The organism is Pantoea sp. E2023-21 (assembly GCF_051302795.1).
Taxonomy (GTDB): Bacteria; Pseudomonadota; Gammaproteobacteria; order Enterobacterales; family Enterobacteriaceae; genus Pantoea; species Pantoea ludwigii_A.
The window spans coordinates 1,200,077-1,315,419 of the sequence record NZ_CP195344.1; the positions used below are offsets into that span (position 1 = coordinate 1,200,077).

Genomic DNA, 115,343 nt, shown 5'->3' on the forward strand with positions numbered 1-115,343 from the left:
TAGCCAAAACCGTGCTGTTGCAGATGCGCGCGCACATGTTGAGCGAGGTTTTCCCAATCGGTACCGACCACAAAGCGCAGCTGACACACGGCGGTGGCGCTGCCCGGAATGGCATTCATCGGACGCGCCGGATTGCCGGTGAGGAATGACAACACTTCCAGCGTGTTCCAGCCATACAGGCGTTCAGTTGGCGTCAATCCCGGCTCGCCCCAGTTGACGTCAATATCGGGATCGCCTGGCATGCCGCCCACCTCGATATCGCCAAGAATGTCGCGCACCTGCGGCGTTAAAGAGTTGGGTTTCAGTGCATCAACCTGCAACACGCCCTGTGCATTGACCAGCGACGCGAGCGCGTTAGCCAACTGCGTCCCCGGATTGCTCAACAACCCGCCCCAATTGCCAGAGTGATAGGCGTTATCACGCGCATTGACGGTCAACCGGAAATTAACCGCACCGCGTGAACCCAGGAATAGCGTGGGGCGGATCGCGTTGAGACGTGGGCCGTCAGAGGCAATAAACAGATCGGCTTGCAACAGATCGCCATGCTGCTGGCACAGCTGCGCCAGTCCCGGTGAGCTAATCTCTTCGCCCATCTCGAACAGTATTTTGCAGTTAAAGCCCAGACTGCCGCCGCGCACATTAAACACCTGCTCCAATGCCGCCAGATTGACAGAGTGTTGGCCCTTATTATCGGCGCTGCCGCGCGCATACCAGCGATCGTCCTCTTCAACCATCTGCCACGGCGATAAGCCGTCGCGCCAGTTCTCATCATCGCCAAATACAACGTCGCCATGGCCATAGCTGAGCAAGGTGGGCAGCGCCGGATCTTCAATGCGTATCGCCACGAGGAACGGTCGATGAGCGGCTTCCGGGTTGGCGATGAAATGCAACGTGAAGCCAAGCGCAATCAGCTGCGGACCGATTTCATCCTGCAAATAGCGCTGTAATTCGCTGTCACGATCCTCGCGCTGGCTTTCGGTGCGTTGTGCCACGCGACGCGCCAAAATACGCTGAAACTCCCCGCTGTCAAAATAAGCGGTGGCCTGTTGAACCGCCTGTTGTGCTGTCATGTTTGCCCTGTCTTTTATTGTTATGTCGTTAACGCATCTTTGCGGAAACAATGCTTTGCCACAATTATCAATTTATCGAGTAAGATTTGCTTTTAAAGCAAAGCTAGCCTGCCCGATTTCGAGGCATGCACCACCATGAGGCATTTGCATGTTAAGCAGTGAAATTCGCTATTTTCTCGCCGTAGCCAATACCGGCTCGCTCAGCGCCGCCAGTGAGCAGCTGTTTGTGGCGGTATCGGCTATCAGTCGGCAAATTCAGCGGCTGGAGAACCACGTTGGCGTACCGTTGTTTGCGCGGCACGCGCGCGGCATGGTGTTGAATGAAGCTGGCGAGATCTTCGCGCATCACGTGCGCAAGAATCTGCTGGATATGGAGTACGCGCTGGCAGAGATTAAGGGACTGAAAGCGGTGCGCCGCACGCTGATCCGCGTGGCCTGTACCGATGGGCTGGCGTTTACCCTCATGCCTCGCTTGATCGCTGATTTTCGCCATGACAATCCGGGTGTGCTGTTTGATGTGAAGGTAGCGAGTACGCAAGGCGTGGCGGAAGCACTGCGCAACGGTGAGTGTGACGTGGCGCTGCAGTTTAGTCTGCACGCTGAACGTGGCGTGGACGTCATGGGTTCGTGGCCAGCACCGGTATTAATCGTCATGCATCAAACGCATCCGTTAGCAACCGCGCCACAGGTCACGCTCGCCGATTTGAGTCACTATCCGCTGGCCTTACCGCAGCAAAACACCACCGTGCGACAACTGTTTGAGCTGGCCAGTCATATGAATGGCAGCCTGGTTGAACCGGTGATGACCTGCGATACCTTCTCGATGCTGTTTCAATTTCTACTGCGCACGCCGCAGGCAGTGACAATCTGTAGCGCGTTTACCGTGCTGCAAGAGGCTGAAACGCACGGTTTGATCTTGCGCTCGGTGGGCATTGATCAGCTGAGCCAGCGTACGTTGCAGCTACAGACGCAATCAGGGCGGCCTCGCAGTGCCGCCCTGAATGTGTTTCTTACCTTTTTGCTGCAGCAGCTGGATGCGCTCGAGGAACCTCTGCGCCAGCGCTGGAAGCCGTAGCTCAGTTCTTGATATCCACCGGATAGAAAATGTGTTTACCGAACGGATCAACCTGATAACCACTTACCGATTTGCGCACCGGCTCAAAGATAGTTGAGTGAGCAATCATGACCGCGGGCATTTGGTCATGCATGATCTGCTGGGCTTGCTGATAAAGCGCGACGCGTTTGTCATGATTCTGCTCAGCGCGTGCTTCGGTAATGATCTTCTCAAACGGCTGGTAACACCATTTCGACGAGTTGGAACCGCCATTCGCCGAGGTGCAGCTGTAGAGCGGGCCGAAGAAGTTATCCGGATCGCCGGTCGCCGTGGTCCAGCCCATCAGCGCCGCTTGATGTTCGCCGCCTTTCACGCGCTTCAGGTATTCGCCCCACTCATAGCTGACGATATTGGCTTTGATGCCCACTTTGGCCCAGTCCGCCTGAATCATCTCCGCCATCCGTCGCGCATTCGGATTATACGGTCGCTGTACCGGCATCGCCCACAGCGCGATTTCGGTGCCGGGCTTAATCCCCGCTTCCTGCAGCAGCGCTTTGGCTTTCTCCGGATCGTAGTCGTAATCTTTCAACGCTTTATCCGCACTCCACACGTCCGGTGGCAGGATGTTTTTTGCCACCGTGCCGGTGCCTTTAAAAATGGCATCGATGATCGCCTGCTTGTTAATGGCCAGCGCCAGCGCCTGACGCACTTTAACGTTATCCAGCGGCGCCTTGGTGGTGTTGAACGACAGGAAGCCGGTATTCAGTCCCGATTTCTGTTCCAGCGTTAAATCTGGATTGGTGCGCATCTTCTCCAGATCGGCCGGATTAGGGAACGGCATAATCTGGCATTCGTTCTTCTCCAGCTTGGCGTAACGCACCGACGCGTCCGGCGTGATGGAGAAGACAATACGATCAAGTTTCGCCTTGCCCTGCCAGTATTCCGGGAAGGCTTTGTAGAGGATGCGCGAATCTTTTTGGTACTGCACCAGCTCAAACGGTCCGGTACCGATCGGCTCCATATCGACCTTCTCCGGCGTGCCCGCCTTCAGCATCTGGTCGGCGTATTCTGCCGAATGAATCGACGCAAAATACCAGGCTAAGTCGGCGAGGAAAGGCGCTTCGGCGTGGGCTAAGGTGATGCGTACCGTATGGTCATCGACCTTCTCAATGTGGGTGATCAGCTTCGCCAGTTCGAGGCTTTCGAAGTTGGCGTAGTTACCGCCGGAGACATTGTGGTACGGATTTTTCGCATCCATCTGGCGCATAAACGAGAAAATCACGTCATCGGCATTAAAATCGCGCGACGGCTTAAACAGCTTGTTGCTCTGGAATTTCACGCCTTTACGCAAATGGAAGGTATAGACCTTGCCATCCGGGCTGATATCCCAGCTTTCTGCCAGGCTGGGCACCAGTTCGGTGGTGCCGGGGGTGAAATCAACCAAACGATTGAAAATCGGCACCGCGCTGGCATCCACGCTGGTCCCTGACGTGTACAACTGGGGATTAAAGTTCTCCGGCGATCCTTCAGAACAGTAGACCAGCGTTTTTGCTGACACCCCGCCCGCGACCGCCAATCCGATTGCAGTGAGAGTGAGATTTGCCATCATTTTTTTCATCATGATCCTCGCTTTTTATTGACTTCCATGAGCCAGCTTCGTTATTTAGTGTTCATCTGACTAATAAATAACATGATTTAACCATCACGCGTACTACAGACGCCGCAATGCTAATAAGGAATTGTGATGACAGACCAACTTGCCAGCCAATTGACCCAGCGTTTCTATCGTTATCTGGCGGTTTCCAGCCAGAGCGATGCCAAATCAACCACGCTGCCGAGTACGCCGTCCCAACATGCGATGGCGGAGTTACTGGCTAAGGAACTGGGCGAACTGGGATTGCAGGATATTGTGATTGACCAGCACGCCACGGTCACCGCGGTGAAACCCGGTAATCGCCCTGATGCGCCGCGTATCGGCTTTATTACCCACATTGATACCGTTGATGTCGGCCTGTCGCCGGATATCCGCCCACAAACCCTGACGTTCCGCGGTGAAGATCTCTGCCTCAACAGCACGCAAGATATCTGGCTGCGCGTGGCGGAACACCCAGAAATTAAACCCTATCTCGGTCAGGAGATTATCTTTAGCGACGGCACCAGCGTGCTCGGCGCGGACAACAAAGCCGCGGTCACGGTGGTGATGACGCTGCTGGAGAACCTGCGAGGTGATCACGGTGATATCGTGGTGGCGTTTGTGCCTGATGAGGAAATTGGCCTGCGCGGCGCCAAAGCGCTTGATTTGGAGCAGCGCTTTAACGTCGATTTCGCCTGGACAATTGACTGCTGCGAGCTGGGTGAAGTGGTGTATGAAAACTTTAACGCTGCCGCCGCTGAGTTGGTGTTTACCGGTGTGCCCGCGCACCCCATGTCGGGCAAAGGGGTGTTGGTCAATCCGCTGCTGATGGCGCATGACTTCATCTCCCGCTTTGATCGTTTAAAAACCCCTGAGCATACTGAAGGTCGCGAAGGCTATATCTGGTTTAACGATATGCAGGCCAACGCTAGCCGCGCGGTATTAAAAGCCTCGATTCGTGATTTCGATTTGCAGGGTTTTGATGCCAAAAAACAACAATTGGTGGAAGTGGCTGATGAGATTGCCGCGCGTTATCCCACCGGCCACGTAGCGCTCACCATCAACGATACGTACAGCAATATCAGTAATGCGATTGGTGAAGATCGTCGCGCCATTGATTTGATTTTTGCCGCGCTGGAGCAGGTTGGCGTGGAACCCAAAGTGATCCCGATGCGGGGTGGCACCGATGGTGCAGCGCTATCAGCGAAGGGATTACTGACGCCAAATTTCTTCACTGGCGCGCACAATTTCCATTCACGCTTTGAGTTCTTGCCGATTCCATCATTTGTGAAGTCATATCAGGTGGCCGAAGCGTTGTGTTATTTAGCAGCGAAATAAACCAAAAAGGTCGTCATAACTGACGACCTTTTTTACAGGTTATTTGCTGGCTGCAACATCAATTCCTGGGAAGAACTTCGCCGCCAGTTTAGTGACGGTGCCATCGGTTTGCACCTTGGTGATGGCCGCATCCAGCTCTTGTTTCAGTTTGGCATCGCCTTTACGCAGGCCAAAACCGATCCCGGTGCCGAGAATGGTGTCATCTTCAACCGGCTTGCCCGCAAAGGCGAAACCTTTACCCTGCGGCTTTTCGAGGAAGCCCGATTGACCCGCAGCAGACATCACCAGCGTGCCGTCAAGACGACCGGCGACCATGTCGTTGTAAACCTGGTTTTGATCCTGGTAAGAGGTCACGGTTACGCCCTGCGCTTCCCAGTGCTTCTTAGCATAGGTTTCCTGAATAGAACCCTGCAGCACACCGATGTTTTTGCCTTTCAATGATTCAGCGGTTGGCAACAGCTTCTCGCCCTCTTTCACGATCAGCATGGTCGGAATGCGGTAAATCGGCTTGGTGAAGTCGATGCTTTTCGCACGCGCTTCGGTAATGTTCATTGCGGAGTTGATGGCATCGAATTTTTTCGCCTGCAGCGCCGGAATCAGCGCATCAAAGCTGCTCTCCACCCATTTGCAGTCGAAGTTGCCCACCTGACAAATTGCTTTACCGAGTTCGATATCGAAACCTTCCAGTTCGCCCTGCGCGTTGCGGCTCTCAAATGGCGGATACTGCGATTCCAGACCATAACGTAAGGTTTCCTGCGCCAGCGCGTGCGCCGAGGTCAGCATGCCGAGAGCGACAAACAGTGCGTTCAATTTTTTCATTATATTTACCCCTAAGTTACCCTTTGACCAGGCAGAGCGCTTCTGCACCGGCCTGAAGTGTTGCGTCGTCTTTTGCGAATGACAGGCGAATTAATTTATTGTCAGTACCGTCCATATAAAACGCCGACAACGGAATGGTGGCCACACCGTGATCGACGATGAGACGTTTTACCATTTCGCTATCACTTTCGTCACTGAAATGTCCGTAGCTGGCCAACATAAAGAAGGAACCGGCGCTCGGCAGCAGCTTAAATGGCGAATCCTGCATCAACGTCAGCAGGCGATCGCGTTTCTCCTGATAAAACGGCGACAGCTGCAGATAGTTCTGCGGGTTTTGCAGATAGTGAGCAAACCCCACCTGCATCGGCGTATCGGCCGCGTACATCATGAACTGATGCACTTTAACGATTTCTGCCATTAGCGCCGCCGGCGCCAGCGCATAACCGACGCGCCAGCCGGTAACGTGGAAGGTTTTTCCGAAGGAAGAAACCACCACGCTGCGCTGCGCCAGTTCCGGATGTGTTGCCATACCGCAGTGCTGGCGGCCATCAAACAGAATGTGTTCATAGACTTCATCAGACAGCACCACAATGTCGGTGTTGCGCGTTAACGCGGCTAACTGTTCCAGATCGGCGGCTGACAGCACTTGCGCGCTCGGGTTGTGCGGCGTGTTGATGATGATCATACGGGTGCGCGGCGTAATCGTGGCACGCAGTTCGTCCCAATTAATGGCGAAATCAGGCACCTGCAGTTTCAGGCCAATTGGCGTGGCGCCTTGCAGACGCACCACTGGCGCGTAGCTGTCAAAAGCCGGTTCAAAAAAGATTACTTCATCGCCCGCATGGACCAGCGCGGAAATCGCCATATAAATGCCCTGGCTGGCGCTGCCAGTGATCAACACTTCGCTGCCGGCATCATATTGCTGGCCATAAAGCGTGTGGACTTTCTGCGCCAGCGCTTCACGCAGCGCCGGTAAGCCAGTCATCGAGGCGTATTGGTTATGACCGTCACGCATCGCCTGGCTAACCAGCTCAACCAGTTGCGGGTCGCAGGGGAAGTTCGGTGCGCCTTGCGACAGATTGATGGCTTTATGTTGCGCCGACAGCTGGCCGATGACGCTAAAAATCGTCGTGCCGACATCGGGCTGTTTGGAAGAGATGTTTACACTGCTATTCAGGGTCATCGGTGCCTCTTGCGGTTGCATAACCACGTAGCGAAAGTAGATTTCTATTCAACGGTGCGACGCTTGAGTCGACAAGCGAATTGTTGTCATAATAGCCATGATTAAAAATCATAGCTTGAGGTTGTTATGTCCCGCTCTGCTCTGCCGCTCAATGCCATCCACGCGTTTCTGGTGACCGCTCGCCATCTCAACCTGACGCGTGCCGCCAGTGAACTGTGCATCACTCAAGGCGCGGTGAGTCGTAAAATCGCTACGCTGGAGAGCTGGCTGGGCTTCGCGCTGTTTACCCGGCACGCGCGTGGGTTGCATCTTACCGAGCAAGGTGCGGCGCTGCTGCCCGAGCTGCAGCAGGGCTTTACGCTGCTGGTTAATGCCACGGAAAAAGCCAGTCGCAGTAATGCCTCGATTCGCCTGAAGGCGCCAACCTGCGCGATGCGCTGGCTGGTACCGCGATTAGTGACGCTGGAGCAGCAGCGACCTGACATCCATGTGGCGTTAACCACCACGCTTGATCATGGCTCGCAGCTCGACAATTTTGATGCGGCGATTGTATTTGGCCCTTCGCCAGCGGGTTCAATTTGCCTGTTTGAAGAGCGTTTAACGCCGGTGATGGCCAGCAGCGTCACGCCACCCAGCCAGATTAGCGAATTAGCAAAGTTTACTTTTCTACATCCCACGCAGGATTCCCGCGACTGGCAGTTGTGGCTGGCTGAGCGTGCTGCGGTGCTGCCAATGGCACGTAACCAGCATTTCGCTACCATGGATTTAGCCATTAGCGCAGCGATTCAGGGATTTGGTGTCACGGTGGCGGATGTCACATTGGTCCAGAATGATCTGGCGCATGGGCGACTGATCGCGCCGTTTGCCGCCAGTGTGGCCACCGGCGCAACGTATAGCCTGTTACAGCGAGCGGAAAAAGATGCGCCACCGTTCCTGCCGGAACTGGTGGCGTGGTTATCTGAGGTTTAGAAAGAGACCCATTCGTCAGTTGCGGCTTTTGGCTGCGTGTTACCCGCGCCTGCCAACACCGGACGACGCAGCGCCGTGGCTGCTGGAGAGACAACATTTTTGCTGACGGGCGCGCTGTCTGACAGCCGGAATTTCGCCACCGATGCCTGCAGATCCTGGGTTTGGCGCTCCAGCGCGCTGGCCGCGGCGGAAACTTCCTCAACCAGCGAGGCGTTCTGCTGGGTGACGCTGTCCATCTCGGTAACTGCAGTGCCAACCTGTGAAATGCCTTTGCTCTGCTCTTCCGATGCTGCGGCGATGTGCTTCATAATTTCATTCACATCCTGCACCGATTTAAGAATATCGTGCATGGTGCTGCCCGCGCTGCTCACCAGTTCAGAGCCTTTTTCTACACGCTGTACGGAATCCTCGATCAAGGTGGCGATCTCTTTCGCTGCGCCTGCACTGCGCTGCGCCAGATTGCGCACTTCGCTGGCGACGACGGCAAAACCACGGCCCTGTTCACCGGCGCGCGCGGCTTCAACTGCGGCGTTCAGCGCCAGGATGTTGGTCTGGAATGCGATGCTGTTAATCACACTGGTGATTTCGGCTATCTTCTTCGAACTGCCAGAGATGCCTTGCATAGTGGTGACCACTTCACCCACCAGACGACCACCTTGCTGTGCGGTGCCGGTGGCGGTTTCTGCCAGCGTACTGGCCTGACGCGCATTGTCGGCGTTAAATTTCACCGTGGCGGTTAACTGTTCCATGCTGGCCGCCGTTTGCTCCAGCGCGGCCGCCTGCTCTTCGGTGCGCGAAGAGAGATCGTTGTTGCCGGAGGAGATCTCCGCGGCACCGCGATAGATGTTTTCGGTTCCGCTGCGAATCGCACTAACCGCCTCACGCAGGCTGTCCTGCATGGCACGCAGCAGCGGCACCAGTTTACCCACGCAGTTACGTCCAAAATCTTCCACCGGCTGGCTGAGATCGCCTTGCGCAATAATGGCGAAATGGTTGCGAATGCGCTCGAGCGGTTTCACCAGCATCGCCACCAGATAGCGATCGGTAAACAGCAGGATAAACAAACCGATGACTACCGCCACCAAAATGATCACTTTAGTGATGCTGGTGAGCTTATCGACGGTCACGCGCGTCTCATCCAGCTTGCTGCCTGCGGCTTTATTGAAAGCTTCTGCGCTAGCACCAAACGCACGGCTAAGCGGTGGTGTGACGTTATTAGCCTGCGCGCGATAGGCCTCCACGGTGCCCTGCTGCGCCAGTGAAACCTGCGGGGCGATACCTTCATCCAGCAGTTTTTGCCAGTTACCAATCACGTTATCAGCGGTCTCCGCGTCCATCGGGCCTGGCGCCATGGTTTTAAACTGCGCCAGTAGACTTTTCATATTGTCTAGCGCTTGCTGCACCGGTGCAAAAGCATCAGCCGTAACTGTTGCACCTGACGCACGACCTTCCATTACGCGTGAAAGACGCGTAACCACACGAAAATATTGGTCATTTCCTTTACTCAAAACCGTCATTTGATTAACCAGCTGGCGGTCAATCTCGTTGCCCTCGCCGAGGGCGTTTAAGGAGTGGACGCTAAACAGCCCAACGGCGCACCACAGCAGGCAAAACAGCCCTAGAATGGTGAGCAATACGGTGCGGATGGTGAAATTTTTTAAGATACCCATACATAATCCCTTGGTGTGAAACGCGAAGGAGGCCCGATAAAATCGGGCATATTGCGTTTATCGGCATTGGATGGGGAAAATGTAACGGTTTTGTAAGCTAAATAATTGCTTACTGGCGCAGGTGAGCAAAAAGCACTTTGATGATTAATCAGTAAGATAGTCGCGAATTTGGCTTAAAAATTCATTTGCCTAATTGAACCATTAGCAGGCTTATGAAAGCTTCACGTGGCTGCGCATCATTAAACGGAATAACCGCAGCCGTCCACGCATAAATCGCGCCTTCACGATCGCTTGCGCTTTGCCCTGATCGCCTAACGCCAATGTCAGATCTTCCGCCGGTCGCCAGACTGGCCAATTAACCTTTGCGGGTAGGTGCGAGCTGAATTCGCTCGCTTCTCGCGCGAAGGTGACCCAATAGGCACTGACTTCGCTAGCAAATGCTTTATCCTGCGCGCTGTAACTGCGTTCCGCCGCCGGCGTTAGCGTATCGAGCGTGTTAAAGACATAGGGAATTTCATTGCCGTGCCAGGTGCCGTGCGGATAGAGATCGCGCGCGTTTTCAGAGACGTAATCGAACCAATAACGCCATGCGGGCATGCCAATGTTGTGTTGCGCCTGAGCCACGATCAATGGCAATACCGTGAATGCCATATCGCGCGCCACCGCACGTCCTAGCAGCGCATCATCATGAATGTCGTACAGCCACTTCATCAGACGATAACTGACGCGATTCTTGCTGCGCATCTGCCGCAACACCGCTGTGGCATCCACGCCAAAATAGTCCAGCACGCTGGCTTCATCGCTGTTGCTGCCAATCATCAACGGGATGCGATGCTGCTTGCCGGACATGAAGGTATTCAACATCGGTTTCGGCAGTACCGCATCGCCGCTAATTGGCACCGGCCCCAGCGCCAGCGGGCGTTCTAATGGCCAGAATTGATCGGCGGGCAGTTCGCGCAGCTGTTCAGGGCTGGCGTTTTCCGCCAAATCAAAGTGCGCAGCGACTTGCAAACCGATCTGCTGTGCCTGTTTTTGCGGGATATCGGGCAGACTGTACGCGCTCTGCACGATGCCTTTGTGAAACAGCCCTTCTGAGAGCGGGGAGCAACACAGTGACAGCACGCTGCGTGCGCCGGAGGATTCACCAAAAAGTGTGACGTTGTGACGATCGCCACCAAACGCAGGAATGTTGCGCTGAATCCACTGTAAAGCAGCAATTTGATCGAGTAAGGCGAAGTTGTTGATTACCCGACCTGCAGGATATTGCGCATCCAGCGCCGGATGAGAGAAGAAACCGAAGTGACCGAGCCGATAGTTGAGCGTCACCACCACCACGCCTTGTGCCGCCAGTGCTTTACCGCGATAGGGATCGAGATTGCCCGCACCAATGGAAAAACCTCCGCCATGCAACCACACCATAACCGGTAAGGGCCGCGATGGCTCAACATCCGGCGTCCAGATATTCAGGTAGAGGCAATCTTCACTCATATGTCCCGGATCGCCGCCGCCAGCCGCGATGCAGTAGTGCCGGTTCTGCCAGCTTGCTGCGCCCCATTGAGTGGCATCACGCACATCCTGCCACGGCTGAACCGGCTGCGGCGGTCGCCAGCGTAAAGCGCCAGTGGGTGCTGCTGCGTAGGGTATTCCTTTGAAGACAAAAAGATCTTCGTCCATCATACCTCTGAGTTCACCTTCTGCGGTCATGATCCTCAGACGTCGTTCATTTTTCATCTCGGCTTCCCTGATAATGCATCGTTCCATTATTTGCAGGCCTCGGACGAATGTCCATGTTCTGAAAGCATTTGCAGATTAAGCCGAAACGCGGCGCGATTCTTTGAATAACTCCATCAAATATTTTGGCTAACTGCATTGAGACCATTTGTTTTAAGGTTACACGTTAACCTGGCGCGACGGAGAAACACGATGTTTGGTGGAATTAACCAGATGTTCAACCGGATGTGTGACCACCCGGACTTCGGCAAACTGTTGTTACGCCTGACGTTTGGCGGACTCCTGCTGTTTCATGGGGCGTTCAAGGTGGTGCATGGCGTGGGCTGGATTGCGCATATGCTCGCCGTCAAAGGAATGCCAGGTTTCATCGCTTACGGTGCTTACATCGGGGAAATAGCGGCACCCATAATGGTGATTATCGGCTTGATGACGCGCCCTGCGGCGTTCATCATTGCCGTGAATATGCTTGTCGCGACACTGCTGGTAAAAATGGGCGCCGTCTGGCATCGCACAGATGTCGGTGCCTGGGCGCTGGAAACAGAAGCGCTTTACCTGCTTGGCGCGCTGGCCATTATGTTTTTAGGTGCTGGGAAGTACACGCTGGTGCGTGATTCGCGCTTGCAATAACGACAAGAAAAACAGCCGGTCTGCTGAAGTGTTACTGCCACTTCACAGGCCGGCTCACACCTTCCCTTTACGCTACGCCACACCGTGCCAGACTGCGCTGCTGCATCTGTTGATACAAAGCCATTTCATCCTGCACGGCTGCGCCTAACGCACTTTCAAAATCCGCCCGACTGGCATTGCCTGCGCTGCGCGTTTGCGTGATATCGCCCAAATTCGACTGGAAAATCCCCGCGGCGCTGACTGGCAAAAAATCCTCGTAAACGATCGGTTCGGCGGTTAATCGCCCTTCTGCCAGTAACTGCGTGACGCTTTCGCCCGCGCGAGGCGGCAAATGTTCACCTTTCTCAGTCAGGCGATAGCGGAACCACGCCAGCTCCTGTTCACGCAACGTCTCTTCGTCGTCAGGGAACTCACCGAATACCGCACTGAGATGTTGCTGGTGATGCTGATTATCACTGCCGGTTCCGGCTTCGGCCAACAGTCGATCGTAGCGTTCACGCCCTTTCGGCGTCAGCGCTGCGCCGCGTTGCTCAATCTCACCAAAGCGCGCGGTGTGCGTGCCCGGCGTGCCATCGTTAAAATGCACCGCTTCTTCTAATGCTTTGAAACTGGTCTGACGCAGCAGAATGGGCACCTTACGCTGCGGCGGGCCTTCAATCAGGGTTTTGGGATCGATGCCGCGTGAAGGCATCAGCGATTGCACCCGGTCAATATCCAGCGTGCGCGGCGTCAAATGGTTAATGTGGCAACCGCGAAAACACACCACATCGGCTATCAGACGATGCTGCTGGCTCAGTGCGCGATAGGTGGCGCTGTCTACGGTGGTGTGCGCATGCCAGCGGAACGTTTCTAGCGCCTCCTGCACGAAAGTGGCGGCATCTACAGCGTTTAAGCCGCCTTGCTCTTGATATTTAGCGATTAATGCGCGGCAACCCGGTGTAAAGATATCGCGCGCAGCGAGAATCGCAGCGGCCTTCTCGCGCAGCGCCGTATCATCGATCAGTTCAAGGCGCAGTAGAGAGGTGAATACGCGGAACGGATTGATGCGCAAAGCGCGGTCGTTGATGGGACGAAACGCCGTGGAGTGCACCGGTACTCCCGCTTGCGACAGATCGTAATAGCCCACCGCTTCCATGCCCATAACAGCAAACATCTGGCGTAACGTGCTGAGTTCATCGGCCTTGCCGACGCGAATGGCGCCGTGCCGCTCGACGCTCAGGCGACTTAGCTCATCTGCCGCTGAGAGACGATTTTTTAACTCGGGATTGGCTTCCAGCGTACGTTCATTAACGGCGGTAACCAGCTGCGTCAGCGTGCCATATTGCGGCACTTCCTGCTGATACATCGCCGACATCGCCTGAGAGAACAGCGTACGAATCGCATCACTGCTGAGAAAATTTGGCATTATCATCACCTTGGGCTAACGGGTTGTTGCTACTGTAGATCAACCCTTTTGCCGCGGGTAACAATTTCGCGGAACTGTGATCGCCTTGTCACTCAGCGAGGTTTGACGGGTCACCAAAGCGGCATTTCAGCACCAGCATGAGGGTGGTTAATACGGCAGGAATGGCCAGCAGCAGGAAGATTTGACTGAATGACCAGCCGAGCGTTAATAGTTCTGCCCCCACAAATGCACTGAGGATGGCACCGATGCGCCCTACGCCATGCATCCAGCTGGAACCCGTTGCTCGCGCATGTGTAGGATAATAACTCGCAGAGAGCGCATTCATACCGGTATTGGCACCGTTGAAGCAGAAGCCGCTGAAGAAAGCGATGGCGCTCATTAGGCCGACCTGCGCAGGTGAAAAACCGAGTGCCACAATGGCAATGCCGCCGCAGAAGTAAATCAGCGCCAGCGCCAGATTGGCGTTGATGCGATCCATCAACCAACCGGCAAACAGCGAGCCAATTGTGCCGCCGGCTTGGTACATCGCCGTGACAATCGCCGCTTCTGTCACCGACATGCCCAGCGTGCTGATCAGCGAAGGCATCCAGCTGCCAATTAAATAGACCAGGAACAGCCCCATAAAGTAGCCGCCCCACAGCATCAAACTGCCGAACAGATAGCGGCGCGACACCACCGTCGCAACAGAACCTTTGCGAGCGGTGGGCAGCTCAGTACTTTGATAATGGCTACCCGGCTGCACGCTGCCCGGCAACATCTGCTCGAGGATGGCATGAATACGTGCGGCGGGCGCGTGGCGGCTAATCAGAAAACGTACCGATTCAGGTAAGCCGCGCACGAGAAATGGCAGCACCAGCAGCGGCAATACGCCGCCCATCAGCATTACAGAGTGCCAATCATAGCGCGGTAGCAGCCAGGAGGCGGCAAAACCGCCTGTGGCGGCGCCGAACGTAAAGCCACAGAATACGACAGTAATAATGAAAGAGCGGCGGCGTTCCGGCGCATATTCGGCCACCAACGTGCCAACGTTGGGCATGGCTGCACCGAGCCCTAAACCGGTAAGAAAACGGAAAAGCATCATCTGTTCAATGTTCTGCGCCATCGCTGTTGCCAGCGTCCAGAGGCCAAAAAACAGCACGCTGATGAGGATCATCACGCGGCGACCGTAACGATCGGCCAGCGGTCCGGCAACTATCGCTCCCAGCGCCAGCCCAATCAGTGCGGCGCTGATCACTATGCCGAGTTGATGATTAGTGACGCCCCAACTGGCTTTCAGCGTGGGCGCAATAAAACCCATCAGTGCAATGTCCATGCCGTCCAGCGCAACAACCACGAAGCACAGCGCGATTAAGCGCTTCTGCCAGCTGCTAAGCGCACTCTTATTGATAAGCTGGCGAACGTCTACTGCTTCAACGCTGGTCACGTAACGACTCCTGCACTTTTAACCGTTTAGGGCATCAGTTTTAGTAAAAAAAACGGCGCTTATCATAGCTCATCGTTAACAATAACTGGCAGGTTTTTTGATTGTAATTGAGAACTATTCAACTTTTAGCATCTTAAGCAGTTGATTCTTATAACTGTGAAGACACGACAAACAATGTTGTTTTCAGCATTACCAATCAATACAGCGTGTTAGCCACAAACGTAGCATTGCCGCGATTTTGTTAATATAATTTTGCAGGCAAGTTAACATAATTCATGTTTTCCCATTGCCGCCACTCGGCGCAACTCATTATGTTGAGCGTATGGACAAAAATATCCTTTTCAATCAGCGCATTCGCTTGCGTCATTTACATACCTTTGTGGCGGTGGCGCAGCAAGGCACGTTAGGCCGTGCCGCAGAAACACTCAATCTGAGCCAGCCTGCCCTGTCGAAGACGCTTAATGAACTGGAGGAGCTGGCGGGCGCACGGCTGTTTGAGCGCGGACGGCTTGGCGCACAACTCACTACGCTGGGCGAACAGTTCCTGATTCATGCGGTGAAAGTGCTGGATGCCCTCAATCATGCTGGTCAGAGCTTTAACGCAGTGCAGCCGGGACGACCGGTGGTCATTCGACTCGGTGCGCTGACTACGGCTGCGATGGGCATGCTGCCGCAAATTCTCGATCGCTTCCATGAGCAACAACCCAATACCACGGTGCAGGTCGCCACGCTGCACAACAACGTGCTGTTGGCCGGTTTACGTGCGGGGGAATTTGATGTCGGGATTGGGCGCATGGCGGACAGCGACATGATGGCCGGATTGACCTATGAATTGTTGTTTCTCGAATCACTTAAACTGGTGGTGCGTCCCGACCACCCACTATTAAGTGACAACGTCATGTTGTCGCGCGCGATGCAGTGGCCGGTGGTGATTTCGCCGGAAGGCACCGCACCGCGCCGCATTGCGCAGCACATGCTGGATGAACAAGGTTGTTCGTTACCGGCAAATTGCATCGAAACCTCGTCAACATCGTTGGCACGTCAGCTGGCACTGCGCTACGACTATGTGTGGTTCGTGCCTTCTGGCGCCATTAAGGAAGATTTGAATCACGATGCGTTGTGCGCGCTGCCGATTGCCTCGCCGGGCCCCGGCGAGCCGGTTGGCATTATTACCCGCAGCGGTAGCCCGTTAAGTCTGAGCGCCGAAGTTTTGATGGCGACTATTCGCAAATTCCACAGTTAGCGACTGTGCTTAGCATGACGTTCACGGTTTTCGAGGCGCGCCTGTTCGGTTTTACGCAGGCCAACATAGAGCGCGCCAGAGCCGCCGTCTTTCGGTTGCGCGGTACAAAAAGTCTGAACCTGTTCAAACTCCTGCAGCCAGCGCGCCACGTAGCTGCGCACAATATTGGCATGCGACTCATCGTCGCGTCCTTTGCCGTGAATAATCAGTAAATTGCGCAATCCATGTTTGGTAGCCTGCTGCATAAAGCTAAATAGCGCCTGACGACAAGTCTCTACGGGTTGACGCAGCAAATTGAGGCTGGCTTCGGGCGGATATTTACCCAAACGAAGTTTATCCAGCACGCCCTGCTGAACGCCATCGACCTTATGTTCCAGCGCCGTGCTCAGCGGAATGATGTCGAGAAAACCACGCGTAAGATAATTTTCCTGCTCATCACTTTCCTGCGGCAAGCGCAACGCTTTGGGCGAAGGCGCAGGCAGCCACTGGGTGTTAGCGCAATTTTTTAAGGGGGTTACGTCACCCATGGCATCACGGAAAAGGTTTTCATCATCAAGGTTCATGGTGTTTCCTCTCGCCTGGTGTTTGCCTAAGCGTCCTTTTCGACGCTGAAGCAAAATAGTAGCAAAGGATTATTGGCAAAACATCTGTCACTTTTTGCGCTGAAATAAGTCGTAAGGAGCTGTAAACCTGGCAACAAAACGTTCCAGATCAATAAATGCCCCTTCGTTAATTCGTCGCAGACCGCGTAATACCTGACATTTGTGGGGTTTTAAGGACATTTACTGCTCGGATGAGTTCACTTCGTCGGGAAAAATGTTAAAATTGACCGCAGTCAATAATCATCGAGCGTAACTATATGATCCAGGAAAAACGCAGCATACGACGTATTCAGTCTGGCGGTTGTGCCATCCATTGCCAGGATTGCAGCATCAGTCAATTGTGTATTCCCTTCACGCTGAACGAGCACGAACTGGATCAGCTGGATAACATCATTGAGCGCAAAAAGCCGATCCAGAAAGGCCAGACGCTGTTCAAAGCCGGTGATGAACTGAAATCCCTTTACGCTATCCGCTCCGGCACCATCAAAAGCTATACCATCACTGAGCAAGGCGACGAGCAAATTACCGGCTTCCACCTGGCAGGTGATTTGGTCGGTTTTGACGCGATTGTGGGGGCAAAACATCCTAGCTTTGCCCAGGCGCTGGAAACCGCAATGGTGTGCGAGATTCCGTTTGAAACCCTGGACGATCTCTCCGGTAAAATGCCTGCGCTGCGCCAGCAGATGATGCGTTTAATGAGCGGCGAAATTAAAGGCGATCAGGATATGATTTTGCTGCTGTCGAAGAAAAATGCTGAAGAGCGTTTGGCGGCGTTTGTCTGGAATCTGTCGCGTCGTTTCGGCCAGCGCGGTTTCTCGCAGCGTGAATTCCGTCTGACCATGACGCGTGGCGACATTGGTAACTATTTGGGACTAACCGTAGAAACGATTAGCCGTTTGCTGGGCCGCTTCCAGAAAAGTGGCATGTTGGCGGTTAAAGGCAAATATATCACCATCGAGAACCACGCTCTGCTGGCAGAATTAGCTGGGCAGACCGAACAAGCCGCGTAATTCTGTGCCGGGTTGATAAAAGTTATTTTATTGATCCGGCAACAACTTTTCCCCTTCTGCCCTGTCCAAACTTAGGCTATCTTTATTCCAACTTGCTTTGGTTTTAGGAGATCGGCTTATGTCCCGGTACCAAAATATTCTGGTGGCTATTGATGCCCAGCAGGACGATCAGCCTGCGCTGCGGCGTGCGGTTTATCTCAATCAACGTATCGGCGGAAAAATCAAAGCTTTCCTGCCTATCTACGACTTCTCATATGAAATGACCACGCTGTTGTCGCCCGATGAGCGCTCCAACATGCGTAAAGGCGTAATCAGCCAACGTACCGAATGGATCCGCCAGCAAGCACAGGCGTATATTGAAGCCGGCGTTGAGATTGAAATCAAAGTGGTTTGGCATAATCGGCCATATGAAGCCATCATCCAGGAAATTCTGGCGCATCAGCATGATTTAGTGTTGAAAATGGCGCACCAGCACGATCGTCTGGAAGCGGTGATATTCACCCCGACGGATTGGCATCTGCTGCGTAAATGCCCTTGTCCGGTCTGGATGGTGAAAGATCAGGCCTGGCCTGAAGGCGGCAAAGCGGTGGTTGCGGTCAATTTAGCCAGCGAGGAGCCGCACCATGATGAACTTAATCAGAAGCTGATTCGTGAAACCACGCTGCTGGCTGAAATGGTAAATCACACCGAAGTCCATTTAGTCGGCGCTTATCCTATTACGCCCATCAACATCGCTATTGAACTTCCCGACTTTGATCCTAGCGTTTACAACGACGCGATTCGCGGCCAACATTTAGTGGCGATGAAAGCGCTGCGTCAGAAATTCTCCATCAGCGAAGAGTTCACCCATGTGGCGAAAGGTTTGCCAGAGGAAGTGATTCCAGATATCGCCTCGCATCTGGATGCCGGGATTGTGGTGCTTGGCACCATCGGTCGTACCGGTCTGTCAGCGGCGTTCCTCGGTAACACCGCGGAACAGGTGATTGACCATTTACGTTGTGATTTGCTGGCGATCAAGCCGGATGATTTCAAATCGCCGATTGAATATGATGACGAAGAAGATGAAGACGATTGATTAAAAAAGGGCGGCTCGCAATGGCCGCCCTTTTTGTTGCTACTCAGGGCGATGAATCACATCGCCCTCCTGCTTTATCATAGCGCGCGCAGAATACCTTCAACGCTCGCCTTCGCATCGCCAAATAGCATTTGCGTGTTGTCTTTAAAGAACAGCGGATTCTGTACCCCTGCGTATCCGGTATTCATCGAACGTTTAAACACAATCACGTTCTGCGCTTTCCACACTTCCAATACTGGCATACCAGCGATGGGGCTGCGTGGATCTTCCAGCGCGGCTGGGTTAACGGTGTCATTCGCGCCGATGACCAGAACGGTATCGGTATCGCTGAAGTCATCGTTAATCTCGTCCATTTCCAGCACCACATCGTAAGGTACTTTCGCTTCCGCCAGCAGTACGTTCATATGGCCAGGCAGACGACCCGCAACCGGATGAATACCAAAACGAACCTTGATACCACGCGCACGCAGTTTTTCGGTAATTTCGGCAACCGGATACTGCGCCTGAGCTACCGCCATGCCATAGCCCGGCGTGATCACCACAGAAGAAGAGGCTTTGAGCAGTTCAGCAGTCTCTTCAGCGGTTATTTCACGATGTTCACCCACTTCATCGCTCTCGCTACCCACGCTCACGTCGGTACCAAAACCACCGGCGATTACGCTGATGAAGGAGCGGTTCATCGCTTTACACATGATGTAGGAGAGGATGGCACCGGAAGAACCGACCAGCGCGCCAGTGACGATCAGCAAGTCATTGCTCAGCATGAAGCCCGCCGCCGCCGCCGCCCAACCGGAGTAAGAGTTCAGCATCGAGACCACCACCGGCATATCCGCACCGCCGATAGACGCCACCAGATGCCAGCCGAACACCAATGCAATGATGGTCATCAGCAGCAGCGCAAACACCTGCGCGCCAGTACTCTCGGTTTGCACGAACCACAGCATCAGCAGGAAGGAGACCACCAGCGCAGCGAGGTTCATTTTATGACGATGGGGCAGCATCAGCGCAGAAGAAGCGATCTTGCCGCGCAATTTACCAAACGCCACCAGGGACCCGGTGAAGGTTACTGCACCAATGAAGATGCCGAGGAACACTTCGGTGAGATGGATATTTTCCATGACCGGCGTAAGGCCTGGAGCGTGATCGATGAAGCTGTTAAAGCCCACTAATACCGCCGCCAACCCCACGAAGCTGTGCAGAATGGCCACCAGCTCCGGCATTTCGGTCATTTCAACTTTCTTCGCCAGACGCAAGCCAATTGCACCGCCGATCACCATCGCCACAAGAATCCAGGCAACGTTTCCGGTATTTGGGCCAAAAATAGTTGCGAGCAGCGCAATCGCCATGCCACTCATGCCAAAAATATTACCCTGCTTAGAGGTCTCGTGTTTCGAGAGACCGGCAAGGCTGCAAATAAACAGAATCGCGGCAACAATATATGCTGCAGTAACTAATCCGCCAGACATGTTGCTACCCCTTAATTCTTACGAAACATTTTCAGCATGCGCTGGGTGACGGTGAAACCACCGAAGATATTGATGCTGGCAATCAGTACAGCGATAAACGACAGCATCGTTACCCAACCGCCGTGGCCCATCTGCAGCACCGCGCCCACCACAATAATGCCGGAAATGGCGTTAGTGACAGCCATCAACGGCGTGTGTAAGGCGTGACTCACGTTCCACACCACGTAATAGCCGACGACACAAGAGAGTGCGAAGACGGTGAAGTGCGACAGGAAGTCAGGCGGCGCCACATTGGCCAGGCAGGCAAACAGCACGACCGCCAACGCCAGCAGCAGAGACTTACGCCACGGCGAAACCGGTTTCGCTTCGGCCTTCGGCAGCGGCTGTGCCGCAGGTTGCGCTTTCGGTGCGGCGGAAACCTGAATCGGCGGTGCCGGCCATGTCACTTCGCCATCACGAATCACCGTCACGCCTCGCACCACGACGTCTTCAAAATCTACGGTGATTTCACCGTTTTTCTCTTTGCACAGCAGCTTCAGCAGGTTGACGAGGTTGGTGCCGTATAACTGTGAGGACTGCGTTGGCAGGCGGCTTGGCAAATCGGTGTAACCGATAATCTTCACGCCGTTGCTGGTTAGGGTCACCTGATCGGCAACCGTTAATTCGCAGTTACCGCCGGTTTGTGCGGCCAGGTCGACAATCACGCTGCCCGGCTTCATGCTAGCCACCATCTCAGCGGTGATTAGCTTCGGTGCGGGACGGCCAGGAATCAGCGCGGTAGTCACAATAATGTCGACGTCTTTCGCCTGAGCGGCAAACAGTTCCATCTCTGCCTTAATAAAGGCTTCAGACATTACTTTGGCATAGCCATCGCCACTGCCCGCTTCTTCTTCGAAATCCAGTTCCAGAAACTCGGCGCCCATACTTTGCACCTGCTCTTTCACTTCTGGACGCGTATCGAAAGCACGCACGATGGCACCCAAACTGCCTGCCGCACCGATTGCCGCCAATCCTGCGACGCCTGCACCGATAACCATCACTTTTGCCGGCGGCACTTTACCGGCAGCGGTAATTTGGCCAGTGAAGAAGCGACCGAATTCGTGAGCGGCTTCAACGATGGCACGATAACCGGCGATGTTCGCCATTGAGCTCAACGCATCAAGCGCCTGCGCACGTGAAATACGCGGTACCGAATCCATCGCCATCACGGTGACGTTGCGCGCAGCCAACTTCTCCAACAATGCAGGATTCTGCGCAGGCCAGATAAAGCTCACCAGCGTGCTACCGGCACGCGTTAATTCGATTTCCTGGTCGTCAGGCGCATTCACTTTTAAAACGATGTCTGATTGCCACACATCATGGGTATGGGTAATGGTGGCGCCCACGGCGATAAAGCTTTCATCATCAAAGCTGGCGCGAAGTCCTGCGCTCTGTTCAACGGTTACGCTGAATCCCAGCTTGATCAGTTGCTCAACGGTCTTAGGCGTGGCAGCCACGCGCGACTCATTGGCTAACCGTTCTTTGGGTATCCCAATTAACATACTGTTTCCTTTCAACAATTAAAGGACGAGGTTGTGTAAGAGGCATAAAACTTAAAAGCTGAAACAGTGTTTCAGCTTTTTATGAGCAAAATGCACAATGTAACAAAGTCTTTATAACCTACTGAAAATATGAACAGCGATCCACAGCGATAACGCCTACTTATGACATTCACGCAAATATTCAGGCGCTACGTTTGAAAGCCGCGGTTTGCAACTGCATTTGGAACGAATTAAAAAATATTCTGCTGCGCAAAATCGTGTCATGTCGAATTAAGTATTTTTAAAAACCTTTAATTAACAACGCGTTAACTATTATGGCACTATGTGTTACCAGATTAACCGGTTAACTGTGCAAAAAAGAGCCGTAACAGAAGTAAATGACAGGCTGATGAATAAACTGCAGAGATTGTCAATCTTATGCGCTTAAATTGGCTGAGACAGGCTGATTATTACATGCAATAATCAGCGGCTAATCTGTTATACATCAAGAGTCCAGCACGTTTTCGTACTCATTTTGCGTAAGGCGAAGGATCATTTTTATGAAGCTGAAGAACACCATTCTGGCGTCAACCTTGTTATCACTGCTGGCAGCAAATGCGTTCGCTGCTAAAGAGTTAACGCCAGAGCAAGCGGCCGCGTTGAAACCATTCGAACGTATTAATATCAGCGGCCGTTTCAATGCCATTGGCGATGCAACAGATGCCATCTCTAAACAAGCCGATGCTAAAGGCGCTGACTCTTTCTATGTTCAGGGTATTAATGACAGCAACGGCAACGGCGGCAACTGGCGCGTAACGGCTGATTTGTACAAAGCCAATGCACCAAAAGCCGATGATGCCACTAAATACCGTACCTTCTCCGGTGTGAAAGAGCTGCCGAAAGCAGAAGCTTATCGCCTTGAGCCTTATGATACCGTGTCGGTAAACGGTTTCTTCTCAAGCCAGCCAGACGTTAATGAAGCGATTGCGAAGGCTGCCAAAAATAAAGGTGCTGCATCGTTCTTTATTGTTCGTCAGGTTGATGCGAACAACGGCGGCAACCAATATGTTACCGCTTACGTTTATAAAGCTGATGCACCAGAGCGTAAGGTGCAGAACACCTCTGATTCGATCCCAGCAGATTCCGAAGCCGGCAAAGCAGCGCTCGCCGCAGGCGGTACAGCTGCAACGAAAGTGGCCATTCCTGGCGTAGCCTCTTCGGATACACCAAGCCGCAACGTGGGTCGTTTCTTCGAAACCCAAAGTTCAACCGGTGAGCGTTATACCGTGAAAACCGCTGATGGCCGCAGCGTACAGGAAGTGAATGCGATTACCGCGGCGCAGATGCAGCCGTTCGATACCATTACCTTCTCCGACCACTTCGGTACGCCAACTGAAATCTCTGAAGCAGTCGGCAAACGCGCAGTGGCAAAAGGGGCTAAGTACTATCACATCACGCGTCAATGGCAGAACCAGAGCGGCGGCAATCTGACCGTCACCGCCGATCTGTTTAAGTAATCCTCATTAAGGGCGGCGTCCGTCGCCCTCTTCTGTTGTTTGCATAATCTCTGCACAATTTTGCATAGTCTTGCATTGCCTTCCCGTATCGCACTCCGTAAAATCTGCCGCCTGTTTTAGGGGATTCCGTTTCAAAGTTGGCTCATTGCCACGCGACACGCTAGCGGAATCGTCACCACCCAGCATACTCTGCTGCTCAGGATGGGCGTTTTGGATAAAAAATTAGGTCTTAGTGCGCTCACCGCGTTAGTACTCAGCTCGATGCTCGGCGCTGGCGTCTTCAGTCTGCCGCAAAATATGGCGGCGGTTGCCGGCCCGGCAGCGCTGCTGATCGGCTGGCTGATCACGGGCGTGGGCATCATCTTCCTTTCTCTTGCCATGCTGTTACTGACGCGGCTGAAACCGGAGTTGGATGGCGGCATCTTCACTTACGCGCGCGCCGGATTTGGTGAACTGATGGGCTTCTGCTCAGCATGGGGATACTGGCTCTGCGCAGTCATTGCCAACGTCTCTTATCTGGTGATTGTTTTCTCCGCGCTGAGTTTCTTTACCGACACGCCGGATCGCGTGGTATTTGGCGATGGCAATACCTGGCAAGCGATGCTTGGCGCATCCGTGCTGCTGTGGATGGTGCATTGTCTGGTGCTGCGCGGGGTACAAACCGCGGCCAGCATTAATTTGCTGGCAACCTTGGGCAAGTTGGTGCCGCTGCTGCTGTTTGTGGTGCTGGCGCTGCTGGCGTTCAATTACGATCGCTTCCGCTTTGATTTCAGCGGCGTCGAGCTCGGTCAGTCGCTGTGGCAGCAGGTGAAGCAGACCATGCTGATCACCTTATGGGTGTTTATTGGTGTAGAGGGCGCGGTGGTGGTTTCTGCACGTGCGCGCAATAAGAGAGATGTCGGGCGCGCCACGCTGATGGCCGTGCTTGCCGCGCTACTGGTCTATTTACTGGTGACGCTGCTCTCATTAGGCGTGATACCGCGTGCTGAGCTGGCGCAGATGCGCAATCCTTCCATGGCGGGTTTAATGAAACACCTGATGGGCGATTGGGGCGATGCGGTGATTGCGGTCGGCTTGATTATCTCGGTGTGCGGCGCTTATCTGAGTTGGACAATTATGGCCGCTGAAGTACCGTTCCTTGCAGCACAGCAAGGTGCGTTTCCGCGCAGCATCGCGCGCCAGAATCGGCACAATTCACCTTCAGCCTCGTTGTGGCTGACGAATGGAAGCGTCCAGGTTTGCCTGATTTTAATCGCCGTCACCGGTGCGGATTACAATACGCTGCTGACCATCGCCTCAGAAATGATTTTGGTGCCTTATCTGCTGGTCGGTCTGTATCTGATTAAGGTGGTGCGCGGACAAAACAAACCCTGGGCGATGTTTACCGGCATCGGCGCCAGCGCATATGGCATCTGGCTGTTGTATGCGTCCGGCCCGCTGCATCTGCTGCTTTCGGTGGTGCTGTACGCGCCGGGTTTGCTGTTGTTTTTATACGCACGACGCGGCGGCCGTGGCGACAAATTGTTGTCACAACTGGAACGCGTTGCGATTGTGTTTTTGATTGCAGCGTCACTGCCTGCGTTGTGGCAGCTGGCTAATTAATGCGGTTGGACAGGAATAGAAACGCACAGCAGGTCATCCTGCTGTGTCAGATTTAGCGGCTTACGGTATTCCTGATGAATAGCGTCAAGCTGCTCCGCTGACAACGGATACGGCAGCTGAATATCAAAGCGACTGATGTGTTGTTGCTCGGCTAAGGTGATGAGACGCGCAATATTAATCTCGTCGCTCACCTGCGTTGAAATGATTTGTAATGCTAAATCTTTAAGATGATCGTCGCTGGCCTGGAGGTTGTGCGCTGATTTACGCGTCACCATGCCAAAAATAGGCATTACGCCGTAGATGGCGTCGACAAAACTCCAGCGTTTTTTACAGGAAGCGGAAAGAAAATCACTGTAATTGAAGCAGATGCGATCACTGTATCCGGCTGAAGCCAGCTCTTTATCAGTCACCCTCGCACTCCTCCTGTTTTTCGTTACGGTTCCGAACCTTGCGCTACAACGCGCCGCTAATAATGGCACATTTCACGGTATACATACCAGTAACGCAGGGATATTTCGTGCGGTAGCGTAGAGCTCAGGACCAGGAAAAGCTATGCTGCTGAGATTCTCACCCGTCACAGTGAATTATGAACAAAATCGTCTATGTGGAAGATGAGCCAGAAGTGGGTGAACTGATCGCCGCTTACCTTGGCCGCCACGATATTGAAGTTATTGTTGAAACGCGCGGTGACCGCGCCGAAGCCACCATCGCCCTTCACGACCCCGATTTAGTGATGCTGGATATCATGTTACCCGGCAAAGATGGCATGACATTGTGCCGCGATCTGCGTGCCAGCTGGCAAGGTCCGATAGTGCTGCTCACCTCGCTCGACAGCGACATGAACCACATTCTGTCGCTGGAAATGGGCGCTAACGATTACATCCTCAAAACCACGCCACCCGCTGTATTGCTGGCGCGCCTGCGTTTGCATCTGCGCCAGGCGCATGTCGGCCAACCAGACGTCGCGCCCGCCATGCAAAGCTCCCAGCGCGTGCTGCGTTTTGGCTCATTGACCATTGACTCGCTCAATCGTCAGGTGACGCTGTTTGAGGAGAATATTGTGCTGTCGACTGCTGATTTTGATCTGCTGTGGGAACTGGCCAATCATGCCGGACAAATCCTCAACCGTGATGCACTGCTTAAAACCCTGCGCGGCGTAACGTACGATGGCATGGATCGCAGTATCGACGTGGCGATTTCACGTCTGCGCAAAAAGCTTTACGACAGCGCCACCGAGCCCTTCCGCATTAAAACCATTCGTAACAAAGGTTATCTGTTCGCGCCGCAAGCCTGGGATACCCGCTCCGCATGAGAAAGCTCTTTATTCAGTTCTATTTGCTGCTGTTCGTCTGTTTTTTGGTGATGACGCTGCTGGTTGGGCTGGTGTACAAATTCACCGCCGAACGCGCCGGACGCCAGTCGATGAACGATTTGATGGCCAGCTCGCTGTTCCTGATGCGTAGCGAACTGCGCGAGATCCCACCGCGCGATTGGAGCAAAACCATTCGCAGCCTCGATCTCGATTTGTCGTTCGATCTGAATATTGAACCGATGAGCAAATATCAGCTGGGTGACGCGGACATGAAGCGCCTGCGCGCCGGTGAAATTGTCGCGATTGACGATCAATACACCTTCTTGCAGCACATCCCGCGCAGCCATTATGTGCTTTCCGTTGGCCCGATCCCCTACCTTTTTTACCTGCACCAGATGCGCATTCTGGATATCGCGCTGCTGGCGTTTATCGGCATGTCGCTGGCGCTGCCGGTGTTTATCTGGCTGCGTCCGCACTGGCAAGAGATGCAGCGATTAGAAAAAGCCGCGCAGCGCTTTGGCCGTGGCGAACTGGACGTGCGCACCCATTTTGAAAGCACCTCCAGTCTGCACAGTCTCGGTGTGGCCTTTAATCAGATGGCCGATAACATCAATACGCTGGTTGCCAGCAAGAAACAGCTGATTGACGGCATCGCCCACGAGTTGCGCACGCCGCTGGTGCGCCTGCGTTACCGGCTGGAGATGAGTGATAACCTCACCGAAGCCGAATCCGCTGCACTGAACCGCGATGTCGGCCAGCTGGAAAGTTTGATTGAAGAACTGCTGACCTATGCGCGACTCGACCGGCCACGCGTTGATCTCCATCTGCAATCCTTCGATCTGGCGCAATGGTTGCGTGTGCATATTGAAGATGTGCAAACCATGAACCCGCAGACACAGATTACACTCGATATTCCGCAGTTGGAGAACGTTGGCAGCGCTGATACACGTTTGATGGAACGCGTGCTGGATAATCTGGTGAATAACGCGCTGCGTTATGCGCAACAGCGGTTGCGCGTCAGCTTATGGTTTGATGGCGCGCTGGGCTGTTTGCAGGTGGAAGACGACGGCCCGGGCATTCCGCAGGAAGAGCGCGCCCGCGTGTTTGAACCTTTTGTTCGCCTCGATCCCAGCCGCGATCGTGCCACCGGCGGGTGTGGTTTAGGTCTGGCGATCGTGCACTCTATTGCGCTGGCCATGCAGGGAAGTGTCTCCATTGAGAGCAGCCCGTTAGGCGGCGCCAGCGTTCGCTTTTGCTGGCCGGTTGATCTACCCTTGCGGGACATTGCGCCACGCTAACCGTCATAAGGAGCTTTTTACGTGACTTCAGCTTATCAAGAACTTAGCCGCACTTTTCAGCGTCTCTCCCGCTTTGGCCATTTAGGCGCCATTGCCGGTGTCGATATGCAAACTACCATGCCGCCGGGCGGCAGCCAGGCACGCGGTGAAGCAATGGCCGAACTGAGCGTATTCATGCACGAAGTGCTGACCGATAAACGCCTTGGCGGATTATTTGATGCGGCACAGCAGGAATCGCTGAATGATGTCGAGCAGGTTAACCTAAGCGAAATGCAGCGCGCATGGCAGCAAGCGACGCTGCTGCCTGCTTCATTGGTGGAAGCAAAATCGCTGGCGGGTTCGCGCTGTGAACACGCGTGGCGTCAGCAGCGTCCGGCTAACGACTGGCAAGGTTTTTCCGCCAATCTGAAAGACGTGGTAAAGCTGAGTCGTGAAGAGGCGCAGCTGCGTGCCGATGCGCTGGGCGTTTCCCGCTACGATGCACTGCTGGATGTGTTTGAGCCTGGCATGACCAGCGCGCAGCTGGATCAAACCTTTGGCGAGTTGAAAACCTGGTTGCCCGATCTATTGCAACAAGCCGTGGCGAAGCAGCAGCAAACGCCTATCGCTCAGCCAGTGGGTCCGTTCGCCATCGAATCACAAAAACAATTGGGTCTGAGCGTGATGAAAACGCTGGGCTTCGATTTCAATCACGGTCGTTTAGATGTCAGTGCGCATCCGTTCTGCGGCGGCGTGCCGGAAGATGTGCGCATTACCACGCGTTACAACGAGAACGACTTCCTCAGCGCCATGATGGGCGTGATCCATGAAACCGGTCATGCGCGCTACGAACAAAATCTGCCGCAACAGTGGCGCGGACAGCCGGTCGCGCAAGCGCGTTCTACCGCGATTCATGAGTCGCAAAGCCTGTTTATGGAGATGCAATTGGGACGCAGTAATGCTTTCCTGCAGCATATTCATCCGCAGGTGGTGGCGCTGATGGGCGATCAGCCTGCGCTGGCGTTAAACAACTTTATCCGTCAGACGCAGCGCGTGAAGCCGGGCTTTATTCGCGTCGATGCAGATGAGTTGAGCTATCCGGCGCACGTGATTTTACGTTACGAGATCGAGCGCGCGCTGATTGAGGGCGAGATTGAAGTGGATGATATCCCGGCGCTGTGGGACGAGAAGATGCAGCAATCTTTGGGCATTGATACACGCGGTAACTATCGCGACGGATGCATGCAGGATATTCACTGGACCGACGGTGCGTTTGGCTATTTCCCGACTTATACCCTGGGCGCGATGTACGCAGCGCAGCTGTTCCAGGCGGTGAAACGTGCGATTCCGCAGGTCGAGACGCTGATCCAGCAAGGTGAGCTCCAGCCGGTGTTTGATTGGTTACAGCAGAACATCTGGCAGCACGGCAGCCGTTTCCCAACGCAGCAGCTGCTGATCAATGCCACTGGCGAAGCGCTGAATCCGCACTATTTCCGTCAGCACCTTGAACAACGTTATCTGTCTGAGTAAACTGCGCGGCGGCCCATGCGGCCGCCCTTTTCACTTCCTTTCCGCCGCTTTGTACAATCCGTTACACGCCGATACCAATGCCTCACGGAAAGCCTCGATTGTTTTTCATATAGTGTTTTCACCGGCCCCGCAGTGGGCTACACATGAAAAAATAGTTCGAGGATTTTGCAATGAAAAAATTATTTGCACTGGTGATCGCCGCTGCTATGGGTATGTCTTCTGTTGCTTTCGCTGCTGAAACTACAGCTGCTCCTGCCACTGCAGCAACTACTGCTGCTCCAGCGAAACACAAAGCAGTACATCATAAGAAACCTGCTGCTCAAAAAGCGCAGGCGGCTAAAAAGCACAAGAAAGTAGAGAAGAAAGCGCCAGCTGCACAGAAAGCCCAGGCCGCTAAAAAGCACCACAAAAAAGCAACCAAGCCAGCTGCACAGAAAGCCCAGGCTGCTAAAAAACACCACAAAGCAACCAAGCCAGCTGCACAGAAAGCCCAGGCTGCTAAAAAGCACCACAAAGCAACCAAGCCAGCTGCGCAGAAAGCCCAGGCTGCTAAAAAGCATCACAAAGTAACCAAGCCAGCTGCACAGAAAGCGCAGGCTGCTAAAAAGCATCACAAAGTGAAAAAAGCGGCTAAATAAGACACTCCTTTAGCGCCAACACCGTATTGATGATTGAAAACACCCGGTTATGCCGGGTGTTTATTTACTGGAGTAGCGAAAAATGGTGCGTCGCTATCGCTTCGAAATTATTCTGATTGTGATGATCCTCTGTGGCATAGTTGCTGCCAGCTTTTTTATCTAGTCGTTGTAGCGCGCTGATTACTCCAATATTTCTCCCTTTTTCACCGCTCACCGACTATAGTTATCGCTCAAGCGTGATGACAATAACCTCTACTTATTCTCGCCATTGAGAGAACTATGCGCCTGGCTATCCTGTTACTTGTTGGTCTTTTCAGTTTTAACCACACAGCACATGCCGATGATGAAGACGGGCCAAGCCCGGAAGACATCAAAACGTTGTTCTTTGGCAAAGATCACCGTCAGGCGATCAGCGACGTAAGCGCCGCGCCCTGGGATGCTATTGGTCAGTTAGAGACCGAAAGCGGTAATCTCTGCACTGCCACGCTGATTTCTGCCCATCTGGCGTTGACCGCCGGACACTGTTTACTGGCTCCACCCGGCAAGTTTGATAAACCGGTGGCGCTGCGTTTTATGGCCAGCGCGAAAGGCTGGCGCTACGAGATTCATGATATTGATGCGCGCGTTGAACCCTCTTTAGCGCGCAGGTTGCAGGCGGACGGCGAAGGCTGGATTGTGCCACCGGGTGCCGCACCGTACGATTATGGGCTGGTTATTTTGCATAATCCGCCGTCCGGTATTGTGCCGATTCCGCTGTTTGAGGGTTCGCGTGGCGATTTGACCGCAGCGTTAAAAACCACAGAGCGCAAAGTGACACAGGCGGGGTATCCTGCCGATCATCTGGATACGCTCTATTCGCACAGCGATTGTGTGGTTACCGGCTGGGCACAGCGTGCGGTGTTATCGCACCAGTGCGACACGCTGCCGGGCGACAGCGGTTCACCGCTGCTGTTGAAGAACGGCGATGAGTGGCAGTTAATTGCGGTGCAAAGCTCAGCACCGGCACCGGCCGATCGTTACCGCGCCGATAACCGCGCGATTGCGGTGCCGTCGTTTAAAGATAAGCTGGAAGAGTTGGCGCAATAAGATGCAGTCTTCAAACGTGCGTTTCAGTCGAAAAAGGCGGGCGTTGCGTAAAGACGGCGTGAATACATCCCTGTAGCCTTGACCGCCGGTTACTCGCCTCGTCCCTGAGGATCGCCCACTTTGTGGGCCAACGCTATGCGTTGTTCAAAAACTCTCCCGGCGTTTTTGTCCCTGCGGCGGACGCTTTACTCCACTGCCCACCTTTTTCTCCTTAATGTGATATTGATGCCCGCTTTCGTAGGGTCGCCATTCATGGCGACCCGCTAACAGGCGAATCGCCTAACTCAACTGCTCCATCGCCTGCAAAATACGTTTATCCGAAATCGGATAAGGCGTACCCAACTGCTGTGCGAAATAGCTAATCCTTAGCTCCTCCAGCATCCAGCGAATCGCCTGTACGTCAGCATCATCCTGACGCTGCGGCGGCAATTTGTTGCGCCACGCTTGCCATGCCTGCTCTACCGCCTGCACCTTCAGCATGCGCGCACGGTCGCTGTGAGGATCCACTGGCAGTTTCTCGAGGCGGCGCTCAATCCCTTGCAGGTAGCGCAGCGTATCACCGAGACGCGACCAACCGTTGCCTGTCACGAAACCGCGATACACTAAGCCATTCATTTGCGCTTTGATATCGCCTAACGCCAGCGCCAGCGACATATCCACGCGTCCCTTCAGGAACTTATTGATGTTGAACACACAGGTCAGAATCTGTTCGACCTGTTTGGCAATGGTGACCACGGTTTCATTCAAATCGGCACGCACTTTATCGCGCAGCTGTTCGAAGTTCTCCTGCTGCCACGCCGGACCGCCCGCCTCCGCCATCAGCTTATCCACACCGCAGGCGATGCAGTCATCTATCAGTTCCAATACTTTGCCATACGGATTGAAGTACAAACCAAGCTTGGCTTTGTTGGGTAACTTCTCGTGCAAATACTTGGTCGGCGATGGGATGTTGAGCAGCAGCAAGCGACGCTGGCCGCGCCACATCATCTTCTGCTGTTCCACTTCGTTATCAAACAGGCGGATCGCTACGCTATCTTTCTCATCGACCAACGCAGGCCAGGCTTTAACCTGATAGCTGCCACGTTTTTGCTCATAGCTTTGTGGTAAATCGCCAAAACTCCAGATGTGCAACCCGCTCTGCTCTAAACCATCGTCGGCCACTTTCGACAGCGTTTCCTGCACCTTGCCCTTCAGCAACAGTTTGAGCTGATGCAGGTTTTTCCCTTCCTGCAGCTTACGATTGTGCTCGTCTACCACGCGGAAGGTCATTTTGAGGTGATCGGGCACCTGATCCCACTGCCAGGCTTCACGGTCAATGGTGACGCCGGTCATGCGGCGGAATTCGCGTTCCAGCGCATCCAGCAACGGCAATTCCAGTGCGGTGACGCGGCCAAGAAACGCTTCAGCGTAGTTAGGCGCAGGCACCAGATTGCGGCGCACCGGCTTTGGTAGCGATTTGATCAGCGCGATGACCAGTTCGCGACGCACGCCAGGAATCTGCCACTCAAATCCGGTCTCTTCGATTTGGTTGAGCAGCGGCAGTGGAATGTGAACCGTTACACCGTCAGCATCCGCGCCCGGTTCAAACTGATAACTCAGTTTGAGTTTCAGGTTGCCCTGCTGCCAGAAGTTGGGGTAATCGAGCTGGCTGACTTTATCCGCGCCATCTTTGATCAGCATCTGCTTATCGAAGCTCAGCAGATCCGGATTCTCTTTGCTGGCCTGTTTCCACCACGTATCGAAATGGCGCGCCGATACGACATCGCTGCCGATGCGGCGATCGTAGAATGCGAACAGCGTTTCGTCATCAACCAGAATGTCGCGACGCCGCGATTTATGTTCCAGATCCTCGATTTCGTTGCGCAGTTTCAGGTTATTGCGGAAAAAAGCGTGACGCGTCTGCCAATCGCCTTCCACCAGCGCATGACGGATAAACAGTTCGCGGCTCAGTCGGGGATCGATGCGGCTGTAGTTAACCTTACGTGCCTGCACAATGGCCAGGCCGTAAAGCGTCACTTTTTCCGTTGCCATCACCGCGCCCTGCGCTTTTTCCCAATGCGGTTCACTGTAGCTGCGTTTAATCAGGTGCTGCGCGAGCGGTTCAATCCACTCTGGATCAATACGCGCGGCGACGCGGCCCCACAAGCGGCTGGTTTCCACCAGCTCCGCCACCATGGTCCACTTCGGCGGTTTTTTAAACAGACCAGAACCCGGGAAGATGGAGAAGCGCGCGTTGCGAGCACCGGTAAACTCCTGCTTCTCATTGTCTTTCTGACCAATATGCGACAGCAAGCCAGTCAGCAATGCACAATGCACTTCACGATACGGCGCAGGTTCGCTGTTAACGGGCATACCTTGTTCCCGCACCACCTGACGCAGCTGAGTATAGATATCCTGCCATTCACGCACGCGCAGATAGTTGAGGAATTCGGTTTTACACAGGCGGCGGAAGTGATTGCTGGAGAGCGCTTTTTGCTGCTCCTGCAGGTAATTCCACAGGTTCACGAAGGCAAGAAAATCAGACTCTTTATCCGCAAAACGGCGATGTTTCTCATCAGAAGCCTGCTGTTTGTCGGATGGACGCTCGCGCGGATCCTGTATCGACAGTGCAGCGGTAATGATCATCGCTTCACGCACGCAGCCAAATTTTTGCGCTTCCAACACCATGCGCGCCATACGCGGATCGACGGGTAGCTGGGCGAGCTGGCGGCCCGAAGGCGTCAGCTTGTAAGTTTCGTCTTCGCTGAGCGTAATAGCACCGAGCTCTTCCAGCAGGCGCACGCCATCCTGAATGTTGCGCTTGTCCGGCGCTTCCACGAACGGGAAGGCGGCAATATCGCCCAGTCCCAGCGCCGTCATCTGCAGAATGACCGATGCGAGGTTGGTGCGCAAAATTTCGGGATCGGTAAATTCCGGGCGGCTCAGGAAGTCATCTTCGGCATAGAGGCGAATACAGATACCTTCCGATACACGTCCGCAGCGCCCTTTTCGCTGATTGGCTGAGGCCTGCGAAATCGGCTCAATAGGCAGACGCTGCACTTTGGTACGGAAGCTGTAGCGGCTGATACGCGCGGTGCCGGGATCAATCACGTATTTAATGCCAGGCACGGTCAGCGAGGTTTCCGCTACGTTGGTCGCCAGCACGATGCGGCGTCCGCTGTGCGATTGGAACACGCGGTTTTGCTCTGCATTCGACAGGCGCGCATACAGCGGCAAAATTTCGGTGTGTGGGATATCACGCTTCATCAGTGCATCAGCGGTATCGCGAATTTCACGCTCGCCGCTCATGAAAATCAGAATATCGCCGCGACTCTCATGCCCCAACTCATCAACCGCATCAAAAATCGCCTGCAGCTGGTCGCGATCGCTGTCATCAACGTCTTCCACCATCGGGCGATAACGCACTTCCACTGGATAAGTGCGACCAGAAACTTCAATCACTGGCGCGTTATGGAAATGGCGGGAGAAGCGTTGCGGATCGATGGTCGCTGAAGTGATGATGACTTTTAAATCAGGACGACGCGGCAACAGTTCGCGCAGATAGCCAAGCAGGAAATCGATGTTCAGGCTGCGTTCATGCGCTTCATCGATAATGATGGTGTCGTACTGCAGCAACAGGCGATCCTGCTGGATTTCTGCCAGCAGAATACCGTCGGTCATCAGTTTGACCTGGGTGGTTTCACTTACCTGATCGTTAAAGCGTACCTTGTAGCCGATGGTACCGCCTAACGAGGTTTCCAGCTCATCCGCAATGCGGTTCGCCACCGTGCGCGCCGCCAGACGACGCGGTTGAGTATGACCAATCAGCCCTTTTACCCCGCGTCCCAGCGCCAGGCAAATTTTCGGTAGCTGTGTGGTTTTACCCGATCCGGTTTCACCCGCCACGATCACCACCTGATGCTGACTGATGGCATCGGCAATGTCCTGCTGCTTCTGACTCACCGGCAGGTTTTCCGGGAAAGTAATGCGCGGTGTCGCCGCCGTACGCTGAGCAATGCGCTGCTCCGCCGCGACAAATTCCGGCTCCAGTTCAGCCACAATGCCCTGCTGCGCCGCAGGATTTTTCACCTTCGCTGCGCCCAGTAATCGACGTCGCAGACGTTGACTGTCGCGCAGCATCAGATTATCGAGCCGCGGCCAAAGGGAGGCTAAAGGTGAAGAGACGGATGATGACATAGCGATGCGTTACCTGTTGTTGCAGCGGCCGGATGATTTTCCGGCGGATTCAAGCAATTAATGGTCGGCATCATAGCACAAATTGGAACACCTGCCTGAACGGCACGTGCGAGGTTATTCAATTATTTCGAACATAGATCTCGAAATATTGCGCTTTTACCTCGCGGGCTAACTCCGTACAGTGTAAAGCATTGAGCGGTAAGCCAACCGCGTAACGCACAGGAAAATATCATGAGCAACGTTTTAGTTCTTAAATCAAGCATCCTCGCTGGTTACTCTCAGTCAAATCAACTGGCTGACTTCTACGCTGACCAGGCACGCGCTAAAGGTGATTCGGTTACCGTGCGTGATTTAGCCGCTCAGCCAGTTCCAGTGCTGGATGGTGAGCTGGTTGGCGCACTGCGTCCGTCTGACGCGCCGCTGTCGCCACGTCAGCAGGAAGCGCTGTCCCTGTCCGACGAACTGATTGCTGAACTGCAAGCCCATGACACCGTGGTTATCGCCGCACCCATGTACAATTTCAACATTCCAACGCAGTTGAAAAACTACTTTGACTTGATTGCCCGTGCTGGCGTGACCTTCCGTTACACCGAAGCAGGCCCAGAAGGTCTGGTGACCGGCAAGCGCGCGGTGATCCTCTCCAGCCGTGGCGGCATCCATAAAGATACGGCCAGCGATCTGCTGACGCCATACGTGAAACTGTTCCTGGGCTTCATTGGTATTACTGACGTGAACTTCGTGTTCGCGGAAGGCATCGCTTATGGCCCAGAAGTGGCGACCAAAGCGGCTAACGATGCGAAAGATGCCATCAAACAAATTGTTGCTGCGTAATCATTTTTGAACGTGATGAATGCCCACCCATAATGGGCATGACGCCATCTTTTGCCGGGCCTGAGCGCCCGGCTTTTTTATGCACATTATTTTTTCAGCCACAGCCCATTAATGCCGCGAACATACTCGCCGCTGCCCGCGCGATTCACCAGCTTCTCGCCGGCAATGCGTGCCACTTCGCTGGCAGTAAGGTTGTTTTGCTGCGCCACACGCTGATACTGCTGCAGGCGCCCTTCGTTGATGCGCTTCACCAGCGCCAGTGTTTCATCATCCTGCTGCCGCGCCGCCACATAGCCGCTAAGCGTTTCGCCAACGCGCCCCTGTTGACGCGCATCATCCAGCGTGAGTGCCCAAGCCGAGGGCATGAGCAGCAGCGCCACAATCAGCGCGATCCACTTGCGTTTCATCATGCTTATCCTCAAAACAGACCGCTCTGGTTCTTCAGCAGCGCTTCCACATCTTTATCCACCTTGATGTGAATCTCATGTTCAATCTTGACGTTCATATTGATAGTGATCGGCTCTTTCGGTGCGGCAACTTCAATGCGTGGCACGCAGCCGATCAGTGGCAGCCAGGCTGCCAGCACCAGTAATGCCCTGAGGCTCATGGTTGGGGATCCTTGTTCGTGGGTAAGGTGGCATTTTGCTCCACCCAGGATTGCAAATTATCGCCAAAGCGCAGGCTGCGCCACAGCTGGAACAGATTTTCCTGATGCCGGTAGTTCAGGTTGACGGTCTGTCGGCGATTACTGAACTGGCTGACGCCTTTCACTTCCGATTGCATGACCAGATTACCGACGTTATCCAGATCGAGCGTGGCCCATGAACGCGAAATTTCCATATAGCGCAGCCAATCCAGCGCTGCGCCGGCGGCAAAGTTATTGCTGACAATTGCGTCCGCCATGTCTTTATCGAGACGGAACGTCAGCGGGCCACTGTTGGCGATCCAGCCCTTTTCAATCAGCCAGCGCGGATTATTCACCCACAACGGCAACTCACCATTCACCTTACCGGACATGGCAAACTGCTTGGGTTTAATCGCGGTTACCAGCTTGCTGAGATTGATCTCCTTCAGTGAGACGCGCGCCGCTTCGTGCTGCGGCATGCGTAACTCGGGCATGCTGACGTGTCCACCCAGCAGATCAAGATTCACGTTGCTCAGTGTTAACGGCTGCCGTTCCTGCCACGGATAATGCCCCTGCAAATCGGCAGTGATGTTTTGCAATGAGAATTGATTTTTCACTTCGGCGATGCGCAGGGATACAGGACCGCGCCGGCCCAACTGCCATTGATGATCTTTCAGGCGGAACGGCAGCGAGAAATCGATGCCATTGATTTCACTGTCCGGCATCCACAGACTGCCGTTTTTCACCGTCCAGTGACCGCCAGCTTCAAAGCCCTGCTCGCTGGCCGCTGAGAATGCTACCTGCGCGCGCAGTTCGCCCGACTGAATGCGCATCTTCAAATCGCTGCTCAGCAGCGGCTGGAACACCGTCAACGACTGCACTGGCCACCAGGCTTCGCCGCGCAGCCGTTCGCCATCCCAGCGGCCGTGCACGCGCACCGGGCCAATGTCCTGCGCCGTCAGCTGACCGCGCCAGATAAACTGGCTGGGATCGCTGCCTTTGGCTTCAACGTTGAGCTCTGACGGTGGCAGCCAGCCACCGTAGCTGAACTGCGTTTGACCGGATTTTAACGTGAAGCCGCCGTTAAAAGCGGGATGCTGAGCATCGCGCTGCCAGCGCACCGGCGCATTTAACGTCAGGCGCGGCTTAGCGACTTGCACATTGCCATAAGCCAGCTGATCGAAACCGGTATTCAGGGTATCAAGGCTTAACAAGGTATCCTGCCAGCTTCCGGTGCCCTTCACATCCCATTTGGCGGTTAACGGCGCGATCATGCCGTCACCCCAATAGCGCCAGTTCCACACGCCGCTGTCCGGCCAGAAGTCCGTGGCGCGTCCATCAAGATGCAGTGTGAAACGGCCAAAACTCGGATCGTGTGCTTTAAGTATCGCCTGCAGGCGCCCCTGAATCCCACGCGAGGCCACCGTCACGCCCGCCAAAGGCCAACGTGCCTCATCCACTTCCAGCGTCGAGAGTAAACGACCACGCAAACGCAGTAACGCGCCCGGCTTCATGCTCAATTGCGGATCGGTCAGCATGCCGTGCAGCAAGCCGGGCATGCTGCCAAACAGCTGCAGATCGGCAAATTTACTCTCGCCGGTCAACTGGAACGGCAAGGCGCTATCGGTCAAACTCAGTTTGCCGGGACCCACGCTCAACACCAGGTTGCCCTTGCCACCGCGCCCCTGGGTCAGCAGATTGAATCGCCCGCTGACCAGCGTGTTTTCCAGCCCTTGCTGCCAGTTTTCCAGCGTTAATGCCATGCCCCCCGACAGCGGCTGACCGGCCTGCGGCCAGCGCCACTGGCCTTGCGTGATGCGAATTTGCCGATCGTCAACCTGCCACGGCAGTTGCAGCAGCGGCTGATCGTCCTCCTGCTGTTTAACCGTCAGCGTACCTTGCTGTTGCTGCCAGTTGAGCGCCAGCGCCAACGGCTGCGGCCACTGCGCAACATTGAGGTCGGCGCTGAGTTCACCCGCAACGGGCAAGCCATCGGCAAAGGTTGGCAACGTCACATCGCCGTGCAGATTGAGCGGTTTGGGCAGTAAAGGATGACTGAGTTGCAATTGGGCAATGTGCAGCATCTGGCCCTGTAAACGGGCATCGACGTTGAGATTGTCGCCCTGATAATGCAGCCGCTGCGCATCGTTATCTAAAGTGAGGTCTAAACGGCCGGCATATTGCTGCCACGGCAGGATGATGATTTTTTTAAGCTGCACATCGGCGCCGGGCAACATTTTCTGCCAGTCAGCCAGGCTGCGCGGTGTGCCGCTTGCTTCGGTTTGTGGCAATGATTGCAGGCAGTCGCTGTTGAGTTGAACTTCACCTGCGCTGAGCTGCCAGCGCTTTTGCTGCCAGCCCAGCGCCGCATCGCTGACATTCGCCAGTTCGCAATCGCCCGCCAGATAGCGCACCGCCGGGAAATGCAGCGCGCCCTGATGCCAGCGTGGCGTCCCCTTGAGCTCCACGCGAGTATTTTCCGGCAGCCAGATACCGGCCAGGCGCGGTAACCACTGCGTGAGCGTCAGCAGCAATCCTAATAGCAGCAGTATCAGCGCCAGCAGCGCAGCAAGTGTTCGGCGAAGGCCACGCGTCATGGCAATTAACGTTCCTGTTCTTTACACAATCCTGACGAGGAGCCAAATGATGGCATGTTATGCCTGGCAAATGAAGGCGTTAGCTTCTTAGTCTGGCTGAAGAACAGCAAAATGACGCGGAAAACGTTATCCTATTGAGATACCGACGTTGCATTTTTCAGGAGCGAAACAATGAAAGTTGCGGTTTATAGCACCAAGCATTACGACCAGAAATACCTCGAACACGTCAATGAGAGCTTTGGATTTGAGCTGCAGTTTTTTGACTTCCTGCTCACGCCCGCCACGGCAAAGAACGCGGCGGGCTGCGATGCGGTGTGCATTTTCGTCAATGATGATGCCAGCAAAGAGGTGCTGGAAGAGTTGGCGGCGTTAGGCGTTAAACACATCGCGTTGCGTTGCGCCGGCTTTAATAATGTCGATCTTGCCAGGGCGAAAGAGCTGGGTTTAAACGTGGTACGCGTGCCGGCTTATTCCCCGGAAGCGGTGGCCGAGCATGCGGTTGGTCTGATGATGACGCTTAATCGCCGCATTCACCGTGCCTATCAACGCACGCGGGATGCCAACTTTTCACTGGATGGCTTAACCGGCTTTAACATGCACAACAAAACGGCGGGCGTGGTCGGCACCGGTAAAATCGGTATCGCGGCGATGCGCATTCTGAAAGGGTTTGGCATGCGCCTGCTGGCATTCGATCCATATCCAAGCCAGGCGGCACTGGAGCTGGGCGCAGAATATGTTGATCTTAAAACGCTGTTCGCCGAATCTGATGTGATTACGCTGCACTGTCCGCTCACGCCGGAAAACCACCATCTGCTCAACGCGCAAGCGTTTAGCCAAATGAAAGACGGCGTGATGATCATTAACACCAGCCGCGGCGGTTTAATTGACTCGCAGGCGGCCATTGATGCGCTTAAACAGCAAAAGATTGGTTCATTGGGCATGGATGTCTATGAAAACGAGCGCGATCTGTTCTTTGAAGACAAATCGAATGACGTGATTCAGGACGATGTGTTCCGTCGTCTGTCCGCCTGTCACAACGTGCTGTTCACCGGCCATCAGGCTTTCCTGACCGCCGAAGCGCTCACTGCGATTGCAGAAACCACGCTAAGCAACTTACAGCAGCTTGAACGCGGTGAAAATAGCCCGAATCAGGTGACCGCTTAACCCTTCTGCGCCTGCCTTAGCGGGCGCAGCTTCCACCCATCAGCGCCTGTTCGTCACAACGACGACCATTGGCCAACTGACACATGCCAATGCGCGAACCGTCCAACTGACGCGAGAACGCCAACGATCCCCCAGCATTACTGCAATTCACTTCAGCCATTGATGACATCACCACGCGCGGTTGTACGTGGGCGGCGGTAGCTTGTTGCGGCGGTTCGTTATCACTGTTGCTGCTGCAGGCAGAAAGTAACAATGTGGCGCCAGCCAGCAGGAAGAGAGCGGCTTTCATCGATGGGGCTCCGGGGATTGAGCGAAAAAGTCGCACCAGCATATGTCAGGTGCCGTGAGGGATCGATAGGCGACACAGCTTTTTACAAAATTTAATTTCATTGTTTGCAAGCAGAATTATCCTGTTTGAAATATTTCCGCCCTTTTCGCCCGGCGGAACAGTTGTTTTTCAACCACTAAGGAGAGAACGATGTTGACGGATATGCTCATCAGAATCGCACTGGCCGGCATTCTCGGCGGACTGATTGGCCTCGAACGGCAGTTACGCGCTAAAGAAGCCGGTTTACGTACGCATATTTTGGTCGGGATCGGCAGCGCGATGTTTATGCTGGTATCGAAATATGGCTTTGCCGACATGTTAGTCAGCGATCATGTGGCGCTCGATCCCAGCCGTATCGCGGCGCAGGTGGTGAGTGGCATGGGCTTCCTCGGTGCAGGCACCATCATTATTCAGAAGCAAGTGGTGAAAGGTTTGACCACCGCTGCGGGCTTGTGGGTCACTGCGGCTATAGGTCTGGTGATCGGTAGCGGCATGTATGAAATTGGCATTTACGGCACCGTGCTGGCGCTGGTGGTGCTGGAAACCTTTCGTCGCATCAGTCACTGGCTGATTGGGCGGCACCATACGCTACTGGTTCACCTTAAACCGAAAAGCGTACCGCTGGTGCTGCTGGTGTTGCAGCGTGAAAATGTGCGCTACGGTCATATCGCGGTGGTGAATCGTGATGAAGAGATTGGTCTGTGTGAGTTAAGCGTTGAAGTGACATTGTCACGACGCACGCCCATGCACAATATTTATGATAAAGTGATGGAAATCAAGGGCGTTCAGTCACTTGAGATGATGTAATAATCACCAATGTTAGTTACCTGTGCGCTAAAGACCCGCAAGCACACGAACGAAAAAGTCGCATCATAACGCTTTGCTAAACTGAAATGATAACCCCCGTAAATTTTACGGGCTCTCAGCGTAGCAAAGGACGATTTATGATTACCGTCGACGGTAACGGTGCAGTGGCTTCTGTCGCCTTCCGCACCAGCGAAGTGATTGCCATTTATCCCATCACGCCCAGTTCTACCATGGCCGAACTGGCGGATAGCTGGTCAGGCGAAGGCCGCCGCAACATTTGGGGCGATGTGCCGCGTGTGATCGAAATGCAATCTGAAGGTGGTGCCATTGCTACGGTGCACGGTGCGTTGCAAACCGGGGCACTTTCGACCACGTTCACCTCTTCGCAGGGATTGTTATTAATGATCCCTACGCTGTACAAACTGGCTGGTCAGCTTACGCCTTTTGTTCTGCACGTTGCGGCACGTACCGTGGCGACGCACGCGCTATCGATTTTTGGCGATCACTCCGATGTTATGGCGGTGAGACAAACCGGCTGCGCGCAACTTTGCGCCTCCAGCGTGCAGGAGGCGCAGGATTTTGCGTTGATTGCGCAAATCGCCTCTCTCAACAGCCGCATCCCTTTTATCCACTTCTTTGATGGTTTTCGCACCTCACACGAGATCAATAAGATCGTGCCGATTAGCGATGAAACCTTGCAGGCATTGATGCCCGCCGAGGCGATCAACGCGCATCGCGCCCGGGCGTTAACGCCAGATCGTCCGACGATTCGCGGCACATCCGCTAATCCCGATACTTATTTCCAGTCACGCGAAGCCACCAACCGCTGGTACGACAATTGCACCCAACATGTTGAAGCAGCGATGACCGCGTTTGGCGAACATACCGGACGCCATTATCAGCCGTTTGAGTTTTATGGTCATCCACAGGCCGAACGCGTGATAGTGATGATGGGCTCGGGATGCGGTACTGCGGAAGAAGCGATTGATGAGATGCTGCAGCGCGGTGAAAAAGTCGGTCTGGTGAAAGTACGCTTATATCGTCCCTTTTCGGCAGCGCATTTGTTGCAAATGATCCCCGCTTCCGCACAGCGTATCGCAGTACTCGATCGCACCAAAGAGCCCGGCGCGCTCGGCGAACCGCTGTTCCTTGATGTGATGACCGCACTGGCTGAAGCCTACAGTCGCGGCGAGCGTACAACGCTGCCGAAGGTGATGGGCGGTCGCTACGGTTTGTCGTCGAAAGAGTTCGCGCCCGATGCGGTATTAGCGGTATTTCGCGCATTGCTACGCGATCAACCCCCGGCGCGTTTCACCGTCGGCATCTACGACGATGTCACCCATCTTTCGCTGCCACTGGAAGCGAATATCGTGCCTAATCGCGCGCGGCTCGAGGCACTGTTTTATGGTTTAGGCAGCGATGGCAGCGTCAGCGCCAGCAAAAACAACCTGAAGATTATTGGCAACGCTACGCCGTGGCAGGTGCAGGGTTATTTCGTCTACGACTCGAAGAAAGCCGGTGGCCTGACTGTATCCCATCTGCGCGTTAGTGAATATCCGATCCATTCTGCCTATTTAATTCAGCAAGCCGATTTTATTGGCTGCCATCAGCTGCAGTTCATCGATAAGTATTCCCTACTCGATCAGCTTAAACCGGGCGGGATTTTTCTGCTCAATACGCCATACAGCGCTGAGATCGTGTGGTCACGCCTCCCGCAGGAAGTGCAGAGCCAGCTCAACGATAAACAGGCGCGATTTTATGTGATCAACGCTGCGCGTATCGCCCGAGAATGTCAGCTGGGCGCACGCATCAACACGGTGATGCAAATGGCTTTTTTCCAGCTGACACAAATTCTGCCGGGTGACAGTGCGCTAACTGAACTGCAAAACGCCATTGCACGCAGTTACAGCAGCAAAGGCGAAGAACTGGTGCAGCGGAACTGGCAAGCGCTGGCGATGGCGCAACAAGCATTGCAAAAGGTACCGCTTCAGGCGATAGACGATCACAGTCCGCATCGCCCGCCGTTAGTTTCCGACTGTGCGCCAGATTTCGTTAAAACCGTCACTGCTGCCATGCTGGCTGGTTTGGGCGACAAACTGCCGGTGTCGGCGCTGCCCCCAGATGGCACCTGGCCGGTTGGCACCACGCAGTGGGAAAAGCGCAATATTGCCGAGGCTGTGCCTATTTGGCAGCCCGATCTCTGCACGCAGTGCAATCATTGTGTCGCCGCCTGTCCGCATTCGGCAATTCGCGCCAAAGTAGTTGCTCCTGAAGCGCTGGAGGATGCGCCATCTACGCTCGCCTCACTGGATGTGAAATCGCGCGATATGCGCGGCCAGAAATACGTGTTGCAGGTGGCGCCGGAAGATTGCACCGGCTGTAACCTGTGTGTGGAAGTGTGCCCGGCCAGCGATCGCCAGCATCCGGAAATAAAAGCTATCAACATGAAATCGCGACTGGAGCATGTTGAGACTGAAAAGGTCAATTACACTGCCTTTCTCGCGCTGCCGGAGATCAATGTCGAACAGTTGGAACGTATTGATATCCGCACCTCGCAGCTGATTACGCCACTGTTTGAATATTCTGGAGCCTGCTCGGGCTGCGGGGAAACGCCGTATATCAAATTGCTGACGCAACTGTATGGCGATCGTCTGCTGATTGCGAATGCCACCGGATGCTCCTCCATTTACGGCGGCAATTTGCCTTCCACACCCTACACCACCAATGCCGACGGACGCGGTCCGGCATGGGCAAATTCGCTGTTTGAAGATAATGCCGAATTTGGTTTGGGATTTCGCTTAAGTGTTGATCAACAGAAACAGCGCGCGCTCAGACTGCTGGATCAATGCGCGGCGCAGTTACCGGCGGCGTTAGTTGATGAATTGAAAAGTGACGGCGTCACCTTTTCTCGGCGACGTGAGCAAATTGAACAGCTGCGCGCCCTGCTCTCAGCGTTATCACAGCCCGAAGCCAAAGTATTAACCGAGGCGGCCGATGCATTAGTGGAGAAGTCGGTCTGGCTGATTGGTGGCGATGGCTGGGCTTATGACATTGGCTATGGCGGACTCGATCACGTGATGAGCCTGAGTGAAAACGTCAACGTGCTGGTGCTGGATACACAGTGCTACTCCAATACCGGCGGCCAAGCCTCAAAAGCGACACCGCTCGGGGCGGTAACCAAGTTTGGCGAACAAGGGAAACGCAAGGCGCGTAAAGATCTCGGCATGTCGACCCTGCTGTACGGGCATGTGTATGTGGCGCAGATATCGCTGGGTGCGCAGCTCAATCAAACGGTGAAAGCGATTCAGGAAGCGGAAGCCTGGCCGGGACCGTCGTTGATTATTGCTTACAGTCCCTGTGAAGAGCATGGCTACGATTTGGCGTACAGCCACGAGCAGATGCGCCTGCTGACCACCAGCGGTTTCTGGCCGCTTTATCGCTTTGATCCTCGGCGTGCGGAGCAAGGTAAAGCGGCGCTGGCACTGGATTCACGTCCACCGACCTCAGAACTGGAACAGGCATTACTGAACGAGCAGCGTTTCCGCCAGTTACAAACCCAACGTCCCGAAGAGGCTTCGCAGTTATGGCGTGATGCGACGGAAGCCGCCAGTCAGCGCTATCAGCGGCTGGCGGAGTTAGCGGGAAAAACCGAGAAGAGTGAGTAAATGAACAAGCCCGGCGCAACGGCCGGGCTTGTTTAATGGCTTAACAGGGTTTGAGCTGGACGATGGCCATCTCGACCGCCCGATTCGGTGCTCCAGTGAGTTCGCGGTAGCGCAGCTGCAGATTGCGTAACTCACTGGCTAACACTTCTTTTTCGGGTGCGGCACCACGCTGAGCGAGCTCCAGATAACATTGCCCCACCAGCCGGCACGCCTCTTCAAAAACCATATCGTACGTTTGCATTTGCCACTCCTCACCTTAAGAAAGTAAAAAAAGCACTTCCGCCATCCTGTCAGGGGCGAGTGAGAAAAATATTTGCCCAGATCAATAAATCCCCAGATTGTTCTGGCAAAGTGTGCGCTTTTGTCTCAAGCGCATTGAGTTAGCATCAGAAAAGAGATCACTTCAGGCTAGCATTCGCGCCCGCAATCCGTACCATACGCAGTCATGTTTATAGGGTTTATTGCCGTTGAAGATTGCTTCAGCCGCTAACGGCCCTCGCCTTCACTCTCAAGTGTGAAAATAATGTCAGAAAATCAAGAAGTAACGAAAAAAGAGCAGTACAACCTTAACAAGCTGCAAAAGCGTTTGCGTCGCAATGTGGGCGAAGCTATTGCTGACTTCAACATGATTGAAGAAGGCGATCGCATCATGGTTTGTCTGTCTGGCGGTAAAGACAGCTACACCATGCTGGAAATCCTGCGTAATTTGCAGCAGAGCGCGCCGGTGAACTTCTCATTGGTGGCGGTGAATCTCGACCAGAAACAGCCCGGCTTCCCGGAGCATATTCTGCCGGCCTACCTGGATGAACAAGGCGTTGAATACCACATCGTTAACGAAGACACCTACTCCATCGTTAAAGATAAGATTCCTGAAGGTAAAACCACCTGCTCGCTGTGTTCGCGCCTGCGCCGCGGTATTCTGTACCGTACCGCCACAGAGTTGAGTTGTACCAAAATCGCGTTAGGTCACCATCGCGACGATATCCTGCAGACCATGTTCTTAAACATGTTCTACGGCGGCAAGATGAAAGGCATGCCACCAAAACTGATGAGCGATGACGGTAAACATATCGTGATTCGTCCGCTGGCCTATTGCCGCGAAAAGGACATCATTCGTTTTGCAGAAGCACGTCAGTACCCCATTATCCCATGCAATCTGTGTGGCTCGCAGCCGAATCTGCAACGTCAGGTGGTCGCCGACATGCTGCGCGATTGGGATAAGCGTTACCCTGGCCGCATCGAAACCATGTTCACTGCGATGCAGAATGTGGTGTCGTCGCATATGGCGGATATCAATCTGTTCGATTTCAAAGGCATTAAACACGGTGATGCTGTAGTGGATGGTGGTGATTTGGCGTTTGATCGCGAAAGCATGCCAGTGCAGCCTGCGGGCTGGCAGCCTGAAGAAGAGGACGCGCCAAACCTCAGCGTGCGCCTGGATGTGCTGGAAATTAAATAATCCTATTGGATGTGAAAAAAGGCGCGTCGCTTCGGCAACGCGCCTTTTTTATTAGCGGTGCGGCGGTGGATCCTGGATCGGTGGAAACTCGGGATCGTGTGGAGGTTGTGCGGGTGGTATCGGCTGCGGTTGTGGAATAGGTTCAGGAATCGGTAGTGGATCGGTAGGAATCGGTTCACTGGCAATGATCTCTTGCATGCCTTTCTCCTTGTCGCTGAATGTCCTATAAGCATAGGAAAGGTTATGCGACCAAGCCAAGCGGGCAAAAAAAAGCCGGCGGATAGGCCGGCGTCGTACGAATCAAATGTGCTATGCAGTAATTCAAAAAAGGAAGTAAGACAATATGGAGCGCAACGCCCATCGCTTGACGTTGCATTCACCTGCGGGAAAGAGTTTGCCCCGATTGCCCCGGCGGGATATTGATATCGATCAGGTTTATTCCGCTTTTCTGCCTTACAACCATTTCCGCCGTTTCAGCCATATCGCCACACCCCCCACCATCACCAACAGCAGCACGCAGAAGGCGGTGAAGCCAAGCGCCCAGTTGCCGCCGGGAATGCCACCCAGGTTGACGCCGAATAAGCCAGTAAGAAAGGTAGCAGGCAAGAAAATCATGGCCATCAACGACATGGTATAAGTACGACGGTTCATCGATTCCGCGAGGATTGACGCCACTTCATCTGCCAGAATCGAGGTACGCGCAACGCCGGCATTGAGATCGTCCAATCCGCGTCCGAGGCGGTCAGCCACTTCTTGCATGCGACGACGATCGTCATCGTTCATCCACGCCATTTTCTCGATGGCAAGCCTGGCATACACATCGCGCTGCGGTGCCATGTAACGACGCATGACAATCAGCTGCTTTCGCAGCAGTGCCAAATCGCCACGCGCAGGAACTTCCTGATTCATCAACGCATCTTCCAGTTCGATAATTTTATCGTGCATCTCTTCGATAAATTCGCTGGCGTGATCCGTCAATGCATCGCACACATCCACCAGCCAGCTGCCGCCATCAACCGGACCGTTACCGTTTTGCAGATCATTCAGCACGGCGTCAATGGCATACACTTTGCGGCGACGCGTCGACACAATCAGCTTGTCGTTGATAAACACGCGCATCGCCACCAGCTGATCCGGGCGCGAATCGGCATTATGGTTCACGCTACGCAGCACAATCATAAAGCCGTCGCCAAGACGCGTAACCCGCGGACGCATGCTGTCTCCCGCCAGCGCATCACGCACCGCATCAGGGATCAGCGGCGTACTTTGCAGCCATTCCGCGCTTTGTCGTTGGGTATAGTTAAGATGTAACCAACAGGGACGTTCGCAGTTAATTACGTCTTTATCTTCGATGGGGATCATACCGCCTGCGCCATCAAGCTGACAGGCGATGATGGCATCGGATACTTGCAGTGCTTTTCCTTCAATGACGTTCACGAACTCGCCTCACTATTAAAATCAATACGATACAGTCTAGCGTGGCGCAGACCAGTTGCAATCATCAGGCTGTGAGCAAAGATGACAGGCGACCCGAATGATCGCCTGGCTTGTGGTTGGATTTAGTGCTTCTCTATCCACAGCTCGCGGCTGTACGCCACGTCTTCTGGATTGGTGATCGGGTACCCTTTTACCCACGGTTTAATCAAACGTCCGTTGGTATATTGGTAGATAGGCGCGATGGGCGCCTCATCGGCGATGATCTGCTCGGCTTTGTTGTAATCGGTGTTACGCGCCGCGACGCTGGTTTCTGTGCTGGCTTTGGTCATCACCGCGTCGTAATCGGCACTGCGGAAGCGCGCGATGTTGCCGGTGTGAGTCGAAGTCAACAGACTGAGGAAGGTAGAAGGCTCATTATAATCGCCGATCCACGACGCGCGGATCACATCAAAACTGCCACTATTGCGGCTGTCGATATAGGTTTTCCACTCCTGGTTTTGCAAAGTGACATCCACGCCGAGATTCTTCTTCCACATCGAGGCCACCGCGATAGCGATTTTCTGATGGCTTTCCGAGGTGTTGTAGAGCAGTGTCAAATGCAGCGGTTTGCTCGGTCCATAACCTGCCGCCGTAAGCAACGCTTTAGCCTGCGCGTTCAGCTCCTGTTGGCTATGTTGCTGCAGATAACTCTTCATCGGCGTGAAACCGGCAGTTACATCCGGCGTGAAGTGCCATGCCGGTTTCTCGCCGGTACCCAACACTTTCTCCGCGATGATGCGACGATCGATGCTCCACGACAGCGCCTTACGTACGCGCACATCAGCGGTTGGCCCTTTTTCGGTATTAAACGCGTAGTAATAGGTGCCAAGCTGATCCGGCGTATACACCTCGCCAGGCAACTCTTTTTTCAGTAGTGCGTACATGTTTTTCGGGAAAGATTCGGTGATATCGATGTCGTTGGCACGATAACGTTTGGTGGCGGAGGACTCTTCATTAATCGGGATAAAGGTCACTTTCGTCAGCACCGATTTTTTGTCATCCCAATAATGGGCGTTGCGTACCAGCACGATTTTTTCGTTTACCACGCGATCTTGCAGTTGATAGGCACCATTGCCAACCAACTTGCCCGGAGATGTCCAGGTATCGCCCTCTTTTTCCAGCACTTTCTGCGAGACCGGATACATCGCGGCATTGGCAACCATGCTCGGGAACCACGGCACTGGTCGTGACAGTGTCACCTTAAGGTGGGTCGCATCGGTCGCTGTGACGCCAAGTTTGTCGGCACTCATCTGGCCTTTGGTGATCGCTTCAGCGTTTTCAATCCCGCTCAATGCGGCAAACCAGGCGAACGGCGAACTGTTCTTCGGTTCAACTAAACGTTGCCAGCTATAAACAAAATCTTGCGCGGTTACCGGCTCGCCATTTGACCAGCGCGCCTCTTTGCGCAGAGTAAAAATCCACGTTTTGTTATCGTTGCTGCTCCAGCTTTGAGCCACGCCCGGCACGATTTTGCCGTGGGCATCCTGATTAGTCAGTCCCTCAAACAGATCGCGCATCACCTGAATTTCCGGCAGGCCAACCGCCTTCATCGGATCCAGTGATGCGGGTTCATCTTTTATATGGCGAACGATTTCCTGCGTGCTGGCCAACTGTGCGCCCGATGGCACGTTGGCGGCGAATACGGGTGAGACTGCGCTGGCTACAATTAAGGCAGCCAGCGTCTTGCGGAACGTTAGTTTCATCACCACTCCTTTACGCGAAAAAAATGGCGACCATGAAGAGATTTTGTCGCCAGCAACTTTTGGCACTTTATCGCAAATTGCTGATTGATATATAGCTATTTCCCCGCACGCTGTTTACCGTTATCTTGAGGCTGGATTCCCGGTCACATTTTTTACCTTCAGCGCCAGTAGGCCTTTGGCGGTATTGGAAACATTTCATAGAGGAACGTCATGTCGTCATACCATCCCCGTCCGCTGCGCGGCAAGCTGGACGCTGTCTGGCAACAATACGGGCAATCGGTGCTGGGCGCGCCGCTGCTGTGGTTTCCTGCACCTGTCGCAGATGCCGAAAGCGGGCTGATTATCGCAGGCACGCACGGCGACGAGAATGCCGCCATTGCCACCTTATCGGGTGCCATGCGCACCTTGCCGGACGCGCTGCGCCGTCATCACGTTATTCTGGCGGTGAATCCCGATGGTTGTCAGCTGGGGCTGCGCGCAAACGCTAATGGCGTCGATCTCAACCGTAACTTTCCCGCCGCCAATTGGCAGAACGGCGATACGGTGTATCGCTGGAACAGTGAAGCGGATGAGCGCGATGTAGTGCTATCAACCGGGGCCAGTCCCTCATCGGAACCCGAGACCCGCGCACTGTGCCAGCTGATTCATCAGATAAAACCACGCTGGGTGGTTTCCTGGCACGAGCCGCTGGCCTGCATTGACGATCCGCATCACAGCGATTTAGCGCAGTGGCTGGCGCAGCAAACCGCGTTGCCGGTGGTGAGCAGCGTCGGTTATGCCACGCCAGGTTCGTTTGGGAGCTGGTGCGACGATCTCGGCCTGTTATGCATTACCGCCGAGATGCCGCCGATTTCGGTGGACGAAGCCACCGAAGTCTATCTGGAAGCGATGATCAATCTGCTGCGCTGGCAGCCCGCGGTTTAAGTAGGCCGTGCGAGAAATGCAAAGACGGTTCAACATCGGCAGCGAGCCAGGTTGGACCGTCGAGATCCGCAAATGTCGCCCGCGCCGTCAACGGTAACGCTGCACGAATCGCCCGCGAAGTGCAGAGCATGCAGCCGAGCATAATCGCGAATCCCTGCTGCTGCGCGGCCTCTGCGAGCGCCAGCGCTTCGGTTAATCCGCCGGTTTTATCTAGCTTAATATTCACCATCTCATAGCGCCCTTTCAGCTGGGGCAAACTCTCACGCGTATGACAGCTTTCATCCGCGCAGATGGGCAGCGGATGGATAAAGTTGCCCAGCGCGCTGTCTTCTGCGGCGGGCAGCGGCTGTTCCAGCATGGCGACATTGAGATCGGCCAGCAACTGACAGCGCGCCGCCAGGCCTTCGGCATGCCAGGATTCGTTGGCATCGACAATCAAGGTCGCGTCCGGAACTGCGCTGCGTATCGCCACTAAACGTTCGCTGATCAGGTGATCGTCCATTTTGATCTTCAATAACCGCGCGCCATGCTGCCATAGCGCCTGCGCGCTGCTGGCCATCGCGTCTGGCGTATCGATGCTGATGGTATGCGCAGTGACAATCTCATCGGCCAGTGGCACAGCGCATAATTGCACCAGACTTTTGCCCTGCTGCTGACGCTCCAGATCCCACAGAGCGCCGTCAATGGCGTTGCGTGCTGCGCCCGCGGGTAATGCCTGTTGCAGCGCTTCACGCGTCATCCCGCTTTGCAACGTGCTCAGCTGCGAGGCGATCTGCTTGAGTACCGACTCTTCGCTTTCACCGTAGCGAGCATACGGTGTGGCTTCACCCACGCCTTTCACACCATCCTGCTCGATTTCCACCACCACGACATGCGCCTCGGTACGGCTACCGCGTGAAATAACAAACGGCGAATGTAACGGCCAGGCTTCCGGATAACTCTTCACTGTTCTCATTATTTCTCCATAAATCCGTCGTTTAAATGCGAGCCAGCTCGATTATCGCCAGGGTATGCGCTCGTAAACCCTTAAAAATTATGTCATAAACAAGCGCTATACCTTAAAAGTCAGATATTTCATCGTTAAAAAAGGAAATCGCATGTCTCAGACTGTTCACTTTCAGGGCAAACCAGTACCGGTTGCAGGCCACTTCCCACAAGTTGGCGAGCAGGCTAAACCTTTCAGCCTGGTCGCTAAAGATCTTGGCGATGTATCCCTTGCTAATTATGCAGGCAAACGTAAAGTTCTGAACATTTTCCCAAGCATTGATACTGGCGTGTGTGCGGCATCCGTGCGTAAGTTTAACGAACGCTCGGGTGAAGCGGATAACACGGTGGTGCTGTGCATCTCTTCCGACCTGCCTTTCGCGCAGTCACGCTTCTGCGGCGCCGAAAACGTCAGCAACGTGATCACCCTCTCTTCACTGCGTGGCGCTGAATTCAAGGAAAACTATGGCGTGGCGATTGTGGATGGCCCGCTGAAGGGCTTGACCGCGCGTGCTGTGGTGGTGCTGGATGAAAACGATAAAGTGATTTACAGCGAACTGGTAAACGAAATTACCGAAGAACCTAACTACGATGCGGCACTGGCTGCGCTGAAGTAATTTTCGCCTGACTGAAAAGCCCGTCATGTAGATCAAACAGTAAGCACCGAATGATTCAATCTTCGGTGCTTTTTTATGGCGCCATCAATAACGCTCTCTTTTTAAGCCATTGATTAATCATCATACGTAGCATCTCCTCCCGCAAGGTTTCATTTTAGCTGTGATTCTTGTTACCCGTATCACATTAATTAAAAAACATAAAACCCGTAACAAATCCCGCAATTGTTCCTATCCGGTTCGCTACCTATAACTAACCGCTAATTGCCCTTAAGCGATTCAAAGTCCGGCGGGAGTCTTTATGCAAGCAAGCTTAACGATTAAAGAAAAGTTCAGTTATGGTCTGGGCGATATGGCCAGCCATATTGCCATTGATAACGTCATTATTTTTCTCACCTTTTACTACACCGATGTGGTGGGTTTGCCCGCAATCTTTGTCGGCACGCTGTTTTTGCTGGCACGCGTTGCTGATGCGGTGATCGATCCGGCGATGGGCATGGTTGCCGACCGAACCCGTTCACGCTGGGGTAAATTCCGTCCCTGGTTATTGATGCTGGCGGTGCCATTCGGCGCCAGTTGCATGCTGATTTATGCCGTGCCGGAAAGTCTGTCACTCACTGGAAAAATGATCTACGCCGCTGTGACCTACAGCCTGATGATGCTGATGTATACCGCCATTAATATTCCTTACTGCTCGATGGGGGCGATTATCACCGCCGATGATAATCAGCGTATCTCTCTGCAATCATGGCGCTTCTTCCTTGCCACGCTGGGCGGCGCCATGTCCACTTTCCTGATGATCCCGCTCGCCACCTGGCTGGGGGGCGGGAATAAACTGGACGGTTACTTCGCAGCAATGTCGATTATGGCGACACTGGCAACCCTGCTGTTTTTTATCTGCTTCCTCAATACCCGCGAACGTATCAATGCCCCCGCTAACCACGGCAACTTTCTTGCCGATTTGCGCGATTTGTTGCGTAACGACCAGTGGCGCGTGGTGGCATTACTGGTGTTCTGCAATATCTCGTTCGGTGTGGTACGGCTCGGCGCAATGATGTACTACGTCACATATTTCCTTGGCAATGCCAGCTTCTTCATGTGGCTGCTGGCCGCACATATCATTGGCAAGAGCGTCGGAAGCGTGTTGGCTAAGCTGCTGACTCGCCGCTTAAATAAAATCACCGCCTTTACCCTCAGCGCTATCACTGCCGGCGTATTAAGTATCAGCATTGTGTTCCTGCCTCAATCGCTGGCGCTGTTGGTCGGCATGACGTTTATCGTCTCCAGCTTCTATCAGGTCACTACCACGCTGATGTGGGTGATGATGGCCGACGTGGTGGATTACGGTGAATATCGCCAAGGGAAGCGCCTCGATGGCACCGTCTTCTCCACGTTGCTGGCCGTATTAAAAATGGGCATGGCCATCAGCGGTGCGATTGTTGGCTGGACGCTCGGTTTGAGCGGTTACGTTGCTCAGGCACCGCATCAGCAGCCCGCCGCCATGATGGCCATTGTGGCGCTGTTTTCGGTGGTTCCCGGCGTGCTGTCACTGTTAAGCGCGCTGGCAATGCGCGGTTACAAACTTAACGATGCCACCATGCGCACCATCAATCAGAACAAGATGTCAGCCCAACCGGCTGCAACTGCCTCCACCCTTTTACAACCACAGGAGTTGTCATGAGTGAATTACGCGCCGAATCCCAGCGTATTATCTGGACATTTGACCGTCAGACGCTGGTCATCGAACCCTGGGGCGCGCATAGCCTGCGAGTACGAGCCACCTGTCAGCCCGACCTGATTGATCATGACTGGGCGTTGCTATCGCCTGCTGCTTGCGAGGTAGAGATTCAGCGCGATCATGAATCGCTTAGCTTACGTAACGGCAATATCACCGCCACCTTGAATATTCGCGGCCAGCTGGCTTTTTATAATCAGCGCGGGGAGTTGCTGCTGGAGGAGTTCTGGCGTCAGCGCAGCACCGTGGGTATTGGTGCCAGCGAAAAGAGTCAGGACAAATACATCAGCGCCCTGAAGCTGGATGCACGTGCCTTTCGGCCGATTCCAGGTGGTAAATACCAGCTCAGCGTGCGCTTTGAAGCGCGGGCGGATGAGAAAATCTATGGAATGGGCCAGTATCAGCAGGATTGCCTCGACCTGAAAGGCTGCACGCTTGAGCTGGCACAGCGTAACTCGCAGGCCAGCGTGCCGTTTATGGTTTCTAACCTTGGCTATGGCCTGCTGTGGCATAACCCGGCCATCGGCGAAGTGACGTTTGGTAAAAACGGCACCCGCTGGCAGGCCGAGGTGACCGATCAGATGGATTACTGGATCACCGCAGGCGACACACCGGCGGAGATTTTGCGCCAATATGGTCGCGCCACCGGTACAGCACCAATGATGCCCGCGTTCGCTACCGGCTTCTGGCAATGCAAATTGCGCTATCGCACCCAGCAGGAAGTGTTGGAGGTGGCGCGTGAATATCGCCGCTTGCAGCTGCCGCTCTCGGTGATTGTCATCGACTTTTTCCACTGGCCAAATCAGGGAACCTGGTGTTTCGACGCACGCGACTGGCCGGATCCCCGTGCCATGGTTCAGGAACTCAAGGAGATGGGTATCGAAACCATGGTGTCGGTGTGGCCAACGGTTGACAGCAGAAGTGACAACTATCGTCTGATGAAATCCAAAGGGTTGCTGGTCAACAGTGAACGCGGTGTGTCGGTTAATCTCGATTTTATGGGCAATACCACCTTTTTTGATGCCACGCACCCCACCGCGCGCGAGTTCGTCTGGCAGGAAGTTAAGCGCAACTATTATGACCACGGTATTCGCACCTTCTGGCTCGATGAAGCGGAGCCGGAGTATCGCGCCTACGATTTTGATAACTACCGCTATCACCTGGGACCGGTACAGGAAGTGGGAAACATTTATCCGCAGCTGTTTGCTCGCGGATTTTATGAAGGGCTACAACAACAGGGTGAGCGCGAGATCGTCAATCTGGTGCGCTGCGCCTGGGCGGGCAGCCAGCGTTACGGCGTGCTCGCCTGGTCAGGTGATGTTCACTCCTCGTTCCATGCCTTACGCAATCAATTTACTGCCGGGTTAAATATGGCGATGGCGGGTATTCCATGGTGGACCACCGACATTGGCGGTTTTCAGGGTGGTAACATACATGATCCGGCGTTTCATGAGCTGTTGATCCGCTGGTTCCAATGGGCGGTTTTCTGTCCGGTGATGCGTCTGCATGGTTATCGCGAACCGCAGATTGCGCCTGCAGAAGCCTGGCGCGACGGCATTGCCCAATGCAACAGTGGCTCACCCAATGAGGTATGGAGTTACGGTGAGGAGAATTATGCACTGATGAAAAGTTGCCTGATGCAACGTGAGCGGCTGCGCCCCTATATTGATGGTTTGATGCGCGAAGCGCATGAATTAGGCGATCCGGTAATGCGACCGCTGTTCTATCACTATTCGCAGCAGCCAGAGAGCTGGCAAGTGGAAGATCAGTATCTGCTGGGACGCGATCTTCTGGTCGCGCCGGTGCTGCATGCTGGTCAACGTGAACGTGAAGTATGGCTACCTGCCGGCGAGCAATGGATTGCCCGCAATGGCGAGAGCTATCGGGGCGGGCAGCGCATCAACGTTGCCGCACCACTCAGTGAGATTCCGGTGTTTATGCGGGAAGGAAGCCAGGTAGACATACGCGCATCTGAATAAGTGTAGGTTTGCACGCCGGTATTACCGGTCGCAGCTATCGTAGCGGCGCAATTTATTGCGTAATAAATCGCGCTGCTACGGAATGTGCGCTAATTGAATGTGCGATTACTCGCTTTCGTTACGCTTCTGCCCCAATCCATATTCACGCAATTTATTGGCAATTGCGGTATGTGACACACCCAGGCGTTTCGCCAGTTTGCGTGTGCTCGGATAAGAGAGATAGAGACGCGTCAGCACCGAGCGTTCGAAGCGGCTGGTGATGTCATCCAGCGAACCTTCCATCGCCTCTTCACCCAGAGACACATCCAGCGCCTGCTCTGGCAACACAATATCTTGTGGGCCCAGCTCATAACCTTCCAACTGCGTTAACGCACGGTACAGCGCATTCTTCAACTGACGCACGTTACCCGGCCAGTTGTAGCGCGTCAGGAACGGCGTCAGTTGCGATGAGAGGCGCGGACGCGGTAAGCCTTGTTCGTCAGCGAAGCGTGCGACAAACATTTCAGTCAGCGGCAGAATATCCAGAGGACGTTCGCGCAGCGGCGGCAGGTTAAGCGTCAGTACATTCAGGCGATAGAACAGATCTTCACGGAACTCACCGCGTTGCACCAGCTCGATCAAATTCTTCTGGGTGGCGCAAATCACGCGCACATCCACGTGCACTTCATGCTCTTCCCCTACGCGGCGGAATGTCCCGTCATTGAGGAAGCGCAGCAGCTTAGTCTGCATGCGTGGCGACATTTCGCCAATCTCGTCCAGCAGCACCGAGCCGCCGTTAGCTTGTTCGAAGAAACCTTTCTTACCTTCAAGCGCGTTAGGATAAGCGCCTGCAGCGTGACCAAACAGTTCGCTCTCAGCCACATCATCCGGCAATGATGCGCAGTTCAGTGCGAGGAACGGTTTTTTGCCGCGCGCGCTACGTAAATGACAGGCACGCGCCAGCATATCTTTGCCGGTGCCGGTATCGCCAACAATCAACAACGGTGCATCGTGCATCGCCAGCTTGCGCGCCTGTTCAATCACCTGACGCATTTTTGGCGTGACTGCCACAATGTGATCGAACTCGGATTCATCAGTCACGGTGAGATTCTGCAACTGACGGCCCATACGCGCCGTGGATTTCAGGGTGATCATTGCACCGACAGGCAGATCACTTTGCCCCTCTTCTTCAGCCAGATAAATTGGCCGTGCTTCCATCAGGAAATCGCGCCCCTGAATCACCACATGCTGCGCCTGGGCGTCAACACGTTCGTTTTCCAGCCAGCGCTGGAAATTAAAACCGGTAATTAAGGTGCCAACATTTTGGTTACGCAGCTTCTGTTCGTCGAGGGCAAACAGATTTTGTGCCGCCGGGTTCGCCAACTCGACCTTGCATTTCAAATCGATGGATAACACCGGTTCGGGCATTGCTACCAGCAGCGCGCTCAACGCGCGATGTTCACGTTCTGACGGCATAAACGAAACGGTACGCACATCTGTCACGCCAGGTGTACGGCGAATTTCCGCCATCAGATTGCTGAAGGGTTCAAACTCCAGCGCGGTAAAATTGAGGTAAATGCGGCCAAGTGGCGCAATTTCGATGCCACGCAGGTCGATATTGCGGGCAACCAGCAGATCGAGCAACTCGCGCGCCAGACCGATTCGGTCCTGGCAGAAAACTTCCAAACGCATTGCGATGAGCCTTAGTCAGGTTTTGATTTTAATGATAATACGCTAACTTGCAGCGCCTCAGAAGAGGCCTGTCAGGAAAAGTTGACAGCCTGAGGCAGGTGATAGAGAGAAGTGTAGCGGAGCGACCAACAAAAATCCCGCCGAATATGCGATGTAACACAGATAATTTCACCTTTCACGCCAGTAACAGCGTGAAAGGTAAGCAAGTACTGATTATTTAGCAGCCTGCCCTGCTTTATCCCCTTTTTTTTACCAGGGATTCTTTTAGCTGTCCAATTAACTCACGACGAAAATCGCCGAGGCGCGGCTTATCATCTTCCAGCCACGGCAGCGGACGACACAATTCCATCGCTTTAATGCCGAGACGTGCGGTAAGTAAACCGGCGCCGATCCCTTGGGCAGCGCGGGTGGAGAGCCGTGCTGCAAGATCCTGCGACATCCAATCCATGCCGACTTCACGCACCAACTCCGAAGCCCCGGCAAATGCCATATTGAGCAGCACTAAGCGGAACAAGCGGATGCGGCTAAAGTAGCCGAGTTCGATGCCATAAATCGCCGCGATGCGATTCACCAGCCGCAGATTGCGCCAGGCGATAAATGCCATATCGACCAATGCCAGCGGGCTGACAGCAATCATCAGCGTCGATTCGGCAGCGTGACGGCTGATCTCACGACGCGCCTGACGATCCAGCACCGGCTGCACCAGCTGAGCGTATAAGGTGACGATTTCGCGATCGTTGTGGGTTTCGTGCAGCGCCGCATGCCAACGTTGCAGTGCGGGATGGGCTTGATCGAGTTGCGCCTGCTGCGCCAGTTTTTCACAGAACGCCCGGCCTTTCCCCACGCCGTGGCTGTGCAGCAGTTCGCGGCCAATATCGCGCTCTTCGGCACGCTGACGCAGACGATATAAACGCCGCCATTCGCCAATTAGCGCCCCCGCACCCGCCGCAACAATGAAGGTACCGGCCACGCCGGTGCCCAGCGTAAACCAGTCGCGCACCATCCACGCATCGTGCAGCGTTTGCGCGCCCTGCGCCACCACGCTAACACCGAAAATAGCAAGACCCACGCCCACCATTTTACGCCACAGGCTGCGTTTGGGACGCAGCGCGGCTTCCACCACTTTTTCGCCTTCACCCTCTTCCAGTGGCTCAACTTCCGCGGTGGCAAGAAAGGCATTTTCAGCTTCCGCACTAAAGGTCTGCGCGGCGCGCAGCGGCTTTTCCGCTTCCACCGTCAGTGGGCGGGCAAAATCAATCCGCCCTTTTAAAGGTGTTTCGTCGCTCATCGCAATTTATCTCCCAGTAAAAATTCCAGCGCCGCATCCATACGAATGTGCGGCAGCGGCCGGTCAACATCCAATTGCTGCGGCCGGAACTGTTCAAACTGAAAACCCTGTTGCTGCCAGAAGCTATTTCCCGGCAAGCGCGGCGGCACTTCGCCAGGATAAAATGTCAGCGCTTCGTCATCGGCAAGACGATGCCCGCGCAATGCCGGCAACTTCTCACCACGATGGTCGACCAGCCCACTTTCGGTAGCTTGTACCGCGGCCAAACCAAGGCAATCCATGTTAATGCCTTCAAACGCCGCGTTCTGCCATGCGTCCTGCACCAGCTGCTGCAACAGTGACACCATGTTAGCGTGCTGATCCGAGGTGACATGATCGGCTTTGGTAGCGGCAAACAGCAGCTTATCGATCACCGGGGAAAACAGGCGGCGAAACAGCGTGCGCTGGCCGTAGTGGAAGCTCTGCATAAGTTGGGTCAACGCCAGACGCATGTCATTGAACGCCTGCGGTCCGCTATTAAGCGGTTGCAGACAATCAACCAGCACGATTTGCCGATCGAAACGCAGGAAATGATTTTTGTAAAAACCTTTCACCACGTGCTGGCAGTAATAGTTGAAGCGTTGCTGCAGCATGGCAAAGTTGCTACCCGCCGGCGCTTGCGCCAGTTTGCTGATCTGCATCTCCTCGACTTGCGGCCACGGGAAAAACTGTAGCGCTGGCGCACCGGCCATATCGCCAGGCAACACAAAACGACCTGGCTGAATAAAATGCAACCCTTCGGTTTTGCATTGATGCAGATAATCGGTCCATGCAGCAGCAATCGCCGCCAGACGATTTTCATCGGCAGGCGCAAAGGGATCGAGATCGGCACACAAACGGCGCCACTCGGTGGACCAGGCCGCGCGGTCGCCTTGCAGCAGGCCCACCATCTGGCGTGACCAGCTGAGATAATCCTGCGCCAGCATCGGCAGATCCAGCAGCCACTCACCGGGATAATCGACAATTTCGAGGTACAGCGTAGCGGTATCTTTAAAGTGGCGCAGTAGCGATTCATCAGGACGATAGCGCAGCGCCAGGCGCATTTCGCTTACGCCGCGCGTCGGCGTCGGCCACATCGGTGGCGTACCGTAAAGTTGCGCCAGACCTTCATCATAGGTGAAGCGCGGCGTGCCGAGTTCGCGCTGTGGTACGCGCTTTACGCCCAGCAGGCGATCTTCGCGCACCACGGAAAACAGCGGCAAACGTGCGCCGCTGTGGACATTGAGAAGCTGGTTAACCAGCGAGGTGATAAACGCGGTTTTGCCGCTGCGGCTCAAACCGGTTACAGCCAGGCGCAGATGACGGTCAACACCGCGGTTCATCAGCGCCACTAATTCATTTTGCAGTCTTTTCATCGTTCTCCCTGATGAATCGTGCTGATAAGCGTTTGAACGCTTTGCTCAGCAACGGTTCCAGGGCGGCCGCCAGCAACAGGCGCAGCGGACGGCGCGCCACCGATTTCACAGCCCAGCCAGCAATACCGCCAGGCCCGTAAGTTACTGCACTAATGATGATAAATTTCCCCGCCGACATCAACGCAGGTGTCGCGCGACGGCGCAGAGCAGTAAAACGTTGAGTTTGCATAGAGCCTCTTACCTTAATGTAGAAGAAGCGAGCCCATTAGCGGGCTCGGGGATAAAAATCAGATTTGGCGGAAGCGGCTACGCACGCTAAATGTTTCCGAGGTGACATAGCGTTCAATCTCACGCACGTTACGTTCGTCGCTGTGTAGCGTGGCTTCCAGCTCGTCGAGCAGTTCCCGTGCGCTCGGTGTGCGTTCAACCGACGCATCGGCAGGTTTCTCGTCGAGCACAAAGCCCAAAATAAAATAGGCAATAATGGTGAACATAAATAAGCCAAGGAACAGCGACAGCACCACAATCACCCGCAACAAACGCACCGGGATGTCGAGATATTCCGCCACACCGGCGCAAACACCGCGCACTTTTCCCTGCTGCGGAATGCGCCACAATTTACGGCCATTCATCATGGTTGCCTCCAGTTCGGATGTTCGGCATCCAAAATGGCTTCCAGTGCTTCAACACGCTCACGCATGCGGCGTGCATCCTGGGTAATTTGTTGTAAACGCTGCAGGTCACTGGATGATAAATCGGTGCCGCCGTTGCGTTTGTTGCTGTAATGCAGCCATAACCAGATCGGCGCCACAAACAGCACGAAAATAGTTAGCGGTATGGCGAGAAAAAGTGCGCTCATTAATTCGACTCTCCTTAATCATTGACACCCTTTTAACTCGGGCCTGATACCAGGCCCGTGGCGATCACTCTGGGCGATTCATTTTGGCTTTCAGCGCGGCCAGCTGCTGGCTGATTTCATCGTCGGCTTTCAGCTCGGCGAACTCCTGATCCAGACCTTTTGGTTTACCAAAACGCTGGCTTTCTGCTTCCGCTTCCATGTGATCGATACGACGTTCAAAGGATTCGAAACGTGCCATCGCATCATCAATCTTGCCGCTGTCGAGCTGACGACGTACATCGCGTGAAGAAGACGCAGCCTGATGACGCAGCGTTAACGCTTGCTGACGCGCACGGGTTTCAGTGAGTTTTTTCTCCAGCTCACCAATCTCACCCTTCATGCGACCCAGCGTCTCTTCAACTTGAGTCGATTCCTGCTGCAGCGTAACCATTAAATCGGTCAGTTTCTGCTTTTCAATTAATGCCGCACGCGCTAAATCTTCTTTACCTTTATTGATCGCCAGCTCGGCTTTTTCCTGCCATTCAGCCTGCTGAATTTCAGCCTGTTCAATGCGGCGCAGCAGCTGTTTCTTTTCTGCCAGCGCGCGGGCTGAAGTAGAACGGACTTCCACCAGCGTGTCTTCCATTTCCTGAATCATCAGGCGTACCAGTTTCTGCGGATCTTCGGCGCGCTCCAGCAGAGAGTTGATGTTAGCGTTCACGATGTCGGCGAAACGAGAAAAAATACCCATAATGATGTTCCTCAAATTTTGTATGTAGGTGCGCGAGGCGCTCTTTACTAATACAATTCGCGTGCCAACTTTTAATTTGTTGATTTTAGGTGATTTATTTATTTTACAACTTCCAGAACATCACCTAATGTAGTGAAATTGATTAATCAGTGGCGAATTTCATCATGGCAAATGGCAACGACAATCTGTTAGGCGAATCCAATAACTTTATTGAGGTACTGGAACAGGTTTCGCGCCTGGCGCCACTGGAAAAACCGGTATTGGTGATTGGCGAACGCGGCACCGGTAAAGAGCTGATCGCCAGCCGCCTGCATTACCTGTCCAACCGTTGGGAAGGCCCATTTGTTTCTCTCAACTGCGCCGCGCTCAATGAAAACCTGCTCGATTCTGAACTGTTCGGCCATGAGGCGGGCGCTTTTACCGGTGCGCAAAAACGCCATTTAGGACGTTTCGAACGCGCTGATGGCGGCACGCTGTTTCTCGATGAACTCGCCACCGCGCCGATGCTGGTACAGGAAAAACTGCTGCGTGTCATTGAATATGGTCAGCTGGAGCGCGTTGGCGGTAATCAATCTTTGCAGGTGAATGTGCGATTAGTTTGTGCGACCAACGAAGATCTCCCCGCGCTTGCCGCCGCCGGAAAATTCCGCGCCGACCTGCTCGATCGCCTTGCCTTTGATGTGGTGCAGCTGCCGCCGTTGCGTGAACGTCGCAGTGATATCTTGGTGATGGCCAATCATTTCGCCATTCAGATGTGTCGCGAACTCGGCTTACCGCTCTTTCCCGGCTTTAGCGATCGCGCGCAGCTGACGCTGTTGAATCACCGTTGGCCCGGCAACGTACGCGAACTGAAGAATGTGGTTGAGCGTTCGGTTTATCGCCATCATAGCGCCGACGATGAGCTGGATAACATCATCATTAATCCGTTCGCGCCCCGCACGCCGCCAGCCGACGCCATCGCGCAAGCGGTCGACTCTGCCTTGCCTTCCCTGCCGCTGGATTTACGTCAGTGGCAAAACCAGCGAGAACGCGAGCTGGTTGAAGCGAGTTTGCAGCAGGCCAAATACAACCAGCGCCGCGCCGCCGAGTTGTTGCGCGTGACCTATCACCAGTTACGCGCCATGATGAAAAAGCATGGCATCCAGGCGCGCGACGAGGATTAGCCAGGTCGCCATAATCAGTTAAGCGTGCATCGGTCGCCATGAATGGCGCCCCTACGAAAGCGGCGGGTTTTTTAGCCTACCGCACGGTGTTTTTTCTAACTGTTTCGCGCGGAAGCAAGGCGGCAAGCGAGGACATCCCTGGGAGCATACACAAGTATGTGACCAGGGTTGACGCGCGCAGCCAACGCAGCATCCGCGCGAAACAGGACGAAAAAAAAGCCCGCAACAGAGTGCGGGCAACTAATACTGGAAGCAATGTGAGCAATGTCGTGCTCTTCTTCGGTAGAGCCACCGTCGAAGCGCAGATGAATAATAATCATTCTTATTATCATCTGTAAACCCCTAATTGAGAATTTTTCTCATTTCCACACTAATATTGTGATTACCTCATCGCCGCACTGGCGAAAAACACAGCAAAAGTGTCGCGAATTTGGGGTGTACGTGACGTTTGGGATACACTCTCGCTATTGCCTCAGAATCGTTGAGTTCTATGCCAAAATTATTCCCCTCTCTGCTGCTGGGTCTCAGCATGATGAGCGCGTCAGCGTGGGCCGCGCCAACCGACAACATCCGCAACAGCGGTTTTGTCTATTGTGTTAACGGCACGGTTAATACCTTTAATCCACAAATGGTCAGCAGCGGCTTAGTCGTCGATACGCTGGCAGCGCAGTTGTATGACCGGCTGCTGGACGTGGACCCTTATACCTATCGGCTGATTCCTGACCTCGCCCAGAGTTGGGAAGTGCGTGATAACGGCGCAACCTACCGTTTCCACCTGCGGAAAGATGTCGCCTTCCAGCACACTAACTGGTTTAAACCAACGCGTAAGATGAACGCCGATGATGTGGTGTTCAGCTTTGCGCGCATGTTTGACCGTAAACATCCGTGGCACAACGTCAACGGCGGCAGCTATCCCTACTTTGATAGCCTGCAGTTCGCCGATTCAGTGCAGAGCGTGAAAAAGCTCGATAGCGATACGGTTGAAATCCGCCTGAACAGCCCTGACGCCTCTTTCCTCTGGCATATCGCCACCCATTACGCCCCGATTTTGTCGCATGAATACGCCAATAATCTCAGCGCTAAAGGCCAGCAGGAACAGCTGGATCGCGAACCGGTCGGCACCGGCCCGTTCCAGCTGAGCGAATATCGCACCGGACAATATTTACGCCTGGCACGTAATCCGCAGTACTGGAAAGGCGTTCCGCGTTTGCAGCAGGTGGTGATTGACTTAGGCGTGGGTGGCACCGGACGTCTATCCAAACTGCTGACCGGTGAATGCGATGTGCTGGCCTATCCTGCCGCCAGCCAGCTGAGTATTTTGCGCGACGATCCGCGTCTGCGCATGACGCTGCGGCCTGGCATGAATATCGCCTATCTGGCGTTCAACACGCGCAAGCCACCGCTCGATAGGCCGGAAGTGCGTCATGCTCTGGCGCTGGCGATTAATAATGAACGTCTGATGGAGTCCATCTATTACGGCACCGCCGAAACCGCGGCCTCTATTTTGCCGCGGGCGTCCTGGGCGTATGACAATGATGCACGTGTGACCGAATATAATCCGGCCAAAGCGCGTGAGGCGTTGAAAGCGCTCGGGCTGGAAAATCTGCATTTGCGCTTAGTCGTGCCGTCATCGTCACAGTCGTGGAATCCCAGCCCGCTGAAAACCGCCGAGCTGTTACAAGCGGATTTGGCCCAGGTTGGCGTGCGCGTCACCATCGCGCCAGTGGAAGGTCGCTTCCAGGAAGCACAGTTAATGGAGATGAATCACGATCTCACCCTGACCGGCTGGGCAACCGACAGCAACGATCCCGACAGCTTCTTCCGTCCGCTGTTAAGCTGCGCGGCGATACGTTCGCAGACCAACTACGCGCACTGGTGTTCGCCCGCATTTGATGAATCCTTACAACATGCGCTGTTGTCGCAGCAGCTGTCGGCGCGCATAGACAGTTACGACAAAGCGCAGCAGATTTTGGCGCAGGAGTTGCCCGTCTTACCGCTGGCCTCATCGCTGCGTTTGCAGGCCTATCGCCATGATATTAAAGGATTAGTGCTAAGCCCGTTTGGTAACGCCTCATTCGCTGGCGTTTACCGCGATGAGAGCAGCGAGGAATAAGCATGATTATCTATATTTTGCGTCGAGTGGTGCTGCTGCTGATCACCCTGTTTTTATTATCGCTGGTGAGCTTCAGCCTGAGCTACTTCACACCGAATGCCCCGCTCGAAGGCGCCTCGCTGTTTGATGCGTGGTGGTTCTGGTTTAAGGGCCTGCTGCAGTTTGATTTCGGTGTTTCCAGTACCAATGGCCAGCCGATCGATCTTCAGCTGGGCGAAGTGTTTCCCGCCACGCTGGAGCTGTGCGTCATGGCGTTTATTTTGGCGCTGCTGGTGGGTATTCCGCTGGGAATTTGCGCCGGCGTGATGCGCAAAAAATGGCAGGATAAAGCCATCAGCGCGCTGGCGCTGCTCGGCTTCTCGATGCCGGTGTTCTGGCTGGCGCTGCTCTTTACCCTGTTCTTCTCGTTAACGCTCGGCTGGTTGCCGGTTTCCGGGCGTTTCGATTTGCTCTATCCCGTGCAAAATATAACCGGTTTTGCACTGATTGATGCCTGGCTGAGCCCGTCGCCATGGCGCCATGAAATGCTGGTCAGCGCCTTGACGCATATGATTCTGCCGGTGGTGGTGTTGGCTGTTGCGCCAACCACGGAGATGATCCGCTTACTGCGCAGCAGCACCAGCGATGTGATGGACAAGAACTACGTCAAAGCGGCCGCCACACGCGGATTATCGCGTTTCACAGTGATCCGCCGCCACGTGCTGCACAATGCGCTGCCACCGGTGATCCCGCGCCTTGGGCTGCAATTTTCCACCATGCTAACGTTAGCGATGATTACCGAAGTGGTGTTCAACTGGCCGGGCCTTGGCCGCTGGTTGATTAACGCTATTCGTCAGCAGGATTACGCAGCGATTTCCGCTGGTGTGATGGTGGTTGGCGGGCTGGTGATTATGGTTAGCGTATTGTCCGATATTCTCGGTGCGGCGCTTAATCCGTTGAAACATAAGGAATGGTATGCCCTTAGATAATGTCTACGACGAGAAGCGGCTGCCCAGCACGCTGCGTCGCAGCTGGCAGCGCTTGTATCGTGATACCAGCGGCATGATCGGTTTGTACGGCTTTGGCATGCTGCTGTTTCTGTGCCTGTTTGGCGGCTTGCTGGCGCCATACGGCATCGATCAGCAATTCCTCGGTTATCAGCTGCTGCCGCCGTCGTGGTCGCGCTATGGTGATGTTTCTTTCTTCCTCGGCACCGATGATTTAGGCCGCGATGTGCTTAGCCGCTTGCTGAGTGGCGTGGCGCCCACCGTGGGTTCGGCCATGCTGGTGACCGTATTAGCGGCGCTTTGTGCGCTGGTACTCGGCGTGTTTGCCGGTATCACGCACGGTGTGCGCTCAGCGGTAATGAATCACGTGCTGGATACCTTGCTGTCGATTCCCTCGCTGCTGCTGGCAATTATCGTGGTGGCGTTTCTCGGCCCGCGTCTTGAACACGCGATGTTGGCGGTATTTCTGGCGCTGATCCCACGTCTGGTGCGCGAGATCTATACTGCTGTGCATGACGAGATGGAAAAAGAGTATGTGGTGGCGTTGCGCCTCGATGGTGCGCGTAACCTGAATATTTTGTGGCATGCGGTGCTGCCCAATGTGCTGCCGCTGCTGGTGAGTGAGTTTGCTCGCTCGCTGTCCATGGCCATTCTGGATATCGCCGCACTCGGTTTCCTCGATCTTGGCGCGCAGCTACCCTCACCTGAATGGGGTGCGATGCTCGGTGACGCGCTGGAGCTGATCTACGTTGCGCCCTGGACGGTGATGCTGCCGGGCGTAGCGCTAATGGTTAGCGTATTGATCGTTAACCTGCTGGGCGACGGCATTCGTCGCGCAGTAGAAGCGGGAGTTGAATAATGCCGCTATTGGATATCCGTAACCTGACCATTGAATTTATGACCGCTGACGGTCCGGTCAAAGCGGTTGATCGCATCAATCTGACGCTCACCGAAGGCGAAATCCGCGGTCTTGTGGGTGAATCAGGTTCCGGCAAAAGTCTGATCGCCAAAGCGATTTGCGGCGTCACCAAAGACAACTGGCGCGTGACCGCCGATCGCATGGTGTTTGATGATATCGATCTGCTGCGCCTGTCACCGCGCGAACGCCGTCGCATTATCGGCCATAACGTGTCGATGATTTTCCAGGAGCCGCAATCCTGTCTCGATCCGTCTGAAAGCATTGGGCGCCAGTTGATGCAGGCCATTCCGCGCTGGACCCACAAAGGCCGCTGGTATAAACGCCTATGGTTCTGGCGCAAAGTGCGGGCTATTGAGCTGTTGCATCGCGTCGGCATCAAAGATCACAAAGACATCATGCGCAGTTTTCCGTACGAATTGACCGACGGCGAATGCCAGAAAGTGATGATCGCCATTGCGCTGGCCAATCAGCCGCGTTTGCTGATCGCCGATGAACCGACCAACGCGATGGAACCGACCACGCAAGCGCAGATTTTCCGCCTGCTGAGTCGCCTCAATCAGAACAACAACACCACCATTTTGCTGATCAGCCACGATCTGCGCACCATGAGCCACTGGGCCGACCGTATCAATGTGATGTACTGCGGCCAAACGGTGGAGAGTGCTCAGAGTGAAGAGTTGATGGATACGCCGCATCATCCTTACACGCAGGCACTGATCCGGGCGATGCCCGATTTTGGTAGCGCGCTGCCGCATAAAAGCCGTCTGAATACGCTGTCTGGCGCGATTCCGTCGCTGGAACACCTGCCGATTGGCTGTCGTCTGGGGCCGCGTTGCCCGTATGCGCAACGTAAGTGTATCGAAACGCCGCGCCTGACCGGCAATAAAGCGCATCTGTTCGCCTGTCATTTCCCACTGAATATGGAGAGCCAGTAAGCATGGAAACGCTACTGGAAGTGCGCAATCTGAGTAAAACCTATCGCTATCGCACCGGGCTGTTTCGTCGTCAGCACGTTGAGGCGGTGAAAGGCGTGAGTTTTACCCTGCGCGAGAAACAGACGCTGGCGGTGATTGGTGAAAACGGCTCGGGCAAATCCACGCTGGCGAAAATGCTTAGCGGTATGGTCGAGCCCAGCGAAGGCGAAATGCTGATTGACGATCATCCGCTGGAGTTCGGCGACTACGGTTATCGCAGCCAGCGCATTCGCATGATTTTTCAGGATCCGTCAACCTCACTCAACCCGCGTCAGCGTGTGAGTCAGATTCTTGATTTCCCGCTGCGCCTGAATACCGAACTGGATGATGAAGCGCGCGAAAAGCGCATCATCGCCACGCTGCGCCAGGTGGGTTTGCTGCGCGACCACGCCGGTTACTATCCCCATATGCTGGCACCGGGCCAGAAGCAGCGTCTGGCGCTGGCGCGTGCGCTGATTCTGCAGCCAAAAGTGATCGTCGCCGATGAAGCCCTCGCCTCGCTGGATATGACCATGCGTTCGCAGCTGGTGAACCTGATGCTGGAACTGCAAGAGAAGCACGGCATTGCCTATATTTATGTCACGCAGCATCTTGGCATGATGAAGCACATTAGCGATCAGGTGCTGGTGATGCATCACGGCGAAGTCGTGGAGCGCGGCGGCACCGCCGATGTTTTGGCCTCGCCGTTGCACGACCTGACCAAACGGCTGATCACCAGTCACTTTGGTGAAGCCTTAACCGCCGAAGCCTGGCGCCGCGAGCGTTAAGGCGCGGAAAACGCGGTGCGATTTACCGCATTTGTAGAGACGTGCTAGACTTCGCACGAGATTAACGTCGGTCGCCTACTTTTCAACCATCGCGACCGCCAACAACAATGACCAAAAGGATTACAGCTATGGGTTTTCTTTCCGGTAAGCGCATTCTGATTACTGGCGTTGCCAGTAAACTCTCAATCGCCTACGGTATTGCGCAGGCGATGCACAAACAGGGCGCAGAACTGGCTTTCACCTACCAGAACGACAAACTGAAAAGTCGTGTGGAAGAGTTTGCTAAAGATCTGGGTTCAGACATTGTTCTGCCATGCGATGTGGCTGAAGACGAGAGCATTACTGCGCTGTTCACCGAACTGGCAAAAACCTGGCCGAAATTTGACGGTTTCGTTCACTCCATCGGTTTCGCACCTGGCGATCAGCTGGATGGCGACTACGTGAATGCCGTTACCCGTGAAGGCTTCAAAATCGCACACGACATCAGCGCCTACAGCTTTGTGGCGATGGCAAAAGAGTGCCGCGCGATGCTGAACCCGAATTCTGCCCTGCTGACCTTGTCTTACCTGGGTGCAGAGCGCGCGATCCCGAACTACAACGTAATGGGTCTGGCGAAAGCCTCGCTGGAAGCCAACGTGCGCTATATGGCGAACGCGATGGGTCCAGAAGGCACGCGTGTTAACGCCGTTTCTGCGGGTCCAATCCGTACCCTGGCGGCGTCAGGCATCAAAGACTTCCGTAAGATGCTGGCACACTGCGAAGCGGTGACCCCGATTCGTCGTACCGTTACCATCGAAGACGTAGGTAACTCTGCTGCCTTCCTGTGCTCTGATCTGGCGGGTGGTATCACCGGTGAAGTGGTACACGTTGATGGCGGCTTCAGCATCGCCGCAATGAACGAGCTGGAACTGAAATAAGCTACGTTGGGTCGCCATTCATGGCGACCTCTTTTGCAAAACATCCCTCCTTATACTCGTAAGCTATTAATTATTCCCCATCATTCTTTTGCCGTGGACAGCCGTTCAGCGACGATAAGCCAGCCCTTTGTTGTATGCCTGCTTTTCAGATTCGCACGCTGTGCAGCAAGTCCGTTTTTAGCGAAAGGAATGACCATGGAACAACGCCGTTCTCCCGGCCATGACCACTGGTTTTATGAAAGCCAGACTCGTCCGAATAGCACCGCCACCGCACCGCTGGTGCCCGAAGCCGCCTATATCGAAGATCGTTTCCTGCTGGGTTTGCAACAGGAAGCGACAGCGTTACAACCGCTGCTCTCGCGATTTCAGCCTGCTTTATTGGCCGCGCGCGATGTCAGCCAGCTTCTGTTTCCCGATACGCTCGCCACCAGCTTGACGCACACGTTGACGCTGTACGATCGCCTGAGCACCGCGCTAACTGTTGCGCAAGTCGCCGGTGTGCAGCGCTTATGCAACCACTACTCTGCCCGACTTAATCCGTTGCCCGGCCCCGACTCTTCACGCGAAAGCAATAATCGTCTGACGCAAATTACCCAATATGCGCGGCAGTTGGCGATGCAGCCCGAACTGATCACCGCTAATAGCATCAGCGCGCTGGACGCGGTGGGATTAACCGAGCCTGATATTGTCACGCTGAATCAATTGGTGGGGTTTGTCAGCTATCAGTCGCGCGTGGTGGCGTCTTTGCAGGCGATGATGGGCCTGCCGGTGCGCTGGATTCCGGGCGTTTCGCCGCCGCCAGATGCTAATGCGGAGCTGTTTACGCGTAATGACGACTGGCAGCACGCGTTAAAACCGGTTCAACTGCGCTACGCCAGCGCCGATCAGCTGGCAGCAGTTACCTTCTGTCAGGGGATTAAGGGGTTGGATGATGCCATGTGGCTGCTGGTGCATGATGCGCAAGCGCTGTACGGTTTCGCTACCCTGAAGCAGCGGCTAAGCGAACATTTCGCGCAGGATGAAGTATTGGCGCAGGCAGTCAGCGCGCGGGTGCTGGGTTGTCGACGCCAGTTTGATCACGTGCCTGATGAATGGCGCGCTGCGCTATTGCAGGATGTAGAAAGCGCAAGCACGACATCGCCGGTGATTTCACTCAGCGCCCAGCTCACTCGCCTGCCCGATCGCTTCAGCGCTGCACATTTGCAGCCGCTGCTGAACGCCGGCTGGGGCAGCGAACGCCTCTTTACGCTGTTACACGCGGTAGCCTTTGCCAGCTGGCAGGATCGCTTGCTGATGGCGCTCGGCGAATCACGTTAATCGGGTAGATGCCTGCGCGCTTCATCAAAGAAATGCTGAGCCAGCGGCGATGCTCTGCCCGGCTCGGCAATCACTAATGCCGCCTGCCTGCCCATCGGTGCCATCTCAATTGGCCGCCGCGCCAGATTCTGCATCAGCCCCGGCAACAAATGTCCGCGTGGCGATACCATCACGCCGAGGCCAACCTGCGCACTTTGCAACAGTTGCATGATCGACGCGCTCTCAACGATGACGCGCGGAATCAGCCCGGTTTCACGCAGCTGCCCATCAAGATAGCGACGAAAATAGCGTGTAGGCTCCGCCAGACACAGCGGCTGACTGGCCAGCGTGGCGAGCGAGATGCTCTCCTGCTCTAGCAGCGCCGGAAAATGCGCCGGACTGAACAGCGCTTCGACGCCTGGATCTTTCAACAGCGCGGTTTGGAAATGCAGCTCACGCAGTGACGTCAGTTCAAAGAAGCCGATACCGCCATCCACCGTGTGGCTGTTGAGCGCTTCCAATAGCTGATCGGCGCTCATCGCGGCAACGCGATAATCGAGCTGCGGATATCGCGCTTCCACCGCTTTTAATAACGCTGGCAATGCCACGCTGCACTGCGGCATCACACCCAGCCGCAACGTGCCGTTGACGCCATGCTTGAGCGACTCCACTTCCAGCTTCAATCCCTGATATACCGAGACAATCTCCCGCGCCCACGTCAGTACGCGCTCGCCTTCTGGAGTAAAGCCATCGAAATTGTTGCTGCGGTTAATCAGCGACAGCCCTAATTCGCGCTCAAGATTTTTTAAACGCATCGACAAGGTCGGCTGGCTGACAAAACTGGCTTCTGCCGCGCGACCAAAGTGGCGTTCGCGCTCCAGATTACACAGGTAAATTAATTGTTTGATGTCCATGGAAAGCAGAATTGGCTGGAAAACAGCAGTGTATCATGGCGGATGTCGCTGCGCTGATGCCACGCGCAGCGACAGCGCGTTACGCCACGCCGAGGGCAGTTTTTACGTCGTTGGCGATCTTCTCGACCTGCGGACCGTAAATCACCTGCACATCATGTTCGCTAACGCGATTAATGCCGTTCGCACCGGTAGTGAGTAGCGTTTGATCAACGACTTCATTCATCTGTTTCACCCGCACGCGCAACCGCGTAAAACAGCAATCGACGTCCTCTATATTGGCTTCACCGCCCAGCCCGCTGATGATCACCTTGGTACGTTCATCGGCGGCAACCAATTCAGGTTTCTGCTCCTCGTCCGATTCGCGCCCCGGCGTTTCCACGCGCATGCGGGTAATGACAAAACGGAAGCCGTAGTAGTATATCGGCACATAAATCACGCCAAGGACAATCGTCCACCACCAATGGGTTTTGCTGCCGCCAAGGATGCCGAATACCACCAAATCGATCGCGCCGCCCTGCACGTTACCAATCATCAGATGCAGCATCGACATCAACATAAATGACAGGCCGGTTAACAGCGCATGCAGGATATATAGCACCGGCGAAACGAAGATGAAACAGAACTCCAGCGGTTCGGTGATGCCGGTGGTGAATGAGGTCAGCGCACCCGCCAACACCAGCGCTTTGACGCGCTGTTTATGCTCGGGTCGCGCGGTGTGATAGATCGCCAGCGCAGCGGCCGGCAAGCCAAACATCATCACCGGAATTTTGCCCTGGGCAAGAAACTGCGTGGCGCCACGCACCGTAGCGTCCGGGATGACGCCAGGATGTGTCAGCGAAGTGTTGAAGATGTTGAGCGCCCCGACGATGCTTTGCCCATCAACCGTTGCCATGCCGCCAATGGGGGTAAAGCGCACCGTTTCATTGAGAATGTGATGCAGGCCGGTGGGAATCAGCAGGCGTTCACTGGTACCAAGCAGAAACGCACCATATTGCCCACTTTTACCAATCATCAACCCCACCCACGCGATCCCTGCGCCGATAGTCGGCCATATTAAGGCCAGCAGCACGCCGACCAGCGGCAGAACCACCACGGTGACAATCGGCACAAAGCGGCGCCCGCCGAAGAAGCTGATCGCCGTCGGTAGCTGCTGAGTGTAAAAGCGGTTATGCAGCAGCACGGTAATCAGTCCGGCAATGACCCCGCCCAGCACACTCATGTTGTAAGTGAAGATGCCGAGCATGTCGATATATTCGGCCGACGTCATCATCGCCGCGGTTTGGTCCATGCCCGCTTTCTGCAGCGCTTCTGGCGTGGTGGTCGCCGCCGTTAATCCTTTAGACGCCAGCGTTGAGCTGATACCGACGTTCATGGCGATGTAGCCAATGACGGCGGCAAACGCCGCCGTGGGTTTCTCCGCTTTCGCCAGCCCGATAGCGCTGGCCACGGCAAAAAACAGCGGCAGATTGGCGAACAGCGCGCCCGCCACTTTGCGGATGAACCCGATGATCAGTTGCGGCACTTGCATATTGGCGAAAGCATCGCCGGTGATGGCCGGATTTTGCATAGCGGCGGCTAACCCGAGAAAGATCCCGGCGGCGGCGATCACCGAGATCGGCATCATTAAGGCTTTACCGAAGGCGTGAATTTGGCTGGCCAGATTCTTCATGCTGCGTGCCCTTTTCAAAATGGAAAGAGCAATTATTAGTCAGTTATCTCGGCAACACGTAACCGCAACCCCTTACCACCCGGGAAAGTTTGACTTAGGTCACGTTCTTCACGATAAACGCCGCCTATCGCACCATTAAACCAATCAATTAGACAACTTTTAAAGAGAGACGCACACTTCCCGCTAACAGAAGACATATTCTGATAACAACTCATAAACAAATAAGCCTGCAACTATGAAATTTAAACGTAAGATTCAACCCTATCGCGCAGCAGCAGGTGGCTGGGGTTCATTGGAAGCCACCACCCGTTTCGTCCTTGATAGCAAATCTGCGCTGAAAAACATGCGCAACCTGATGCGCATGAACAAAGCGCGCGGTTTTGACTGCCCCGGATGCGCCTGGGGCGATGATAATAAAAGCACCTTCAGCTTCTGTGAAAACGGCGCGAAAGCGGTGACGTGGGAAGCCACGCGTCGTATGGTTGAGCCGGAATTTTTTGCCCAACACAGCGTCAGTACCCTGTATCAGCAGAGCGATTACTTCCTTGAGTATCAGGGACGCTTAACCCACCCAATGCGCTACAACCGCGCCACCGACCACTACGAACCGATCAGCTGGGACGATGCGTTAGCCTTGATTGCTCGCCACCTGCAGGCGATGGATCACCCGAACCAAATGGAGCTTTACACCTCCGGCCGCGCCAGCAATGAAGCATCATGGCTTTATCAGCTTTTTGGCCGCGTAATGGGCACCAACAACTTCCCTGACTGCTCCAACATGTGCCACGAAGCCAGCGGCACCGGCTTGAAGCGCAGTATCGGCGTCGGTAAAGGCACCATTCGTCTGGACGATTTTGATCACGCCGATGCGATTTTCGTCCTGGGCCAGAATCCGGGCACCAACCATCCGCGTATGCTGCACAGCCTGCGCCATGCGGCCGATCACGGCGCGAAGATCGTCACCTTTAACACTCTGCGTGAGCGCGGTCTGGAACGGTTTGCCGATCCGCAGAAGCCGCTGGAAATTGTCACGTCAAAGGCGGGTACGATTAGTTCTGCCTATTACCAACCGAATCTCGGCGGCGACATGGCAGCAATTCGCGGCATGGTTAAAGCCCTGCTCGAACGCCAGCGTGCACGCCTGGCGGCCGGTGAAACAGGGATCTTCGATCAAGCCTTTATCGATGCCAATACGCAAGGCGTAGAGGACTATCTCGCGGCGGTAGATAACACGCGCTGGGATGATATTGTGCGCCAATCCGGTCTGAGCGAAGTGCAGATTCGTGAAGCGGCGACGATTTATCAACGTGCCGAACGCGTGATTGTCACCTGGGCGATGGGCATTACCCAGCATAAACACTCGGTTGATACCGTGCGCGAAATTACTAACCTGCAGCTGCTGTTTGGTCAGTTAGGCAAAAAAGGCGCCGGCCTGTGTCCGGTGCGTGGCCACAGCAATGTGCAAGGCAACCGCACCATGGGCATTGATGAGAAGCCAGGCAAGCCCTTCCTCGATGCACTGGGCGCCCATTTTGATTTCGAGCCGCCGCGCGAGCACGGTCATAACACCGTTGAAGCGCTGAACGCGATGTTGCGTGACGAAGTGAAAGTGCTGATTGCGTTGGGCGGAAACCTTGCCGCTGCCGCGCCAGATTCACCGGTAACCGAAGAAGCGCTGCAGCATTGCGGTTTGACTGTGCACATCAGCACCAAACTCAATCGCAGCCATCTGGTGCCGGGCCATGAAGGTTTGATTCTGCCGACGCTGGGCCGTACCGAACGCGATCGCCAGGCAAGCGGCAATCAGTACATTACCGTTGAAGACTCCTTCAGCATGGTGCACGCCTCAGAAGGTGTCGGCATTCCATTGGCGGAGACGCAGCGTTCCGAAACCGCGATTGTTGCGGGTATTGCTCATGCGACGCTAGGCAGCGACAAAATCGACTGGCTGGCGATGGCAGGCAATTATGATCTGATTCGCGATCACATCGCCGCCACCATTCCGGGCTTTGCTGATTTCAATAACAAGTGCGACATGCCAGGCGGTTTCTATCTGGGTAACGCGGCGGCCGAGTTGCGCTTCAACACGCCAAGCAAACGGGCCGAGTTCAGCGCTGCCGCCCTGCCGACCTCGCTGTTCCCGCAGTTGGGCGATGTTGCGGTGCCGTTCACGCTGCAAACCCTGCGTTCACACGATCAGTACAACACCACGATTTACGGCCTCGATGACCGTTATCGCGGCGTGTATGGTCAGCGTGAAGTGGTGTTTATCCATCCGGACGATATGGCGTCGCTGGGCTTTGCTGAGGGCCAGCTGGTGGACATTGAGACGCTGTGGAATGACGGTTTGACCCGTCGCGTCAGCGGTTTCAAGCTGGTGCCGTATAACATTCCGCGCGGTAATCTTGCGGCTTATTATCCGGAAACCAACCCGCTGGTGCCGCTCTCCAGCTTTGGCGACGGCAGCGGCACCCCGACCTCAAAATCGGTACCGGTGAAGCTGGCATTAACCGCCGCTGCACCCTCACAACGTATCGCCTGACCAAAGCGTTATCAGAAGGTAAAAAGCCGCGTAAAGCGGCTTTTTAGCCTGTTTTGGCCTTGCCGCGCGCACGCGATTCGCGTAAAACTGTCAGCCGCTCTTAGGCCACGAAACTATATAAATTATGTTCCAGGATAATCCGCTGCTCGCGCAGCTTAAAGAGAAGCTTCACGCGCAGACTCCGCGCGTCGAAGGTGTTGTTAAAGGTACGGAAAAAGGCTTTGGCTTCCTTGAAGTTGACGCCCAGAAAAGCTACTTCATTCCGCCACCGCAGATGAAGAAAGTGATGCACGGCGACCGCATTTCTGCCGTGATCCACACCGATAAAGACCGCGAGAGTGCCGAGCCGGAAACCCTGGTTGAGCCGTTCCTGACCCGCTTTGTCGGCCGCGTGCAGAAAAAAGACGATCGTCTGTCCATTGTGCCGGATCATCCGCTGTTGAAAGACGCGATTCAGTGCCGCGCCGAACGTGGCGTAACCCACGATTTCCAGAACGGTGATTGGGCGGTGGCGGAAATGCGCCGTCACCCGCTGAAAGGCGATCGCGGTTTCTATGCCGAACTGACCGAGTTCATTGTCACTGCGGACGATCATCTCGCACCGTGGTGGGTCACACTGTCGCGCCATAACCTCGAACGTCAGGCTCCGGACGTCGGTTTTGGTGAGATGCTCGACGAAAATTTGCAGCGTGAAGATCTCACTGCGTTGAACTTCGTCACCATCGACAGCGCCAGCACCCAGGATATGGATGATGCGCTGTACGTGGAAGAAGCCAGCGATGGCAACCTGATTCTGACCATCGCAATCGCCGATCCAACCGCATACGTGCCGGAAGGCAGCGAGCTGGATAAGCTGGCGTCAAAACGTGCTTTCACCAACTATCTTCCGGGCTTTAACATCCCGATGCTGCCACGCGAACTCTCTGACGACGTCTGCTCACTGCGTCCGAACGAGCGTCGCCCAGCGCTGGCGTGCCGCGTTACCGTGTTGAAAGATGGCAGTTTGGCCGATGACGCCCATTTCTTTGCCGCGTGGATCGAGTCCAAAGCTAAGCTGGTGTACGACGACGTTTCCGATTGGCTGGAAAACAGCGGCAGCTGGCAGCCTGAGAACGACGCCATTGCTCAGCAGATTCGCCTGCTGCATCAGGTTTGTCTGGCGCGCAGTGAATGGCGTCAAACCCACGCGCTGGTGTTTAAAGATCGTCCGGACTACCGTTTTGTTCTGGGTGAGAAAGGCGAAGTGCTGGATATCATCTCCGAACCACGCCGCATCGCGAATAAAATCGTTGAAGAGTCAATGATTCTGGCTAACGTCTGTGCCGCGAAAGTGCTGCAGGAGAAACTGGGCTTCGGGATCTACAACCTGCACACCGGTTTTGATCTGGCCAATGCTGAGCAGGCCGCTGGCGTGCTGGCCGGCCATGGCATCACGGTTGATCCGCAGGCGATCACGACGCTGGAAGGCTTCCGTCAGCTGCGTCGTGAACTCGATGCGCAACCTACCCAGTATCTCGACAGCCGTATTCGTCGCTTCCAGTCGTTTGCCGAAGTCGGCACCGAACCGGGCCCCCATTTCGGCCTCGGTCTTGACGCCTACGCGACCTGGACTTCGCCGATTCGTAAGTTCGGCGACATGATTAACCATCGTTTGCTGAAAGCGATTGTGCGCGGCGACAGCACTGCCCGTCCGCAGGATGCGCTGACAACCATCATGAGCGAACGTCGACGTCTCAACCGCATGGCAGAACGCGATGTCGGCGACTGGCTCTACGCACGCTTCCTCGCGCCGTTCGCCGGTACCGACCGCAAGTTCAGCGCCGAAATCATCGACGTGTCACGTGGCGGGATGCGCGTCCGTTTACAGGAAAATGGTGCGGTGGCCTTCATCCCTGCGCCATTCATCCACGCGGTGCGTGATGAGCTAGTGTGCTCACAGGAAAGCGGCACTGTGCAAATTAAAGGTGAAGTCGCTTACCGCGTAACTGACATCATTGATGTGACCATCGCTGAAGTACGCATGGAAACACGCAGCGTGGTTGCTCGCCCAGCCGTCTGAGCATGAATACGTGCGGGATAACAGCCGTTATCCCGCATTTCTCTCTGTCCGCTTTAGCAAATGTTAAATTTGCATTCCGCTTCACACTTCTCGTGCCTTCGCCTGTCGTTAACAATTCATTACATTACTTTTAACTTGTTGTATTCGATCGCCTCTTTTACCGGTCTCTACAAGGAGTTAACTCATGAACAACGTCAAAACCAGTGTTACCTGGTTAGCGGTGGCGTTAGTTGGCGCGGGCGCCTTTGCCATGCTGGCCCTCAGCCGTGGCGAACACGTCAACGCTGTCTGGCTGGTGATTGCCTCTGTCGCCTGCTACAGCATTGCCTATCGCTTTTACAGCCTGTTTATCTCTAAACGTATTTTTGAGCTGGATGACCGTCGCCGTACGCCGGCGGAGCGTTTAAGCGACGGCCTCGATTATGTACCCACCAATAAATGGGTGCTGTTTGGCCACCACTTTGCAGCGATTGCGGGTGCGGGCCCGTTGGTTGGCCCGATCCTCGCGGCGCAAATGGGCTTTTTGCCTGGCACCATCTGGATTTTGGTCGGTGTGATGTTTGCTGGCGCGGTGCAGGACTTCCTGATTCTGTTTATCTCGACCCGCCGTGACGGCCGCTCGCTTGGCGAGATGGCGCGTCAGGAACTGGGTTCGTTCGCCGGTGTGGTCACCATGCTGGGCGCACTGGGCGTGATGATCATCATTCTCTCGGCGCTGGCTTTGGTGGTAGTGAAGGCGCTGGCCAACAGTCCGTGGGGCTTGTTTACTATTGCCGCGACCATTCCGATTGCGCTGTTTATGGGCGTGTATATGCGTTTCCTGCGCCCGGGTAAAATCGCGGAAGTATCGATAATCGGCTTTGTGCTGATGATGGCGGCAATCATCTACGGCGGCAACGTGGCAGCCGATCCCTATTGGGGCCCGCTGTTCACGCTGAAAGGCACGGAGTTGACGTGGGTGCTGGTAATCTACGGTTTTATCGCCTCTTCGCTGCCAGTGTGGCTGCTGCTGGCACCGCGCGATTATCTCTCCACCTTCCTGAAAATCGGCGTCATCATCGGCCTGGCGATCGGCATTCTGTTTGCCATGCCTGAGATGAAGATGCCTGCAGTGACCAAATTTATTGATGGCACTGGGCCGGTGTTCTCCGGTGCGCTATTCCCGTTCCTGTTTATCACCATCGCCTGTGGCGCAATTTCGGGTTTCCATGCGCTGGTCTCAAGCGGCACCACACCGAAGTTGGTCGAGCGCGAAAGTCATATCCGCTTTATCGGCTATGGCGCAATGCTGATGGAATCGTTCGTGGCGATTATGGCGCTGATTTGCGCTTCAGTGCTCGATCCGGGCGTCTACTTTGCCATGAACTCACCCGCAGCATTGATTGGTACCACGGTCGAAAGTGCTTCGCAGGCAATTAACGGCTGGGGCTTTGTGGTAACACCAGAGATGCTAAGTGGTATTGCGCGAGACGTTGGCGAAAGCACTATTCTTTCGCGTGCCGGTGGCGCACCCACCTTCGCGGTGGGCATGGCGCATATCATCACCGACGTGTTTAACAGCCGCGCGATGATGGCGTTCTGGTACCATTTTGCCATTCTGTTTGAAGCACTGTTTATTCTGACCGCTGTTGATGCCGGTACTCGCGCCTGTCGCTTTATGGTGCAGGATCTGGTGGGCACTGTAGTGCCGTCGATGGCCAATAACCGTTCATGGTTGGGCAATATGGCGGGCACCACCGTCGCTGTTGCGGGCTGGGGGTTCTTCGTCTATCAGGGCGTCGTCGACCCATTAGGCGGTATTAATACCCTGTGGCCGCTGTTTGGTATCGGTAACCAGATGCTGGCGTCGATGGCGCTGATACTCGGCACCGTGGTGCTGTTTAAAATGAAGAAGCAGCGTTACGCATGGGTGACGATTATTCCCACCGCCTGGTTGTTTATTACCTCAATGACCGCTGGCTGGCAGAAGATCTTCCATGAGAAGCCGTCGATTGGTTTCCTTGCGCAGGCCAACAAGTTCCGCAAAGGGATTGATGACGGTATCGTCATCGCGCCCGCCAAAACCGTCGCCGACATGCAAACCATCGTCTTCAGCAATCAAATTAACGCGGCCCTGTGCGCCTTCTTTATGTTGGTGGCCGTGACCATGCTGGTGGCAGCGTTCTTTGTGATTCGTCGTGCGCTCAACAGTGCGGTGCCAACCACCCATGAATCCGAGATCTCATTGCGTAAAGAGGTGAGAAATGTCTGAGTCCATTTATCATTGGAGAAAACCGACCGGCGCGTGGCATATTCAGCAGTGCTTACCAATCGCACCCGCAGCATCTGGGCAAAATCTTACGCGCTGGCAGCGCATCTGGCAGGGATTGCAGCAAAGTTTTCGTTTAATGGTCGGCGTTCATGACTATCAAACTTATCTGAAGCATATGCGTGAACATCATCCAACTCTCGCCCCGATGGATGAGCGCGCTTTTCACCGTCATTGCCTCGATGCACGCTTTCCCAGCCAGGCCGGAAAACTGGGTAAGTGCCCGTGCTAAAACACTTCAGCCCCGCTTGTCGGGGCTTTTTCGTGCCATTCTTTAGTAAAAACAAAAATATAATTGAATTGCATCTTGTGCTGGCGCAGGAGGTTGAATACTGTTGCTAAAATAATGAGATACCGCCCGCTGAGCATTCCCCCGGAGGAAGTTTCCATGACCGATGAACAAGGGCAAACATTGCTATATACCTTGTTTGGCACCACCAGCCCTCATTGGCGTTTAACTTCAGATAGTGATGCTCTGCATTTTGCCGAAGATGAGAACGCGAACACCAACATGGCGGTTCCGCTTACTCCCGCACAAGCCAGTTTATTACGTGCGATGACGGTCATTACCTCAAGTATTAACCTCACGCTGTCACTGCATGGCGAGCCCGTTCCGATGCATTTCGTCGGCCGCAAAGTCAATCAATCTACCTGGGCAGGCACCTCTTCTGCCTGGGGCGATACGTCGGCTGTCGCGCGCGATTTGACGCTAGGCTTGTCGTTCGCAGAACAAGTGGTTTCTGAAGCGAATTCAGTCATTGTCATTCTCGATCAACGCGGCAACATTCAGCGCTTCAATCGCCTGAGTGAAGAGTACACCGGGCTGAAAGAGCAGGAAGTGATTGGCCGCAACGTATTCCAGCTGTTTATGACCAAGCAGGAAGCGCAGGCGTCACGCCGCAATATCGCCGGTTTCTTCCGTGAAGGCAGTTCTTACGAAGTTGAGCGCTGGATAAAAACCCGTAAAGGTCAGCGACTGTTTCTGTTTCGTAATAAGTTCGTTCACAGCGGTAGCGGGAAAAATGAAATTTTCCTCATCTGTTCAGGAACCGACATTACTGAAGAGCGCCGAGCTCAGGAACGCCTTCGCGTGTTGGCCAATACCGATACGGTGACCGGTTTACCTAATCGCAATGCTATTCATCAGCAGATTAGTCTGGCACTGGAGCTGGCGAATGGCAGTCAAACCGGCGTGGTTTACCTTGATTTAGACAATTTTAAGAAGGTGAACGACGCTTACGGCCATATGTTTGGCGATCAGCTGCTGCAAGCCGTGTCACTGGCGATTCTCAGCTGCCTGGGCAAAGACCAGACGCTGGCGCGCCTTGGCGGGGATGAGTTTGTGGTGCTGGCGGAACACACCAGCCAGGCGGCGCTGGAAGCGATGGCATCGCGCATTCTCGAGCGCCTGCGTCAGCCGTTCCGTATCGGCCTGATCGAGGTTTACAGCGGATGCTCACTTGGTATCGCCCTTGCCCCGCTACATGGCGAGGACCGCGAAAGCTTGATTCGTAATGCTGATACCGCGATGTATCACGCTAAAGAGAATGGACGCGGCAAATTCTGCGTGTTCGCTAACGAAATGAATCAGCGTGTGTTTGAGTATCTTTGGCTCGATACCAACCTGCGCAAAGCACTCGAACTGGATCATCTGGTGGTGCATTACCAGCCGAAGCTCAATGCCGAGGGCGACGTGCTGAGCGCTGAGGCACTGGTGCGCTGGAATTCACCAGAACGCGGTTTGGTGCCGCCGGGTGATTTTATCTCGTATGCCGAAGAATCCGGTTTGATTGTGCCATTGGGCCGCTGGGTGATGCTCAATGTGCTGCAGCAGATTATTAAATGGCGCAGCGAAGGCATCTATCTGCGCGTCGCGGTTAATGTCTCCGCTAAGCAACTGATTGATCAAAGCATTTACACTGACCTGAAGCAGGCGCTGAATGAAGCTGGGCTGAAAGATTGTCCGATTGATATCGAACTAACAGAAAGCTGTTTAATCGAGAATGAGGCCGGCGCGCTGATGTTGATGAAACAGTTCCAGGAACTGGGTGCGCAAATTCATCTTGATGATTTTGGTACCGGTTACTCCTCGCTGTCCCAGCTGGCGCGTATCCCTATTGATGCCATTAAACTGGATCAGAGTTTTGTGCGTAATATCAACAAGCAACCTGTTGCGCAGTCGCTGGTCCGTGCGATTGTCGCGGTTGCCAAAGCCCTTAAGCTGCAGGTGATTGCCGAAGGCATTGAAACTAAAGCTGAAGAGAAGTTTGTGATGGCCAACGGTGTCGATGGGCGTCAAGGTTATTATTATGCAAAACCAATGCCCGCAGAACAGCTCGGGCATTGGCTGGCTAAGCATCCTGCCCGCGTTTAACGCTGGTCTGCGAGATTAACCGGCTTTGCGCAAGGATGCGCTATGACGGTTCTGCAGTTGTACCAGTCGTTCCATGTAAGCAATGTCTTTTGGCTCCAGTGTGAAGGCATAGTCAACCCAATCCTCCGTGATATCCATCAGCTCGGCGCGTGATAACTGCAATACGCGTTGACGCGCTTTCAGCATCGCACGCACGCCGTTGAGCTTCGGCCGTAACGTATCGATAAAGGTCCGCGTGGTGCGGTAAGCATCGCCGGGCTGGAACACTTTGTCGACCAGACCTCGTGTTTCATACCATTCCGCGCTGTGCGATTCCCCTTCACAAATCAGCTCTTCCGCCAGCTTCATACCAGATCGACGCGCGACTAAAGAGTAGCCGCCCATGCCCGGGAACAGGTTGAACGCGATCTCCGGGAACCCCATGCGTGCGCTGTTCTGCGCCAGAATAAAGTGATGCGCTAGCGCCGCTTCAAAGCCGCCGCCCAGCGCACTGCCTTCAATCATTGCCAGCGTGACTGCACCGGTATCGAAACCCCGCGCCGCGGAGTGGATGCAGTCGACGCAGGCTCGCGCATAGGCACGCAATGCTTCGCGACGGTTGTTGCGAATGCATTCGACAAAGAAGCGCAAATCGCCGCCGGCATTGAACATCTGTGGCACTAACGATCCCGTCACCCAGAAATCAATCGGCAAACCGGAACGCTGAGCGGAATAGCTCAGGTTCATGATCTCCTCAATCAGTTCATGGTTGAAACTCGGACGGGGTTGAGCGCGCAGCATCATCCACATCGTGCGTCGGCCCTCTTCATAGTAGGCGGCGAGCTGTGTGGTTTGTCCAACTTCGGTGAACAGTCTGCATGTCGGTTGGTTAATTACTGTCATTGTCTCATCCTCTGTTTATGTTTATGTAGTGCGTTAAACGCCACATCAGCGTAATCCAGAGTGAGGCCAGACCAAATGAGAGATTGATTTATAAAGCAAAATCCAGAGATATCCCCGACCAGCGGCCGGGGAAGCATTAGCGGGCTTACTTGATGGCTGCGCGTTGCCCCACGGCAACATGAGAACGCTTAACGCGTCGCGAATAAACGGCGGTGATGATGGGCACAATGACGGAGGTCACAATCACTGACGTGGCGACCAACGCAGTGGCGGCAGGTGCGATCGGTTTAAACTGGGGCAGCATCTCAGCAATCAACACCGGTGTCGCGACTGCAGCTCCGGCGGTGCTGGAGGCCGCAATCCCGGCAGTACCATCGCCGCCACCGATCAGGCGGTCGGCGATAATCAGCGGGATACCGGTGACGATAATGACGGCGACACCGAGCATAATCCCCAGTAAGCCCGTTTGTGCGATGACACCCAGGTCAATCGTATTACCCAAGGCGAAGGCAAAGAACGGAATTAACGTGTGCACCGCTTTGCCAAAGAACTCACGCAGTTCTGGATCCAGGTTACCCAACGCAAAACCGACGATAAACGGCAATACCGCGCCAACAAACACGTGCGGCTCGAACGAAGCAATACCCGCGGTGCCGAGAATCACCATCGTCATTAACGGCCCCGACTCCAATGACATCAATACAAATGCGCCGGCCTCTTCTTTCGAGCCATATTGCTGCATTATTGAGGCGTATAAGCCGCCATTGGTCATATCCATCGCCGCCACTAAAGCCAATGTGGAGAGTCCGGCAAACATGCCCACTTCTACACCGTTTTCCGGCATCACACGTGAAGCAATTGCTGCGACAACCCATGCCACCGCAATTTTGGTGAGCACCAGCGTGCCCGACTTACGCAGCACCGTACCCGTGGCGCTGAGCTTGATGGATGCGCCCATGCAGAAGAACCATACGGCCAGAATCGGAACGGTACCGGTCATTAAGCCGTTGGTGAAGGAGCCGAAGTATTTACCTGCGCCTGGAGAAAATGTATGGCACAGCGCGCCCAAAAACAGCGGAATGAGCATCATGCCGCCAGGAATCTTATCGATTGCACGTTTGATATGCATAATTGTGTCACCTTAACTGAGCCAGAGGGAGGTGCTGTTATGATTTGCCGGATGGCATGGCGATCAAGATAACGATTGGTGACGGGGAAAAAAGTGATCGCAAATCCATTTATGAAACGCTGTTTTATTTTTATTGATAAATCATTTTGCATTTATGATGGGCATCGCCATACCAGACGATAAGAACTAAAAAAAGAAAGGCGCCCACAGGCGCCTGAGTGTCCACTGTCGATCAGTTCTGTCCATACCACGCATTTTTACCGTGTTTACGCAGGTAGTGCAGATCAAGTAGCGTTTGCGAAATCGGCGGTATCTCAGTACGCAGCTGTTCAGTATGCAGCGCCATGTAGGCCACCTCTTCTAAGACCACCGCACTGTGTACTGCAGCAAGCGCATCTTTTCCCCAGGCAAAGGGACCGTGCGAATTGACCAGTGCGGCGGGAATGGCGGTTGGTTCAATGCCTTGCTGTGCAAAGGTCTCGATAATCACCTGTCCGGTGTTCCACTCATATTCCTGTTCAATCTCTTCACGCTTCATCTGACGTGTGCAAGGGATGGTGCCGTAAAAATCATCGGCGTGGGTGGTTCCAAGCGCGATGATTTCGCGTCCGGCCTGTGCCCAAATGGTAGCGTGACGCGAGTGTGTATGCACGATGCCGCCGATCTCTGGCCAGGAGAGATAGAGCGCACGATGCGTCGCTGTGTCTGAAGACGGACGCATTTTACCTTCAACAACATCCCCGCTTGCGAGGTCAACGACGACCATGTCGTCGCGCTGCATCTGTTCGTATTTTACGCCGGACGGTTTGATCACCAATAAGCCGCGCTCGCGGTCCACTGCACTGACATTGCCCCATGTAAAGGTGACCAGGTTATAGCGAGGTAAATCGAGGTTGGCTTCCAGCACCTGCTGTTTTAACGCTTCCAGCATGTTTTCTCTCCTGCAATCTGTGATAGCTAAATTGTGCGGAGCAGGCAGAAAAAACGTTATGGAAGGAATGGCTGTAAAAGCGGCGGAAAGTGGCTGAGGCTGTAAAAGTGTGGGACAGGAATCGTCCGAATACATGTCAAAACGTGAATTAAAAGGTCCGTTTTAAAATGACGAGTGAGGCGTAACATCTATACTTATGGTGTTACCTCGCTGTTAACATTCAAGGAGAAGTTAATGACTACAACACTGAAGCGCCTTACTGCTGCCATATTGGCAACAACATTAGTTGTCGCTCTGAGCGGCTGCTCAAATTGGTCAAAACGCGACCGAAATACCGCAATTGGTGCGGGTGCCGGTGCCATTGGTGGTTCAGTGCTGACCAACGGTAGTGGACTCGGAACTGTAGGCGGCGCCGCTGTCGGCGGCATCATCGGCCATCAGATTAGCAAATAAATTATAATTATCAGGCTACGCAGCGCATCTACTTAATAACGGGCCACTTATAAAGTGGCCCGAACTTATTCAACCACCAGCCAGTTTGACTTTCATACCTTTGGCTTCCAGCAACGTTTTTATCACATCGCGTTTATCGCCCTGAATCTCAATCACACCATCTTTGACTGCCCCACCGCAACCACACTTTTTCTTCAGTTCGGCCGCCAGTTTTTCGAGCGCGCTATCATCCAGATCGATACCCGTTACCAGACACACGCCCTTCCCTTTACGTCCGCTGGTTTGGCGCTGAATACGCACAATACCATCGCCTTTTGGTCGCGGCGCTTTCTCTTCTTCATGCGTAATTCGACCCGTATCGGTCGAATACACTAAGCGATTGTCCTGAGCCATTACGCCTCCTGTAAACTGTGCAGGATGTGCTGCAATGTTGCTGCCGGGTCAGCGGATTGGGTGATCGGACGCCCGATAACCATATAATCCACGCCAGCGAGTTTTGCCTGCTGCGGCGTCATAATACGTCGCTGATCGCCAGCGTCGCTGCCAGCCGGGCGAATACCGGGGGTAACCAGCGCGAAATCCTGACCCATTACCAGCTTGAAGTGCGCGGCTTCCTGCGCTGAGCAAACTACGCCGTCCAGACCGCAATCGCGGGTTAAACGCGCCAGACGCTCAGCCTGCTGAGCCGGAGATAAGGTAATACCTAAACCTTTAAGATCGTCTTCATCCATGCTGGTCAACACGGTGACGGCAATTAGCAGGGGCGCATCATCACCAAACGGCACCAGTGCTTCACGTGCTGCGTTCATCATGCGCGCACCGCCGCTCGCGTGTACGTTGACCATCCATACGCCAAGATCTGCTGCTGCTGCTACCGCATGTGCGGTGGTGTTCGGAATATCATGAAATTTGAGATCGAGGAACACGTCGAAACCGCGTTCCTGAATCGTTTTCACCACCGACGGGCCAAACAACGTGAACATCTCTTTGCCCACTTTCAGGCGACACTGGCTCGGGTCGATGCGATCTACAAATTGCAGTGCGCTGTTGAGATCATGATAGTCGAGTGCCACCAGAATAGGTGAAGTGGTTACAGGCATAACGTTTCCTCAGTGACAGGCACCCGCGGGCGCGATGGACAAACGGCAAGCATTCTACCTGCGCAGGCCGGTGCCGACAATCACGCTGCCGCCATTACTTATCTGTTCGACGGCTAACTGCACATTGCTGAGGTGGTTTTTATTTTTAAACATATAAGTATGTTGTAACTAATAAGGGATGAAACGACAAAAAATTCGGCCATTATTGGCCGTCGAGTCCACGGATAGGTTTAACCGATGACCAGGCGCGACAAGATGGGCAATGCCAATAGAGTGCATGCGCTGTGAAGCCGCATTTCTGGCAACGATAACGCGGCTTAGTGCGGATCTGCTCGCCAACCATGTCGCGCAGGACCATCAGGCTCTCTTTCGCCCGTCCATCTTCAGCCTCATGTAAGTGGAAATCCATCAAACGATGGAACACGCGCATGGTCGGGTGACGTTGAAGCTGACGATTGATATACAGTTGTGCCGCTTCCGGGCCCTGCTGCTGCTCAAGAATATCAGAGAGATAAAGCTCAGCTGCAGCGCCGGTGTTCTCATCGACACAGCGTTGTAAAAATTGTGCCCAGTTTTCAGGTTGGTTCAGGCGCTGATAGCACGTTTCCAGCATCGGCAAGGTTTCGCTCACCAGCTCTTTGTCCTGCTCAAGTACGCGCTGCAGTCGGCTAGCGGCTTTGCCGTACTCGCCCTGCTCCATTAATATCCGGCCCATCATGATTGAAACGCGTGCGCTCTGATGGTCCGCAGACTCGCCCTTCTTCAACAAGCTCATCCCACGATCGAGGTCGTCACTGCTTAACGCCTGCAACGCCAGTTCACAGTAGAAATGGGCAATTTCGCCTTTTTGCTTGTCTTTGCCGAGCTTAACCAGCTTTTCCGCCACTTCGATGGCTTTTTGCCAGTCGCTGGTTGCCTGATGAATCAACAATAACTGCTGTAAAGCGCCGATGCGGAAATCGGTCTCGTCCACCAATTGCCCAAACATATCTTCGGCTCGGTCGTACAGTCCCGCCGCCATGTAATCACGGCCGAGTTGTTGGATCGCCAGTAAGCGCTGTTCATAACTGAGCGAGGCACTTTCCATCAGGGATTGGTGAATACGAATGGCGCGGTCAACTTCACCGCGCGAACGAAACAGGTTACCCAGCGTGAGATGCGCCTCGACGGTACCGCTGTCCTCTTTCAACATATCAAGAAAGAGGTCAACCGCTTTGTCCTGTTGATTGGACAGCAGGAAATTCACCCCGGTCACATAATCACGCGACAGGCGATTGGCTTCCTGTTGCTTATCCTGATGCGCGCTGCGACGGCCCATATACCAGCCATACGCCGCAGCAACAGGAAGAAGCAGAAACAGCAATTCAAGCATCGAAAATTAATCCCGACGACTGGCAGTTGGTGATGGGGTCACGGCGTTAGATTGTTCATTCTGAGCCTGCATACGTTTGAGTTTGCGCTGCGCGTTGGCAAGAGAAACACGTAAGCGCAACCAGAAGAGACCGCAAATCGCCCATCCCAGCAGGAATCCAGCGCCAAACAGACTGGCGAGCAATGTTGAAATGCGGAATTCGCCCTGCGCTAGCAGATAGTTAAAGGTGATGATTTGATCGTTATGCGCTCCAAGCGTGACGGAGATGATGAAAATGACCAATACCACGAGAAAAATGAGCAAATATTTCACAATGCGTCCTGTCGAGAGGTTATCCAATAGAAGTATGCCAAAAAACCGCCGTCGATGCTGCTTATCCCCACATCTGTTAACGCTTTTTTCTGCAAGCACAATCAATCATATGGGGACGAACAGTGTAATTACAATCCATCATCACGTTGGGCGATTTCACGATGTTCTTCCGGTGGGATAGTTAGCGGGCCGCAGAAACGCTGGGCCAGTAACGTGGCAATGGTCACTAACAACCAGGAAATCAGTGTTGCCATCACTAAATCGCGCGGCCAGTGCATACCTAATACTAAACGGCTGCCCATTACCGCGGTCGCCCAAACGAACAATACTGCAACCGTGGCAAAGTGACGGCGCGGCCATAATAAACCGATCGCTAAAAGTGCCCAACTGGCGGCAAACATGGTGTGCCCGGAAGGAAACGCATAGCCGGTTTCAAATGCCCAATGATGCTTTAGCCATTGCGGCAACTGTGTATCGTTGGCCAGCAAAGTTGAAACCATTTCCCCGCGCTGTTGGCGATGAAGCTGATAAAACGCATCACCGTTAATACCGTGGCTTTTTTCCAGCCAGATAACATACGGGCGCGGTTCCTGCACCTGCTCTTTAATTGAGGATTTGGTGTACTGACCGGCAAGAATCGCCCCGTTCATAATGATGATGAGCAGAATCGCGGGTTTAAGGCGAAAGCGTAAACACCACAACACCCAAGCGCTCAGGATGATACTGGTAAGAATGCCCCATGGATTGGTGACAGTTTCCGTCATCCAGAACAGCGCTCGCAGAAGATGGCCACTTTCCTCGGGCTGCCATTGCCAGCCCGATATCCAAACGCCTAACGGCATCAGCAACAATAAAAACGCCCCGAGGGTGGTGCGCTGAATGATTTTTAACATTCGCTTCCTTTTAGATCCGCATAAACGCGTGCGTAATGCATAACTTTAGCTGAAAAAAGAATAACATACCTATTGCGGCTTGGATAATTGTGCTTTATCACTACAATCACTCTGACCGATTAACGGCAGCAGTTCTGGTTGTGGCACAATAGCGTAAGTTTCATCGGGCCACTTGGGCCCGTGCGTTATCATGATGATAGCGCATCCTCTGAAGGTTCTGGAGAGTCACATGCAGCTTAAACGGGTAGCAGAAGCCAAACTGCCCACGCCATGGGGAGATTTCCTGATGGTTGGTTTTGAAGAACTGGCAACCGGCCACGACCATGTCGCGCTGGTTTTTGGTGATATTAGCGATCACAATCCGGTGCTGGCGCGCGTCCATTCTGAGTGCCTGACTGGCGATGCCCTGTTCAGCTTACGCTGCGACTGCGGTTTTCAGCTCGAAGCCGCGTTAACGGCGATTGCAGAAGAAGGTCGTGGCATCCTGATGTATCACCGTCAGGAAGGACGTAACATCGGTTTGCTGAATAAAATTCGTGCTTACGCTTTGCAGGATAAAGGCTACGACACCGTCGAAGCCAACCACCAGCTTGGTTTCGCCGCTGATGAGCGTGATTTCACGCTGTGTGCAGATATGTTCAAACTGTTGGGCGTCAATGAAGTGCGCTTGCTGACGAACAATCCGCGCAAAGTTGAGATTCTGACCGAGGCCGGTATCAATATCGTTGAACGCGTGCCATTGGTGGTCGGGCGCAACCCGAAAAATGCGCATTATCTCGATACTAAAGCCGCAAAAATGGGTCACCTGCTGCCGAAGTCTTAAACAGTTTCAAAAGCCAATAAAAAAAGCCGGGACATCCCGGCTTTATTTTTTAATTCAGCATATTGCGTATAACATAATGCAGTATGCCGTCGTTCTGGTAATAGGTCAGTTCATTACCGGTATCAATGCGGCAGCGCGTTTCAAGCGTCTCTTTACTGCCATCCGCGCGCGTCAGCGTCACGGTTACCGTACCACCTGGCTTAAGCTGTGATAGGTTCGCCACATCGATGAACTCTTCACCCGTCAATTGCAGCGTTTTCCGCGTTACGCCGGCCGGAAACTCGAGCGGCAGAATCCCCATCCCAATCAGGTTAGAGCGGTGAATACGCTCGAAGGATTCGGAAATAACCACACGTACACCTTGTAAGCGTGGCCCTTTCGCTGCCCAGTCACGACTGGAGCCGGAACCGTACTCTTTACCGGCAATGACCGCTAAGGGCACGCCTTCTTGCTGGTATTTCATCGCGGCATCGTAAATAGCCAACTGTTCGTTGCTGGGGAAGTGTTTGGTATAACCGCCCTCCACTCCCGGCACCATTTCATTGCGGATACGAATATTGGCGAAGGTTCCGCGCATCATCACTTCGTGGTTACCACGACGAGACCCGTAGGAGTTGAAATCGGTGCGCTCGACACCGTGAGTGCGCAAATAGCGACCGGCCGGACTTTCGGCCTTGATGCTCCCTGCAGGCGAAATATGGTCGGTGGTTACAGAGTCGCCCAGCATTGCCAGAATGCGCGCGCCTTTAATATCCTGCACCGGCTTCGGCGTTTTCTCCATATCGTCAAAGAACGGCGATAGGCGAATGTAGGTGGAATCGCCATCCCAATCATAAGTAGGCGCTTCGCTGACTTTGATTTGCTGCCACTCCGGGGTGCCGTCAAACACCTCAGCATACTCTTTGTGGAACATATCGCTGGTCACTTTCTGCACCGCTTCCGCAATCTCCTCCGGCGATGGCCAGATATCCTTGAGGAAAACATCATTGCCCTGACGATCTTGTCCGATCGGTTCAGATTGCAGATTGATCTTCATGTTGCCCGCTAAAGCATAAGCCACCACCAGCGGCGGCGAAGCCAGCCAGTTGGTTTTAATCAGCGGATGGATACGGCCTTCAAAATTACGGTTACCAGAGAGCACCGCGGCAACCGTGAGATCACCCTCTTTAATCGCGCTTTCAATGGCATCAGGTAATGGACCCGAATTACCGATACAGGTGGTGCAACCGTAACCGACCAGATTAAAACCCAACTCATCCAGGTAAGGGGTGAGTTGCGCTACCGCCAGATAATCAGAAACAACTTTCGATCCCGGCGCGAGCGAAGCCTTGACCCAAGGTTTGCGCATCAGACCGCGCTCAACCGCATTCTTTGCCAGCAAACCGGCAGCCATCAGTACGCTAGGGTTTGATGTGTTGGTACAGGAGGTAATCGCCGAGATCACTACTGCCCCGTCATCCAGCTGATAACTGTCACCGGTTTCGCTGTCGCGATAGCTGACAGTTTTATGCGGTTTTTGCGCCTGATTAACTTCCAGTTCGTTGCTTGCGTCGAAGGCAGTGGGAACATCGCCAAGCGATACTCGATCCTGAGGACGTTTTGGACCGGCGAGACTGGATTCAACTTCACCCATATCCAGTGCTAAGGAGCTGGTGAACACCGGCTCATCGCCTGCGTTTCGCCACATGCCTTGTTCTTTGGCATAGGCTTCAACCAGTTCAACTTGATCAGCGTCGCGGCCGGTGAGTGTCATGTAGCTCAGCGTGACTTCATCAATAGGGAAGAAACCGCAGGTCGCGCCATATTCTGGAGCCATATTAGCGATGGTCGCGCGATCGGCAAGCGGCAAATCAGCCAAGCCATCACCGTAAAACTCAACGAATTTACCCACCACCCCATGTTGACGTAGCATTTGCGTGACGGTTAGCACCAAATCAGTTGCAGTAATGCCAGCGCGCAATTTACCCGTGAGTTTAAAACCGACCACGTCTGGTATCAGCATAGACACCGGTTGGCCAAGCATCGCCGCTTCAGCCTCAATTCCGCCAACACCCCACCCTAATACGCCAAGCGCATTGATCATTGTGGTATGCGAATCGGTGCCGACTAACGTATCCGGATAAGCGACCTCTTTGCCATCTTGTGTTTCATGCCAGACAGATTTACCCAGATATTCCAGATTGACCTGATGACAAATGCCCGTGCCAGGTGGGACCACACGGAAGCGGTTAAACGCTTTTTGTCCCCAGCGCAAAAAAACGTAACGTTCATGGTTACGTTCCATTTCTAGGCGCACATTTTCGTCAAAAGCTTGGTTGTCGCCGAAATGATCCACGGTGACGGAATGGTCAATAACCAGGTCAACCGGCGAAAGGGGATTAACTTTAGCGACGTTGCCACCGAGGCGTTTTACTGCCTCACGCATGGCCGCTAAATCCACCACCGCTGGCACGCCGGTAAAATCTTGCATTAATACACGCGCCGGACGATAGGCAATCTCACGATCGGCGTGAGCATCTTTTTGCCAGGCGACCAACGCCTCAATATCTTCAAGCGTGACAGAATCACCATCCTGCCAGCGCAATAAGTTTTCAAGCAGGACTTTCATAGACTTGGGCAAGCGATCAATATTGCCCAATTGCTGGGCTGCTTTAGGCAGGCTGTAGTAGTGATATTTTTTTGCCCGAACATCCAGCGTGTCCTGACTCTGCTCGCGTAACGTTAACGACATAGCGCCTCCATGTAAGTGGATCTCTTTTAAACCTCAGTGACTGCAAGGTTTAACTTAAAGATAGACTACATTAGCGTTAACGTTTTGATAACAACACGAATAGACACATTAAAATACAATGAAAAATGCCCCAACATTTGTCAGGGCATTTAAAGAATTCGATTTAATTTGCGTTAAGGCTAAATCATCGCCCAAAAGGCGGCAGCCCAAAACGCTAGCGAGAAGGTATATACGCTAAACCAGGATAACGTTGTTGTATTGATGTTCATAATTCACTCCCTCCCGGATTCCGGGCAAAAAAAGACCACCGTCTTCAGCGCTGTACTGATGACACCGTTTTTTTAATGCTGAGTGTTAAAGGACGGGCTTTTAACTTGCCCACCGGATAATCCGGCAAAAAGAGGGACTAAATGTCTAAATATGGAACGGAACGCATGCTGCGTTATTTCGACTTCATATCCATGAAGGATTCTATAAAATTACGCTGGTTTTCACTGAGTTCCCACGAAGTAGGAATCGTAACTTGCGGTTCAGTGGAAACCACATCTTTCACTTTGCACGCAGGCGTTTGCGGCTGACGCGCAGATACCGGATGTTTACGACTGAGTGTATTTGCCCACATGGTTTAACCCCACATACGCCAAATCATTAACGCCACCACTACCCAGAACAGTGCTGAAGCAGCGAAGACAGTCATCCAAGCTTTGCGACGGGTGTTGCCAGTGCGCTCAACTTTGGTGCTTTTAGTCCGGAAGCCCGGCTGTACAGTTATTCTCGTATTCATAGTTTTTGATAATCACTCTCAATAAAACGATTGATGACAACGATTAAGATTTAGGACGAATCCTAAACTTGTTAAGACCGAAAATCCAGTTATTTTTATTGAGCACAACGATTAACGCTATTTATCAAAACGTAAAAAATTGATGAGATAAATTTAATTGCCATGATAACTATTAATTAAATAGTTACATTGTAAATTTGGGTTAATCACAAATTAGATCCATTCTAAATTTGAGTTTAATTTAGTAACCCAGTCAAAAAGCCCTTCTCCATCAACTCTTAACTAGAGTATGGGAATATTCCTGGCGGGCTGCAAAGTAGCATCGTAAAAAATGTGTACTGATTCGCATTTAATAAATAACAATGAAAAAACATGTGACCCATGTTTCATTTACATAAAAATAATGATTTTTTTTGATGTACTCGTGGCGCTAAGCGCTAAGGGATTCCGAAGGTGCCCACTGGACACCTTGGCAAAAGAATGAGTTAGGAATTTACTTGAAAGGTAATTTGATGTCGCGGAACATGGCTTCGATATCTTCATTAGAGCGCAGTGCGACCGCCGCATCCACCACATCACGCGTGAGGTGTGGTGCAAAACGTTGAATAAAATCATACATATAGCTGCGCAGGAAGGTGCTGCGCCTAAAGCCAATCTTAGTCGTACTATTCGTAAAGATCTCTGAAGCTTCAATGCGCACTAAATCAGGGTCAGCAACCGGGTCCACCGCCATACTGGCAATCACACCAACGCCTAAGCCTAAGCGCACATAAGTCTTAATTACGTCTGCATCGGTCGCGGTGAAAACAATGCGTGGCGTTAATCCTGCGCGGTTAAACGCCGTGTCCAGCTCAGAACGGCCGGTAAAGCCGAAGGTGTAGGTGACTAAAGGGAAATCCGCCAGCTCTTCTATCGTCACATTGGATTTACCCGCTAGCGGATGATCGGGTGTAACCACAATGGCACGATTCCAGTGATAGCACGGCAGCATGATCAGGTCGTCATAAAGATGCAATGCTTCAGTGGCAATCGCAAAGTCAGCATTTCCCTTTGAAACTGCCTCAGCAATTTGCGTCGGCGATCCTTGATGCATGTGCAAAGAGACGCGAGGATAGCGCTCAATAAAGCCTTTTATAACGCCCGGCAGCGCATAACGCGCTTGCGTATGGGTCGTCGCGACATACAGCGATCCTTTATCTGGCCAGGTATGTTCACCTGCCACTGATTTGATCGCATCAACTTTAGACAGAACTTCGCGTGCAATACGGATGATCTCTTCGCCTGCAGGCGTTACTTGCGTCAGATGCTTACCACTGCGCGCAAATATCTGCACGCCCAGCTCATCTTCCAACATACGTACTTGCTTACTAATGCCTGGCTGTGAGGTATATAAGCCTTCGGCGGTCGATGAGACATTAAGGTTGTGATTTACCACTTCGACGATGTAACGCAACTGCTGCAATTTCATAGTTATATCTTCCTGGTAGCGACAGAGGTGCATTCCCAGCAGGCGTGTTTCCGCCTTGATTGCAATGAGGGAGGGAAAGCGAGTCAGCGAAACGAAAAGAGTTCTATAACAACTATATCAGTTAAAGGAAGAATGTAGAACGATTAGCTATAAGGATAAGAGAAAGGCCAGCAGACGCTGGCCTTAAGAGGAGTTACTTTTTCGCGTCCTGCCATTTGCCATCAATATAGAACATTGACCAGCCGGTGGCTTTGCCATCTTTTTCCGATGAAACATACTGCTGTTTCGTTTTACGACTGAAACGCACCATCGTTTTATTGCCTTCCGGATCGGTGGCTGGCGCTTCTGACAGATACTTCAGCTTTTCTGGCAGACGATCGGCAAAGCGTTTCAGCTCCTCCACCAGCGGCGCGCGGGTTTCACGCGATTTCGGGAAGGTATTAGCGGCAAGGAACACGCCCGCTGCGCCATCACGCAACACAAAGTAAGCGTCCGATTTTTCGCACTCCAGTTCTGGCAGCGGCACCGGATCTTCTTTTGGCGGCGCGACGTCACCATTACGCAGAATCTTGCGGGTGTTTTTGCATTCGTCGTTAGTACAAGCCATGTACTTACCGAAACGGCCCATTTTAAGGTGCATTTCAGAGCCGCATTTCTCGCACTCAACAATCGGACCATCATAGCCCTTGATACGGAACTCGCCCTGCTCGATCTCGTAGCCATCACATTCTGGATTATTACCGCAGACGTGCAGCTTACGCTGATTATCGATGAGATAGCTATCCATCGCAGTACCACACTTCTGGCAACGGCGACGGGCGCGCAACGCGTTGGTTTCGGCATCATCGCCCTCCAGCACGTTAAGCACTTCATTTTCCGGGATCAGATTGATGGTTTGCTTGCAGCGTTCTTTTGGCGGCAAGGCATAACCCGAACAACCCAGGAACACACCGGTGCTGGCTGTACGAATGCCCATTGGACGGCTGCAAGTCGGGCAATCAATCGATGTCAACACCATCTGGTTCGGCTGCATGCCGCCCTCTTCCGGATCTTTTTCAGCGTGATCTAACTGCTGGCTGAAATCGCTGAAGAAGGAATCGAGCACCGCTTTCCATTCGGCTTCATTATTAGCCACCTGATCGAGGCTGTTTTCCATGCGCGCGGTGAAGTCATAATTCATCAGTTCGCGGAAATTAGACTCAAGACGATCGGTAACAATTTCACCCATTTTTTCAGCGTAGAAACGGCGGTTCTCTACACGCACGTAACCACGGTCCTGAATAGTTGAGATAATCGAGGCATAGGTTGATGGACGACCAATACCGCGTTTTTCCAGCTCGCGTACCAGCGAAGCTTCACTGAAGCGCGCCGGCGGTTTGGTGAAGTGCTGGCTTGGCATCAGTTCTTTAAGATCCAGCATGTCGCCTACATCAACCGGCGGCAGCGTTAGATCTTCATCATTTTTACGCAGCGCAGGCATCACGCGCGTCCAGCCATCAAAACGCAGCGTGCGGCCTTTGGCTTTCAATTTGAACTCAGCCGCGCCCACGGTCAGTGTAGTGGAGTCGTACTGGGCCGGTACCATTTGGCAGGCAACGAATTGGCGCCAAATTAGCTGATAGAGTTTCTGCGCGTCGGCTTCCATATCTTTCAGCTGCTCTGCCACGATATTCACATCTGAAGGACGAATGGCTTCATGCGCTTCCTGTGAATTCTCTTTGCTGGCATACGTATTGGGCGCATCTGGCAGATATTTCTTACCGAAGCTGCTTTCAACATAGTCACGCGCCATCGCCACTGCATCCTGGCTCAGGTTGGTGGAGTCGGTACGCATATAGGTGATGTGACCGGCTTCATACAAGCGCTGCGCCATCATCATGGTCTTCTTAACGCCGAAGCCAAGACGCGTGCTTGCGGCCTGTTGCAACGTTGAAGTAATAAAAGGTGCAGAAGGCTTGCTGCTGGTCGGCTTGTCTTCACGATCCAACACTTCATAACGCGCTTTCTGCAAAATAGCGACCGCCGCGTGAGTTTGCTCACGATTAACCGGGCGGAACGCTTTGTCATTCTGATGTGTGACCTGCATGGCCAGATCGGCGCCTTTCGGCGTGGCGAAATCAGCATCGATTTCCCAGTACTCTTCTGGCACGAAGGCTTTGATTTCGTGCTCGCGCTCAACCACCAGACGCACAGCAACAGACTGAACGCGACCGGCTGACAAGCCACGGGCAATTTTCTTCCACAGCAGCGGCGAAACCATATAACCCACCACGCGATCCATAAAGCGGCGCGCTTGCTGGGCATTAACACGTTCAATATTGAGCTCGCCCGGCTTATCAAACGCCTGACGAATCGCATTCTTGGTGATTTCGTTAAACACCACGCGGCTAAAGCGTTTATCGTCCCCACCGATCACTTCCCGCAGGTGCCAGGCAATGGCTTCCCCTTCGCGGTCAAGGTCGGTTGCGAGATAGATGTGGTCAGCGTCAGCTGCCAGATTTTTCAACTCAGCGACAACTTTTTCTTTGCCCGGCAGAATTTGATAATCCGCTTCCCAACCATGCCAGGGATCGACACCCATGCGATTGACTAAAGCGGCTTTCTCATCTTTCTTAACCTTTTTGCCAGGCTTCGCTTTTTCCCCGTCGGCACTTTTACGGGCAGTTGAACCACTGGTCGGCAAATCACGGATATGACCGACGCTGGATTTCACCACGTAGTCATTACCGAGGTATTTATTGATTGTTTTGGCCTTTGCCGGGGACTCAACGATTACGAGTGATTTACCCATATGTACCTTTACCTAAATGAAACGTCCTGATAAACGGGAGAGAATTGGAGGTCCCAAAACCCAATGGGTTCAATATTGCTGCCACAATTTCGCATTACAAGGCAGCTGGGATAATCTCAGGTCAGATTGCGTCGACTTCTGCAACTTTATGATTAAGAGCGAGTTTTCCATCTGACAGAACCACACATCCGGGTGCGATCTCCCTGAAAGCTGAATCGCCCACACTCTACCTGATAAAATCCGTTACGCAACTTAATTAGCATTCTGCCTAATTTTGCGCCATTTTTCTGACGCAACGCTGATTTGCTGAACGCGACGACTCGCAAGTAATATAGAAGGAGAAAAATGGCTGTCAAAAAAGAGGTGTAAAATGTCAGGGCCAACGGAATCTATTTCACGCCAGATGTTACTGGAAATAGCCAATCAGATAATCACGCAGCACGACAATTATTTTGTTGGATTAGAAGCAGACGATGTGATTCAGCAAGGCGACGTATTGGTGTTTCGCGGTCCCTATTTTCTCGATTCTGAAGGCTTGCCTACCGCCAAAACCACCACGGTGTTTAACGTGTTTAAACACCTCGCGGTCGAGCTCTCCTCTCAATATCATCTGGCATAAAAAAAGCCCGGCAATTGCCGGGCTCACTTACAGCAGCGGCTTCTCACCGCGCTGCCATATTTTCAGAATCAATCGCTCAGCCGCCAGGCTCGCGCTGCTAGTAAAGCGGTCCATCATTTTCCGCTTCCGCGCGAAATGCACGCCCAGCACGGTAAAGCGTTCCATATTTTTGATAATCAACGCGTCGCTAGTGCCAATTTCATCGACCAGGCCTAAATCCAGCGCCTGACGTCCATACCAATGCTCGCCGGTCGCCACCTTGTTGAGATCGAGGGACGGACGCATCTGCTGCACAAAATCCTTGAACAGCTGATGCGTTTCATTAAGATCTTCCTGGAATTTTTCACGCCCTTCTTCGGTGTTTTCACCAAACAGCGTCAACGTACGCTTATATTGACCGGCGGTATGCAGCTCGACATCAATATTGTTACGTTTTAACAGGCGATTGAAGTTTGGAATCTGCGCGACCACGCCGATCGATCCAATGATTGAAAACGGAGCGGCCACAATACGATCCGCTACGCAAGCCATCATGTAACCGCCGCTGGCGGCGACTTTATCCACCACGGCAGTCAGTTGTAGGCCCGCATCGCGTAAGCGTTGCAGTTGCGAAGCCGCCAAGCCGTAACCATGCACCACGCCGCCGGGACTTTCCAGACGTAACAGCACTTCGTCACCAGGCGCGGCAACCGCCAGCACGGCGGAGATCTCTTCACGCAACGAGGCAACTTCACTCGCGTCCATGCTACCTTTGAACTCCAGCACATAGAGTGTTGGTTTAGGTGTTTCGCTCACGCCAGCTTTGGCATTGCGTTTCTCGGTTTTAGCCTTTTGTTTCTCTTCTTTCTTCTGCTGCTTAAGCCATACTTTCTGCGCCTGCGGTTTCATTTTGGCGAGCTGTAACTCTTCTTTCATCTCACGATAATCATCATCAAGATGGGTCAAACGCAGCTGCCCGCTGCTGTGACGTTTACGCAGCGCGGCATTAAGCACAATCAGAACAATAGCTGCGATCGCCACCACTATGGTGACAGCCTTAGCCAGAAATAATCCGTAACTGGAGAAAAAATCCATTCTGCCGCCTTATTAAACAGTAAATTACAACAAGTTTGAGTTTACCCGCTTTGCGCGCTGTCGTCGCCTGAAATGCCCGCTGGCGGCACAGAATGCGAGGCAGAGTGATTGCACCGGGCGGCAAATTAAGGCATAAAGCCAAAAACCTTCTGACCCAACCAAAGGACATCGCTGTGCATTATCAACCGAAAAGCGATCTACTGGAAAATCGCATCATCCTCGTCACTGGCGCTTCCGACGGCATTGGCCGTGAAGCGGCGCTGACCTATGCGCGCTATGGTGCGCGCGTCATCCTGTTGGGACGCAATGCCGAGACGCTGCACACCACTGAGCAAGCCATCAGCCAGTTAAACCAACAGCCAGCAACTTCTTTATTACTGGATTTGGCTGAAGCTACACCAGAAAGTTGCCAGCAGTTGGCCGAACAGGTCGCTGCGCTGGTGCCGCGTCTGGATGGTGTGCTGCATAATGCCGGCATTTTGGGGGAGATCGTGCCGTTAGAAGAACTCGATCCTCAAATCTGGCGTGATGTGATGCAGATTAACCTTGATGCCACCTTCTATTTAACGCAGGCATTGCTTCCGTTGCTGCTGAAATCGGACGCCGGATCGCTGGTGTTTACTACTTCCAGTGTCGGCCGTACCGGGCGTGCAGGTTGGGGTGCGTATGCGGTCTCAAAGTTTGCCACTGAAGGCATGATGCAGGTGCTGGCCGATGAATATAAAAACGGCCATTTACGGGTTAACTGCATTAATCCCGGCGGCACACGTACCAAAATGCGTGCCAGTGCGTTCCCGGAAGAGGATGCTAATTTGCTCAAAACACCCGCTGATTTGATGCCGCTCTACCTTTACTTAATGGGCGATGATAGTCGGCGTAAAACCGGCACCAGCTTTGATGCGCAGCCCGGACGCAAAGCGGGACCCGCAAGCGCATGAGCGATCGTCATCAGCAACGCCAGCAACGACTGAAAGAACAGGTTGATGCCCGTATCGCCGCTGCTAATGAGACGCGCGGCATTTTGATGGTGTTCACCGGCAACGGCAAAGGTAAAACCACCGCCGCTTTCGGTACCGCGTTGCGCGCCTGCGGTCATGGTAAAAAAGTGGCGGCGGTACAATTCATTAAAGGCGAATGGCCGAATGGTGAACGCAATCTACTGGAACAGCACGGTGTCGAATTCCAGGTGATGTCCACCGGTTTTACCTGGGATACGCAAAACCGCGAAACGGATACCATCGCGTGTCAGTTGGTGTGGCAGCAGGCGCGTCGCATGCTGGCGGATGACAGCGTCGATCTGCTGATCCTCGATGAAATCACCTACATGGTGAGCATGGATTATCTGGATTTAGAAGAGCTGACCGAGGCGCTGAAACGACGTCCATTACAGCAAACCGTGATCATTACCGGTCGCGGCTGTCATCGTACCTTACTGGACTTAGCGGATACTGTGACGGAAATGCGTCCGGTGAAACATGCGTTCGATGCGGGCATTCAGGCACAACAAGGAATAGATTGGTAAAACCTGACGCCGCAGAACGCGGCGTCAGCATTCGCATCAGGAACCGCGTTTCGTGTTATTACGACGGGAATTGTTGCTCACCACACCGTGACGTTTTACCGCACGACGGATTTGGTTAGCTTTGGTGCGACGACGATCTTTTTCTACTGCGACTTTGGTTACTGTCTCTTCGGGCATACTGACTAAAGTGCGCAGATAGTTCACCGCGGGTAATTCCATCTCGATCCAACCGCCGCGTGGCAGACCTTTCGGCAGCTGAATATCACCGTAGCGGACACGCATCAGACGACTTACCTGCACGCCCACCGCTTCCCACAGACGACGCACTTCGCGGTTACGTCCTTCGGTCAGCGTCACGTTGTACCACTGGTTGATCCCTTCGCCACCCGCAAACTTAATGGTTTTAAACGAGGCCGGACCATCTTCCAGTTGCACGCCTTTGCTCAGTTGACGGATCTTATCGTCATCCACTTCGCCAAACACGCGAACCGCGTATTCACGCTCAACTTCACGGCTTGGGTGCATCAAACGGTTAGCCAGTTCACCATCGGTGGTGAACAGCATCAGCCCGCACGTATTCACATCCAGACGACCGACGGCAATCCAACGTGAACCACGCAGACGCGGCAGACGATCAAACACGGTTGGGCGTCCTTCCGGATCGTTACGGGTACAGAGTTCACCCTCTGGTTTGTAATACGCCAGTACGCGACACACTTCGGTCGCCGACTCAGCGATGGACACCAGATGGCCATCAATACGGATTTTCAAAGATTTATCACTTTCGACGCGATCGCCAAGCGTCGCCAGTTTGCCGTCAACGCTGACACGTCCGGCAGAAATCATGGTTTCGATTTCGCGACGCGAACCGTGACCGGCACGCGCTAATACTTTCTGTAATTTTTCGCTCATGGAGCCTCGTTGTCGCCTTCCCAGGCGTCGGATTGGGATTTCTTAGATCTTATAAATCAATAGGTTACGCTTAACCTGTGGCCCCATTATACAGGATGTACAACACCTTGTAATCTCCTTTGTTGTACAAGGTGTTACCCAACTTTAGACAATAAAAAACCCCTCAAGGAGGGGTTAAAGGTTAATCGCGTTTTACTTACCAAGAAATTGCCTAACTTTCTCAGTACCATTACCCGCTTTTGCTACTGCTTCACGCAATTGGGCAACAGTGACGCCAAACGTTTTAGTCCAGTATTCAACTTCCCACGATTCGTGAAGATTAATGAATCGCTTATCTACTGGTTGTCGAATGTTTAAATTGTCTGCCATGTGTATCTCCAGAGGTTGACGATTAAAACAGCTTCAGACTACTTACCTTTTTTCTTAGGGGATTTCACAGTCTCAACAACCGTTGTTTTAGGTCGCTTTTGAGCTTCCTTAACAGTTATGAACCGCCCAGTTTCTGCATCACGACCAATCTTGTGAGTCATAGCGCCCCCTTCAGGCATCGGAGCAAGTACGGCACCTGCTCTCTAAAGAAAATCCTAAATGACCAAACAATCCCCGTCAACCGAAAATACACCATGTTGATTCCTAATGTTCTTATAAGCACTACATCTTGTGGTTGCATCAATTATTGAATGTCATCTGATTAATATCGAATGTCATCGAATCCCAACTATTTTCTATGCGCTGATCAGCTACACCATTAAATAATTTCATAAGCTGCGCACCATCGACATGAACGTGAACATCAGTAGACAGATTCTGGTTGATTGGTGGTAGTTGCAAATTGAACGGGTTAGAACGATTCATCAGGCTATCGTAGTTGCTCTGATTGACTGCCTGCGGAGTAAAGTTGTTCCCTACATCAGCCCCGATAAAGTTCTGATCCATTGCTTTACCCGCCATTGCATCATTCCAACCTGCCTCACCTGCGGTGCTTGTTGAGTTCCAGCGCTTGTAGGCAAATTGTTCTAACGGATTATCATCTTTGTGATCTAATGCCGCCTGGTAACTCTGTTTGTAAGTTTCTGAATTATAGGAGGCACTACCTGGAATCATTCCAAGATGTTTACTCACCCATGCTGTGATTTCGCCTACAGTCTCGCCTAGCTCACGCATGATAGGTTTCAATTCTGCAAAGCTCTGGCGGGTTTCATCAGCCCCGATCCCTAACTCTTTCATACGTCCTGCAAAAGCACTGCTGAAAGAATCACCCAGGTTATCAGATGCAGACTGTGCGACTGATCCGAGGTTAGCCAGGTAAGTTAGATTCTTGCTTTGTTCATCGGTAAGGCTTTGGCCTGAACGGGCAATCTGCATCATCGTGTCATCCAAGTTTTTACCTGTCTGATCGATGCCGCCCAATGCTAATGAACCATCGTTGACGGTTTCCGCAAAGAAAGTCATTTGCTGATCAGTGAACTTGAATTGCTTTTGAAGCTGGCGAAGGTAAACAAGGTAATCTGTAAAGCTCATGTTTTGCAGGTTCTGCTGTACCTGCTGCCCTGCTGCTTTCCCGCCGCGCTGTGTTACTGCATTGACAAGATCCGCCATCTCTCCGGCGCTTCCCAGGGACCAGGAACCATCCTTAGCCTGATTCCATTTACCTAATGAAAGCTCCCCCGTCTTTTCTCGGTAGTCCTTAGCCTGATCACTGAGCTGTTCATAGGTCAATGTTCTACCTGTTCTGGCGCGTACCTGGTTGATCAGTGCATCAGCTTCAATTGTGCTAACACCTTGTGTGTTTAGCTGCTGGCGTCCTGCGTTGCGCTCGATACTTCCCGCCAGTGTTTCCCTGGCTGCACCTGTCAGGCGTTCAGCACCATAACCGATTGCACCAACTGCACCAGTTGCCGCTAAACCTGCTGCAAGGCGGCTGTGTCGTGGCTGTGGCACACCTGCACGGCGGTTAGCTTGGCGTTGTTGACGTGCGATGCTTTCAAGCTGGCGGCGTTGCTGGCGTAGCGCCTCGTTTGCCTGCTGTAGGCTTATCGTTTGGTTGCGGTACTCTTCGCTGATACGGTGCGCCTCACGAATTCCGTTATGCCTTTGCTCAGCGTTCAGCCCCTGCATTCTGGTTATGTCGAAACCACGTGAACGGCGCATGAGATCAGCACGTTCGTTGCGGGTTCCCTGCTGTCTTACACGTCTTTCTTCATCGCGGCGCTGTTTGGCCTGCTGGCGCTCTTGTTCTTTACGCTGGCGTGCTGCTTCGCGCTCAGCTTCGCTACGTCCACCGCTGCGGCTTCCACCACCTGATCCGCCACGGTTGCCACCTGGACCACGGTTAGCACCTAAACGACGTAGTTCTCTGGCTTCTCGACGTGCTTCACGTATACGCGCTGCGGATTCTAAACGGGTGCGTTTAAGTGCATCTTTATGGGTTTTTTCGTCTGACTCGTTAAACTTCTTTTTCAGATCACGGATCTGTTTACGTACTCTGCGTAAGGCTGCAATGTCTGTCTGATACGTAACTCTGTTAACCAGTGTTGCGGCATCTATTCTATTTCCTGCCATCTTATTAACTCCTTATGACCGCAAAGCGGTTTAATTTTCAATTAACCCATTTCATGGGCAATGTTTATTGTTGGCATAAAAAAGCCCCGCCCTTTTGGAAAGGCAGGGCTTAATAAGCGAAAAGCTTTATTGTTTTGGTTCTTCTGTTGCCAATGCTAACAGCACATGCCAGCCACGTTTAATACGTGTCCAAGCGGTGTTTTCGTTAATTCCGAAATGCTTTGCACAGGCACGAACATTTAAAAGACTCTGAAGTTTATCTTCTGGCACATCCCAAACAACAACACTCCCGCTTTCATCGGTAAATTGAATTTTCATTATTATAACCCCTGTAGAAAATGGGTAATGGGCGACGATGCCGCCCACACAATTACAATCATTTCAAAAGTAATAATTGCAATGAAAGTTAATACTTTTTTGAGCATTACAGGCTGGCGGTAATCTTCAATGTCATGTTGGTAACATGGTTAACAGGAAGAATCCCGGCTTCACTATAAATGTCTTCTTCACCTAAATCTTTCTCGATCAGGTAAGAGTAATACTCTTGTAGATCACCACTTCGTGCTAAACGTGTATTGGTAGACGCAGGAGAATAGATGTGCTGATAAGCGTTAGTGCCAGCGCGGAAGATTGGCATCATAATTAGCTCATTACTTGCAAGGTATGCAGTTAGCAGCGGATTAGTTACCTTGATAACGTCAACGCTTAGACCTGGAAGCGACATAGTTTGCACTGCTGGTAAAAGTTCCTGGCGCTGCACAATAATGTTTCCTGCATCCAGTGGGCTAACGTATTGGAAAGCTTCTTTCATTGAAGGATGGAAACGCAATTTAGAATAAGCATCAGCACCCGCAAACACTACAACACGTGTAATGTCAGAATAAAGGCCATCAGCGGCAGCATTAATGCGGTCAAGATAGCCATTGAAAGCCTCCAACACGTCGAAAGTAGTGCTTGACGCTAAATCAATAGTATCGGTCATGAAAGGAGCGTCAAAGCTTGCAGCATAGTCGATAACTTTACGTGCTTTATCGTCTAAATCTTCTTCGGGATTGTAAGGCGCGAACACTTCACCTTTGAAAAGAGCACGAGCGTACATACTTTCTACTGTGCGTTTGTGTGCTTTAGCGTGAGCCTGAATGTAATCGCCTAAAATGTCTGTATAGGTTTCATCATCGCTACGACCTGCACGGCGGTTTCCTTTCTGGAAATCAGCGGCGCTAATGGTATCGTGACGAAGGAAATAAGGGATTTCAACCAGGTAGTTAGAAGCGTTCCCAAGTTCAGTAGAATTGTGCGAAAAATCATAACGCTTTTTAGGCGTATTTAATAGAGATTGATTTGATTCTGCCAGGCGGTCAAATGCTACGCGAACAGATGCACTTGATTCTTTCTCAAAAATACCCAAAGCCTGTAGCAGGTAGTTTTGCTGTGAAGTTAGAGAAAATGCAGGAACAAGATCAGTCATTCCCCATTGTGAGTAATTGAAATTAGCCATTTATTATTATTCTCCCTTATTAGGTTGTTGGCAGGGTTGCAGCATCTGAAAAGCGTACAGCCGGATCAGCGGAAAGCAGTTCTACAGCTTTATCTACATCATTACATTGCAGTGCAAAGCGTTTAAGCCAAACGTTCGTACCAGCTACCATTACATTAACAGCGTCAGTGCTTTGTTTAGCGTATTCAAGCACAACATAAGCTGATGTAGCGCCAGGGCCAACAAGTGCGCCAGCGGCAGTGATAACCGTTCCTGGAACACAGTCCTGTTTCAGGGCAACATTAATTGTGCGGCGACTAAATGCGGTGATTTCGTGCGATACCACGTCTTTAATTGTCAGTGGTGTATTAGAGTAAGCGATCATTTAAATGATACTCCTTATTGTTATTGTTTCATCTTTTCGATAAGTCGATCAGTAAGAGACTTTTCTTTTACTGTAGCCTTTTTTGTTTTGTGCATTTCTTCTGCCATCTCTTGAATACGGCTGAATACATCAGCTTGAGTTGCAGACTTAGCTACGGTTTCAATCTGTCCACCGTCGATAACTTCTATAGCGGCTTCTTTAGCAAGTCTTACAATCTCGTTTGCGATTTCTGGATCAGCAAACATTGTGATAGCTACTTTTCCATCTGGAGTAGCTTTCTTTATAATTACGTCTTTTTTCATTTCAGACCTTTAAATAAAAAATGGCCTCTCGCATTTCTGAGAGAAGCCGAACAGCTAATGATCATTTATAGCAATGACTTTCTTAGAGAGGCTACCGGAATGATAAGGCAGCCATAAACATTATGGCATAATGTTATTCTGTGAAAGCGCCGCTGAATAGCCACGCTTTTAAACAAGAAGGGAATCAAATTCCCTTAATAATTTTTAGGAGCATACAAGCTTTCAATTGTATGTTGTCTTTGGCTGCCACACCTTATAAAGCGCAAGACGGGAACTTTTTTCTTTAGATAAAGAACGTTAAGATCGTTTCCGATAATAAATTTGGTGCAGTTTGAGCATGAACTCTTTCAGGCACAGGTGAATGCGGCTACCTGTATTGGAAGGACTTCAAGATCCCTACCTAAGATTATTGTACACGAAAACGCATAATTATGCAAGTAATTTTGTTCATCTGTACGGATTATTTCGACTTTATCGCATACTTATGCATTTTAGTGAATGGCTGCGCCTGTCTGCGGTCGGCTAACATGGTCAAGTGTTGCCCCAATTGCCGCAATTGCTGTGCTGCACTGGAGAAACTCAACAAATTCACAAAGATGATTCTCTGCTAAGAACTTTCTATCATCTGGCGTTAGTGTGTCATTGAATTTGAAATACCTCTCTTTCACAAACTCATAGTTAGATAGAAAAGTATCTGTGCTGCTGTAATCAGATTGCACCAGTGAGAAAACCACATCCCCTACACAATCCCAAAATTCGTCAAAGTTGGCTTTAACATCGCTTTTTCCTTCATTCATTATTGTTATTCTCCTTTAAAGTTTGGATGATTCCGCAAACTAATGCGGCTTCTGATTCTGATAACATAAATTGCCTTGCCACACAGGAAGGGCTTTTGCTTTTTTCGTATGCATCAATTATTTGTTTGTATTACCTGTGCTTCTGCAAGCGGTGTAATAGAATAGGATTATCAGCTATCATAGAATCCCCTCGCCTGATTCAGTCAGATCGAATACGTCAACTGAATAACCACTATACATTGCATTGGTAAGGCGGTTCGCGTATAGCCAACCTTGATAGGAATGCAGATCGGGAAAGATAAAGTGCCAAGGTTCTGTAGAATTGAACTTTGCTGTTTTTCTTTTACGAGGCTTGAAGAAAACACCGCTATCAGCACAGATTTCATCAATTGTTAGTTTTTCTTCTGGTGAAAGCTCTGGTGAATCGTTAACGGTGAATTTTATAACAGGCGGCTTGCTCTTACTCTTGAATGTTCTTTTAACCTTCTTGATGCCCTTCCTATCATTTTTATTATTGAATCCTAAATAAAGCTCTGCATCTTCCAATCCCTTTTGATCTCTATAGCCCAACTCTCCTCCTATTTATTTTATTCTGTATCGTTTAGCTAACTGCTGTAGCTTTTCTATAACCTCTTCTGAAACTTTGAGGCGCTTTGATAGTTCCTCAATCGTTTCAGCGCTCATTACTTGCTCAAGTAAAGTGAGTTTTCTTTCTTTCATTTATTATCCTCAAAACGGTATGTGTTCTGTATAATCGCCTTTCTTACGCTTATCTTTTCCGTACAGTTGACTGCGCATTGCCTGACTGATTGAAGAAGGTTTAATTTGAGAAGGCGAGGGATTATCTAATCTTTCCCAATCTTCAAGCTCTTCATTTTCTTCATAACCATCTTCGAAATCATCTAAATGCATTTCCGTCATAACAAGTTCAACTTTACTTGCAGGGGGCGAAGCACAATAAACATCATTGGGCGATTCTGTTTGCTGTTCGTCCTGGTTATCATCAGAAGATGACCCAGGTTCATTCTTGACTACATCAGAAGGTAAAGCGGGGTTTGTAGCTGACTGCTGTGGCTCTTGCGGGGAAGTTTGTGTAACAGCTTCTTGCTCTCTGACTTGTTGCCGTGTTCCTTTGTTCTCAGAATAAGAACGGCCCTTTACGTTACTAAAATCTATTTCTTTCACAAAGTAGTAATTAGAATGCCCTGCCCTTTCAATTCTTTCTACAAGTCCCATAGCTTCTAAGCTTTTCACTCGTTCTTTTGCTGCATCACGAGTTATTCCGAATACATCAGCTATTTTATTGTAACTTGGGAAGGCTTCTTTCCATCCTTTGAGATAAGCATAAGTCGTTTTCAGCGCATCAGTAAAATTATAATCTTTACCATTGTAGCGGATCTTTTTTATTCCTAAGATTGCATAATCAATTTGCAGATGTTGCTTTTCTTTCATTTGATTCATTCGGTTCTCCATTTAGAGTTGGGTTAAGTAGTTCAGCTTCTAACAATTTAGTTATCAGCTTTGGCGGTGAAATTCCCTGGCGTGTTGCCTCAGCAAATAGCGCCTTACGAAGTTCAGCTTTCATTTTAAGATTCATACCAGATTCAAAGGCCATGTTATGATCTCCTGTTAAGTGGTAGTTATAGAGTGTAGGTTTCGTAGTTCAATCAACCTTTCAGCCGCGACAATAAGGGCGTGTATAGCGAGTGCTTCACGGATTTTCTTAGAAGTTGCAGATTCGGGTTTGTAAAACGCTTGAGATTGAAGGGATTGCCTTGTGCATTCGCCTGATAAAAGAAATGAAAGGTAATCAGTATCAGGTTTTTTCTTTTTTTGGGTCTTCAATAAGCCTCCTATTTTAAAATTATTTTGTTTCCCTACTTCTCATAGTACAGGAATACAGGCTCATTGTCAATCTTTTTGAAAACTTATTTTATTAAGCTCGCTTAGATTACCAGCAGCTACGGCTTAATGCAAGTTAATTTACAAAAATATCATCAAATCGAATTCTACCCACCTGTAACGCTCTGTGCTGCGTTCTAAGCTCAAAGGTAAGAAAACGTATTACCAGCACTTAGAAAGCGCCTCAGAATGGCTTAGATTTAGCTTGGTTATCTATAACTTAGGTTCTTACAGTGGAATGTAGGGAAAGCAGCGCGGCACACTTCTAAACGATAGCCAGGCATTAGCAAGCTGGCTGCATGGTCTGGCGTCCATGAATTGGCGTAGCCAGTGGGAGCACACAAATCAAAGGTTGAGATGAAGAAGAGGTGTAACCGATCATCGAAAGCTTAACTGCTATTACATTGTGCTAGGGTAGAACTTGTAACCGTTCGATGTAAGCACAATCAATCATGGCTCTGTGGGCGACTGTAGGAGCAGGAGTAAACGATCACCATTACTTCATTAATTCTTGTTCAAGAAACCATCAATTCAGTAATTCCTAATAAATGATCTAATAAATAATTTAATAATTGATCTAATAGTGGGGGGTTTGCCCCCTCCCCCCTGGGGTACTTTCATCCCTCCCCCTGGGGGTTATTATCCCCTCCCCTGAGGTTGTTTAGTACCTGGGGGTGTTTCACCCCTCCCTCTATAGTAAACCTAAGATTTACCGATCAAATTATTGCATGACAATTTGTCACCTATCATCCAATCCGGCTTTACGGATAAAACGATACTTTTACCATTTCTGATTGCCTAACAATGCCCTTCCCTACCTCCTCAGAATGAAATAAAAAATCCGGTAAAATAACGTACAGATTAGCAAGATTAAATAGACCGTTATTAACATGAATACATAGCGGTATTCCCGAACATACCCGCCAGATCTCCCACTTAATTAAACCTACTTTTCATTGTTCAAAGTTAAAGTAAAAGTCTCAAAGTTAACTTTCATCACTTTGCTAACTTTCACAAAGTCTGGTGTAGCAAGGCTTGCAGCGTGATCAGTGGATGATTGTCGAATTCACACAATCGAATGTCTGTTAGGCAACACCTTTCCTTGTCTACATTCGCGCACCGAAAACAGGCCATAAAGCGTCAAAAATCGTAGATTCCGAAGGCAGATCTGACCACTGATTGATAGTCACTAATTGTTATTACTTTGTGCCTCTGTGGACGCCTTCGGCATACGTCACTTTCTTAAACAGATTGTGACCTAACTTTTCCTATGTGCTATAAAACAATGACTTAGAGATACGTCACAGATAACAAATGTCCGTTTAGCTGTAACATTGTGAGAATGTGCATAACTAAGCAGGGTTTATGCGCCGCTGGCGCTCGATCAGCCTCGGATATTCCAGGATTTTTAATGAGAATGATTCTCATCTGTGATGCGGCGCTAAGTAGCTGTACGCTTGAGCTGGGTAAAAGATGGGAGCAAGGAAGGTGCAGCCGGTGCCAGGCTAATGCCCTGTAAGGGGAGCTATCTTAGAATTTTTTATGTGGGGTGAGGTTGGCGGGGTTGGTGAGGTTGATCCGTAGCTGTCACAGTGAACGGTTTACAGGAAATTTGCGTAAATTATTGATTGCATTGATATTTATTGTGCGATGAATGAAGAAGGGGTACACCTTTTGCAGATCTGCCAGCGGCGCGGGGTTGGTTTTAATCAGATTTAATTGAAATTTAATCGCTTTTAATAGGGTTTAATCATCAAATAATGATCTAAAAAGTTGTTGTAAATGATCAACTTAGTGATCAATACTACTTTCCGTAACGTGACCTAAGCGGGGTGAAGAAGATGAAAGTTAACGCTGTGACAGCAGAACAAGCCGGACTGATCGAAAAGGTGTTACGCCGCAACGGTCAAGATACTTACGCTGATGTGTGGCGCTTGAATCTCAACATGGCGCTACGCATCTCTGACTTACTGGCGCTCAAGTTCGACGATGTGAAAGGAAATGTATTGCGCCTGAACGAACAGAAAACAGCGCGGAAGGCCAAAGGCGATCAGCCTGCGAAACCTGGTAAGGTTAAGACAATCGAGATCAACGATGTTGCCCGTTCAATCATCGAGAAGCGCCGCCAGGTTAACCCTGATGATGTGTTCTTGTTCCAGAGCAAGTCTAACCGTGTGAAGGGTGCAGCAAAGCCGGTGACACGTGAAGCCGTCAGCCGTGCTTTCAAAGCAGCGGGTGAAGAAGTCTGTGGTGATTCCCGCAACGTTGGCACACACAGCGCCAGGAAAACCCGCGCACGTATCATTTACGAAGATACAAAAGACATCGCCTTAGTTAGCAAGATGCTGAATCACAGTTCTATTCGTGTCACTGAGACTTACTTAGACATCCGTCAGGATGATGTCAATGCCAGTTATCACACTTACCAGCTTTAGAGATGAAGACATGTACCCTATAAGCCCATTAGCTGCACTTTTCTTACAAGTTTTTGGCTGTGGTTGCCTTATCTATCTGGTTTGGCAGGCGGTTATCAATCCTAAATTAGCCTTCAAAAATGCTGCTTATTTCGTTTACTTGATTGGGGTTATGTTTGGATGTGCCATAGTTGCCGCGAAGTTGTTCCCCGGCGAATTCGCCTTCATCAGAGGTGCGGCTATTGGTGTCGCTATAATTGTATTGGTTAAATGGATTAAGGAAAAAATGGAGAAAATTGAAAATGATTAGATCACTTGTGCTTGTATTCATCTTCATCAGCTTCAATGCATTAGCCGTGCAAGTAACGCTAACTGATGTTGAGCGTGTGGAGAATGGGAGAACTGCCCTATGCATTTACACAGGGCATAACATAACCCGTTCTGTTGAGGTTCCAGCAAGCCAGGATTGCAAGGCGGCTATGTCATTTGAGACAGAAGATTAATTTCGATTTGAATAGGTCAAAGTCTTATAAAATTTTAATGTAAAGAAGCTCAAATCCTAATTTTCGTTTGCAAAAATCCCTTCTAGATCCGTCAAATACCCTCCATTTGCATAAGAAAAGCGCCTTTAAACATAAAGTGAAAAAAAAGTGCTTAGCGGTTGACACTAATTGCAAGCCTTATCGGGTGCGGATTTAGGATTTTAACCAGCGGCGTGAGCCATTTTTTAGTGAAAATCAATACTTGTTAGATTGATGTGACAGGATAAAATACATGCATGTTGCGGTTAGACCTCATCAAGAGCCACTACATAATGATTACCCACAGACTTAATCACATTGACGCCTTAGCCTGTGGATAAAAAATTATCAAAATTCCAAATAGTCATTGTGACAGCTCGACACAGGTAAATTGCATGTGAGAAAGTTTAAAAAGAGGAGTTAAACCGTTGAGACAGACAGGAGAGATTATGAAAAGAAAAAAGCTGGAAAGCACTGCAATGCTCCCAGCTTTTCCCACACCTTGAAGGTGTTTTCAGAAGAAGCGTTATCGTTGCCGATCTGCCACTATCCGAAATAAGACAATAGCATTGTAGTGGCAGATTCGGTCCCATGTAAAGTCGCTGTGAGGTATACCAATGCGATTACATTCGATTTTGTTTGACCGAAACGGCAAACCAAAGCCTTACCTGCTTCCTCTAATCTGGATCAGTAAAGTAGCTTTGAATGCCTTGTTCAAATCACTATTTGACCGCTATCTACGCTAAATTAAAGGGGCTTTAAGCCCCTTTTTCAGACTGAGCCCTGCCACCATTCAAAAACATTTGAGACTAACGATTAAACGTTTCTCAAGTCGAGATCTTGAAACTCTACCCAAACACTGTCTTCGTCATCGAAATAAGAAACATTACTCACACCATGCTCAATCAGATTTCTTTTTCCAATCTGATTTCTCTCACTTCCCCGGGGTTGTGCCTCAACGAGTTGTGCCGGTACATACTTATCAGCCAGGAACTCTAATACCCCGTTAATCTTGTCGTAACCGTCTGAATCGAATGCATCGACCTTTTCTTCACCATGTAAGCTGTACTTGATGACGATCTGTTTTGTAGTGGTCATAGTTTCCCTATCCCTATTGAAATGAAGATTAGACCAGATTAACAGCTATGATGCAGTCAAGGCACCTTTCCTTTTTAGAAATCTTCACGGTCATCAAAATAGTTTAATCCGTATGCATACTTATTACTTGTTGAAAGTGACAATACTTCAACGTCAGGATTAACCTTATTAACAATTACATTCAGCAACTGAAGCTGAGGAATTGTTAAACGCCCACCAACAAAAATGTTATTGATGGATTTTGGATCATACCCATGTAACCCTTGAGCGCAGTAACTATCATCACCATTAAATGGGTCTTTATGGACTAAAATTCTAAATTCATTTTCATAATCCCAAGCAAAGTGTTTTTTAAACATAACATCAGTTCCAAACGCTTCAATCGGATTATTGAAAGTATGAATCAAATCAGTGTATTGTACATCTCCATCCACAATAGAGAATCGCTTATCTTCATTCAATGAAGAGATCAAGCTTTCTGTTTTGAACTCTAAGCAAATGCCTGAAAACTGGTCAGCATAATGCGACCACATCAGTGTGTTGGTTTTAAATTGTCTAGGATCAGTAGGGCAAATCTTGGTAAAACTGCAAACTGCTGAGTTTTTGATCATTCGTGTAACAGTATCATCAACATTTGCAAAATTTGAAGTATGACCAAAAATCAATTCTGGCGTAAATTCATAGTTAGCTTCAAAGGGATCGTTCAAGTTAAACAAATTTGAAAACCACAATTCGGATGAATTAAGGCTTGTCAGGCTGTTCACATTTAAACTTTGGTATTTATAAATGTATTCGGGTCTACTCATTTCCAATCAATCCCATCGACCACTGGAAGCAATTCTTCAAGTGTTGGCTCATGTGTGTACCGTGCAGTTATACCTAATGACTCCGTAAGGCTATGGCCAACTACAATCTGAACTTGCACAGGTCGTGCATGTGCTAAAGCCTTGGTTATGAAAGAGTGACGGATCGAGTGAACGCGTCTCTTTTGCCCCTTCTCATTGTAATCTGGTGCATTGCATTGGCGCATAATCGTTACCCAAGCATCAGTGACTTCTTTGTAACCTGGGAACTTAGGAAAAAGTCTGTCTGTTGGTTTTTTACCTTCAGCTAGCTTTTCTAAAATCCCTTCAATGCTTTTATGAACCGGGATCTGTCGTTTGGCATGATCGGTCTTTCCGCCTTCAATGAAGATGTATCTACGCCCTGTTAGTTCATCGGTGCGGAACTGACTTACCTTTAGATCTGCAATTTCGCCCCGGCGTGCTCCTGTATGGCA

At 52.7% G+C, this 115,343-nt stretch carries 103 protein-coding genes (2 of these 103 running past the window's edge); 44 read left to right on the forward strand and 59 right to left on the reverse strand.

Going from position 1 to position 115,343, the window contains the following annotated elements; genetic code table 11:
* Positions 1–1,070, reverse strand: the 5' portion of a protein-coding gene (locus ACRQ84_RS05725) for a M20 family metallopeptidase (protein ID WP_483817433.1). 352 nt of this gene lie to the left of the window's left edge; only the first 1,070 of its 1,422 coding nucleotides appear in the window; the start codon lies at positions 1,068–1,070; its stop codon lies off the left edge, out of view.
* A gap of 148 nt (positions 1,071–1,218) precedes the next feature.
* Between ACRQ84_RS05725 and ACRQ84_RS05730 the strand changes: the two genes are divergently transcribed.
* Positions 1,219–2,145: a LysR family transcriptional regulator gene (locus ACRQ84_RS05730; protein ID WP_483817434.1), complete on the forward strand. Its 927-nt coding sequence runs from the start codon at positions 1,219–1,221 to the stop codon at positions 2,143–2,145.
* Position 2,146: 1 nt separating this feature from the next.
* On the opposite strand, the gene ACRQ84_RS05735 is transcribed toward ACRQ84_RS05730, so the two are convergent.
* Complete coding sequence (locus ACRQ84_RS05735; protein WP_064738742.1) at positions 2,147–3,742, reverse strand: ABC transporter substrate-binding protein; 1,596 nt, start codon at positions 3,740–3,742, stop codon at positions 2,147–2,149.
* Between the two features lie 126 nt (positions 3,743–3,868).
* Between ACRQ84_RS05735 and pepT the strand changes: the two genes are divergently transcribed.
* Positions 3,869–5,095, forward strand: a complete 1,227-nt coding sequence (gene pepT, locus ACRQ84_RS05740; protein ID WP_483817435.1) for a peptidase T — start codon at positions 3,869–3,871, stop codon at positions 5,093–5,095.
* A gap of 39 nt (positions 5,096–5,134) precedes the next feature.
* Here the strand turns inward: pepT and ACRQ84_RS05745 are convergent, their stop codons facing one another.
* Together ACRQ84_RS05745 and ACRQ84_RS05750 are read right to left on the reverse strand one after the other, a co-directional pair.
* Positions 5,135–5,914 carry a transporter substrate-binding domain-containing protein gene (locus ACRQ84_RS05745; RefSeq protein WP_064738744.1) on the reverse strand — a complete coding sequence of 260 codons (780 nt, stop codon included), beginning with the start codon at positions 5,912–5,914 and terminating at the stop codon, positions 5,135–5,137.
* A 16-nt stretch (positions 5,915–5,930) separates the two neighbouring features.
* Complete coding sequence (locus ACRQ84_RS05750; RefSeq protein WP_483817436.1) at positions 5,931–7,097, reverse strand: methionine aminotransferase; 1,167 nt, start codon at positions 7,095–7,097, stop codon at positions 5,931–5,933.
* 126 nt (positions 7,098–7,223) lie between these two features.
* Here ACRQ84_RS05750 and ACRQ84_RS05755 point away from each other — a divergent pair, with 126 nt between their 5' ends.
* Complete coding sequence (locus tag ACRQ84_RS05755) at positions 7,224–8,066, forward strand: LysR substrate-binding domain-containing protein (RefSeq protein WP_483817437.1); 843 nt, start codon at positions 7,224–7,226, stop codon at positions 8,064–8,066.
* Here ACRQ84_RS05755 and ACRQ84_RS05760 read toward each other — a convergent pair.
* Both ACRQ84_RS05760 and ACRQ84_RS05765 read right to left on the reverse strand, forming a co-directional pair.
* The gene (locus ACRQ84_RS05760; protein WP_483817438.1) at positions 8,063–9,736 is read right to left on the reverse strand and encodes a methyl-accepting chemotaxis protein; all 1,674 of its coding nucleotides are present in this window, start codon (positions 9,734–9,736) and stop codon (positions 8,063–8,065) included. The two genes, ACRQ84_RS05755 and ACRQ84_RS05760, sit on opposite strands and share 4 nt — an antisense overlap.
* Positions 9,737–9,946: 210 nt before the next feature.
* Complete coding sequence (locus ACRQ84_RS05765; protein WP_483817439.1) at positions 9,947–11,467, reverse strand: carboxylesterase/lipase family protein; 1,521 nt, start codon at positions 11,465–11,467, stop codon at positions 9,947–9,949.
* Between the two features lie 192 nt (positions 11,468–11,659).
* Here ACRQ84_RS05765 and ACRQ84_RS05770 point away from each other — a divergent pair, with 192 nt between their 5' ends.
* Positions 11,660–12,094: a DoxX family protein gene (locus ACRQ84_RS05770; RefSeq protein ID WP_483817440.1), complete on the forward strand. Its 435-nt coding sequence runs from the start codon at positions 11,660–11,662 to the stop codon at positions 12,092–12,094.
* Positions 12,095–12,161: 67 nt separating this feature from the next.
* Here the strand turns inward: ACRQ84_RS05770 and hglS are convergent, their stop codons facing one another.
* A complete protein-coding gene (gene hglS, locus ACRQ84_RS05775; protein WP_483817441.1) occupies positions 12,162–13,499 on the reverse strand; it encodes a 2-oxoadipate dioxygenase/decarboxylase HglS in 1,338 nt (445 codons plus the stop codon).
* 88 nt (positions 13,500–13,587) lie between these two features.
* The gene (locus ACRQ84_RS05780) at positions 13,588–14,922 is read right to left on the reverse strand and encodes an MFS transporter (protein ID WP_483817442.1); all 1,335 of its coding nucleotides are present in this window, start codon (positions 14,920–14,922) and stop codon (positions 13,588–13,590) included.
* A gap of 322 nt (positions 14,923–15,244) precedes the next feature.
* Between ACRQ84_RS05780 and ACRQ84_RS05785 the strand changes: the two genes are divergently transcribed.
* A complete protein-coding gene (locus ACRQ84_RS05785; RefSeq protein ID WP_483817443.1) occupies positions 15,245–16,165 on the forward strand; it encodes a LysR substrate-binding domain-containing protein in 921 nt (306 codons plus the stop codon).
* On the opposite strand, the gene smrA is transcribed toward ACRQ84_RS05785, so the two are convergent.
* A complete protein-coding gene (smrA, locus tag ACRQ84_RS05790; protein WP_483817444.1) occupies positions 16,162–16,728 on the reverse strand; it encodes a DNA endonuclease SmrA in 567 nt (188 codons plus the stop codon). The two genes, ACRQ84_RS05785 and smrA, sit on opposite strands and share 4 nt — an antisense overlap.
* Positions 16,729–17,024: 296 nt before the next feature.
* Between smrA and ACRQ84_RS05795 the strand changes: the two genes are divergently transcribed.
* Positions 17,025–17,777 (forward strand): fumarate/nitrate reduction transcriptional regulator Fnr, encoded by a 753-nt coding sequence (locus tag ACRQ84_RS05795; RefSeq protein WP_008106391.1) that lies wholly within the window; start codon positions 17,025–17,027, stop codon positions 17,775–17,777.
* A 118-nt stretch (positions 17,778–17,895) separates the two neighbouring features.
* The gene (gene uspE, locus ACRQ84_RS05800; RefSeq protein ID WP_483817445.1) at positions 17,896–18,852 is read left to right on the forward strand and encodes a universal stress protein UspE; all 957 of its coding nucleotides are present in this window, start codon (positions 17,896–17,898) and stop codon (positions 18,850–18,852) included.
* Between the two features lie 77 nt (positions 18,853–18,929).
* Here uspE and pntB read toward each other — a convergent pair whose 3' ends face one another.
* Positions 18,930–20,318, reverse strand: a complete 1,389-nt coding sequence (gene pntB, locus ACRQ84_RS05805) for a Re/Si-specific NAD(P)(+) transhydrogenase subunit beta (RefSeq protein WP_483817446.1) — start codon at positions 20,316–20,318, stop codon at positions 18,930–18,932.
* 11 nt (positions 20,319–20,329) lie between these two features.
* Positions 20,330–21,859 carry a Re/Si-specific NAD(P)(+) transhydrogenase subunit alpha gene (gene pntA / locus ACRQ84_RS05810; protein ID WP_483817447.1) on the reverse strand — a complete coding sequence of 510 codons (1,530 nt, stop codon included), beginning with the start codon at positions 21,857–21,859 and terminating at the stop codon, positions 20,330–20,332.
* Positions 21,860–22,398: 539 nt separating this feature from the next.
* On the opposite strand from pntA, the gene ydgH reads away from it, so the two are divergent.
* Both ydgH and ACRQ84_RS05820 read left to right on the forward strand, forming a co-directional pair.
* A complete protein-coding gene (gene ydgH, locus ACRQ84_RS05815; RefSeq protein WP_064738756.1) occupies positions 22,399–23,355 on the forward strand; it encodes a DUF1471 family protein YdgH in 957 nt (318 codons plus the stop codon).
* Between the two features lie 210 nt (positions 23,356–23,565).
* Positions 23,566–24,957: an amino acid permease gene (locus ACRQ84_RS05820; RefSeq protein WP_483817448.1), complete on the forward strand. Its 1,392-nt coding sequence runs from the start codon at positions 23,566–23,568 to the stop codon at positions 24,955–24,957.
* Here the strand turns inward: ACRQ84_RS05820 and ACRQ84_RS05825 are convergent.
* On the reverse strand, positions 24,954–25,367 hold the full coding sequence (locus tag ACRQ84_RS05825) for a hypothetical protein (RefSeq protein ID WP_483817449.1): 414 nt from the start codon (positions 25,365–25,367) through the stop codon (positions 24,954–24,956). The genes ACRQ84_RS05820 and ACRQ84_RS05825 overlap by 4 nt on opposite strands.
* Before the next feature lie 176 nt (positions 25,368–25,543).
* On the opposite strand from ACRQ84_RS05825, the gene rstA reads away from it, so the two are divergent.
* The 5 genes from rstA (at position 25,544) to ACRQ84_RS05850 (ending at position 30,800) form a co-directional block, all read left to right on the forward strand.
* Complete coding sequence (gene rstA / locus ACRQ84_RS05830; RefSeq protein WP_064738758.1) at positions 25,544–26,269, forward strand: two-component system response regulator RstA; 726 nt, start codon at positions 25,544–25,546, stop codon at positions 26,267–26,269.
* Positions 26,266–27,567 carry a two-component system sensor histidine kinase RstB gene (rstB, locus tag ACRQ84_RS05835; protein ID WP_483817450.1) on the forward strand — a complete coding sequence of 434 codons (1,302 nt, stop codon included), beginning with the start codon at positions 26,266–26,268 and terminating at the stop codon, positions 27,565–27,567. The genes rstA and rstB overlap by 4 nt, the downstream gene beginning before the upstream one ends.
* A 21-nt stretch (positions 27,568–27,588) precedes the next feature.
* Positions 27,589–29,076, forward strand: a complete 1,488-nt coding sequence (locus ACRQ84_RS05840) for a carboxypeptidase M32 (RefSeq protein WP_483817451.1) — start codon at positions 27,589–27,591, stop codon at positions 29,074–29,076.
* Positions 29,077–29,246: 170 nt separating this feature from the next.
* A complete protein-coding gene (gene asr, locus ACRQ84_RS05845; RefSeq protein WP_483817452.1) occupies positions 29,247–29,714 on the forward strand; it encodes an acid resistance repetitive basic protein Asr in 468 nt (155 codons plus the stop codon).
* A gap of 279 nt (positions 29,715–29,993) precedes the next feature.
* Positions 29,994–30,800, forward strand: coding sequence for a trypsin-like serine peptidase (locus tag ACRQ84_RS05850; RefSeq protein WP_064738762.1), 807 nt, complete (start codon positions 29,994–29,996; stop codon positions 30,798–30,800).
* A 279-nt stretch (positions 30,801–31,079) separates the two neighbouring features.
* On the opposite strand, the gene hrpA is transcribed toward ACRQ84_RS05850, so the two are convergent.
* Entirely contained in the window at positions 31,080–34,976 is a 3,897-nt protein-coding gene (hrpA, locus tag ACRQ84_RS05855; protein WP_483817453.1) for an ATP-dependent RNA helicase HrpA, read from the reverse strand.
* A 231-nt stretch (positions 34,977–35,207) separates the two neighbouring features.
* Between hrpA and azoR the strand changes: the two genes are divergently transcribed.
* Positions 35,208–35,807 (forward strand): FMN-dependent NADH-azoreductase, encoded by a 600-nt coding sequence (gene azoR / locus ACRQ84_RS05860; RefSeq protein WP_483817454.1) that lies wholly within the window; start codon positions 35,208–35,210, stop codon positions 35,805–35,807.
* Positions 35,808–35,893: 86 nt separating this feature from the next.
* On the opposite strand, the gene ACRQ84_RS05865 is transcribed toward azoR, so the two are convergent.
* From ACRQ84_RS05865 to ACRQ84_RS05875, 3 genes are read right to left on the reverse strand one after another with little or no spacing between them, the layout of a single operon-like run.
* Positions 35,894–36,214, reverse strand: a complete 321-nt coding sequence (locus ACRQ84_RS05865) for a YdbL family probable chaperone protein (protein WP_483817893.1) — start codon at positions 36,212–36,214, stop codon at positions 35,894–35,896.
* A gap of 11 nt (positions 36,215–36,225) precedes the next feature.
* A complete protein-coding gene (locus tag ACRQ84_RS05870; RefSeq protein ID WP_008106429.1) occupies positions 36,226–36,414 on the reverse strand; it encodes a YnbE family lipoprotein in 189 nt (62 codons plus the stop codon).
* Complete coding sequence (locus ACRQ84_RS05875; protein WP_483817455.1) at positions 36,411–39,029, reverse strand: YdbH family protein; 2,619 nt, start codon at positions 39,027–39,029, stop codon at positions 36,411–36,413. Before ACRQ84_RS05875 ends, ACRQ84_RS05870 begins: the two co-directional genes overlap by 4 nt.
* A gap of 171 nt (positions 39,030–39,200) precedes the next feature.
* Here ACRQ84_RS05875 and ACRQ84_RS05880 point away from each other — a divergent pair, with 171 nt between their 5' ends.
* Positions 39,201–40,193: a 2-hydroxyacid dehydrogenase gene (locus ACRQ84_RS05880; RefSeq protein WP_064738767.1), complete on the forward strand. Its 993-nt coding sequence runs from the start codon at positions 39,201–39,203 to the stop codon at positions 40,191–40,193.
* Positions 40,194–40,209: 16 nt separating this feature from the next.
* Here the strand turns inward: ACRQ84_RS05880 and ACRQ84_RS05885 are convergent, their stop codons facing one another.
* Positions 40,210–40,482, reverse strand: a complete 273-nt coding sequence (locus tag ACRQ84_RS05885) for a putative hemolysin (protein WP_061718809.1) — start codon at positions 40,480–40,482, stop codon at positions 40,210–40,212.
* Positions 40,483–40,671: 189 nt separating this feature from the next.
* On the opposite strand from ACRQ84_RS05885, the gene ACRQ84_RS05890 reads away from it, so the two are divergent.
* Together ACRQ84_RS05890 and nifJ are read left to right on the forward strand one after the other, a co-directional pair.
* The gene (locus tag ACRQ84_RS05890) at positions 40,672–41,328 is read left to right on the forward strand and encodes an MgtC/SapB family protein (protein WP_008106437.1); all 657 of its coding nucleotides are present in this window, start codon (positions 40,672–40,674) and stop codon (positions 41,326–41,328) included.
* Positions 41,329–41,465: 137 nt separating this feature from the next.
* Positions 41,466–44,993 (forward strand): pyruvate:ferredoxin (flavodoxin) oxidoreductase, encoded by a 3,528-nt coding sequence (gene nifJ / locus ACRQ84_RS05895; RefSeq protein ID WP_483817456.1) that lies wholly within the window; start codon positions 41,466–41,468, stop codon positions 44,991–44,993.
* A 40-nt stretch (positions 44,994–45,033) separates the two neighbouring features.
* Here the strand turns inward: nifJ and ACRQ84_RS05900 are convergent, their stop codons facing one another.
* Positions 45,034–45,234 carry a DUF2767 family protein gene (locus ACRQ84_RS05900; RefSeq protein ID WP_064738771.1) on the reverse strand — a complete coding sequence of 67 codons (201 nt, stop codon included), beginning with the start codon at positions 45,232–45,234 and terminating at the stop codon, positions 45,034–45,036.
* A 282-nt stretch (positions 45,235–45,516) separates the two neighbouring features.
* Between ACRQ84_RS05900 and ttcA the strand changes: the two genes are divergently transcribed.
* A complete protein-coding gene (gene ttcA, locus ACRQ84_RS05905) occupies positions 45,517–46,452 on the forward strand; it encodes a tRNA 2-thiocytidine(32) synthetase TtcA (RefSeq protein WP_483817457.1) in 936 nt (311 codons plus the stop codon).
* Between the two features lie 51 nt (positions 46,453–46,503).
* On the opposite strand, the gene ACRQ84_RS05910 is transcribed toward ttcA, so the two are convergent.
* The 3 genes from ACRQ84_RS05910 to ACRQ84_RS05920 form a co-directional block, all read right to left on the reverse strand.
* Positions 46,504–46,650 carry a hypothetical protein gene (locus ACRQ84_RS05910; RefSeq protein WP_483817458.1) on the reverse strand — a complete coding sequence of 49 codons (147 nt, stop codon included), beginning with the start codon at positions 46,648–46,650 and terminating at the stop codon, positions 46,504–46,506.
* A gap of 255 nt (positions 46,651–46,905) precedes the next feature.
* Positions 46,906–47,889 (reverse strand): zinc transporter ZntB, encoded by a 984-nt coding sequence (gene zntB, locus ACRQ84_RS05915; protein WP_483817459.1) that lies wholly within the window; start codon positions 47,887–47,889, stop codon positions 46,906–46,908.
* A 122-nt stretch (positions 47,890–48,011) separates the two neighbouring features.
* Positions 48,012–49,631, reverse strand: a complete 1,620-nt coding sequence (locus ACRQ84_RS05920) for a peptide ABC transporter substrate-binding protein (protein ID WP_483817460.1) — start codon at positions 49,629–49,631, stop codon at positions 48,012–48,014.
* Between the two features lie 210 nt (positions 49,632–49,841).
* On the opposite strand from ACRQ84_RS05920, the gene mpaA reads away from it, so the two are divergent.
* Positions 49,842–50,555: a murein tripeptide amidase MpaA gene (gene mpaA / locus ACRQ84_RS05925; protein WP_483817461.1), complete on the forward strand. Its 714-nt coding sequence runs from the start codon at positions 49,842–49,844 to the stop codon at positions 50,553–50,555.
* Here mpaA and ycjG read toward each other — a convergent pair.
* Entirely contained in the window at positions 50,524–51,510 is a 987-nt protein-coding gene (gene ycjG / locus ACRQ84_RS05930; RefSeq protein ID WP_483817462.1) for an L-Ala-D/L-Glu epimerase, read from the reverse strand. The genes mpaA and ycjG overlap by 32 nt on opposite strands.
* 142 nt (positions 51,511–51,652) lie before the next feature.
* On the opposite strand from ycjG, the gene tpx reads away from it, so the two are divergent.
* The 3 genes from tpx (at position 51,653) to ACRQ84_RS05945 (ending at position 55,867) form a co-directional block, all read left to right on the forward strand.
* Complete coding sequence (gene tpx, locus ACRQ84_RS05935; RefSeq protein WP_483817463.1) at positions 51,653–52,156, forward strand: thiol peroxidase; 504 nt, start codon at positions 51,653–51,655, stop codon at positions 52,154–52,156.
* A gap of 298 nt (positions 52,157–52,454) precedes the next feature.
* Positions 52,455–53,834: a glycoside-pentoside-hexuronide (GPH):cation symporter gene (locus ACRQ84_RS05940; RefSeq protein ID WP_483817464.1), complete on the forward strand. Its 1,380-nt coding sequence runs from the start codon at positions 52,455–52,457 to the stop codon at positions 53,832–53,834.
* Positions 53,831–55,867, forward strand: a complete 2,037-nt coding sequence (locus ACRQ84_RS05945) for a glycoside hydrolase family 31 protein (RefSeq protein ID WP_483817465.1) — start codon at positions 53,831–53,833, stop codon at positions 55,865–55,867. Before ACRQ84_RS05940 ends, ACRQ84_RS05945 begins: the two co-directional genes overlap by 4 nt.
* Before the next feature lie 105 nt (positions 55,868–55,972).
* Here ACRQ84_RS05945 and tyrR read toward each other — a convergent pair whose 3' ends face one another.
* The 7 genes from tyrR to pspA form a co-directional block, all read right to left on the reverse strand.
* Positions 55,973–57,538: a transcriptional regulator TyrR gene (gene tyrR, locus ACRQ84_RS05950; RefSeq protein ID WP_483817466.1), complete on the reverse strand. Its 1,566-nt coding sequence runs from the start codon at positions 57,536–57,538 to the stop codon at positions 55,973–55,975.
* A gap of 235 nt (positions 57,539–57,773) precedes the next feature.
* Positions 57,774–58,826 carry a TIGR01620 family protein gene (locus ACRQ84_RS05955; protein WP_483817467.1) on the reverse strand — a complete coding sequence of 351 codons (1,053 nt, stop codon included), beginning with the start codon at positions 58,824–58,826 and terminating at the stop codon, positions 57,774–57,776.
* Positions 58,823–60,220, reverse strand: a complete 1,398-nt coding sequence (locus ACRQ84_RS05960) for a YcjX family GTP-binding protein (RefSeq protein ID WP_483817468.1) — start codon at positions 60,218–60,220, stop codon at positions 58,823–58,825. Before ACRQ84_RS05960 ends, ACRQ84_RS05955 begins: the two co-directional genes overlap by 4 nt.
* Entirely contained in the window at positions 60,201–60,449 is a 249-nt protein-coding gene (gene pspD / locus ACRQ84_RS05965; protein WP_007888070.1) for a phage shock protein PspD, read from the reverse strand. The genes ACRQ84_RS05960 and pspD overlap by 20 nt, the downstream gene beginning before the upstream one ends.
* Positions 60,450–60,507: 58 nt before the next feature.
* Positions 60,508–60,855, reverse strand: a complete 348-nt coding sequence (pspC, locus tag ACRQ84_RS05970; protein ID WP_064738784.1) for an envelope stress response membrane protein PspC — start codon at positions 60,853–60,855, stop codon at positions 60,508–60,510.
* Positions 60,852–61,079, reverse strand: coding sequence for an envelope stress response membrane protein PspB (gene pspB, locus ACRQ84_RS05975; protein ID WP_064738785.1), 228 nt, complete (start codon positions 61,077–61,079; stop codon positions 60,852–60,854). The genes pspC and pspB overlap by 4 nt, the downstream gene beginning before the upstream one ends.
* A 64-nt stretch (positions 61,080–61,143) precedes the next feature.
* Positions 61,144–61,809 carry a phage shock protein PspA gene (pspA, locus tag ACRQ84_RS05980; protein ID WP_483817469.1) on the reverse strand — a complete coding sequence of 222 codons (666 nt, stop codon included), beginning with the start codon at positions 61,807–61,809 and terminating at the stop codon, positions 61,144–61,146.
* 164 nt (positions 61,810–61,973) lie between these two features.
* On the opposite strand from pspA, the gene pspF reads away from it, so the two are divergent.
* The 9 genes from pspF (at position 61,974) to ACRQ84_RS06025 (ending at position 70,965) form a co-directional block, all read left to right on the forward strand.
* Positions 61,974–62,972, forward strand: a complete 999-nt coding sequence (gene pspF, locus ACRQ84_RS05985) for a phage shock protein operon transcriptional activator (protein ID WP_483817470.1) — start codon at positions 61,974–61,976, stop codon at positions 62,970–62,972.
* Positions 62,973–63,010: 38 nt separating this feature from the next.
* Complete coding sequence (locus tag ACRQ84_RS05990; protein WP_483817471.1) at positions 63,011–63,310, forward strand: hypothetical protein; 300 nt, start codon at positions 63,011–63,013, stop codon at positions 63,308–63,310.
* A 152-nt stretch (positions 63,311–63,462) separates the two neighbouring features.
* On the forward strand, positions 63,463–65,085 hold the full coding sequence (gene sapA / locus ACRQ84_RS05995; RefSeq protein WP_064738789.1) for an ABC transporter substrate-binding protein SapA: 1,623 nt from the start codon (positions 63,463–63,465) through the stop codon (positions 65,083–65,085).
* A 2-nt stretch (positions 65,086–65,087) separates the two neighbouring features.
* Complete coding sequence (gene sapB, locus ACRQ84_RS06000) at positions 65,088–66,053, forward strand: putrescine export ABC transporter permease SapB (RefSeq protein WP_483817472.1); 966 nt, start codon at positions 65,088–65,090, stop codon at positions 66,051–66,053.
* Positions 66,040–66,930 carry a putrescine export ABC transporter permease SapC gene (sapC, locus tag ACRQ84_RS06005; protein WP_064738791.1) on the forward strand — a complete coding sequence of 297 codons (891 nt, stop codon included), beginning with the start codon at positions 66,040–66,042 and terminating at the stop codon, positions 66,928–66,930. Before sapB ends, sapC begins: the two co-directional genes overlap by 14 nt.
* On the forward strand, positions 66,930–67,925 hold the full coding sequence (gene sapD / locus ACRQ84_RS06010; protein ID WP_483817473.1) for a putrescine export ABC transporter ATP-binding protein SapD: 996 nt from the start codon (positions 66,930–66,932) through the stop codon (positions 67,923–67,925). The genes sapC and sapD overlap by 1 nt, the downstream gene beginning before the upstream one ends.
* Positions 67,926–67,927: 2 nt before the next feature.
* Positions 67,928–68,731 (forward strand): putrescine export ABC transporter ATP-binding protein SapF, encoded by an 804-nt coding sequence (gene sapF, locus ACRQ84_RS06015; protein ID WP_064738793.1) that lies wholly within the window; start codon positions 67,928–67,930, stop codon positions 68,729–68,731.
* A 128-nt stretch (positions 68,732–68,859) separates the two neighbouring features.
* Entirely contained in the window at positions 68,860–69,648 is a 789-nt protein-coding gene (gene fabI / locus ACRQ84_RS06020; protein WP_007892455.1) for an enoyl-ACP reductase FabI, read from the forward strand.
* Positions 69,649–69,843: 195 nt separating this feature from the next.
* On the forward strand, positions 69,844–70,965 hold the full coding sequence (locus ACRQ84_RS06025) for a CMD domain-containing protein (protein ID WP_483817474.1): 1,122 nt from the start codon (positions 69,844–69,846) through the stop codon (positions 70,963–70,965).
* On the opposite strand, the gene ACRQ84_RS06030 is transcribed toward ACRQ84_RS06025, so the two are convergent.
* Positions 70,962–71,858 carry a LysR family transcriptional regulator gene (locus ACRQ84_RS06030; protein WP_064738795.1) on the reverse strand — a complete coding sequence of 299 codons (897 nt, stop codon included), beginning with the start codon at positions 71,856–71,858 and terminating at the stop codon, positions 70,962–70,964. The two genes, ACRQ84_RS06025 and ACRQ84_RS06030, sit on opposite strands and share 4 nt — an antisense overlap.
* Before the next feature lie 79 nt (positions 71,859–71,937).
* A complete protein-coding gene (locus tag ACRQ84_RS06035) occupies positions 71,938–73,527 on the reverse strand; it encodes a PTS transporter subunit EIIC (protein ID WP_483817475.1) in 1,590 nt (529 codons plus the stop codon).
* Between the two features lie 235 nt (positions 73,528–73,762).
* On the opposite strand from ACRQ84_RS06035, the gene ACRQ84_RS06040 reads away from it, so the two are divergent.
* The 5 genes from ACRQ84_RS06040 to pdeR all read left to right on the forward strand — a co-directional run bounded on the left by ACRQ84_RS06040 (position 73,763) and on the right by pdeR (position 82,810).
* Positions 73,763–76,069: an FdhF/YdeP family oxidoreductase gene (locus ACRQ84_RS06040; protein WP_483817476.1), complete on the forward strand. Its 2,307-nt coding sequence runs from the start codon at positions 73,763–73,765 to the stop codon at positions 76,067–76,069.
* A 124-nt stretch (positions 76,070–76,193) separates the two neighbouring features.
* On the forward strand, positions 76,194–78,128 hold the full coding sequence (locus ACRQ84_RS06045) for an exoribonuclease II (protein WP_483817477.1): 1,935 nt from the start codon (positions 76,194–76,196) through the stop codon (positions 78,126–78,128).
* A 184-nt stretch (positions 78,129–78,312) separates the two neighbouring features.
* Complete coding sequence (locus ACRQ84_RS06050) at positions 78,313–80,379, forward strand: carbon starvation CstA family protein (protein ID WP_483817478.1); 2,067 nt, start codon at positions 78,313–78,315, stop codon at positions 80,377–80,379.
* Positions 80,372–80,668: a YbdD/YjiX family protein gene (locus ACRQ84_RS06055; protein WP_483817479.1), complete on the forward strand. Its 297-nt coding sequence runs from the start codon at positions 80,372–80,374 to the stop codon at positions 80,666–80,668. Before ACRQ84_RS06050 ends, ACRQ84_RS06055 begins: the two co-directional genes overlap by 8 nt.
* Before the next feature lie 156 nt (positions 80,669–80,824).
* Entirely contained in the window at positions 80,825–82,810 is a 1,986-nt protein-coding gene (gene pdeR, locus ACRQ84_RS06060; protein ID WP_483817480.1) for a cyclic di-GMP phosphodiesterase, read from the forward strand.
* 15 nt (positions 82,811–82,825) lie between these two features.
* On the opposite strand, the gene ACRQ84_RS06065 is transcribed toward pdeR, so the two are convergent.
* The 3 genes from ACRQ84_RS06065 to araD all read right to left on the reverse strand — a co-directional run bounded on the left by ACRQ84_RS06065 (position 82,826) and on the right by araD (position 85,752).
* Positions 82,826–83,692 carry a crotonase/enoyl-CoA hydratase family protein gene (locus ACRQ84_RS06065; protein WP_064738802.1) on the reverse strand — a complete coding sequence of 289 codons (867 nt, stop codon included), beginning with the start codon at positions 83,690–83,692 and terminating at the stop codon, positions 82,826–82,828.
* Positions 83,693–83,837: 145 nt separating this feature from the next.
* On the reverse strand, positions 83,838–84,821 hold the full coding sequence (kdgT, locus tag ACRQ84_RS06070) for a 2-keto-3-deoxygluconate transporter (RefSeq protein WP_483817481.1): 984 nt from the start codon (positions 84,819–84,821) through the stop codon (positions 83,838–83,840).
* Between the two features lie 232 nt (positions 84,822–85,053).
* Entirely contained in the window at positions 85,054–85,752 is a 699-nt protein-coding gene (araD, locus tag ACRQ84_RS06075; protein ID WP_483817482.1) for an L-ribulose-5-phosphate 4-epimerase, read from the reverse strand.
* A gap of 234 nt (positions 85,753–85,986) precedes the next feature.
* Between araD and osmB the strand changes: the two genes are divergently transcribed.
* Entirely contained in the window at positions 85,987–86,205 is a 219-nt protein-coding gene (osmB, locus tag ACRQ84_RS06080; RefSeq protein ID WP_483817483.1) for an osmotically-inducible lipoprotein OsmB, read from the forward strand.
* Between the two features lie 69 nt (positions 86,206–86,274).
* Here osmB and yciH read toward each other — a convergent pair whose 3' ends face one another.
* From yciH to pgpB, 5 genes are all read right to left on the reverse strand, one after another.
* Positions 86,275–86,598, reverse strand: a complete 324-nt coding sequence (yciH, locus tag ACRQ84_RS06085; RefSeq protein ID WP_064738806.1) for a stress response translation initiation inhibitor YciH — start codon at positions 86,596–86,598, stop codon at positions 86,275–86,277.
* Entirely contained in the window at positions 86,598–87,305 is a 708-nt protein-coding gene (gene pyrF, locus ACRQ84_RS06090) for an orotidine-5'-phosphate decarboxylase (RefSeq protein WP_483817484.1), read from the reverse strand. Before pyrF ends, yciH begins: the two co-directional genes overlap by 1 nt.
* A 202-nt stretch (positions 87,306–87,507) precedes the next feature.
* Positions 87,508–88,677 (reverse strand): lipopolysaccharide assembly protein LapB, encoded by a 1,170-nt coding sequence (gene lapB, locus ACRQ84_RS06095; RefSeq protein ID WP_064738808.1) that lies wholly within the window; start codon positions 88,675–88,677, stop codon positions 87,508–87,510.
* Positions 88,678–88,683: 6 nt separating this feature from the next.
* Positions 88,684–88,989, reverse strand: a complete 306-nt coding sequence (locus tag ACRQ84_RS06100) for a LapA family protein (protein ID WP_483817485.1) — start codon at positions 88,987–88,989, stop codon at positions 88,684–88,686.
* Positions 88,990–89,117: 128 nt separating this feature from the next.
* Positions 89,118–89,882, reverse strand: a complete 765-nt coding sequence (gene pgpB, locus ACRQ84_RS06105; protein WP_064738810.1) for a phosphatidylglycerophosphatase B — start codon at positions 89,880–89,882, stop codon at positions 89,118–89,120.
* A 229-nt stretch (positions 89,883–90,111) separates the two neighbouring features.
* Between pgpB and ribA the strand changes: the two genes are divergently transcribed.
* Positions 90,112–90,705, forward strand: a complete 594-nt coding sequence (ribA, locus tag ACRQ84_RS06110) for a GTP cyclohydrolase II (RefSeq protein WP_064738811.1) — start codon at positions 90,112–90,114, stop codon at positions 90,703–90,705.
* Between the two features lie 49 nt (positions 90,706–90,754).
* On the opposite strand, the gene acnA is transcribed toward ribA, so the two are convergent.
* The 4 genes from acnA to topA all read right to left on the reverse strand — a co-directional run bounded on the left by acnA (position 90,755) and on the right by topA (position 98,479).
* Positions 90,755–93,436 (reverse strand): aconitate hydratase AcnA, encoded by a 2,682-nt coding sequence (acnA, locus tag ACRQ84_RS06115; RefSeq protein ID WP_483817486.1) that lies wholly within the window; start codon positions 93,434–93,436, stop codon positions 90,755–90,757.
* Positions 93,437–94,061: 625 nt separating this feature from the next.
* Positions 94,062–94,220 (reverse strand): YmiA family putative membrane protein, encoded by a 159-nt coding sequence (locus tag ACRQ84_RS06120; protein WP_071531660.1) that lies wholly within the window; start codon positions 94,218–94,220, stop codon positions 94,062–94,064.
* Positions 94,221–94,713: 493 nt separating this feature from the next.
* Positions 94,714–95,688 (reverse strand): HTH-type transcriptional regulator CysB, encoded by a 975-nt coding sequence (gene cysB / locus ACRQ84_RS06125; RefSeq protein ID WP_064738814.1) that lies wholly within the window; start codon positions 95,686–95,688, stop codon positions 94,714–94,716.
* A gap of 193 nt (positions 95,689–95,881) precedes the next feature.
* On the reverse strand, positions 95,882–98,479 hold the full coding sequence (gene topA, locus ACRQ84_RS06130) for a type I DNA topoisomerase (RefSeq protein WP_483817487.1): 2,598 nt from the start codon (positions 98,477–98,479) through the stop codon (positions 95,882–95,884).
* A 370-nt stretch (positions 98,480–98,849) separates the two neighbouring features.
* Here topA and ACRQ84_RS06135 point away from each other — a divergent pair, with 370 nt between their 5' ends.
* Positions 98,850–99,098 (forward strand): DUF2498 family protein, encoded by a 249-nt coding sequence (locus tag ACRQ84_RS06135; protein WP_483817488.1) that lies wholly within the window; start codon positions 98,850–98,852, stop codon positions 99,096–99,098.
* Positions 99,099–99,125: 27 nt separating this feature from the next.
* Here ACRQ84_RS06135 and sohB read toward each other — a convergent pair whose 3' ends face one another.
* Complete coding sequence (gene sohB, locus ACRQ84_RS06140; RefSeq protein WP_483817489.1) at positions 99,126–100,172, reverse strand: protease SohB; 1,047 nt, start codon at positions 100,170–100,172, stop codon at positions 99,126–99,128.
* Positions 100,173–100,345: 173 nt separating this feature from the next.
* Here sohB and ACRQ84_RS06145 point away from each other — a divergent pair, with 173 nt between their 5' ends.
* On the forward strand, positions 100,346–101,110 hold the full coding sequence (locus ACRQ84_RS06145) for a YciK family oxidoreductase (RefSeq protein ID WP_483817490.1): 765 nt from the start codon (positions 100,346–100,348) through the stop codon (positions 101,108–101,110).
* Positions 101,107–101,694: a cob(I)yrinic acid a,c-diamide adenosyltransferase gene (gene cobO, locus ACRQ84_RS06150; RefSeq protein WP_483817491.1), complete on the forward strand. Its 588-nt coding sequence runs from the start codon at positions 101,107–101,109 to the stop codon at positions 101,692–101,694. The genes ACRQ84_RS06145 and cobO overlap by 4 nt, the downstream gene beginning before the upstream one ends.
* A gap of 36 nt (positions 101,695–101,730) precedes the next feature.
* Here cobO and rluB read toward each other — a convergent pair whose 3' ends face one another.
* The 12 genes from rluB to ACRQ84_RS06210 form a co-directional block, all read right to left on the reverse strand.
* Positions 101,731–102,606, reverse strand: a complete 876-nt coding sequence (gene rluB / locus ACRQ84_RS06155) for a 23S rRNA pseudouridine(2605) synthase RluB (RefSeq protein WP_064738819.1) — start codon at positions 102,604–102,606, stop codon at positions 101,731–101,733.
* Between the two features lie 192 nt (positions 102,607–102,798).
* Positions 102,799–102,975 (reverse strand): DUF3606 domain-containing protein, encoded by a 177-nt coding sequence (locus ACRQ84_RS06160; RefSeq protein WP_483817492.1) that lies wholly within the window; start codon positions 102,973–102,975, stop codon positions 102,799–102,801.
* 300 nt (positions 102,976–103,275) lie between these two features.
* The gene (locus tag ACRQ84_RS06165) at positions 103,276–105,168 is read right to left on the reverse strand and encodes a phage tail tape measure protein (RefSeq protein ID WP_483817493.1); all 1,893 of its coding nucleotides are present in this window, start codon (positions 105,166–105,168) and stop codon (positions 103,276–103,278) included.
* Positions 105,169–105,294: 126 nt separating this feature from the next.
* The gene (locus ACRQ84_RS06170) at positions 105,295–105,486 is read right to left on the reverse strand and encodes a hypothetical protein (RefSeq protein ID WP_483817494.1); all 192 of its coding nucleotides are present in this window, start codon (positions 105,484–105,486) and stop codon (positions 105,295–105,297) included.
* A gap of 106 nt (positions 105,487–105,592) precedes the next feature.
* Positions 105,593–106,666 carry a major capsid protein gene (locus tag ACRQ84_RS06175; protein WP_483817495.1) on the reverse strand — a complete coding sequence of 358 codons (1,074 nt, stop codon included), beginning with the start codon at positions 106,664–106,666 and terminating at the stop codon, positions 105,593–105,595.
* A 19-nt stretch (positions 106,667–106,685) separates the two neighbouring features.
* Positions 106,686–107,030 (reverse strand): hypothetical protein, encoded by a 345-nt coding sequence (locus ACRQ84_RS06180; protein WP_483817496.1) that lies wholly within the window; start codon positions 107,028–107,030, stop codon positions 106,686–106,688.
* A gap of 20 nt (positions 107,031–107,050) precedes the next feature.
* The gene (locus tag ACRQ84_RS06185; protein WP_483817497.1) at positions 107,051–107,332 is read right to left on the reverse strand and encodes a hypothetical protein; all 282 of its coding nucleotides are present in this window, start codon (positions 107,330–107,332) and stop codon (positions 107,051–107,053) included.
* Positions 107,333–107,823: 491 nt separating this feature from the next.
* The gene (locus ACRQ84_RS06190) at positions 107,824–108,129 is read right to left on the reverse strand and encodes a hypothetical protein (RefSeq protein WP_483817498.1); all 306 of its coding nucleotides are present in this window, start codon (positions 108,127–108,129) and stop codon (positions 107,824–107,826) included.
* A 177-nt stretch (positions 108,130–108,306) separates the two neighbouring features.
* A complete protein-coding gene (locus ACRQ84_RS06195; protein ID WP_483817499.1) occupies positions 108,307–108,699 on the reverse strand; it encodes a hypothetical protein in 393 nt (130 codons plus the stop codon).
* 12 nt (positions 108,700–108,711) lie between these two features.
* Positions 108,712–108,849: a hypothetical protein gene (locus ACRQ84_RS06200; protein WP_483817500.1), complete on the reverse strand. Its 138-nt coding sequence runs from the start codon at positions 108,847–108,849 to the stop codon at positions 108,712–108,714.
* Between the two features lie 9 nt (positions 108,850–108,858).
* The gene (locus ACRQ84_RS06205) at positions 108,859–109,590 is read right to left on the reverse strand and encodes a hypothetical protein (RefSeq protein WP_483817501.1); all 732 of its coding nucleotides are present in this window, start codon (positions 109,588–109,590) and stop codon (positions 108,859–108,861) included.
* Entirely contained in the window at positions 109,553–109,744 is a 192-nt protein-coding gene (locus ACRQ84_RS06210; protein ID WP_483817502.1) for a hypothetical protein, read from the reverse strand. Before ACRQ84_RS06210 ends, ACRQ84_RS06205 begins: the two co-directional genes overlap by 38 nt.
* A gap of 2,128 nt (positions 109,745–111,872) precedes the next feature.
* On the opposite strand from ACRQ84_RS06210, the gene ACRQ84_RS06215 reads away from it, so the two are divergent.
* Entirely contained in the window at positions 111,873–112,466 is a 594-nt protein-coding gene (locus ACRQ84_RS06215) for a tyrosine-type recombinase/integrase (protein ID WP_483817503.1), read from the forward strand.
* On the forward strand, positions 112,438–112,755 hold the full coding sequence (locus ACRQ84_RS06220) for a hypothetical protein (protein ID WP_483817504.1): 318 nt from the start codon (positions 112,438–112,440) through the stop codon (positions 112,753–112,755). The genes ACRQ84_RS06215 and ACRQ84_RS06220 overlap by 29 nt, the downstream gene beginning before the upstream one ends.
* A 1,027-nt stretch (positions 112,756–113,782) precedes the next feature.
* Here ACRQ84_RS06220 and ACRQ84_RS06225 read toward each other — a convergent pair.
* The 3 genes from ACRQ84_RS06225 to ACRQ84_RS06235 form a co-directional block, all read right to left on the reverse strand.
* A complete protein-coding gene (locus ACRQ84_RS06225) occupies positions 113,783–114,064 on the reverse strand; it encodes a hypothetical protein (RefSeq protein WP_483817505.1) in 282 nt (93 codons plus the stop codon).
* A 74-nt stretch (positions 114,065–114,138) separates the two neighbouring features.
* Positions 114,139–114,870 carry a DUF2971 domain-containing protein gene (locus tag ACRQ84_RS06230; RefSeq protein ID WP_483817506.1) on the reverse strand — a complete coding sequence of 244 codons (732 nt, stop codon included), beginning with the start codon at positions 114,868–114,870 and terminating at the stop codon, positions 114,139–114,141.
* On the reverse strand, positions 114,867–115,343 hold the 3' portion of the coding sequence (locus ACRQ84_RS06235; RefSeq protein ID WP_483817507.1) for a tyrosine-type recombinase/integrase. Its footprint extends 1,179 nt past the window's final position; only the last 477 of its 1,656 coding nucleotides appear in the window; its start codon lies off the right edge, out of view — the gene reads right to left on this strand; it ends in the stop codon at positions 114,867–114,869. Before ACRQ84_RS06235 ends, ACRQ84_RS06230 begins: the two co-directional genes overlap by 4 nt.

Excerpts from the sequence above, each read along its gene's own strand:
- ACRQ84_RS05730 (WP_483817434.1), top strand. The coding sequence starts at position 1,219 with ATGTTAAGCAGTGAAATTCGCTATTTTCTCGCCGTAGCCAATACCGGC.
- ACRQ84_RS05735 (WP_064738742.1), bottom strand. The coding sequence starts at position 3,742 with ATGAAAAAAATGATGGCAAATCTCACTCTCACTGCAATCGGATTGGCG.
- pepT (WP_483817435.1), top strand. The coding sequence starts at position 3,869 with ATGACAGACCAACTTGCCAGCCAATTGACCCAGCGTTTCTATCGTTAT.
- ACRQ84_RS05745 (WP_064738744.1), bottom strand. The coding sequence starts at position 5,914 with ATGAAAAAATTGAACGCACTGTTTGTCGCTCTCGGCATGCTGACCTCG.
- ACRQ84_RS05750 (WP_483817436.1), bottom strand. The coding sequence starts at position 7,097 with ATGACCCTGAATAGCAGTGTAAACATCTCTTCCAAACAGCCCGATGTC.
- ACRQ84_RS05755 (WP_483817437.1), top strand. The coding sequence starts at position 7,224 with ATGTCCCGCTCTGCTCTGCCGCTCAATGCCATCCACGCGTTTCTGGTG.
- ACRQ84_RS05760 (WP_483817438.1), bottom strand. The coding sequence starts at position 9,736 with ATGGGTATCTTAAAAAATTTCACCATCCGCACCGTATTGCTCACCATT.
- ACRQ84_RS05765 (WP_483817439.1), bottom strand. The coding sequence starts at position 11,467 with ATGAAAAATGAACGACGTCTGAGGATCATGACCGCAGAAGGTGAACTC.
- ACRQ84_RS05770 (WP_483817440.1), top strand. The coding sequence starts at position 11,660 with ATGTTTGGTGGAATTAACCAGATGTTCAACCGGATGTGTGACCACCCG.
- hglS (WP_483817441.1), bottom strand. The coding sequence starts at position 13,499 with ATGCCAAATTTTCTCAGCAGTGATGCGATTCGTACGCTGTTCTCTCAG.
- ACRQ84_RS05785 (WP_483817443.1), top strand. The coding sequence starts at position 15,245 with ATGGACAAAAATATCCTTTTCAATCAGCGCATTCGCTTGCGTCATTTA.
- smrA (WP_483817444.1), bottom strand. The coding sequence starts at position 16,728 with ATGAACCTTGATGATGAAAACCTTTTCCGTGATGCCATGGGTGACGTA.
- ACRQ84_RS05795 (WP_008106391.1), top strand. The coding sequence starts at position 17,025 with ATGATCCAGGAAAAACGCAGCATACGACGTATTCAGTCTGGCGGTTGT.
- uspE (WP_483817445.1), top strand. The coding sequence starts at position 17,896 with ATGTCCCGGTACCAAAATATTCTGGTGGCTATTGATGCCCAGCAGGAC.
- pntB (WP_483817446.1), bottom strand. The coding sequence starts at position 20,318 with ATGTCTGGCGGATTAGTTACTGCAGCATATATTGTTGCCGCGATTCTG.
- pntA (WP_483817447.1), bottom strand. The coding sequence starts at position 21,859 with ATGTTAATTGGGATACCCAAAGAACGGTTAGCCAATGAGTCGCGCGTG.
- ydgH (WP_064738756.1), top strand. The coding sequence starts at position 22,399 with ATGAAGCTGAAGAACACCATTCTGGCGTCAACCTTGTTATCACTGCTG.
- rstA (WP_064738758.1), top strand. The coding sequence starts at position 25,544 with ATGAACAAAATCGTCTATGTGGAAGATGAGCCAGAAGTGGGTGAACTG.
- rstB (WP_483817450.1), top strand. The coding sequence starts at position 26,266 with ATGAGAAAGCTCTTTATTCAGTTCTATTTGCTGCTGTTCGTCTGTTTT.
- asr (WP_483817452.1), top strand. The coding sequence starts at position 29,247 with ATGAAAAAATTATTTGCACTGGTGATCGCCGCTGCTATGGGTATGTCT.
- ACRQ84_RS05850 (WP_064738762.1), top strand. The coding sequence starts at position 29,994 with ATGCGCCTGGCTATCCTGTTACTTGTTGGTCTTTTCAGTTTTAACCAC.
- hrpA (WP_483817453.1), bottom strand. The coding sequence starts at position 34,976 with ATGTCATCATCCGTCTCTTCACCTTTAGCCTCCCTTTGGCCGCGGCTC.
- azoR (WP_483817454.1), top strand. The coding sequence starts at position 35,208 with ATGAGCAACGTTTTAGTTCTTAAATCAAGCATCCTCGCTGGTTACTCT.
- ACRQ84_RS05865 (WP_483817893.1), bottom strand. The coding sequence starts at position 36,214 with ATGAAACGCAAGTGGATCGCGCTGATTGTGGCGCTGCTGCTCATGCCC.
- ACRQ84_RS05870 (WP_008106429.1), bottom strand. The coding sequence starts at position 36,414 with ATGAGCCTCAGGGCATTACTGGTGCTGGCAGCCTGGCTGCCACTGATC.
- ACRQ84_RS05875 (WP_483817455.1), bottom strand. The coding sequence starts at position 39,029 with ATGACGCGTGGCCTTCGCCGAACACTTGCTGCGCTGCTGGCGCTGATA.
- ACRQ84_RS05880 (WP_064738767.1), top strand. The coding sequence starts at position 39,201 with ATGAAAGTTGCGGTTTATAGCACCAAGCATTACGACCAGAAATACCTC.
- ACRQ84_RS05885 (WP_061718809.1), bottom strand. The coding sequence starts at position 40,482 with ATGAAAGCCGCTCTCTTCCTGCTGGCTGGCGCCACATTGTTACTTTCT.
- ACRQ84_RS05890 (WP_008106437.1), top strand. The coding sequence starts at position 40,672 with ATGTTGACGGATATGCTCATCAGAATCGCACTGGCCGGCATTCTCGGC.
- nifJ (WP_483817456.1), top strand. The coding sequence starts at position 41,466 with ATGATTACCGTCGACGGTAACGGTGCAGTGGCTTCTGTCGCCTTCCGC.
- ACRQ84_RS05900 (WP_064738771.1), bottom strand. The coding sequence starts at position 45,234 with ATGCAAACGTACGATATGGTTTTTGAAGAGGCGTGCCGGCTGGTGGGG.
- ttcA (WP_483817457.1), top strand. The coding sequence starts at position 45,517 with ATGTCAGAAAATCAAGAAGTAACGAAAAAAGAGCAGTACAACCTTAAC.
- ACRQ84_RS05910 (WP_483817458.1), bottom strand. The coding sequence starts at position 46,650 with ATGCAAGAGATCATTGCCAGTGAACCGATTCCTACCGATCCACTACCG.
- ACRQ84_RS05920 (WP_483817460.1), bottom strand. The coding sequence starts at position 49,631 with ATGAAACTAACGTTCCGCAAGACGCTGGCTGCCTTAATTGTAGCCAGC.
- mpaA (WP_483817461.1), top strand. The coding sequence starts at position 49,842 with ATGTCGTCATACCATCCCCGTCCGCTGCGCGGCAAGCTGGACGCTGTC.
- ycjG (WP_483817462.1), bottom strand. The coding sequence starts at position 51,510 with ATGAGAACAGTGAAGAGTTATCCGGAAGCCTGGCCGTTACATTCGCCG.
- tpx (WP_483817463.1), top strand. The coding sequence starts at position 51,653 with ATGTCTCAGACTGTTCACTTTCAGGGCAAACCAGTACCGGTTGCAGGC.
- ACRQ84_RS05940 (WP_483817464.1), top strand. The coding sequence starts at position 52,455 with ATGCAAGCAAGCTTAACGATTAAAGAAAAGTTCAGTTATGGTCTGGGC.
- ACRQ84_RS05945 (WP_483817465.1), top strand. The coding sequence starts at position 53,831 with ATGAGTGAATTACGCGCCGAATCCCAGCGTATTATCTGGACATTTGAC.
- tyrR (WP_483817466.1), bottom strand. The coding sequence starts at position 57,538 with ATGCGTTTGGAAGTTTTCTGCCAGGACCGAATCGGTCTGGCGCGCGAG.
- ACRQ84_RS05955 (WP_483817467.1), bottom strand. The coding sequence starts at position 58,826 with ATGAGCGACGAAACACCTTTAAAAGGGCGGATTGATTTTGCCCGCCCA.
- ACRQ84_RS05960 (WP_483817468.1), bottom strand. The coding sequence starts at position 60,220 with ATGAAAAGACTGCAAAATGAATTAGTGGCGCTGATGAACCGCGGTGTT.
- pspD (WP_007888070.1), bottom strand. The coding sequence starts at position 60,449 with ATGCAAACTCAACGTTTTACTGCTCTGCGCCGTCGCGCGACACCTGCG.
- pspC (WP_064738784.1), bottom strand. The coding sequence starts at position 60,855 with ATGATGAATGGCCGTAAATTGTGGCGCATTCCGCAGCAGGGAAAAGTG.
- pspB (WP_064738785.1), bottom strand. The coding sequence starts at position 61,079 with ATGAGCGCACTTTTTCTCGCCATACCGCTAACTATTTTCGTGCTGTTT.
- pspA (WP_483817469.1), bottom strand. The coding sequence starts at position 61,809 with ATGGGTATTTTTTCTCGTTTCGCCGACATCGTGAACGCTAACATCAAC.
- pspF (WP_483817470.1), top strand. The coding sequence starts at position 61,974 with ATGGCAAATGGCAACGACAATCTGTTAGGCGAATCCAATAACTTTATT.
- ACRQ84_RS05990 (WP_483817471.1), top strand. The coding sequence starts at position 63,011 with ATGAATGGCGCCCCTACGAAAGCGGCGGGTTTTTTAGCCTACCGCACG.
- sapA (WP_064738789.1), top strand. The coding sequence starts at position 63,463 with ATGCCAAAATTATTCCCCTCTCTGCTGCTGGGTCTCAGCATGATGAGC.
- sapB (WP_483817472.1), top strand. The coding sequence starts at position 65,088 with ATGATTATCTATATTTTGCGTCGAGTGGTGCTGCTGCTGATCACCCTG.
- sapC (WP_064738791.1), top strand. The coding sequence starts at position 66,040 with ATGCCCTTAGATAATGTCTACGACGAGAAGCGGCTGCCCAGCACGCTG.
- sapD (WP_483817473.1), top strand. The coding sequence starts at position 66,930 with ATGCCGCTATTGGATATCCGTAACCTGACCATTGAATTTATGACCGCT.
- sapF (WP_064738793.1), top strand. The coding sequence starts at position 67,928 with ATGGAAACGCTACTGGAAGTGCGCAATCTGAGTAAAACCTATCGCTAT.
- fabI (WP_007892455.1), top strand. The coding sequence starts at position 68,860 with ATGGGTTTTCTTTCCGGTAAGCGCATTCTGATTACTGGCGTTGCCAGT.
- ACRQ84_RS06025 (WP_483817474.1), top strand. The coding sequence starts at position 69,844 with ATGGAACAACGCCGTTCTCCCGGCCATGACCACTGGTTTTATGAAAGC.
- ACRQ84_RS06030 (WP_064738795.1), bottom strand. The coding sequence starts at position 71,858 with ATGGACATCAAACAATTAATTTACCTGTGTAATCTGGAGCGCGAACGC.
- ACRQ84_RS06035 (WP_483817475.1), bottom strand. The coding sequence starts at position 73,527 with ATGAAGAATCTGGCCAGCCAAATTCACGCCTTCGGTAAAGCCTTAATG.
- ACRQ84_RS06040 (WP_483817476.1), top strand. The coding sequence starts at position 73,763 with ATGAAATTTAAACGTAAGATTCAACCCTATCGCGCAGCAGCAGGTGGC.
- ACRQ84_RS06045 (WP_483817477.1), top strand. The coding sequence starts at position 76,194 with ATGTTCCAGGATAATCCGCTGCTCGCGCAGCTTAAAGAGAAGCTTCAC.
- ACRQ84_RS06050 (WP_483817478.1), top strand. The coding sequence starts at position 78,313 with ATGAACAACGTCAAAACCAGTGTTACCTGGTTAGCGGTGGCGTTAGTT.
- ACRQ84_RS06055 (WP_483817479.1), top strand. The coding sequence starts at position 80,372 with ATGTCTGAGTCCATTTATCATTGGAGAAAACCGACCGGCGCGTGGCAT.
- pdeR (WP_483817480.1), top strand. The coding sequence starts at position 80,825 with ATGACCGATGAACAAGGGCAAACATTGCTATATACCTTGTTTGGCACC.
- ACRQ84_RS06065 (WP_064738802.1), bottom strand. The coding sequence starts at position 83,692 with ATGACAGTAATTAACCAACCGACATGCAGACTGTTCACCGAAGTTGGA.
- kdgT (WP_483817481.1), bottom strand. The coding sequence starts at position 84,821 with ATGCATATCAAACGTGCAATCGATAAGATTCCTGGCGGCATGATGCTC.
- araD (WP_483817482.1), bottom strand. The coding sequence starts at position 85,752 with ATGCTGGAAGCGTTAAAACAGCAGGTGCTGGAAGCCAACCTCGATTTA.
- osmB (WP_483817483.1), top strand. The coding sequence starts at position 85,987 with ATGACTACAACACTGAAGCGCCTTACTGCTGCCATATTGGCAACAACA.
- yciH (WP_064738806.1), bottom strand. The coding sequence starts at position 86,598 with ATGGCTCAGGACAATCGCTTAGTGTATTCGACCGATACGGGTCGAATT.
- pyrF (WP_483817484.1), bottom strand. The coding sequence starts at position 87,305 with ATGCCTGTAACCACTTCACCTATTCTGGTGGCACTCGACTATCATGAT.
- lapB (WP_064738808.1), bottom strand. The coding sequence starts at position 88,677 with ATGCTTGAATTGCTGTTTCTGCTTCTTCCTGTTGCTGCGGCGTATGGC.
- pgpB (WP_064738810.1), bottom strand. The coding sequence starts at position 89,882 with ATGTTAAAAATCATTCAGCGCACCACCCTCGGGGCGTTTTTATTGTTG.
- ribA (WP_064738811.1), top strand. The coding sequence starts at position 90,112 with ATGCAGCTTAAACGGGTAGCAGAAGCCAAACTGCCCACGCCATGGGGA.
- acnA (WP_483817486.1), bottom strand. The coding sequence starts at position 93,436 with ATGTCGTTAACGTTACGCGAGCAGAGTCAGGACACGCTGGATGTTCGG.
- ACRQ84_RS06120 (WP_071531660.1), bottom strand. The coding sequence starts at position 94,220 with ATGAATACGAGAATAACTGTACAGCCGGGCTTCCGGACTAAAAGCACC.
- cysB (WP_064738814.1), bottom strand. The coding sequence starts at position 95,688 with ATGAAATTGCAGCAGTTGCGTTACATCGTCGAAGTGGTAAATCACAAC.
- topA (WP_483817487.1), bottom strand. The coding sequence starts at position 98,479 with ATGGGTAAATCACTCGTAATCGTTGAGTCCCCGGCAAAGGCCAAAACA.
- ACRQ84_RS06135 (WP_483817488.1), top strand. The coding sequence starts at position 98,850 with ATGTCAGGGCCAACGGAATCTATTTCACGCCAGATGTTACTGGAAATA.
- sohB (WP_483817489.1), bottom strand. The coding sequence starts at position 100,172 with ATGGATTTTTTCTCCAGTTACGGATTATTTCTGGCTAAGGCTGTCACC.
- cobO (WP_483817491.1), top strand. The coding sequence starts at position 101,107 with ATGAGCGATCGTCATCAGCAACGCCAGCAACGACTGAAAGAACAGGTT.
- rluB (WP_064738819.1), bottom strand. The coding sequence starts at position 102,606 with ATGAGCGAAAAATTACAGAAAGTATTAGCGCGTGCCGGTCACGGTTCG.
- ACRQ84_RS06160 (WP_483817492.1), bottom strand. The coding sequence starts at position 102,975 with ATGGCAGACAATTTAAACATTCGACAACCAGTAGATAAGCGATTCATT.
- ACRQ84_RS06165 (WP_483817493.1), bottom strand. The coding sequence starts at position 105,168 with ATGGCAGGAAATAGAATAGATGCCGCAACACTGGTTAACAGAGTTACG.
- ACRQ84_RS06170 (WP_483817494.1), bottom strand. The coding sequence starts at position 105,486 with ATGAAAATTCAATTTACCGATGAAAGCGGGAGTGTTGTTGTTTGGGAT.
- ACRQ84_RS06175 (WP_483817495.1), bottom strand. The coding sequence starts at position 106,666 with ATGGCTAATTTCAATTACTCACAATGGGGAATGACTGATCTTGTTCCT.
- ACRQ84_RS06180 (WP_483817496.1), bottom strand. The coding sequence starts at position 107,030 with ATGATCGCTTACTCTAATACACCACTGACAATTAAAGACGTGGTATCG.
- ACRQ84_RS06185 (WP_483817497.1), bottom strand. The coding sequence starts at position 107,332 with ATGAAAAAAGACGTAATTATAAAGAAAGCTACTCCAGATGGAAAAGTA.
- ACRQ84_RS06190 (WP_483817498.1), bottom strand. The coding sequence starts at position 108,129 with ATGAATGAAGGAAAAAGCGATGTTAAAGCCAACTTTGACGAATTTTGG.
- ACRQ84_RS06200 (WP_483817500.1), bottom strand. The coding sequence starts at position 108,849 with ATGAAAGAAAGAAAACTCACTTTACTTGAGCAAGTAATGAGCGCTGAA.
- ACRQ84_RS06205 (WP_483817501.1), bottom strand. The coding sequence starts at position 109,590 with ATGAATCAAATGAAAGAAAAGCAACATCTGCAAATTGATTATGCAATC.
- ACRQ84_RS06210 (WP_483817502.1), bottom strand. The coding sequence starts at position 109,744 with ATGGCCTTTGAATCTGGTATGAATCTTAAAATGAAAGCTGAACTTCGT.
- ACRQ84_RS06215 (WP_483817503.1), top strand. The coding sequence starts at position 111,873 with ATGAAAGTTAACGCTGTGACAGCAGAACAAGCCGGACTGATCGAAAAG.
- ACRQ84_RS06220 (WP_483817504.1), top strand. The coding sequence starts at position 112,438 with ATGCCAGTTATCACACTTACCAGCTTTAGAGATGAAGACATGTACCCT.
- ACRQ84_RS06225 (WP_483817505.1), bottom strand. The coding sequence starts at position 114,064 with ATGACCACTACAAAACAGATCGTCATCAAGTACAGCTTACATGGTGAA.
- ACRQ84_RS06230 (WP_483817506.1), bottom strand. The coding sequence starts at position 114,870 with ATGAGTAGACCCGAATACATTTATAAATACCAAAGTTTAAATGTGAAC.